The organism is Xanthomonas sp. 4461, assembly GCF_024806475.1.
GTDB lineage: Bacteria > Pseudomonadota > Gammaproteobacteria > Xanthomonadales > Xanthomonadaceae > Xanthomonas > Xanthomonas arboricola_F.
The window spans coordinates 1-82789 of record NZ_JANTYV010000009.1 but is presented as its reverse complement, the minus strand read 5'-3'; the positions used below and the strand labels follow the sequence as shown (position 1 = coordinate 82789).

The following is an 82789-nucleotide window of genomic DNA, read 5'->3' as shown; positions in this document are numbered from 1 at the left end:
CAGACAGGCTCTGGGCGTGTAGGCCGGGCTGCGCCGGCGAAGATGCCGCTGCCCGTACACTTGTAGGAGCGTGCCTGCGCGCGATGAGGCTGTATCGGTAACGCCTCATCGCGCGCCAGCGCGCTCCTACCAAACGGCGGACAGCCAACTCTCTATCCGACTGCCTCGCAACAACGCCGCGCTAACCCACCAACTCCGCCGCCTCGACGCTATGCTCCCCACGCGCCGGCGCCAGCGCGGCGCCCACCATCGCCGCGGCGATGCATTCGGCCGGGTTGATGCGATAGCGGCGTGGCAGCAGCGGGCCAAGCGCGCCCAGCACCAGGCTGCCGATATGCTCGCCGGTGCGGCGTTCTTCGCGCTCGCCGCCGATCAGCCCGGGCCGCACGAAGGTCAGCGAGGGAAAGCCGATAGTGCGCAGATCGCGCTCCAGTTCGCCCTTGACGCGGTTGTAGAAAATCCGCGAGTGCGCATCGGCGCCGGCCGCCGAATTCAACACGAATACCGAGGTGCCTTGCGCGCAGGCAGCACGCGCCAGCGCCAGGGGGTAATCGTGATCGATGCGGTAGAACGCCTCGCGCGAGCCGGCCTGCTTCATGGTGCTGCCCAGCGCGCAGATGGCCGCCTCCATGCGCGGTGCGGTCCAATGCTCCAGGCGCTCGAAGTCGATCACCTGGTTACGCAACTTGGGGTGGATCTGCGTCAGTGGCCGACGCGTCAACGCCACCACGCCCGTGCAGCGCGCATCGGCGAGCAGCAGCTGCAAGACCTGTTTACCGACCAGACCGGTCGCCCCTGCCAACAACACATCCATCAGTGCGCTCCTGCCATCAGCGTGCGCCCTCGGAGACGATGCGCGCACTGCTGGCGATGCGGTCGCGCTCCACCGCGAGCAAGGTCAACGAGTGCGCCGGCGCCTTCCATTCGCTGCCGCCGGCAACCACGCGGCCGCCATGACGTGCGGTATCGACCAGCACGCGCCAGTGTTCGTCGTGCATGGCCGGCAGCGTGAACGACACAGTGGTGGATGCCGCATTGATCAGCATCAGCAAGGTAACGTTGGCGGCAATCTCGCGCAGGCCGGTGGTTGGCGAGCGCCCATCCAGGCGCAGCATCAATGCGCGCGCTTCCGGGTCGTGCCAGCCGGCCTCGTCCATCTCGGTGCCGTTGGGCGCCAGCCAGGTGAGATCCTTCAGGCCCAGTGCTTCGTCGAACTTGCCGTCGAAGAAACGTGCGCGATGCAGCAACGGATACCGCTGACGGATGCGGATCAAGCGACGCACGAACGCGGCCTGGTCGGCCGCCGCTGCCTTGGTCGCTGCGGTCCAGTCGATCCAGGTCAGCTCGTTGTCCTGGCAATACGCGTTGTTGTTGCCGTTCTGGCTGTGGCCGAACTCATCTCCGGCCAGCAGCATCGGCGTGCCTTGCGACAGCAGCAACGTGGCGAGCAGGTTGCGCATCTGCTGACGACGCAGCTGCTTGATCGCCGGGTCGTTGGTCTCGCCCTCGACACCGTAATTGGCCGAGATGTTGTGGTCGCTGCCGTCCCTGCCCTCCTCGCCATTGGCCAGGTTGTGCTTGCCCTCGTAACTGACCAGATCGCGCAGGGTGAAACCATCGTGCGCAGTGACGAAGTTGACCGAGGCAGTGGGGCGGCGGCCGCTATGGTTGAACAGGTCGGCCGAGCCGGTCAGGCGCGTGGCCAGCTCGGCCAGCTGGCCGCCATCGCCACGCCAGAACGCGCGCACGTTGTCGCGGAACTTGTCGTTCCATTCCACCCAGCCCGGCGGGAAATTGCCGACCTGGTAGCCGCCCGGGCCGATATCCCAGGGCTCGGAAATCAGCTTGGTCTGGCTCAGCACCGGATCCTGGCGCACCGCATCGAGAAAGCTTCCCGATGGATCGAAGCCGTAACGCTCGCGCCCGAGGATGGTAGCCAGGTCGAAGCGGAAACCATCGACATGCATTTCCTGCACCCAGTAACGCAACGAATCCATCACCATGCGCAGCGCGCCGACGTTGGTCAGATCGAAGGTGTTGCCGGTGCCGGTGTCGTTGATGTAGAAGCGGCGATCGTCGGCCAGGCGGTAGTAGCTGGCGTTGTCGATGCCCTTGAACGACAGCGTCGGCCCCAGTTCGTTGCCTTCGGCGGTGTGGTTGTAGACCACGTCCAGCAGCACTTCCAGGCCGGCGTGATGCAGCCGCGCCACCATCTGCTTGAACTCGGCCACGGTGCGCGTGGACATGTAGCGGCCCTGCGGCGCAAAGAACCCGAGCGTGTTGTAGCCCCAGTAATTGCGCAGACCTTTTTCCAGCAGGTATTGGTCGTCGACGAATGCGTGGACGGGCAGCAGTTCCACCGCAGTGACGCCGAGCGAGCTGATATGGTCGATCAGTTCATCGGTCTTCAATGCGGAGAAGGTGCCGCGTTCTTCCGGCGGCACCGCCGGGTGCAGCATGCTCAGCCCACGCACGTGCGCCTCGTAGATCACCGTGCGATTCCACGGCGTCTGCGGTGGGCGGTCCTGGCCCCAGGTGAAGGCCGGGTCGATCACTGCGGACTTGGGCATGAACGCAGCACTGTCGCGGCGATCGAAGCTCAGGTCCTTGTCGCGATGACCGATGGTGTAGCCGAACAGGTGCGGCGCCCATTTGAGTTCGCCGACGATCTGCTTGGCATACGGGTCCAGCAGCAGCTTGTTGTGGTTGAAGCGATGCCCGGCCTCGGGTGCGTATGGACCATGCACGCGGTAGCCGTACAACTGGCCGGGGCGCGCATCGGGCAGATAACCGTGCCAGACCTCGTCGGTGTACTCGGGCAGGGCAAGGCGCTCCTGCTCGCGGCCACGCTCGTCGAACAGGCACAATTCCACGCGCGTGGCGTTGCGCGAATACAGCGCAAAATTGACGCCCAGACCATCCCAGGTGGCGCCGAGCGGGTTGGGACGGCCTTCGCGGATGCGCGAGCGCTGAGTGAACTTGCGAGTGGCCATCGGTGACTCCTTAGAACGGTGAACTCAAGACAGTGCGCGGTGTGCGGCTGCGCCGGGCTGTGCACGCCTGCATGGGCGCACGGCGCGGCCCATGCAAGGTGGCAGAGACAGTGTTACTGGCGCGCAGTGATCGGCGTGGCCGCGTGCTCGGCGGCCTGCTCGGCCGCGCGTTCTTCGGCATCCACCAGCCGCTCGGCCATGGCCCAGTGGCGATCCGCATGCCCGTCCGGGCGGCCTTCGGCCTCCCAGATCTCCTGTGCCAACTGGCGAAGCCGCGCTTGCCGTTCCGTGTCATTCATTGCGTACATTTGCCTCGGGGTCGTTTATGGGGTCAACAACACTGCCACCGGCGCACGTGCAAAGACCGTGGACATTGCCACGCGGCCGCGCTGCGGCTGCAGCGTGCTGCCGTCGAGCACATTACGGTATGTGGCTTCCGGCAATGCCAACGACGCCTGACCCCAGCTGGCCGGCGGCACCAGCAACGGCAGGTCGCCGTCGCTGTGGATGCCTGCGCCCAGCCGGGTGACGGCCACCACCAACGACTGGCTGCGGTACTGACGGCGGAATGCCAGCACCTGCGCATCTCCGCCGGCCGCAACGCTCAAGGGTTGGTAATCGCCCTTCGCAAACAGCGCCGGATGTTCGCCGCGCAGCTGCAGCAGCACGGCGGTCAGACGCGCCTTGACTGCGCCATCGCGCCAGCTGCGCAGCAAGGTAGTGAAGTCGCGTGCCTGCTCCAGCCAGCGCTGACGCTGCGCATAATCGACCGGGCGGCGGTTGTCCGGGTCCACCAGCGACAGGTCCCAGCCCTCGGTGCCCTGATACAGGTCGGGCACGCCGGGCACGGTCAGGCGCAAGGTGGTCTGCACCAGCGAATTGCGCGCACCGGCCGCCGCGATATGGTTGCTGGCACGTAGCAGCGCGCGGCGCAGCGGCAACCCGGCGCGGCTGGTCAGCACCTGCTCCACGGTAGCCTGCACGGCCTGTTCGTACTCGGCAGAGCCGTCGGTCCAGCTGGTATGCAACTTGGCTTCGCGCACCGCCTTGAGCAGCCACTGCGCCACGCGCTCGGCATAGGCAGCAAGCGGCTCCGCCTGGTCGGCGCCCAACCCGATGGGCCAGGCCGCTACCAGCGTCTGCCACAGCATCTGCTGGTCGCCACCGGCCAGCGCCGGCGACTCCAGCGTCTCGGCCAGAGCGTCGAACTGGGTGCTCTGCTCGGCCCACCACTTCGGCTGCTCGGACAGCACCGCCAGCCGCATGCGCAGGTCTTCGCCACGCTTGTGATCGTGGGTGGCAGTGGCCAGCAGCGCGCGCGGGTAGTGCCTGGCGCGTTCTTGATTCTGCGCGTGGAATTCGGCGGCCTCGTTGGCGAAGTGGGTCGGGTGGCTGCCGACCTCGTTGCGCGACAACAGCACGCCATGCCGGTAGAACGCGGTGTCTTCCACGGCCTTGGCGTTGAGCGGTGCGGACAGCTGCTCCACCCGACGACGCAGGATGCGGCGCAAGGCGATCTGCGCGCGGTCGGCGCCGGCATCGTCCAGCAACCAGCGCTCGATGGCGTCCACAGCCGCCACGATTGCCTCGGGCATGCCTTCGCGTGCACGCGCGGCAGTGGCGCGCAGGCGCTCCGCCTCGCTGCCGGTGATTCCCTGGGTGCCGGCATAGGTGCGATACACCGGGAACCAGCGCAGCAGCACACACAGGCCGCGTGCCAGCATCTGCGGGCTGAACTCGCGCGTGGGCGGGTCTAGGTGCGCCAATGCCGACAACGCGCCCACCGCGCGATTGAATTCGGTCTGCAGCGGGCCGCGCAGGATTTCGTCGCGGGCCACGCGTTCTTCCTGCGCAAAGTCGCCGCTACGTCCGCTCACGCGTTGCCAGGCACGCGCCAGCGGCTTGAAACCGGCCGCGTCGTGCAGCACGCCACCGACCTGGTCCATGAAGTCGTAACCGGTGGTGCCATCGCAGGGCCAGTCCGCCGGCAGGTGCTCGCCGGGGGCCAGGATCTTTTCCAGATACAGGCCCAGCGTGCCGGGCTTGAGCCCACGCGTGCGCCCGGCCGCATCCAGCCGGCTGCGCAGCTTGCGTACATAGCCGGTGGGGTCGGTAAGCCCGTCCACATGATCGATGCGCAGGCCGTCCAGATGCCCTTCGGCCACCAACCGCAGCGGTAGCGCATGCACGGCGTCGAACACCGCCGGCAGCTCCACCCGCAACGCCACCAGCGAGGTGATGTCGAAGAAGCGGCGGTAATTGAGCATGTCGTTGCCCACGCGCCACCAGTTCAACCGATACGGTTGGCGTTCGATCAACTTGTGCAGGCGGCCATCGCCGCGCTTGGCGCCGTCGTTGTAGTCGCGCAGCCATTGCGCCCGTGCAGATGCTTCCGGGATGTCCAGCGTCTGCGGGCGGATCGGATAGCGTTGGTCGTAATGCGCCAGTGCCGCGCTGCCGTCGTCCTCGATCACCAGGGTGATCAGGCCTTCGGCCAGCGCGGTGGCGTACGGGCGGTCCAGCACGGCCAGCCACAACTTTCCATCGCGGCCAGGCGCGCGCCAGTCGATGTCGAACCAGTCGGCATGCCTGGCGCTGCGGCCGTGGCGCAACACGTCCCACCACCAGGCGTTTTGCGCGTGGGTGGCCATGTGATTGGGCACGATGTCGGCGATCAGGCCCATACCGTGTTCGCGCGCAGCCTGCGACAACGCGATCAATGCTTCTTCGCCGCCGAGCTCGGGATTGACCACGGTCGGGTCGATATTGTCGTAGCCGTGCGTGGAGCCCGGCACCGCGGTGCCGATCGGCGACAAATACAGATGGCTGATGCCAAGGCCGGCGTAGTACGGCACCTGCGCGCGCGCATCGTGCAGGGTGAAGCCGGCATGCAACTGCAGGCGGGCGGTGGCGCGAAGCTCGATCATGGCTGTGGTTCCGAAACGGCCGCGACGCGACGCGCCTCGGCAAAGCCCTGCAGCGCCGTGGTCAGGCGCGCATGCGGCAAGGGATCGGGCAGGCGTCGACGCCAGTTGGGATGGACTTCGACGGTGCCCGGCAGATTGGGTTGTTCGTCCAGCGCCAGTGCGTCTTCCACCGGCAGCAGGGCCAGCGGCGAGACGCTGCTGGCAGTGAAGCGCAGCGCACCCAGCAGCGGGTCGTCCGCCGCGCTGAGTCCGGTGTGTTCGACCGCCGCGTCCAGCCGCGCGACGTCCTGGGTGCGGGCCGTGGCATCGTCCTTGGCCTGCGCGGGCTGGATCAGCTCCAGCCTGCGTCGCCAGTCGATATCGCGGCCTTCGCGCCAGCCGGTCAGTGTGGGCAGGTCGTGCGTTGTGGTGGTGGCCACCGCATCCGGCCGCCATAGCGCCGGCGACACGAAGGCGCCGTCGTCGTCGCGGGTGAACATCAGCACATCGATGCCCATCACCCCGCGCCGCGAGAGTTCTTCGCGGATGCCCGGCGGCACCACGCCCAGATCCTCGCCAATGACAATGGCGCGGTGACGCCACGATTCCAGCGCCAGCAGATTGAGCAGGTCGTGCAACGGATACGCCAGATAGGCGCCTTCGTTGGAGCTGGCGCCGTCGGGCACCACCCACAGCCGTAGCAGGCCAAGAATGTGATCGATGCGGATCCCGCCGCGATCGCGCAGCACCGCGCGCAGCAGTGCGATGTACGGCGCAAACCCGCTACGCCGCAATGCGGTGGGCGAATACGCACCGATGCCCCAATGCTGACCATCGGCGTTGAAGGCATCCGGTGGCGCGCCCAGTACCAGGCCACGCAGCACGGTGTCTGCAGCCGCTGCGGCTTCGGCGCCATTGGGATCGAAGCCGACCGCCAGATCGGCGATCAACCCGATCTTCATGCCGCGCTCGTGTGCTTCGCGCTGCGCATCGGACCAGCTGCGCGCCGCCAGCCATTGGGTGAACACATGCAACTGCGGATCGTTGTCGCCGAAATCCTTGGCGGCGAACCGTGCGAAGCCGTCCAGCGCCGCGCCGCCTTCCGTGCGGAAGGCGAGCAGGTCGGCATGGTCCGGCGCCACGCGCGTATGCAGATGGCGCAACAGTTCCCACTTGGCCTGCGCCGAGGCAGGCCAATCGATCAACGCGTTGGCGTGCAGCGTATCGAACCGCTGGCGCAGGCCCGCCACGTCGTCGATGGCCTCCAGTGCCAGCTCGCCCAGCACGCGGACCGGTGCGGCATGCAGGGGATCGAAAAAGCGTCGGTCGCTGGGCGAATACGGGCTGTAACCGCCGGTGACCGGTCGCGAGGCGTGCACCGGGCTCAACGCCAGCGCATCGGCGCCGGCCAGCGCTGCGTGCCGCAGCCATTCCACAGCGCCGGCAGCATCGCCGATACCGCCGTCATCGAGGCTGCAGGCCGAGTACACCTGCAACGCCATGCCCCAGGCACGCGGCGACGGCTGCGCGCAGGCGTCGGCCACGCTGAAGCAGCGTTGCGGCGCAACCGCTACCTGCTGGGTCAGCGCACCGATCTGCAGCGTCCAGTAGCCATAGCGCTGTGGTGCGAGCAACTGCCCCTGCGCATCCGCACGCGCCGGTTCGCTGGCGCCGCTGTCATCGGTCCAGCGGCCACTGGCATTGGCGGCAACGCGCAACGGCAGCGGCTCGCCCACCTGCACGGTGAGCAGCGCTGCCGGTTCGGCAGCCTGCGCCTGGCAACGCCGCAGGCTGTCTTCGCGTTGTGCGGCAGTGGCCGACGGGAATTGCAGGGCGGTCAGCACTGCCTGCACCGACTGCTCGGACACCTGCCGCGACTGGTCGCTGGCATCCACCCAATCCACCATCACCCCGGCTGCCGCGGCCAGGGTGTGCAGGGTGTTGGTGCTCATGTGCGGTCCTCATGCCAGGCGATGAAACCGTCGACCGGCAACTGCTGCGCGGAGGCATCGACGTTTTCGGCAAATGCCACACGCCCGCGCAGTGGCGGCAGCGGAACGGCCGCGCTGCCGACGTTGAAGGCGATATGCCACAGGCCATCCGGCAGTTCCCAGGTGGCGGTGAGTGCGCCCTCGGCCAGCACGCTGGCGCGTACCGCGCGCGCCTCGGCAAGGCCGGGCACCAGCCACTGCCGACGCACGCCCAGCAGCGCGGTGAACCACGCTGCCCACTGCGCGCCGTCGCCGTGCGCGGCATCGTCAATCGTCGAGCGCGAAGCGGCGAAGGTGGCGTGGCTGTTGGGGTCGGGAATGGTGGCGCGCTGCGCTTCGTCGGCGAATGCGGCGAAATGCGCGAACTCGCGACGCCGCCCTTCGCGCACCGCATCGTCCAGCGGCGGACCGAAGTCGGTGAAGAACAGGAACGGCTGCTTCGCGCCCCATGGCTCGCCCATGAAGAACAGCGGGATCATCGGCGTCAACGCGGTCAACGCCAGCGCTGCGCGCAGGCGTTGCGGCGAGACCAGCACGGTCAGCCGCTCGCCACGCGCGCGGTTGCCGATCTGGTCGTGGTTCTGCGCAAACACCACGAACTTGTGCGGCGGCAGCGCCCCGCTCGGCTCGCCACGCACATGCCCGCGCGGGTCAGGCTCGCCCTGGTAGGCAAAGCCTTCGCCGAGCACGCGCGCCAGGTGCTCGGTGGGCTTGTCGGCGAAGGCGGCGTAATAGCCTTCGGCTTCGCCGGTCAGCAGCACATGCAGGGCATTGTGGAAATCGTCGTCCCACTGCGCGGTGTAGCCGCGCTGCAGCTGCGAGGCCTGGTTGGCCTCGTTTTCCAGCACCAGATGCACATGGCGGCCGGCCGGCAGGCTGGCCTGCACGGTCTGCCGCAAGGTATCCAGGAAGGCGTTCGGGGTGATCGCGTGCACCGCGTCCAGGCGCAGGCCGTCGAAGCCGTATTCGTGCAGCCACATCAGCGCATTGTCGAGAAAGTAACGCTGCACCTGCGGCTTGCGGAAATCGATCGCCGCGCCCCAGGGCGTGGGCTTGTCCTCGTTGAAGAACGGGGCGGCATAGCTGTGCAGGTAATTGCCGTCCGGGCCGAAGTGGTTGTAGACCACATCCAGCAACACCATCAGGCCGTAGCCGTGCGCGGCATCGATCAATGCCTTCAGTTCGTCCGGCGTGCCATAGGCGTCGGCCGGCGCATACGGCAGCACGCCGTCGTAGCCCCAGTTATGCGCGCCCGGGAACGCGCTCAACGGCATCAGTTCGATCGCGGTGATGCCCATTGCCGCCAGCTGCGGCAATTGCGCCTGCACGCCGGCATAGCCGCCGCAGGTGCCCACATGCAGTTCGTAGATCACCGCCTCGTCCCATGGACGGCCCTGCCACTGCGTGTTGCTCCAGCGATAGCTGTCGGTGGGCTGCACCGCGCTGGGGCCGTGCACGCCATCGGGCTGCCAGCGCGAGGCCGGGTCGGGTACCGGCTCGCCGCCATCCACGCTGTAGCGATAACGCGCGGTGGCCGCGCAGGCCAGGGTGGCGGCGAAGAACCCGTCCTGCCCGGCCTGCAACGCGCTGCGCGTGCCGTCGTCGAAGACCACCTCCACGCGCGTTGCGTCCGGTGCCCAGAGCGCGAAGCGCACCTGTCCCTCACCCGCTGGCCAGGCGCCCCAGGCCGGGATGATGTCGTTGCGCTGCTTCATTGTTATTTCTCCGCTTGCAGGTAGATCGTTGCCAGCGGCGGCAGGGTCAGGCGCAGACGCTGCGCATGCCCATGCATGCCCGTCGGCTCGGTCGCAAGGCGACCGCTGTTGCCGAGGTTGCTGCCGCCGTAGTGGGCACTGTCGGTGTTGAGGATTTCGCGCCAGCTGCCGGCACGCGGCACGCCAACGCGGTAGTCGTGGTGCGGTTGCGGGGTGAGGTTGCTCACCGCCAGCAGGGGTGCGCCGCCCTCGGGGTCGTGGCGGATGAACGCCAGCACGCTGTTGCGCGCGTCGTCGGCCACGCTCCAGTCGAAGCCCTCGGCGCGATGCGTGCCGCGGTAGAGCGCCGGCACGCGGCGCAAGGTGGCATTGAGATCGCCAACCAATTGCTGCACGCCGCGATGGGGTGCGCCGTCGAGCAGATGCCAGTCCAGCGACTGATCGTGATTCCAGTCGGCCCACTGGCCGAACTCGGCCCCCATGAACACCAGCTTGTCTCCCGGATGCGCCCACATCAGCGCCAGGTACGCGCGCAGGTTGGCAAAGCGCCGCCAGTCGTCGCCGGGCATCTGCCCAAGCAGGCCGCCGGTGCCATGCACCACCTCGTCGTGCGAGAGCGGCAACACAAAACGCTCGGAGAACGCATACACCAGGCCGAAGGTGAGCTGGCTGTGGTGCTGCGCACGCTCGGCCGGATCGCGCTGCATGTAGCTCAGCGTGTCGTGCATCCAGCCCATGTTCCATTTGTGGGTGAAGCCCAGGCCGCCCTCGCTGATCGGCGCGGTCACGCCCGGCCAGGCGGTGGACTCTTCGGCGATGGTCAGCACACCGGGAAAGCGCGTGGCGATCTCGCTGTTGAGCTGGCGCAGGAAGGCGACGGCCTCCAGGTTCTCGCGGCCGCCGTGCGCGTTGGGTACCCACTCGCCTTCGGCGCGGCCGTAGTCGCGATACAGCATCGAGGCCACCGCATCCACGCGCAGGCCGTCGAGGTGGTAATGGTCGATCCACTCCAGCGCGCTGCCCTGCAGGAACGCCGTCACTTCGGGCCGGCCGTAGTTGTAGATCAGCGTATTCCAGTCGCGGTGCATGCCTTCGCGGGGGTCGGCATGCTCGTACAGCGCGGCACCGTCGAACTGCGCCAGGCCATGTGCGTCGCTTGGGAAGTGCGCGCTGACCCAGTCCAGGATCACGCCGATGCCGGCGCGGTGGCAGGCATCGACGAATTGCGCAAAGCCATCCGGGCTGCCATGGCGCGCGGTGGGCGCGTACAGGCCCAGCGGCTGGTAGCCCCACGACCCGCCGAACGGATGTTCGGTGATCGGCAGCAACTCGATATGGGTGAAGCCCAGCCGCTGGACGTACGGGATCAGCTCACGGGCCAGGCCGGCCCAGTCCAGCGGCTGGTCGTTCCCGTCGCGACGCCACGAGGCGGCATGCACTTCGTAGATGGACAGCGGCGCCGACGGCGCCTGCACCGAACGCCTGGCCATCCATTCGGCATCGGTCCACGCAAACGCGGCGCCACCGGGCACCACCGAGGCGGTGGCCGGCGGCAGCTCGCTCTGCCGCGCAACCGGGTCGGCCTTGAGCAGCACACGGCCGTCGGCGGCAGTGATGGCGTACTTGTAGCGGGCGCCGGCTTCCACACGCGGCAGGAACAATTCCCAGATGCCGCCGATGCATTGCCGCATCGGATGCCGCCGCACGTCCCAGCCATTGAAATCACCGACCACTGCAACTCGCTGCGCATGCGGCGCCCAGACCGCAAAGCGCACGCCCGGCACATCGGCGCAGCGCAGATGCTGCGCGCCCAATGCGCTGCGCAATGCCTGCCCGTCGCCAGCAGCGATCTGCAGCAGCAACGATTCGTCCAGCGTCGGGGTAAACGCGTACGGGTCTTCGATCTCCTGCACCAGATCCGGCCAGACGATGCGCAGCCGGTACGGCCCATCGACTGCCAGCTCGCCTTCGAACACGCCATCGACCGCGCCGACCTGCATGCGCGCCAGCAACTTGCCGCGCGGGTCGATCAGGCCCATCGCCTCGGCACCGGGCGCCAGGACCCGAACGCGGCGGCGGCCATCGGCCTGCAGGTGCGGGCCCAGCACCGCGAATGCGTCGGTAGGCGCTGCATCGGCCAGCGCCTGCAAGGCAGGCGCGCTGTCAGAGACTTCTTCCGTGATCACACCTTCGCCTTCCGTTCCCTGCCCTTGCACGCCCAACCGTTCGCTCATGACACCGCCGCAAGCGCAGGTGCGGTTGCGGCGGTGTGCTCATAAAGGGACAGATATTTCTTGCCGGCCACATCCCAGCCGCTGGGGCGCAGCATGGCCGCGCGGCGCATGGCAGACAGCAGGCTGGGCAGGCGGAAGGTACGGAACGCGCGTTCCAGGCAGCGGCGCAAGGCCTCCACACTGGCATGCTGGAACAGGAAGCCGGTGACGCCGTCGTCCACGGTGTCGATCAGCCCGCCGGTGGCATGCGCGATCGGCAGGCAGCCAAAGCGCTGTGCATACATCTGGCTCAGGCCGCATGGCTCGAAGCGCGACGGCATCAGCAGGAAGTCGGCACCGGCGAACATGCGCCGCGCCAGGCCTTCCTCAAAACCGATGAAGGCACCGACCTGGCCGGGGTACCGACGGGTCAGCTCGGCCACCTGTTGTTCAATCTCCGGCTCGCCGCCGCCGATCACCGCGATCTGGCCACCGGCCGCCACGATCTGCGGGGCAACTTCGCAGATCAGGTCCAGGCCCTTCTGATGCACCAGCCGCGATACCACCGCAAACAGCGGACCGGTGCTCTCGCGCAGCCCGAAGGCCTTGCGCACCTGCGCGGCGTTGGCCTGACGGCCCTGCCACTGATTCACGCTGAAGTGCGTATCAAGATATTCGTCGGTACGTGGGTCCCAGCTGGCGTCGATGCCGTTGACGATGCCGGTCAGCGCGCCCTTGGCAGCGCGGCCGGCCAGCAGCCGGTCCAGCCCGCAGCCCTGCGCCGGGCCGGTGATCTGCTTGGCATAGCTGACGCTGACCGTGTTGACGTGGTCGGCATTGACGATGCCACCGCGCAGGAACGACATCTGCCCGTAGAACTCCAGTTCGGCCACACGCTCGGCCGGGATGCCCAGCGCGGACGCCATCGAATACGGCACCAGGCCCTGGTAGGCCAGGTTATGGATGGTGAGCAGGCATGGCGTGGTGCCGCCGGACCAGCGCACATACGCCGCCGCCAGCGCGCACGGCCAGTCGTTGAGATGCAGCAGGCGCGGCTTCCAGCCCAGGCCGGCATGGCCGGCGGCGATCTGCGCGGCGGCATGCGACAGGGTGGCGAAGCGGATCGCATTGTCTTCGAACTCCGAACCGCTGGTGCTCACATACGGCGAGCCATCGCGTTCGAACAGTTCTTTGGACAGCAGGATGTAGATCGGCAGCCCATCCGACTGCACGATGCGGCCGATGTCGCAGGCCGGCAGCGCGGCATGCGCCAGCACACGGCCCACGATCTCCACCTTGCCGGCGCGCTCGAGCACGGCACGGTAGCCGGGGATCAATACACGCACGTCGTAGCGATGGCGCAGCGCGCGCGGCAGGGCTGCCGCGACATCGCCCAGACCGCCCGCCTTGATGAAGTCGGCCATCTCCGAGACCACGAACAAGGCGCCGCGTGTATCGGCCAGCGACACGGGCAGACGCTCGTGATGGGGAATGAACCGCCCGCGCGCGTCGCGCGGCCGCCCGCTCTTCTTCAGCGTGGGGATCAATGCGCTGCGATCTAGGCGTGCAGTACTGGCGTGAAGCGGCATCGTGGCAACCATCTAAACGTCCGTCGTAAAGTGGGTGGAGACGGAAAACGGCGAAGCGAAAACCATCGTCTGCCGATGTGGCCAGACGACCTGCTACGAATGAGGAGCGGGGGCGACGCGCGTACTCCACGTCGTCCTTGGCGATGAATCTACACCCCGTACAAATAAAATATGCGTGAACATGTGCTGACTTTTCTGCGACAGCCACATTCCTTTACGCACGGTTGCGCAGGTCCGCCGGCATAAGCGATGCATTGCAGTGCGATGACATCCCCGCATCGGTGCATGGATGCCTTGATGCACCGAATGCGGGAGAGCGCGGCAGCGTTCGTCGTCATCTGCGTAACTTGTTCATCCGAGCGTTCGGTGGATGCCACGCAGCGTGACGGCGCCAACGGATGCATGCTGTGCGTTGCGCCATACGGTGCGGCACGCTCAAGCGACCCGCATGCGCGCCGATAACCAGCGATAGCGTCGACCTTTCGAGACCTGGCATGGCTGACCAGCCTGAACTTCCAAGCCGCCCGCGTGGCGGGCTGCGCCGTCTGTTGCCCTGGGGCGGCACGGACACCGCGCGCCCGGTCGCTGCGCTGCCCAGCGTGCGCGGCAGCGCCCAGGCCGCGCCGGGGCTGGCGGCACATCAGTTGGTTCCCGCCAAGACCAAATCGGGCGCGCACGACCCGGCAGCCGCCACCGCGCTGCTCATCCGCCTGTTTTCGCATGCTGCGCATCCAGAAGCGCTGCTGCTGGCGTTCGCCGAAGGCATCGCCAGCCTGCACGGCGAGCTCGGCGACATGGGCGTGCGCCTGGGTGCGGCCTATGCGGCCGGCGACTGGCACGGCTACGGCCGTACGCTGCGCCAGTTGATCGACAAATATATCCGCACCATCGATATCGGCGACTCGCTGGCCGAAGGCCGCACCGAAGCCGAACAGCTGCGCGACCTGCTGCGGCATGCGCTGGGCAATGCCCTGGCCACCCTGTTGCAACGCAGTCCCGAGCTGGCCGAAGAAGCCCAGACCCTGGCCTCGGCCCTGCGCCATTGGCGCCCCGGCCATGAGCTGATCACGCTGGAGCAGCGACTGCGTGAGCTGAGCCATCAGATCGGCCTGCGTGCTGACGATGCCAGCGAACAACAGAACCTGTTGCTCGGCTTGTTCGATCTATTACTGGAGAACGTCGGCGAACTCCTCGACGATCGCAGCTGGCTGCAGGGCCAGATCTCGGTCGTGCGGCAGCTGTTGGCCGGGCCGCTGGACGTGGAATCGATCGAGCAGGCACGCGGCACCTTGCGCGAGGTGATCTATAAGCAGGGCCTGCTCAAGCAGGGTATCGCCGATTCCAAGACCGCCATGCGCGAGATGATGGTGTCCTTCGTCGACAGGCTCGACGGCATGGCCACCAGCACGGGCGAGTACCACGACCGCGTTGCCGGCTATTCGCAGGCGATCGGCGACGCTCGCAGCATTCCCGATCTGAATCGTCTGCTGCAGGACGTGCTGCAGGACACCGCCGGGGTGCAGGCGCAGGCGCTGGCCGCGCGCGACGAGCTGCTTGCTGCACGCCGTCAGGTCGAAGATGCCGAACAACGCATCGCCTCGCTCGAACAGGAACTCAACGCAGTGGCCGGACTGGTGCGCGAAGACCAGCTGACCGGCGCGCTCAACCGGCGCGGCTTCGAAGAATTGTTCCAGCGCGAATCGGTCCGCACCCAACGTAGCGGCCAGCCGTTGTGCGTGGCGATGCTGGACCTGGACGATTTCCGCCGTCTCAACGAAGCGCACGGCCATGCCGGCGGCGACGCGGCGCTGCGCCATACCGTCGACGTCGCCAAGGCAGTGCTGCGCACGACCGATGCCATCGCCCGTTTCGGCGGCGAGGAATTCGTGTTGCTGCTACCGGACTCGACCATTTTCGAGGCCAGCGCGGCGGTCATCCGCCTGCAGCGCGCCCTGGCGCAGCGCTCCCTGCTGCACGAGGACGTGCGGATCTTCATCAGTTTCAGTGCCGGCGTCGCGTTGCGACGCCCCGACGAAACCCAGGACGAGCTGATCCGCCGCGCCGATCGCGCCATGTACGACGCCAAGGCCGCCGGCAAGAATCGGGTGATCAGCGCCGAGTAGCCGCAGACCGCGGGCGATTGTCTTGCGTGGCAGCGCGCGGATCGGTTGAGAGCATTCGGGTCTTCGGCCCTGCAATGCCACGCGTCGCCGCAATCGGGCAAAACCCCGCCGATGTGAGGCACCGCCGCGATCGGTTCACCGCAAGCCGCCGCCGAGCCAGGCCATGCAGTGCCATGGTTCGCCGCTAAAGATCAGCCTTGATCGCAGGCGATAGACCGCGCGCGATCGGATCGCTTGATGCAGCCCTCCCTTCAATCGCTGCCGGCTGCACATGCCAGCCAATGGCACGTCTTGCTCCACTGGGCCAATGGGTGGCGCACTGTCTCAGGCTCTGCGCACGCCACCGTCGAAGCCAAACTGGCGTAGCCGGAACGGAATCGGGGGATCGCGATCGCCGCAGCGCAAAGCCGACTGCGCCAACCCAGTCTTCCGCCCATCATCACCGTAGGGCCAACACACGCACCGCTGGCGCTATCGCCTTGCCAACACTGCACAGGCCGTCAGTGCGCGGCCTTGTTCCCGCGCAGCTTCTGGAACAGCATCACCGCGCCCAGCACGACCGCACCGGCAACCACGCCGACCACCATGTTGCCCAGCGCTTCGACCAGCCAGCCCAGCCCGCCGGCCGCCTTGGCCAGATCCACCACCACGTGATGCAGCATGGGGATGTTGTGCACCAGGATGCCGCCGCCGACCAGGAACATCGCCAGCGTGCCGGCCACCGACAGGAACTTCATCAGCCACGGCGCCGCCACCAGGATGCCGCGGCCCAGCGCGGCCAGCGACGCGCCCTTCTTGGTCAGGTACAGGCCCAGGTCGTCCAGCTTGACGATGGCCGCCACCAGGCCGTACACGCCGATGGTCATCGCCAGGGCGATCGCCACCAGCACCGCCACCTGCTGCCCGAACGACACGCCCGCCACCACGCCCAGCGACAGCACGATGATCTCGGCCGACAGGATGAAGTCGGTGCGGATCGCGCCCTTGACCTTGTCCTTCTCCAGCGCCACCACGTCCACGCTCTCGTCGGCCAGCGCGCGGGTACGTTCGGCATGGCGCTGCGCGTCTTCGTCTTCGCTGTGCAGGAATTTGTGCGCCAGCTTCTCCACGCCTTCGAAGCACAGGTAGGCGCCGCCGATCATCATCAACGGCATCACCAGCGGAATGTTGTAGCCGCGCCCGCGCAGCCAGGCCTCCAGCGCGCTGATCGCCAGGGCCGCCGGCACCAGGATCACCTTGTTGACCAGCGAGCCCTTGGCCACTGCCCAGACCACCGGCAGCTCGCGGTCGGCGGTCACGCCGGTCACCTGCTGCGCGTTGAGCGCCAGATCGTCGCCGAGCACGCCGGCGGTCTTCTTGGCCGCGACCTTGGTCAGGATGGAAACGTCGTCCAGCAAGGTGGCGATGTCGTCGAGCAGGGTGAACAGGCTGGCACCGGCCATGCGGAGGTCCTTCGTGGTGGTCGTGCGTGGGTGAATGTGAATTCTCGCCGATCCCGCGCCCGGATGGGGTGATGGCGCGCCATTGCGCGGTCGTTGCATGCCGTTGCCGGGCGATTGCCGGTGTTGCCTTCCCCTGGACAGACACGCGCCAACGCAGGCAATGGCAGCGCCCGCAACTGCGGCGGCGGGACCTGGGTTCACCGGCTGACGACCCGGCGCTGGCCACACTCGCTGTTCGCATGACGCACCGGAGATGGCCTTGAGTCCGAATGACCCGCACCGCACACCGGCCCCGGCGACGCACGTGGCCGACCATGCCGTGGTGGGCGGCATGAGCCGGCGGACGCAGATCCTGCGCCTGTTGCTGCGGTACCGCGGGTCGGGGGTGTTTGCCGGCATGAACCTGGATCCGGCCGCCATCAACGAGTACGAGGTGCCTGCCGAAGGCACGCCGGACCAGTTCGTCTCCGACCTGGAATCGCTTGGCCCCACCTTCGTCAAACTCGGCCAGATGCTGTCCACGCGCCCGGACATCGTGCCGCCGGAGTTCGCCACCGCGCTGGAGCGCATGCAGGAAAACACCAGCTCGGTCCCGGTGGAGCGCATCCGCCAGATCATCGAGGAAGAACTCGGCGTGTCGGTCAACAAGGCCTTCTCGCACTTCGACCCGGTGCCGCTGGGCTGCGCCTCGCTGGCGCAGGTGCACCGCGCCGCATTGCGCGACGGCACGCCAGTGGCGATCAAGGTGCAAAAGCCCGAGGTCGCCGCGCAAGTGCGCTCGGATCTGGACGTGCTCAAGAGTTTTGCCACCGCCGCCGACCGCCTCACCGGCATCGGCCGCCGCGTGCGCTTTGCCGACTGGCTGGGCGAATTCGGCAAGACCTTGCGCGCCGAACTCAATTACGAAGACGAGGCCGAAACGCTGGTGCGCTTCGGCAAGCATCTCAAACCGTTTCCGTTGTTATGGGTGCCGCAACCGATCTGGGATCTGAGCAGCCGCAAGGTGCTGACCATGCAGCTGGCCGAAGGCGTGCGCGTGGACAAGATCTCCGGCCTGCGCCGCACCGAGCAGCCGATGGACAACCTGGCGGCGGAGCTGGTCAAGGGCTATCTGGATCAGATGTTCGTGCATGGCGAAATCCATGCCGACCCGCATCCGGGCAATCTGCGCGTATTGCAGGACGGACGGCTGGCCATCTTCGACCTGGGCATGGTCGCCCATGTGCCACCGCGCCTGCGCGAACGCCTGCTCAAGCTGTTGTTTGCCGCCGTCGACGGACGTGGCGAAGAAGTCGCCGAAGAGACCATCGCGCTCAGTACGCGGCTGGAGGATTACGACGAAGACCGTTACCAGCGCGAAACCGGGCAGATGATCGCCCGCTACGCCGCGCACGACACCACCTCCGAAGGCCGCGTGGTGCTGGATCTTGTACGTATCGCCACGGCCAATGGCCTGCGCACGCCGCCGGAGCTGAGCCTGCTCGGCAAGACCCTGTTGAACCTGGAAGGCGTGTGCCGCGCACTGTCGCCCCATCTGGACACACGTCGCATCGTTGAGCGCCACCTGCAGCATGTGATGCGGGCGCGACTGAAGAAGTCACTGTCGGCCGCCAACCTGGCCAGCGAAGCGATGGAGCTGCAGCATCTGGTGCGGGAAGGGCCGCGCCGGATGTCGGAGATCCTGTCGCTGGCGGCGGAAAACCGCCTGCAGATGCGTGTCACCGGGCTGGAAGAATCGCATCTGATGGAAAGTCTGCAGAAGATCGCCAACCGCGTGGCGGCCGGCATCGTGACTGCGGCATTGATCATGGCTTCGGCGCAGATGATGCGCATCGAAACCGGCCTGAAACTGTGGGGCTATCCGGCCATTGCGATGGTGCTTTTCCTGCTCGGCGTCTTCCTCGGCCTGGGCATCGTGCTCAGTGCATTGCTGTTCGACCGCCGCGTGCGTGCGCGCGAAGAACGCGGGCATCGATAGCGCCAAACACAGACCTCACCCCCGCGTAGGAGCGCACCCGGGCGCGATATCGCTTGCCAAATCGCCCCGTCAAGCTGCCAAAGCGAATCGGGCGGTAAGGGGTTATCGCGATGTCGCCTTTATGCGAGAAGCGCGCCAAGTCCGGAATGCAGACACCGCAACTCTGTAGCGAGCGCCACAGCGACCAGATGTTCGACAGTGCGTCCAATCCGCCACGCTGCGACGACGGCTTAACGCGAACAAACATTTCAGTCAGCTTCAGCGCGGCATAGTCCGTCATCCGGGTGTCACATTGGGTGTGGCGCACAGGACATGGCGAGCAAGGCGTCCGGTACGCGCTCGCATCATTCCCCCACGGACGCTGCGCATGCATTGGATGTTGTTGTTTTCGTTGTTGCTCTTGCTGTGGCTGTTGGTCGCCTCGCCGCGACTGGCATGGCTCAAGGCCGGCCTGCTCTCGCTGTTTTTGCTGCTGCTCAGCGCCTGGGGCTTGATCGACCGGCTCAGCGGCGACGGCATCAATGCGGCCACGTTGTACCACCTGCGCGCAGACATGGACGGTGCCGGCGTCAGCGATTTTTCCGGCTATATCGCCGTGTTCATCAGCATGCTGCTGCTCTCGTTAAGCCCGCTCATCCTGGTCAGGGTGCGCCGTTTCCGGCGCCCACGCGGCGGCGGTGTGGTGTTCGGATCGTTTTTGGCGATGCTGTTGGTCAGCATTGCGGTGAGCCCGCTGTATCGCGACGGCAAGCGGCTGTACTACCAGCTGCGTCCGGTCGATTACGCCACCGTCGTGCCGGAATACCAGGTACCGCAGCAACCGCTGCAAAAGCGCAAGAACATCGTCTGGATCTACGGCGAAAGCCTGGAACGCACTTACTTCGACGAGTCGGTCTTTCCGGGCCTGATGCCCAACCTGCGCGCGCTGGCCACCGAGGCGGTGGACGTACGCAACCTCACCTCCACCGAAGGCAGCGGATGGACCATTGCCGGCATGGTCGCCTCGATGTGCGGCGTACCGCTGACCACCGCGCCCGGCGATGAAAACAGCATGGATCGCATGGGCATGTTCCTGCCCGAAGCGCGCTGCCTGGGCGACTACCTCAAGGACCAGGGCTACCGCAACCACTACGTGGGCGGTGCCGATGCCAGCTTTGCCGGCAAGGGCCGCTTCCTGTCCAGCCATGGCTTCGATGTGGTGCACGACGTCAGCTACTTCCGCGACAAGGGCGTGGCGCCGAAACACTTTTCCGCCTGGGGCGTGCACGACGATGTACTGCTGGACGATGCCTGGGACAGCTTCCAGACGCTGTCGCGCGCCGGCCAGCCGTTCATGCTCACGACGCTGACCATGGACACCCACCACCCGGCCGGCCATCTGCCGCTGGCGTGCAAGGGCCAGCACTACGACAGCGCGCTGGGCGACATCGGGCTGCTGCATGCGATCAAGTGCAGCGACCGGCTGATCGGCGAGCTGGTCACCCGCATTCGCAACAGCCGCTACGGCAAGAACACCATCATCGTGATCGCCTCCGATCACCTGGCCATGCCCAACGATCTCAGCGACGTGCTGGCCAAGCAGAAGCGCGAAAACCTGCTGCTGTTCCTCGGCAAGGACATCGCTCCGCAACAGCTGGTCACACGCGCCGGCAGCACGCTGGATTCGGGTGCAACACTTCTGCAACTGCTTGAGCCGGGCATGCGCACGCTGGGCTTCGGCCGCTCGCTGCTGGCCAGCGATGCGCCTCCCAGCGCCAGCGTGGCGGCCAGTCGCGACAGCGGCAAGGACTATCCGCGCTACCTCGCTTTCGCGCGCACGCTATGGACCGGGCAAGGCACGCGCCTGCTGCGCGTCAACGGCAATGGCGATGTGGTGGTGGGCGTGCAGCAGGTGCGTCCGCCGGTACTGCTCGAATACGACGAAGACACCAACCTGAAGACGGTGTATCTGGAAAACACTTCGCGTCAGTTCGACCGCACCCATACCGAAGGCACGCTCGCCTACGTCGACCGCTGCACGGCGTTCGAAGACGGCTCGGCCGATGGTGACTGGTGCGCGCTGGTGGTCGATCGCCAGCAAAGCATGAAGCTCTACCGCGACCAGGACCTGACCCGCGGCATTGCCGTCGATGCGCCCCTGGATGCCACACCGCAGGGCCCGCGCCCGCGCGTGCGCCAGCCGATCATGCTCACCCAGGCATCGCGCAAGACCGCTGCCGGCCGCTACATGCTCGAGCTCTACGCAAAGCGTCGCCCCACCCGCGCGTTCTGGGTGGAAGCGGTGTCGTCCGAGCGCAAGGTGGTGCTGGCCCAGCAATGGGTGGTGCCAGATGCCGCCGGACGTATCCGCATGCCGGTGGGTCTGGAGCATGCGGTGGACGATCTGGAGATCCGCGCCTGGCTGGACTACACCGAAGACGTCAGCGTGGACGATCTGGCCCTGGTGAAACAGACCCAGGTCGCGGATCGCTCCTGAGTCGGGCCGTCGCCTGGTGCGAGGCCAGGCGATGTGGATGTGGATGTGGAAGAGGCAGAAGCAGAAGCGAAGGAAGGCAAGAGCCAAGCTGGAGCTGGAGCTGGAGCTGGAGCTGGAAGCCAAAGCATGGGATCTGCGGCCTGGCTGCAGGGCCCTTGCCCGCTCACCATCGCGGGACACGCCGCAAGTACGTCCCTGTAGGCGCTTACGCGGCATCCATGCCGCGTAAGGTCCCGCGACGGTGAGCGGGCAAGGACCTGTCGAGATGGTCGGTATGCATTTTTTTATACAGCAGCCAGCACACTGTCTGTTGAGGGGTCCTCACCGATTGCGGGACCGTATGGTGGCATGGATGTCGCCACCTAGCCCCCAGGGATGGGTTTACGGCGTGTCCCGCAAGCGGTGAGGGCATCGCGCCCTCGACCAACCAGGCTGTTTGACTATCCGGAAACACCGCTGCGATTCGGAATCTCGGTTGTCTGCACCAGTTGGACGATGCGGATAGATCAGCGCTAGCGCTGCCGATCCGGCCCACTGCAGCGCCTGTCCGCACGGTGCATGCACGCACCGGCTCAGTCTTCCGATGCAGGCGTTCCATCGCCCTGGTCACGCGCCACCGCTGCACCTGCACGGCTGAAGCGGATTTCCTGCGGCGATTGCAGCGCAATTCCCACCGTTTCCATCCGCTGCAACAACGCGAAGAACAGCTCGCTACGCACCCCGTACGAATCGCGCGGGCTGCGCACATAGGCGAACGAATTGAAGTTGACGTGCCCGCCGGCCAGCGAATCGATGAACACCGCGGGCGCCGGCTCGGCCAGCACCTTGGTGTGCTCGGCAAACAGTTCCAGCAGCATGTCGCGCACCTTCGCCACGTCGGTTTCCAGCGGCACCGAGAACTGCAGCTGCACCCGCCCCATCGGGTTGGACAGCGTCATGTTGCGCACGCTCTTGGTGATCAGTTCCGAATTGGGCACGATCAAGGTGGAGCGATCGCCTACCTGGATCTCGGTGGCACGCACGCTGATCTTGCGCACATCGCCTTCCTGGTCGCCAATCCGCACCCAGTCGCCGATCTTCACCGGCCGCTCGGCCAGCAGGATCAACCCCGACACGAAATTTTGCGTGATCGCCTGCAGACCGAAACCGATGCCCACCGACAACGCACTCAACACCAGCGCAAGCCGCTTCAAGTCCAGACCCAGCGCGGTCAGCCCCCACACCACCACCACCAACCAGCCCAGATAGCGGGCCACCGTGCTGATCGAGTTGCGCGCGCCGGCATCGAGCTCGGTCCTGGGCAGATAGGTGTTGAGCAGCCACTGCTGCACCACGTGCACCACACCCAGGCCCACGACGAATACCAGCAACGCGCGCACGACCGCGGCCGGTGTGATGGTGAGCTCCTTGCCGATTTCGATGCCGTGCGAAACGTTCTCGGCCCAGCCGGTGACCGCCGAGAGATTGGCGCCATACGGCGTGATCAGCGCCGCGATTCCCAGCAGGATCAACACGACACGGAGGACGGCAGACAGCAGCAGACCCAGCTGTACCAGACGTCCGCTGCCCATGCCCAAGGCATGCGCCAACGCACGATTGAAGCGCCCTTCCGGATTGAACACCCAGGTCAGCAGGTCGTCGGCAAACACAACCAGCAAACCGAGCAGGCTGCAGATCAGCGTGATCCAGATGATCTGGCGCGCAATGAACAGCGATAGATTGAGATAACCGAACAACGCCGCCAGCAGCGACACGATCACCGCCACATGCCCCAGCAGGCGGATCAGCACGATGACCCCGCCGCCCCGCGAGACCACCGGTGGCGGCTCGCTGCTATCGTCGCTGGCGGCCCCGGCGCTGGCTGCGCGCGCGCGCAACGACAGGCTCAGTCCGGCCAGTGCCGACAGGATCAGGCCGGCGTACAACAGCGCGGCCACTGCGTCGGTCGCGGTGGCTGCGGCGGCACTGGTACGCGCCACCTCGTTGAGCTTCATCGCCATGCCGCTGAACCAGCTCACCGCGGCGGTGGCCAGGCAATGCACGCGCAGCCGGTCGACGGTGGCGTCGTCCAGCGGGAACAACCGCCAGGTGGGTTGGTGCTTCATCAACAGACTGGCACTGAGCGAGCCGACGAAGGCCGCGATGAAGCTGATGAAGACGAGCGTATCCAGCAACTCGTCCAGATCGGCCGGCACCTGAGCTATGGCACGCAGGCTTTCGGCCAGCACCCAGGCCGCCATGCCCAGACTGAGCGTGCCGACCAGCAGGAACCACAGCGCCAGGCCGGAACGTCGCAACCGCCCGCCCGGCGCACGCGACGCGGCATAACGCCGCCCCAGATGACGCAGAAACATGCGTAACGGGAAGGCCAGCAGCAGCGCGATCGCCACGCCAGTCACCAGGCCGCCAACGCCATTGGCAGCGGTGCCGGCACGCACCGCCTGGACCGCATCGTCGTACAAGCCGCGCAGACGGGTACGATCGTCCGGCCATTGCTGCGCGATCTGCGACCACAGTGCCGGCGATAGCGGTGAGGCAACGCGCGTGGACAGCTGCACACTGAACAGCTGCGCGCGTTTTTGTTCCAGGCGATCTGCAAGTTCGCCTGCTTCGGATGCCAGCAGGTTGGCGCGCTTGAGTTCCGCATCCAGCTTGTTCTTTTCGCTAGTCAGCGCCTTTCGCTGATTTTTCAGATCCGGCGGATCTGTCTTTTGCTCCACGCCCAACCCGTCAAGCCGAACGCTGAGTTGTTTGAGCTGCGGATCCAGCTGACGCGCCAGATCCTGTGCCTGCCGCTGCGCCACGGTCACCTGGTCGGTCAACGCACGCAGCAGGTCGGTATCGGCCTTTTCCAGCCCGGCCTCGCCCTGGTCGAGCACCTTCTGCGCGTCGTCCAGCTGTCTCTGCGCGGTCTCCAGCAGGGAGTCATCGTCCTGGGCGAGCAGCGTGCCTGCACAGGCCAGCCACAGGACGCTGCACAGCAGCACCTGCAATAACACGCTCGAACGGGCGGACGGCACAGAACGAAATCGGGACACAGGCAGGCATCGGACAGGCGCAGGACCGCGCGGTGTCGGCATCTTAAGCCACCGCCCCCGCCCTGCTGCCCGCTGCCATGACGGCGATTCATGCGGACGCAAGCGCAGCATCCGGGAGTGCGGCCACCAGCCAACCAGTGCATGAACATGCGACGCCTTGTCACCTTGCGGCAACACCGGGCTGACGCAGAATCGAGTCACCGCTACGGCAGACGCAGCGGATGACCGCGAAGGAGAACTCCATGCAGATTCAGATCCAGACCGACAAGCACGTGCCGCATGACCCGTCCGTCGTGCAGCATGTCGAGAAGACCTGCACCGCCCAGCTGGCGCATTTCGCCAACGACATCACCCGCGTCGAAGTGCATTTGCGCGACGAGAACGGCCAACGCGGCGGCGCAGCGGATCGAACCTGCAGTATCGAAGCGCATGTCGCCGGCCTGCCCCCGATCGCCGCCACCAACAGCGCCGAAACCACCGCCTCCGCCGTCACCGGCGCCGCCCGCAAGCTGCGCACCGCCATCGAGCACGCACGTGGCAAGCAGCACGCGAGAGCGACCGCGCCGGCACCGGACGGCATCTGATCGCTCAAGGGCAGGGCGTACGCGCTCTGCCCTTGAGCGAGTCCATCGCCGGAGCGGGTTAGCAGCAGCGCTGCCAGCGCAGGACATCGCAGCCTTCGACACCAACGCGGGCGACATGCAACCCCAGCGGCTGGACAGAGCCGCTCAAACACCTGCAGCCCTGGCCCAGAAACGACTTCGGCCCGCTGCAGCGGAATGCCACTGCAGCGGGCCGAACGATGCGATCTGGTGCGCCCGGAGGGATTCGAACCCCCGACCAATGGCTTCGGAAGCCACTACTCTATCCGGCTGAGCTACGAGCGCCTGGCCGCGCATTATGCCAGAACCCGCGCCACCCGCGTGATGCCTTCGGCCGCTGGCATCCGCAGACCCGCTGGCGGGCGGTGCCCAACCTGCCCCGCAGACTCCCTGATGCGCAGCCCGCGCTAACAGGAGCAGCCGACACCGACGCAGCCACCAACCCCCACACCAACTGCTTCGCCGCAGTCCCGAGCACGGACGCTGGCCCGCGCCTATCGACCGACGTTCTTGCAGCCGGCACTTTCATGGCCGCACCCAGATGGCCGCATCCAGGGCGCGCTGCTACCCTTTGCAGCATGAGCAAGCATGGTTTCGAACAGGCACCGGCAGCGCCCGCGCTGACATGGTCCGAGCGGCTGGGGCAATACTGGAAGCTGGTCCGCGGCGATCGTCCGATCGGCAGCCTGCTGCTGCTCTGGCCCACCTGGTGGGCGCTGTGGCTGGCTGCGGGCGGCATGCCGCCGGTGTGGACGTTGTTCGTATTCACCGCCGGGGTCTGGCTGACCCGCTCGGCCGGCTGCGTGATCAACGACTACGCCGACCGCTGGCTGGACCCGCACGTGGAGCGCACCAAGTCGCGCCCGCTCGCCACCGGCGCGGTGTCCGGGCGCGAAGCGCTGTGGGTGTTCGTGGTGCTGATGCTGGTGGCGTTCGGGTTGGTGCTCAGCCTCAACTGGCTGACCGTGGCGCTGAGCGTGCCCGGCGTCTTCCTGGCCGCGAGCTACCCCTATTTGAAGCGTCATACCCATCTGCCGCAGGTCTATCTGGGCATGGCGTTCGGCTGGGGCATCCCGATGGGTTTTGCCGCCATACAAGGCAGCGTGCCGTTGCTGGGCTGGCTGTTGTACGCGGCCAATATCCTCTGGGCGACCGCGTACGACACCTGGTACGCCATGGTCGACCGCGACGACGACCTCCGCATGGGCAGCAAGTCCACCGCCATCCTGTTCGGCAGGTTCGATCTGATCGCACAAGGCGTGCTGTATGCATCGATGTTCGCGGCCTTGGTGCTGGTTGGCTTGCGCGCCGGTCTCACTGTCGCTTACTGGGCCGGGCTGGGCATCGCAGCGCTGCTGGTGGCCTACGAATTCCGCATCGCCCGCCACCGCGAACGCGGCCCCTGCTTCCGCGCCTTCCTGCATAACAACTGGGTGGGTCTGGCGATCTTTGTCGGTATCGCCGCGGCGGTGCGTTAGAAGCCGGGATTTGGGATTCGGGATTCGCTAAAGGCTGTGCGGCAGGCTTTCCGGGCAGGCGATGCCTTTGCAGAACCGTGCTGATGGACCACGCACCGACCTGTCCAGATAGGGCCCGGAGCGCTGAGGACCCCTCCGCAGGCGACAAGCCCCTCTCCTGCAGGAGAAGGGTTGGGGTGAAGGTACGGACCGATGCAACAAGACCGCACCCGCCCTATCGAACGCGCACCGCTCCCAGCCGCACCATCACGGCACCCGCGCGCACACCCAGGCATCGACCCGCTGCACCCCCGCGCGCCGCAAGGCCTGCGCAGCCGCGTGCAGCGTGGCGCCGGTGGTCATCACGTCGTCCACCAGCGCCACGTGTGCGGGCAGGGCGCCGCGTGCGATGAAGGCGTCGCGCAGATTGCGTTGGCGCTCGACGGCATCCAGCTCCGATTGCGGCGCCGTCGCACGCACGCGGCGCAGCAACGGCAGGCACGGCAGCCGCAGCGCGCGGCCCAGCGGTTTGGCCAGCTCAAGCGCCTGGTCGTAACCGCGCTGGCGCAGCCGCTGCCGGTGCAGGCTCACCGGCACCAGGGCCTGCGGCCGCGGCAGGTGTGCGCAGCGCCTGGCCATCAGTTCGCTGAGCAGGCGTCCTGCTGCCAGGTCCTGATGGAACTTGAAGCGGCGCAGCAGCCCGTCCACCGGCCAGCGATACGTAAAGCACGCATGCACGCGCTGCAATGGCGGGGGCTGCTGCAGGCATTGCCCGCACAGCGCCACCCCATCGGAGGCGAACAGCTGGGTGGCGCAGCACAGACAGGCGTGGCCGTGCTCCGGCAGTGCGGCCCGGCACGAGGGGCACAGGTCGCAATCGGACATGCCCGCTTCCGCGCAGACCAGGCACAGGCTTGGCAACAGCAGCCGCAACACCTGTTGCGGCCACCTGTAAACCGAGCCTACTTCTTCAAAGTTGACAGCCTCTTCCATGCTCACCAGACTGCCTGGCTTCCAAGCCGCTGACTGTCAGGAAACTCCGATGTCTGTTGTCGTACGCCATGACTGGGATCGCAAAGAGCTGCAGGCGTTGTTCGATCTGCCGTTCCCCGAGTTGCTGCATCACGCGGCCAGCGTGCACCGCGCACACTTCGATCCGGCCGAAGTGCAGGTCTCCACGCTGCTGTCGGTCAAGACCGGCGGTTGTCCGGAGGACTGCGCCTACTGCCCGCAGGCGCAGCGCTACGACACCGGCGTGACCGCGCAGAAGCTGATGGAGACCGAAGAGGTCGTCGCCAAGGCGCGCCAGGCCAAGGCCGCCGGCGCCTCGCGCTTCTGCATGGGCGCGGCCTGGCGCTCGCCCAAGGAACGCGACATCCCCAAGGTGGCGGCGATGATCCGCGAGGTCAAGGCGATGGGTCTTGAGACTTGCGCCACGCTCGGCATGCTCGACGCCGGCCAGGCGCGCGCACTCAAGGACGCCGGGCTGGACTACTACAACCACAATCTGGACACCGCGCCGGATTACTACGATTCCATCATCCATACCCGCCAGTACCAGGATCGGCTGAACACCCTGGAGCACGTGCGCGATGTGGGCCTGAAGACCTGCTGCGGCGGCATCGTGGGCATGGGCGAGACCCGCGAGCACCGCATCGGCCTGCTGCTGGCGCTGGCCACCTTGCCTGCGCATCCGGACTCGGTGCCGATCAACCAGCTGGTGCAGGTTGCCGGCACCCCGCTGCACGGCACCCAGCAGCTGGACCCGTTCGAGTTCGTGCGCATGATCGCCGTGGCCCGCATCACCATGCCCAAATCGATGGTGCGCCTGTCTGCCGGCCGCGAAGCGATGAGCGACGAGCTGCAGGCGCTGTGCTTCCTGGCTGGCGCCAATTCGATCTTCTACGGCGAAAAACTGCTCACCACCGGCAACCCGGACACCGAACGCGACCAGGCCCTGTTCCAGCGCCTGGGCCTGCGCCCGATGCAGATCACCGTCGACGCCGCCGACCACGACCACCCCGGCACGGTGCATGCAGACATCACCTGCGGCACGGCGTGCGAACACGCGGCCTGACGACAGCGCATCCCGATCCAGGATGAGCCTGCACGGCGCCTGGCCGTTCTCACTGCAGAAGGGCCAGGCGCAGATCCAAACCGGCGCAGGCTCACCGGCAAGTCAACCCGCCCCACCGGCCGTCGGTGCCGGCTGGGCGATGTGACCGCGGCACGCTACGCTAGCGGCCCTTCTTTCGTTGTCGAACTCCCTCATGGCTCGCCCCGATCTGCACGAACGGATTTCGTCGCTGCGCAAGTTGCGCGTCGCTCAGGAACGGGTGCGGGTGCGGCGCCAGGTCGGCCGCCGCGATGGCGTGCGGCTGGAGATCGACGGCCGCTGGCTGACCGGTTTCTGCTCCAACGACTACCTGGGCCTGTCGCAACAGTTCGAAGTGGTCGCTGCCCTGCAGGACGCCGCCGCGCGCGATGGCGCCGGCGCGACCGCCTCGCATCTGATCTGCGGCCATCACACCGCACACGAAACGCTCGAGCGCGACATCGCCGAGTGGCTGGGCTACCCGGCGGCGCTGCTGTTCGGGAGCGGCTTCATCGCCAATCTCGCCGTGCAGCAGGCCTTGCTCAGCGAAGAGGACGATGTCTGCGTGCAGGACCGGCTCAATCACGCCAGCCTGCTCGACGCCACGCGCCTGGCCGGCTGTCGGCTGCGGCGGTATCCGCACCTGGACGTGGAAGGTGCCATGCGCCAGCTCAAGGGTGCGCCCGAGGGGGCGGCGATGCTGGCCAGCGACGGCGTTTTCAGCATGGATGGCGATGTAGCGCCGCTGCGCGCGCTGAGCCTGGTGGCACGCATGCAGGAAGCGATGTTCTATATCGACGATGCGCACGGCGTGGGCGTCCTGGGCCCGCAAGGGCGCGGCTGCGTGGCCGACGCCGGCCTGGGCGTTGCCGAAGTGCCGCTGCAATTGGTGACCCTGGGCAAGGCGCTCGGCGGCTACGGCGCGGTCGTGGTCGGCGAAGAGGCGCTGATCCGCCATCTGGCCGAAACCGCGCGCCCGTACATCTACACCACCGCCCTGCCACCGGCGCAGGTCGCCGCCACCCTGGCCGCGGTGCGGCTGGCGCGTCGCGACGATTGGCGGCGTGCGCGCCTGGTCGAACTGATCGGCACCTTCCGCGATGGCGCGCGTCGGCATGGGTTCGAATTGATGGCCTCCGACACGCCGATCCAGCCGCTGCTGTGCGGCGAGGAAGCCACGGTGATGGCGATGTCGGCCGCACTCGAACAGGCCGGTTTCATGGTCGGCGCGATCCGCCCGCCCACCGTGCCCGAAGGCAAGGCGCGCCTGCGGGTGACCTTGTCGGCGCTGCACACACCGCAGCAGGTGCAGGCCTTGATCGAGGCAATCGTGCAGGCGCGCGATGTGGTCAGCCGGCAACCGCTGCGCGCTTCCGCTTGACGCGTAGCCGGGCAGCGCGCTCGTCGTGCGCAACGCCGGACCGGCGCGGCCAGCACCCAGACACTGGATGGCTCACGCAGACGGTTCGATGCGCACGTCTGCACGCACGCGTGCCGACTGCATGCAGACGTGCGTTGCCGCCGTTGATCGCGCGGCACATCACCGCACCACCCGTGCGCGAACAATCACGGGCACCTGCACTGCCGATCAAGCCACTGCGGCCTCGCTTCCACCCGAGTGCAAGCGACCGCGATGTCGGCAGCTCCGCACCGATGCCGCAGCATCCACACCGGCAAACACTGCCCACGCACCCGCTGACATGGCAATGACCGCGCCCGAGACGCCAATCGCCTCACCGGCGCAACGCCGCGTCTGGGAGGCGTTGTCGCTGCTGTATCTGGACAGCGCGTGCGATGGCGAACACGCGCGCATTGCCCGGATCCTGGCGGCCTCGCCGTTTACGTTGCCGCAACTGCGCACGATGCTGCTGCACGAGGTGCACCCGGCGCTGATCGGCAACCTGCGCAGCGTGGCCGGTGTGTGGGAGGGCTTCGATCCCCGATGGCTGGCCGATACGATCGCCACGCAGCGCGCGCGGCGCTGGCGCTGGCCGGATCGTTGGTGCTGGCGCAGGTATGCGCGACAGCAATGGGCGGTGCTGGCGCCTGCGATCGCTGCAGAGCGCGCAGGTTCTGCACGCTGAGCGCGCGCCAATCGGCGACAATCCGTGCATGCATATCGATGTCATCGGCCATGGGCCCGCGCTGGTTCTGCTGCACGGTTGGGCGTTGCACGGCGGCGTGTTCGCACCGCTGGTGGAGCGGCTGTCCTCGCATTATCAATTGCACCTGGTCGACTTGCCCGGGCACGGCTTCAGTCGCGACGACACCACGCCGTTGGCCTTGCCGTATGTGGTGGCCGCGATTGCCGCGGCCACGCCGCCGGCGGTGTGGGTCGGCTGGTCGCTGGGTGGGCTGTTTGCGCTGCATGCCGCCGCCACTCAGCCGCAGGTGCGCGGGCTGGCGATGATCGCGGCAACGCCGCGCTTCGTGCGCGGCGCCGATTGGGCGGATGCGGTCGAGCGCGAGGTGTTCGTGCAGTTCGGCCAAGACCTGGCGCGCGATTACCGCGGCACCCTGGAGCGCTTTCTGGCCTTGGATACCCTGGGCTCGGCGCATGCGCGCGCCGAACTGCGCAGCCTGCGCGAAACGCTCAGCGCACGCGGCGCGCCGGCGGCCGATGCCCTGCAACAGGGCCTGGGCCTGCTCGAACGCACCGACCTGCGCCGCGCGTTGCCGCAGCTGGCGCGTCCCAGTCTATGGATTGGAGGGCAACGCGACCGGCTGGTGCCTGCCGCCGCCATGCATGCTGCGGCCGCGCTCGCGCCACATGCGCAGGCGCTCACCATCGCCGGCGGCGGCCACGCGCCGTTTCTCGGCCACGCCGATCAGGTGGCCGACGCGCTGCAACGCTTCGTTGCGTCCGTGCCGTGAGCAGATCGCCGATCATGCGACCTCGCTGATCGAGGACGCATCGCATGGATCTTGGAATCGCCGGGCGCTGGGCACTGGTCTGCGCCGCCAGCAAGGGCTTGGGCCTGGGCTGCGCCCGCGCCCTGGCGCATGAAGGCGTCAACGTGGTGATCGCTGCGCGTGGTCGCGCCGCCCTGGACCAGGCCGCCGACAGCCTGCGCACACTGCGCGGCGCCGGAGAGGTGCGCAGTGTCGTGGCCGATATCGCCACGCCGGAAGGACGTGCCGCCGCGCTCGCGGCCTGCCCGCAGGTCGACATCCTGATCAATAACGCAGGCGGCCCGCCCCCAGGCGATTTCCGGCAGTGGGAGCGCGAGGACTGGCTGCGTGCGCTGGACGCCAACATGCTGGCGCCGATCGAGCTGATCCGCACCACCGTCGATGCCATGCGCGCGCGCCGCTTCGGCCGCATCGTCAATATCACCTCCAGCGCGGTGAAGGCACCGATCGACATCCTCGGCCTGTCCAATGGCGCGCGCGCCGGCCTGACCGGTTTTGTTGCCGGGCTGGCGCGCAGCACGGTGGCCGACAACATCACCATCAACAACCTGCTCCCTGGCCAGTTCGCCACCGACCGCCTGCGCGGCAACTTCGCTGCCATCGCGCAACAGCAAGGCAACACTGCGGAGGAGGTCGCCGAGCGCAAGCAGGCAGCCATTCCGGCAGCACGCTTCGGCGAGCCGGACGAATTCGGCGCGGCCTGCGCGTTCCTGTGCAGCGCGCAGGCCGGCTATATCACCGGGCAAAACCTGTTGATCGATGGCGGCAGTTATCCGGGCACGTTCTAGCGCACCTGCCCATCGCACGCATCGATTCCCTCCGCCTCGCCCACCGGCGACAATAGCCTGGCAATGAACAGCACTTTCGACCCCCGCCACGTCCGCCGCGCCTTCGCGCGGGCCGCCACTAGTTATGCCGCCGCCGCCGCGTTGCAGCGCGAGGTGGAAACGCGCCTGCTCGAATCGCTCGACTACCTGGGCGAGCAGGTGCCCAAGGTGGTGCTGGATGTGGGTGCCGGCCCCGGTCATGCCAGCGGTGCGATCAAGAAGCGCTGGCCCAAGGCCCAGGTGATCGCCCTAGACCAGGCCATGCCAATGCTGCGCCAGGCGCGCAAGGCCGCAGGCTGGTGGAAGCCGTTCGCGCAGGTCTGCGCCGATGCGCGCGCGCTGCCGGTGGCTGACGGCAGCGTGGATGTGATCTTCAGCAATCTGTGCCTGCAGTGGGTGGAAGACCTGCCGGCAGTGTTCGCCGGGTTCCGGCGCGCGCTACGGCCGGGCGGGCTGCTGCTGTGCTCGACCTTTGGCCCGGAAACCCTGATCGAGTTGCGCGACGCCTTCGCCCAGGCCGACACCGCACCGCACGTCAGCCGCTTCCCGCCGATCGCGCAGTTCGGCGATGCGCTGCTGATGTCCGGTTTCCGCGACCCGGTGCTGGACCGCGACCTGTTCACGCTCACCTATAACGACCTGCCGGCCTTGATGCGCGAATTGCGTGCGATGGGCGCCACCAATGCGCTCAGCAACCGCCGCGCCACGCTGACCGGACGCGGCCGCTTTGCCGCTGCCAACGCCGCCTACGAACCGCTGCGGCGTCCGGACGGCACCCTGCCCAGCTCCTGGGAAGTGATCTACGCGCACGCCTGGGCGCCGGCACCCGGCGCGCCCATCCGCGAGCAGGGACACGATATCGCCAGCGTCCCGGTAGCCTCGATCCCGATCCGCCGCCGCATCGACTAGCGGCGGTGCAAATCGCCGGCAGCAACGCAGCCGTTGCCGGCGAGACACACAGTTTTGCGACGACACCAATGCTGACCTGTCAGGCTCGGTCGCGACACCCGGTAGAATTCAGCAGTCAATGGCCGCATGTTCCTGTTGCGGCTTGCCTTTTCGACGCCTGAACCGGCGTGGTTAGCAAAATGCAGCACGCAGCCGTCAGGTGGCTGCAGACGGCGCGCAGGAATCTGCATGTACGCGTGGTACATGCCGGTTCCGAGTACCGGCAGCGCCCCCGCCCGGCTGCTGCACTGACGTTTTGATAGCCGCTCTTAGGTTTGCGGCCCCCGTCCCCCAATCGGCCTTCCCAATGTTGAAGTGGCTCATCATCGCGCTGTTCATCGCATCGGCGCTGTACATCCATTACCGCGGTCGCGTGCGCCACCGGCTCAGCCGGCAGTTGCTCGACCATTCCACCTTCATGGCGCCGATCAACGCGCTGATGTACCTGTGTTCGCGCGTGCCGACCACACCGTTCATCGATCCGGGCAAGGAATTCCCCGAACTGGCCCCGCTACGTGCCAACTGGCCGGTGATCCGCGATGAAGCGGTGGCGTTGCAGCAGATGCAGAAGATCCGCGCTGCCGACGGCTATACCGATATCGGCTTCAACTCGTTTTTCCGCCGCGGCTGGAAGCGCTTCTATCTGAAGTGGTACGGCACAGCGCACCCGTCTGCGGCCGAGCTGTGCCCGCAGACCACCGCGTTGCTGAAGTCCATCCCCACGGTGAAGGCGGCGATGTTTGCCGAACTGCCGCCGGGTAGCGAACTGCGTCCACACCGCGACCCCTTCGCCGGGTCCATGCGCCTGCACCTGGGCCTGGCCACGCCGAACGACGACCGCTGCTTCATCGACGTCGACGGCCAGCGGCATAGCTGGCGCGACGGCGAGTGGACCATGTTCGACGAGACCTACATCCACCACGCGCGCAACGACACCGACCAGGACCGCATCATCCTGTTCTGCGATATCGAACGCCCGATGCGCTGGCGCTGGGCGGCGGCGCTGAATCGCTTCGTCGGCCGCAGCCTGCTTTCTGCCGGCGCCTCGCCCAATCAGGAGGGCGACAAGACCGGTGGCATCAACCGCGTGTTCCGGTATTTCTACGCGGCGCGCCTGAAGGCCAAGGCGCTGAAGGAGCGCAACAACCCGCTATACCAGGTGCTCAAGTGGAGCATATTCGTGCTGGTGGTGGTCGGCATCGTGCTGCTGTAACGCCCGACCAAGCGCGTAGGAGCGCACCCGGGCGCGATGAGGCATTGCCGGGGACGCCTCATCGCGCGCAAGCGCGCTCCTACGCAGGTCTGGCCGTGCATGGCGATTGACCAACGCAGGCCAATGCACCGTATGCGGTAACACCGGCCCCTCCGTGTAGGAGCGCACCAGGGCGCGACAGGCATGCCGGTGAGGCCTCATCGCGCGCAAGCGCGCTCCTACGCAGGCCTGGCCGTGCACGGCGATTGACTAGCGCAGGCCAATGCACCGTATGCAGTAACACCGGACCACCCGTGTAGGAGCGCACCCGGGCGGGACCAGGCATTGCCGGTGAGGCCTCATCGCGCGCAAGCGCGCTCCTACGCTGGTCTGGCCCGTGCCCGTCGATGCACTCAGCGCGATACCTGCGCGATCCATTCCTGCAGGTTGTAGTAGTTGGTGACGCGGGTGATGGCGCCGTCGTGCACATCGAAGAACGCACCGCCCGGCAGCACATAGGTCTGCCCGTTGGCTTCCGGCAGGCCTTCGTCGGTGGTGTGGTAGACCCCGTGCACCACGTACTCGGCACCTACGCGCGTGCCGTCGTCGTTGGCGGTGATCACGATGTCGCGCAGCTGCTCGCGGTAGCTGTCGTTCATGCGTTGCAGAAAGGCCGCGAAGTCCGCGCGGCCGATCTCGCGTGCCCCTTGATTGAGATCGTGCGCCACATCGTCGGCCAGGAACGCCAGCATGGCATCCCAATCGCCGCGGTTGAAGGCATCGTAATAGGCCTGGACCAGGCCGATGGCGTGTTGCCGATTGCTCTCGCTCATGCTCGAACCTGCCGCTGGGAAAGCCGCATCATAGAGCGGGTTTGGCGCGCGCTGGGATGCGGTCAGCGTCCGCTCCATCGCTTGCGCCTCCCATCCTCGATGGCCGCGCCGTTGCGCAGCGCACATGACCGAACCGCTGCGGCCAGCGCCCGACCTGTCGGTGCGATATGCCTGAGCACTCCCACCTGCCACCTGCCCGGCAGTGCCAGCTCGATGCCACCGGATGAAACGCGGCAGCGTCAGGCCCCCTGCACTACCAGATCGCGGTGGAAGAAGTAGACCTCCTGCAGCAGGAAGCGCCAGCTGGTGTGGAAGCTGCGAAAGCGCGTACTCGGCGTGGACGAGGCCAGCGCATCCACCCCCAGTTCCTGGCATAGCCGCAACGCGCGCGCCATGTGCAACGGGTCGCTGACGATGATCGCCCGGTGCATGCCGTGTCGCTCCATCAGCGCCCGCGCCTGCAGCAGGTTCTGGCGGGTGGTGCGCGAGCTGGTCTCGATCACGATCGCTTCCGGCGGCACGCCATGACGCAGCGCGTAGCGCCGTGCCACCTGCGACTCGGCAAAGCGCGCGCCATTGCCGAAGCCGCCAGTGAACAACAGCCGTGGCGCATAACCTTGCCCATACAGATCCAGCGCATGCCGGATCCGTTCTTCGAAGACCGGCGACGGGCGCGCATCGTAGGCGGCCGCGCCCAGCACGATGATCACGTCCGCCGGCGCCGCCTGATCGCGATCGCCGACCCAGACGATCCAGCCGGCCACCGCCACCAGCCAGATCAGCGCCAGCATGCATAACCGCCAGCCCCAGCCCCACAGGCCGAGCCCGCGCGCACGCCTGCTCACGCGGCGGCCCACGGCAGCGCGTCCAGATCGACGTTGCCGCCGGACAGGATCAGCCCGACCCTGCGCCCGGCAAACCGCGCCGGCTCGGCCAGCACCGCCGCCAGCGTGATGGCCGAAGACGGCTCCACCACCTGCTTGAGCACCTGCCAGATCAGCCGCATCGCCTGTATCACGGCCGCGTCGTCCACTGTGATCACCTGCGCGTCGCCGGCCTGCAGCAACGCAAAGTTCGGCGCCCCCAGGGTGCCGCGCAGACCGTCGCAGACCGTGTCGGGCACGAAGTCGACCAGGCGTTGCCCGGCCGCCAGCGAGCGCGCGGTGTCGGCCGCTCCGCTGGGCTCGGCCAGCACCAGCGCGCAGCCGGGCGCGGACCGCAGCGCCAACGCCGCACCGGCCGCCAGCCCGCCTCCCCCGACCGGTGCCAGCAGCACATCCAGCCCGCCGCTTTGATGCAGCAACTCCAACGTGGCCGTGCCCTGGCCGGCGATCACGGCCGGATCGGTGTACGGATGCACCAGGGTCGCGCCACTGGTGGCCTGGACCTGGGCACACATCTGCTCGCGTGCCGCGATGGTCGGGGCACACCGCCATAGCGTGGCGCCATGCCGGGAGATATTGGCCAGCTTGGCGGCAACGGCACCTTCGGGCACCACCACATGACAGCCGATCCCACGCGTGCGGGCGGCCAGCGCCAATGCCGCGCCATGGTTACCGGAAGAATGGGTGACTACGCCGCGCGGCGCCAGATCGTCGGGCAGCGACCACACCGCATTGCAGGCGCCACGAAACTTGAATGCACCGCTGCGCTGCAGGTGCTCGGCCTTGAAGAACAGCTGCGCACCGCAGAATGCATCCAGGTGGTGCGAGGTCAGCAACGGTGTCGTCGCGCAGTGCGGCGCGATGCGCGCGGCAGCCTGCAGGACATCTGAATGGGCAAGAGGGACCATCTCGATCATGCCTGCAAGATTAACGTATCGCTCCACTCTTCACGGCTCGCACGCACACCGCCTGCGCATGCTGGATCGATGAAAAAGCGCCACATTGCGACACAGTTAAGGACCGATTCAACGCAACGGTTCGAAAGTGGGATCATGGTTGCAGGAGGGCACCATCCATGAGATTCCGTCTGATCTTCGCCGCCGGGCTACTGGCCCTGAGCGGCTGCGCAACCTACGACTACACCGGAGGTGGATCGGGTGGCTATTACCGTGGCGCGCCCGCCGTGCAGTATCGCTATCCACCGGGGTACTCACCCTACTCCTACGGCGGCCCCTACGGCGCTCCCTATGGTGCCGGTGCGATCGGGCTATACGACTACCCGGTGTATCCGGTGTATCGCGGCGGTGGCTACTACTATCGACCGTACGATCGCCGCCCGCAGTACCGCCCGCAGCGCCCGAACGGCTCGTTCAACCATGGCCCGCGGCCGAGCGGACCGCGGCCGCAGCGCCCGAATTCGCCACCGGCGACTGGCGCGCCGCCCGCACGGCCGCCGGCACGGATCGGTGCACCGCCACGCGTGATTCGCGAAATCCAGCGCCAGACCGCGCCACGCAACCCCCGCCAGCAAATTCCGTGACAAGCTGACTGCGACGCGCCCCACAAATGCCAACATTGGGGGCTTGCGTTCAGCCAGCACTTGGTCGCAAGCTAGGTGCTCTGTGTGACCTGCCGCGTCATGTTCTGACACGGCCCGCCTCACTGACCGACTTATGTCGATGTCCGACAGGGAAATCTGGATCCCCCCTGTTCCGGCCCTGTCGGATATCGGCGCCTTCAATGCATAAAGCCCCGGCATGCCGGGGCTTTATGTTTTTGTCGCACCAGAGGCGGTGTCGCTTCAGGGCCGTGCGGGTCTTACGCGTCGGCGCGGTCCAGAAATCGTGCCGGCAGTGCCGGGTTGCAGAAAAAAATAAGGGTCGGCAGTCCCCCGACTACCGACCCTTACGCTACCCCGTCGCACGCGCGGCTGGCCCCTGTTCCAATTCCAGCCTTTGCGCCCATGTCGCAATGCCACGACGGGTGCAGTAGGGATATCCGCACGAAACATGCCAACTTGAGGGCCACTATTCAATAATGTGACTCACATCACATATTTGGCGATTTAGTGACCACGCGAGCGCTTCAGCCGATACTTCCGCAGCCGCTTCCTTCTCTTTGCTGATCAGTCCAGACCCATGTCCGACCCTTTCTATCGCTTCGACGTCATCGTGATCGGCGGCGGCCATGCCGGCACCGAGGCCGCGCTGGCGTCCGCGCGCGCCGGTGCCCGCACCTTGCTGCTGACCCACAACATCGAGACCGTGGGCGCGATGAGCTGCAATCCGGCCATTGGCGGAATCGGCAAGGGGCACCTGGTCAAGGAGATCGATGCGCTGGGAGGCGCCATGGCGCGCGCGGCGGATCTGGCCGGCATCCAGTGGCGCACGCTCAATGCGTCCAAGGGCCCGGCAGTACGCGCCACCCGCTGCCAGGCCGACCGCAACCTCTATCGCAACGCCATCCGTCGCATCGTCGAGGCCCAGCCCAACCTGACCGTGTTCCAGGCGGCGGTGGACGATCTGATCATCCACCACGGCGCAGGCGAGGCCGACAGCGTGCGCGGGGTCATCACCCAGACCGGGCTGCGCTTTGAGGCACCGGCAGTGGTGCTGACTGCCGGCACCTTCCTGGCCGGCAAGATCCATGTCGGCGAGACCCAGTACGCCGCCGGGCGCATGGGCGACCCGCCGGCCACCACGCTGGCGGCGCGCCTGCGCGAGCGGCCGTTCGCGATCGACCGGCTCAAGACCGGCACCCCGCCGCGCATCGACGGGCGCACGCTCGACTACAGCGTCATGCAGGAACAGCCGGGCGACGACCCGCTGCCGGTGATGTCGTTCATGGGCCAGGTTGGCGATCACCCGCGCCAGGTCAGCTGCTGGATCACTCACACCACCGAGCAGACCCACGACATCATCCGCGCTGCGCTGCATCGCTCGCCGCTGTATTCGGGGCAGATCGAAGGCATCGGCCCGCGCTACTGCCCGTCGATCGAGGACAAGGTGGTGCGTTTTGCCGACAAGACCAGCCACCAGATCTTTGTCGAACCCGAAGGCCTGGAAGTGACCGAGATCTATCCCAACGGCATTTCCACCTCGCTGCCATTCGATGTGCAGCTGGCGCTGGTGCGCTCGATCCACGGCTTTGCGCAGGCGCATATCACCCGCCCCGGCTACGCGATCGAATACGACTTCTTCGACCCGCGCGGGCTCAAGGCCTCGCTGGAAACCAAGGCGGTAGGCGGGCTGTTCTTCGCCGGCCAGATCAACGGCACCACCGGTTACGAAGAGGCCGCCGCACAAGGCCTGCTCGCCGGCCTCAATGCCGCCCGTCATGTGCAGGGCCTGCCGGCCTGGTCGCCGCGCCGCGACGAAGCCTACCTGGGCGTGCTGGTGGACGATCTGATCACCCACGGCACCACCGAGCCGTATCGCATGTTCACCAGCCGCGCCGAATACCGCCTGCAGCTGCGCGAGGACAATGCCGATGCGCGCCTGACCGGCGTCGGCCGCGCGATGGGGCTGGTCGACGACGCGCGTTGGGCGCGGTATTCGGCCAAGCAGGAAGCGGTGCAGCGCGAAAGCGCGCGCCTGTCGGCGCTGTGGGCGACGCCGGGCAATGCGCTGGGCCGCGAAGTGGCGCAGACGCTAGGCGTGTCGCTCAGCCGCGAAACCAATGTGCTGGACCTGATCAAGCGCCCCGAACTCAACTACGCCACGCTGATGCGCGTGCCGACCCTGGGGCCGGGCGTGGACGATACGCAGGTGGCCGAACAGGTGGAAATCAGCGTCAAGTACGCCGGTTACCTGGATCGCCAGCGCGACGATATCGCGCGCCAGCAACGTCAGGAAACGACGCCGATTCCGGAAGGATTCGACTATGCCGGCGTGCGCGGCCTGTCGATCGAAGTGCAGCAAAAACTCGAACGTGTGCGTCCGCAACACATCGGCCAGGCGCAACGCATCCCGGGCATGACGCCGGCAGCGATTTCGCTGCTGCTGGTCCATCTGGAGCGCGCGCGCCGCAACCAGGTGGCGTAGCCGCCGCCATGCGCCCGGACGCCTCTGCGCGCGCTGGCTATCATGGGGCACGTCATCCGCAAGGACAGCTACAACATGGACATCCACCCCATCGCAGCGGACAAGCGCGAGGCCGTGCTGTCGGCCCTGCGCGACATCGAACGGCAGCACGACGTGCGCATCCTGCTGGCATGCGAATCGGGAAGCCGCGGCTGGGGATTCTCCTCGCCCGACAGCGATTACGACGCACGGTTTGTCTACGTCCATCGTCGCGATTGGTATCTGACGGTCAACGAGAACACCGGCCCCAACGAGCCGCAGCGCGACGTGATCGAACTGCCGATCTCCGACGATCTGGATGTCAGCGGCTGGGACCTGCGCAAGGCCTTGCGGTTGGTCTCCAAGTCCAATCCGACGCTGCTGGAATGGCTGCATTCGCCGGTGGTCTATCGGCAGGATGCGGTGGCCGTCGCGCAGTTGCGCGCGATCTCGACGCAGTTCTATTCGCCGCTTGGCACCTGGTGGCATTACTTCAACATGGCCAAGAGCAACTACCGCGGCTACCTGCGCGGCGAGCGGATTCGCACCAAAAAGTATCTGTACGTGTTGCGCCCGATCCTGGCCTGCCAATGGATCGAGCGCAGGCAGGACATGCCGCCGATGGCGTTCGACGTATTGCTGGAAGAACTGTTGCCCACCGGTGAGCTGCGTCACGAGGTGGATCGTCTGCTGGCGCTCAAGCGCGTCTCCACCGAAGTGGAAGATGGGCCCCGGATTGCGCCAATCAGCGATTTTCTGGAAGCAGAACTCGACCGCATGGGCACGTCGCAGCCACACCTGCCTGCCGGCAGCGGGCGTTCGGATGCCCTGGACACCGTGTTTCGGCAAATGCTTTCCAACGAGGCTGCATTGCCCTGATCCATTGTTGCGGGCCGTCGGCCTGGTGAATCGATCGCCAGCCGCTGCAGCGCTGTCGGCGTTGGCGTATCGCGCTGGTCGAGCGGAAGGCAAATAAAGACACGCCACCTCGCCCGCTATCTGCGCGCGCTGCCCTCGAATGCACTGAAACGATGGAATATCCCGATTAGCGAAGCGACAGGCGAACAGAGGCGCTGCAGGTGGATCAGACGGTCGATGGGAGCACAAGAGATGTTGCTATGATTTGCCAACGACGACACATTCGACTAAATGAACGCATTTGGCACGCTACGGACCGCAACGTTTCGCATCGCCGGCCCTGTTCTGCTTTTACTGCTGGGAAGTCTCTCCACGGCCCATGCCGCTACTGAAGAAGATGGCCGGTATTGGCTGAGTATCTACGCCCAGGGCAAGCTGCCGGTGGAAAACCTTTACTGGAGCATGGATATTCATCCGCGCTGGCGCGAGGAAGGCGAGCAGTTCGATCAATTGATCCTGCGCCCTGCGGTGTTTTACCGGCTCAATCCCAAGGCCAGCGTCTGGATGGGCTATGACACCATCATCAGCCACCCGGCAGGCCAGCCGTCCAACCGCGAGAATCGCTGGTGGGGACAGTTTCAATATCAGTTCGATCCGATCGCCGAGATCAGCATCACCAGCCGTACCCGCCTGGAACAGCGTCACCGCGAAGACTTCAGCGATGAAGGCTACCGCGTGCGGCAAATGATTCGCGCCGTGCGCCCGAGTGGGTTCAACCCGAAGTTGTCGTGGGTGGCGTTCAACGAGCTGTTCGTCAATCTCGATCAGACCACGTGGGGGGCGCGCCGCGGCATCGATCAGAACCGCGTCTTTGTCGGCATCAACTGGAAATTCAACGCCATCTCCAATGTGGACGTCGGTTATCTCAACCAGTTCGTCAATACGCGTGCGGTGGATCGGGAAAACCACGTCTTGATGACGACGTTCCGCTTCAATTTCTAGACGCCGCGGTAGCGCCCCGGCACCGGGTGCCGGATCGCGCGGGCGTTTGTTCGGGTGGATCGCATTGGCGCGATTGCATCGGCGTCGCGCACCAACGCGGCCTGCACGCCATGAGGCTGAGCGTGTCGTCGATCTGGGCGACACGCACGATCACACCGGCAACAACCGCTGTCGCAGCACGTCGGCAAACATGTCCACGGTCGTGTCGGCTGCCTGGATGATGCTGCCCATATGGATGAAGCCGTGCACCATGCCGGGGAAGGTGTGCACGCTGACCTCGACGCCGGCTGCGCGCAGGCGCTCGGCGTAGCGCAGGCCTTCGTCATGCAGGATGTCGCGCTCGGCCAGCACGATCAGGGCCGGCGCAACGCCGCTCAGATCCGGCGCCAGCAGCGGCGAGACGCGCCAATCCAGGGTGATGGCCGGGTCCTTGATGAAATGCTGGTTGAAGAACTGCGTGGCCTGCCGGGTAAGCGGCGGGATGTCGGCATTGGTGGTGCGGGACGGATGCTCGCCACTGTCCTGGCGCGTGTCCGTCAGCGGGTACAGCAATAGCTGACAGCGCAGCGCAATGCCGGCATCGCGTGCGGCGATTGCAGCGGCAGCCGCCATCGCACCGCCGATGCTGTCGCCGGCCACCGCCAGGCGCTGCGGGTCTGCCCCAACCTGCTCGGGATGCGCGGCCAGCCACTGCAGCGTGCCGATGACATCCTCCACCCCGGCAGGTGCGGGATGCTCCGGAGCGAGCCGGTAATCGACGGCCAGCACCTGGCAACCGGCGCGTGCGGCCAGCTGCCGGCAGACATCGTCATGCGAATCCAGATCGCCCACCACACCACCGCCACCGTGCACGAACAGCAAGGTGGGCGCAGGGCCATCGCTCAAGCCCTGGGGGCGATAGAGCCGCAACGGCACGCTGCCGGCAGCGGTGTCGGCATGTACGGCACGCAGCTGCGCCATCTCCAGCACCGGGAAGCCGAGTTGGGCCCCCATACCACGCATCATTGCGCGTGCCTCTGCCAGCGGCAGCGTTTCCATCGGCGGCTGGGCGGCCTGCTGCAGCACGGTGAACAAGCGAACGACATCGGGATCGAACATGGCGGTCTCGCTGGTGGTGAACGACTGCCGAGTCTGCCTGATACTTATTTTTAATAACAATTAATCTGAATAATGATTCGGCAAGATGACGGCCGATAACTTGAGCGCGCCGGTGCTGGCTTGATACACAAGCGCTTGGGCCTGCACGCGTGAGATCTCGCGCAGATGCGAGCACGCAGTGGCGCTGCCGATTGCTGCATTGCATCGCGCGCATGCGCAACTGCCCGGCGGGTGCGCAGACCTGCACGCGCAGGCAGGGCGGGATGAATCGGCAACTTGCCCTTCGTTGACGGCAACTTCCGAAGGTACCCGGATCCCACGTTGCTGCGTTCGCGCCGTTACGCAAACGACGTCTTCGCGGCTGGAGGATGCAGCGTGAACCGCGCCAACGCCTCCCGTTGCACTGGCAGCGTGCGGTCATGACGCACGCAACGATCAATCGTCGTCTTCGGCAGCGGCTTCGCGCCCTTGCTGGCGGATGAGATTTTCCTGCCGCGCGTCTTCGATCGAGGCGCGGATGGCGCGCACGTCGGCGCGCTTGGTATCGAACTTGAAGCGGCCGGTGAGCGCGCTGTCCGGGCGCAACTCGCCCTTTTCGTAGAGCGCCCACATCTCTTCGCCGTAGTGGGTGTCCAGCAGGTCCGGGGCGAAGCGGCCCAGGCAATCGCGCAGGTTGTGCACATCGCGCAGCAGCATGTCGCGCGCGGCATTGTTGCCGGCGGCGCTGACCACCTGCGGGAAATCGATCACCACCGGGCCCTCGGGCGAGACCAGCACGTTGTATTCGGACAGATCGCCGTGCACCAGGCCGAGCGAAAGCATCTTGACCACGTCGCCGATCAGGCTGCTGTGGAATGCGCGTGCCTGCTCCGGCTCAAGCTCCACTTCGCCCAGACGCGGTGCGCTATGGCCGGCTTCGTCGGTGACCAGATCCATCAGCAGCACGCCATGAAAATAACCGCGCGGCTTGGGCACGTGCACGCCGGCATCCACCAGCTGGTAGAGCGCGTCGGCTTCGGTGTTCTTCCATGCGGTCTCGGCTTCGCGGCGACCGAACTTGGTGGCCTTGCCCATTGCGCGCGCCTGGCGGCTGCCGCGCACCTTGCGGCCCTCCTGATATTGCACGCGCGCCTGGAAGCTGCGTTGCGCCATGTCCTTGTAGACCTTGGCACACAGGATGTCCTCGCCTGCGCTGACCACGTAGACGGAGGCTTCCTTGCCGCTCTTCAGTGGTCGCAGCACTTCGTCGATGACACCGTCGTCGATCAGCGGCTGCAGGCCCTTGGGGGTTTTCATGGACGAGGGGGACCGATCCGAAACAAGTCAGCGGCGATTATGCGGCAAGCAGGATGAAGTGCTTACATGCGATGCACACAGTGCGACCGGAGGCAGGCATTGGCGCGAGCGCTTACCATGCGGGGACCTGCCTGACGCGCGATCCGATGCCCGAGCCCACCGCCAGCCGCCGCAAACGTCCTGCCGCCGTCGCCGCGCCCGGGAGCGAGCGCGGCCTGCCGTACGAATTGATGCAGCAGATTGCCGCCGCCCAGGGCGACCCGGACTTCATGACCTCGCTGGGGCGCGGCCTGGTGGTGCTGAGCGTGTTCGCCCAGCACCCGCGCGAGGTGACAATGTCGCAGATCAGCCTGGAAACCGGCATCTCCCGCGCAGCGGTGCGGCGGGTGCTGCACACGCTGGCCAAGCTGGGCTATGTCGGCGAGCAGGGCCGTGGCTATGTGCTGTTGCCGCGCGTGCTGGGGATTGGCGGCGCGTATGCGGCGTCTTCGGCGATGACCGCGGCCGCGCAGCCGGTGCTGGACGGGCTGCGCGACCAACTGCACGAATCCTGCTCGCTGGGCGTGCTGGATGGCGACGACCTGCTGTACGTGGCGCGCGCGGAGACGGTGCGGATCATGTCGATCGGGCTGCGCCCGGGCACGCGGTTGCCGGCGTATTGCACGTCGATGGGCCGGGTATTGCTGGCCGCCCTGCCCGCAGACACCTTGCAGGCCTATCTGGAGCGCACCACGTTGCGCCCGCGTACCGACCGCACGGTGACCCAGGCGTCGGCGCTGCTGGAGATCCTGGCGCGTGCGCGCCGCGAAGGCATGTGCCTGACCGATCAGGAACTGGAAATCGGCCTGCGCTCGATCGCGGTGCCGGTGCGCAACCTGCGTGGCGAGGTGATTGCCGCGCTCAACATCGGCGCGCAGGCCGGGCGCGTCAGCCTGCAGACCATGCAGACACAACTGCTGGACCCGTTGAAGCTGGCGGCGCAGCGCCTGGGAGCGTTGCTGAGCTGACGCGGGCGGCGCGTCCTAGGTGATGGAGCAGCGCGATTCCGAGTGAAGGCCAAGATCCTGGCGCAGCGCATGGCGATGCCGCACACCAACGCGAGCTACCTTACGCGCAGCTGCAGCGCATTGTTTGGCATGCAGCCAGCAGCGCGTTGGTCGCGTACGCCGGCAGCCTCCTGCGACACCCGCATCGTCCCGCCTGCGGGCTCAACGCGGCCGACGCAGGAAGCCCACCACCGTCTCCACCCAGGCGGCGTGTGTGTCCTCGACATGCGCCACATGATCGGCGCGCGGCAATGTGACCCAACTGCGATCTTCGCTACCCAGGCGTGCGAACAGGTGCGCGTTGTCCGCCTGCGTGGCGACCGGATCGTCGACACCCCGTAGCAGCAGCACCGGCAGCGTCGTGACCCGTTCGGGCTGGAACGCGAACTGCTCCATCGCGCGCCAGTCCGTGCGCACCGGGTCGGCGGCCACCGCCTGCGCCTGGTAAGCGGCGCGCACGCGCGTGGGTGCGGCGTTGGCAGTGATGAAATCCTCGCCGGCGGCCGCGCTGGTGGTGCGTGCTCGCAACGGCTGGGCCGGGGTTGGCGCGTCGGTGGGCGGCGCATCGACATCGTCGGGGAAGCCATACAGCACCAGTGCGGACAGCGCCTGCGGCTGTTGCTGGCCCACCAGCAGCGCCACCCGCGCACCGTTGGAATAGCCGATCAAGGCCGGTGGCGGCAGATCTGGATGTTGCCGGGCGACCCAGGCCAGCACCTGCTCGACGTCGCGCACTGCGCGGGCGGGCGTATTCCACCCGCTGGGGTCGCGCGCACTGCCGCCGTAGCCGCGCAGGTCCACCGCGTAGGCGGCAAGCCCGGCCCGTGCGAAGGCGGCCAGTACCGAGCGCGCGTCGCCCGCTTCGCCGGGCACCTGCAGGTCGAAGTTGGGCAGCGAACTCCAGGTGCGGCCATGCACCAGCAGCACCGTGCCACGCGGCTTGGCCGGCGCGCGCGACCACACCGCCAGGGTCTGGCCATCGTCGGCGCGTACCTGCGCCAGCCGGGTGCCCGGCCCGGGCTGCGGTTGCGCGCCGGCGGTCAGTGAGAGCAACACCAGCAGGAGCAGGCAGGCGGGTCGGAATGTCATGCGGCATCTCGTCATGGGCGCGGCGGACTGGGCAGGCTGCGTGGCTGGGCAGGCAGACGCGAAAGCGACACGAGCGACCGCATCAGGGCTCGGCAGCCTGTTCTTCCAGAATCGGTTTGGCCAGCGCAAAGGCGTGGTTGGCCGCCGGGACGCCGCAATAGATCGCCGCCTGCAGCAGCACTTCCTTGATCTGCTCGGGGGTGACGCCGTTGTTGCGGGCGGCGCGCACATGCAGCTTGAATTCTTCGTCGTGGCCCAGCGCGACCATCATCGACAAGGTGATCAACGAGCGGGTATGCGCAGGCAGGCCGTCGCGGGTCCAGATGGTGCCCCAGGCATACCGGGTGATCAGGTCCTGGAACTCGGTGGTGAACTCGGTGCGCGCGGCCAGCGAGCGCTCGACATGCGCCTCGCCCAGCACCCGGCGGCGTTCGCGCAGGCCGGCTTGATAGCGTTCGTCTTCGTGCATGGGATGTCCTTGTAATGCGGAAAAGATCAGTCGGCTTGCAGGAAGCCCAGTACCGCGTCATTGAACGCGGCCGGCGATTCCAGATTGCAGATATGGCGGCCCGGTACCTGGGCGTAATGCCCATCCGGCGCCGCGTAGGCGATCTCGCGCAGGTTCGGCGGCGGGCACACCGGGTCGTCGTCGCCGGCCAGGGCCAGCAGCGGCAGGTTCAGCCCATCCAGCGCACCGCGGAAGTCCGCCTCGGCCACCGCCTGGCAGCAGGCGATGTATCCGGCCGGCGAGGTGGAGACGAAGGCGGCGGCGATCATGTCCAGGCGCTGCGCGTGGCTGATGGCAAATGCCGGTGTAAACCAGCGCTGCAATGTGGCATCGATCAGCATCGGCAGGCCTTCGCTCCGCACCTGCTCGATACGGGTTTCCCAGGTGGCGGTGCTGCCGATCTTTTGCGCGGTGGCACAGACCACCAGCCGGCGCAGCCGCTGCGCGGCATGCAGCCCGAGCCACTGCCCGGTCAGTCCGCCGATCGACAAACCGCAGAAATCGCTGCGCTCGATCTGCAAGGCGTCCCATAACGCCAGTACGTCCTGCCCCAGGTCGGCCACGCTGTACGGGCCGGGCGGCGAGTCCGAATAGCCATGGCCGCGGCGGTCGTAGCGCAGGATGCGGTAATGCGGGGCGAAGGCCTCGATCTGCACGTCCCACATATGCAGGTCGGTGCCGAGCGAATTGCAGAAGGTCAGCCAGGGCCGCCCGTCGGTGCCGTCCACACGGTAATGCAGGCGATGCGTGGGCAATTGCAGATAGGCCATCGAAGCACCGTCAACGGGGAGAAGAGGCCAGTACGCGATCGATCCAGACCGAGGACATGCCGCGCCAGCTGTCGCTATCGAACACCGCCTGCAGTTGCGCGTGCGTGAGTACCGCGCTCGCCTGGGCGTCCTCGGCCAGCACCTCACGCAGATGCCGCTGCTGCGCCTGCGCACGCGCCACCGCCTGTTCGACCAGCGCGTGCGCCTGCGGCTTGCCAAGCTGCGGGGCCAGTGCGAACACCGCCGCCTCGGCGTAGAGCACGCCGCCATGGCTATCCAGGTGGTGGCGCATCCGCGCGCGGTCCAGTTCCAGCTCGGCCAGGCAGGCCTGCATCTGCGCCAGGCTGCCGGCGGTCAGGCAGACGATCTGCGGCAAGGTCTCCCATTCGGCATGCCATTGCCCGGCGGCGCGCTCGTGCGGCTGCGCCATCGCGCTGAACAAGGTGGCGATCAGCCCGGGCACGCGGGTGGCCGCGGCCACTGCCGCCACGCTGGCCACCGGATTGCGCTTGTGCGGCATCGCCGACGAGCCGCCCTTGCCGGCCGCCGCAGGCTCGAACGCCTCACCGACCTCCGATTGCATCAGCAGCACCACATCGCCGCCGATCTTGCCCAGCGTGCCGGCGAGCAGGCCGAACCCGCAGCCGACCTCGACGATGCGGTCGCGCGCGGTGTGCCAGGGCAACGCAGGCAGCGGCAGCGCCAAGCTGGTGGCCAGCGCCTGGGCCACGTCCAGACCGCGCTCCTGCAAGGACGCCAAGGTGCCGGCCGCGCCGCCGAACTGCAACGCCAGCGCGTCGTGCCGCAACCCGTGCAGGCGCCGATGCGCACGTTGCAAGGCGTCCAGCCAGCCGGCCACCTTGAGCCCGAAGGTCACCGGCACGGCTTGCTGCAACAAGGTCCGCCCGGGCAGACCGGTGTCGCGCTCGCGTGCTGCCAACGCGGCCAAGGTGTCGCACAGTTGCTGCAGACGCGGCAGCAGCAGATCGAGCGCGGCGCGCAGTTGCAACACGCTGCCGGTATCGATGACGTCCTGGCTGGTGGCGCCCCAATGCACCCAGCGCGCGGCTGCGGCATCGTGCACGGCGACGCGCGCGGTCAGCGCCTTGACCAGTGCAATGGCGGGGTTGCCAGCGAGCGCGGTGGCCTGCGCCAGGGCGGCCATGTCGTAGTGCTGCACCTCGCAGGCCGCTGCAATCGCTACGGCAGCCTCGGCAGGAATGACACCGCACTGCGCCTGCGCGCGGGCAAGCGCGGATTCGAAGTGCAACATGGCCTGCACACGCGCCGCATCGTCAAACACTGCGTCGCACGCAGGCTCGCCAAACAAGGATCCCAACAGCAAAGACGTCGCACTCATGCATCGCATCTCTTGGCGTACCGGCAGCATGGCACCGAAGCACGGGGGTGCCAACTAGACGTTAGGGCAATGCGCGCGGCGCAATGCGGCCTGACAGGGCGATGGCTGGCGAAGGTGACAGCATGCACGCCGGGTTGCATCCGCGCCCTGGGCACCGCGGTGCGCGCTCGCAGCCTGTCATCGCGTGCCGTACGCAGCGTACCGGCGCGACCAGCTGCCGGTAGGACTCCTCGCGCAGGGACACCGGCGGCTGCGTGCAGCGCTGCAGACGATCTGCAAATCAATACCGGAAGAACACGGTTTCCCTCTCGCCTTGCATATGGATATCCCAGCTATAGGCGTTATTGCCCGCGGGCTGGGCCAGCAGGGTGGTGCGGCGCTCGGGAGGCACCAGCGCCAGGATCGGGTCGCTGTCCAGTTGCGGGTCATCGGCGAAGTACAACCGCGTCGATGCGCCGCGCAACAGCCCGCGCATGAACACCAGCACGCTCAGGTGTGCTGCCTGCGGACTGCCCTGCGGCCCGGCGACGACACCCGGCTTGACCGTGCTGAAGCAAAAGCGCCCCTGCGCATCGGTGGGCACCCGGCCCCAGCCATCGAAGCTGGCGTCGTGCGCCTGGTGGCGGGCATCGGCGGCATGCGCGTAGATGCCGGCGGCATCGGCCTGCCACAGCTCCAGCACCGCGTCGGCCACCGGCACGCCGGCACCATCGAAGACGCAGCCGCTGATCTGCACGTGCGTGCCGGCCGCCTGCGCCGGTGCGAGCCGGTCGCGATACAGCGGTTCCAGGCCAAGCCGGTAATACGGGCCGACGGTTTGCGAAGGGGTTGCGTGCAGGCTCATCGATTCACTCCCAGACCGTTTGCTTGCGACCACGCAGCACGATGTCGAAGCGATAGGCCAGCGCATATTCGCTGATGGCGTTTTCCCAGTCGAAGCTGGACACCATGCGCTCGCGCGCCAGCGGATCGTCGACGCAGTTGTAGATCGGGTCGTGCGCCAGCAGCGGGTCGCCGGGGAAATACATCTGGGTGATCAACCGTTGCCCGATGCCATCGCCATGCAACGAAAAATGGATGTGCGCCGGCCGCCAGGCGTTGTAGTGATTGCGCCACGGATACGCGCCCGGCTTGATGGTCTTGAAGACGTAGCGGCCATGCGCATCGGTGAGCACCTGGCCGGTGCCTCGGAAGTTGGGGTCCAGCGGTGCGTCGTGACGATCGCCGGCGTGCTGGTAACGGCCGGCGGCATTGCATTGCCACACTTCCACCACGCTGTTGCGCACGGGCCTGCCGTTTTCGTCGAGCACGCGGCCGGAGACGATGATGCGCTCGCCCAGTGGCTCGCCACCGAACCCTGCGGTGAGATCGGCTGCATGCTCGCCCAGGGTGAGCCGATCCAGGCGCGGGCCGGTGACTTCCGACAGCGTGACCGGGATGTCGATCGGCGCGCGCGTAGGGCCGCGCAAGGTGGTGGAGGCGTACGCCGGATGCAGATAGGCCGGCTGCGTGCCGGGCCGGGTACGGCGGTAGCCGAGCAGCGGGTCTGCAAGTGACCGATCAACGGGGGCATCGCGCATCGTCAAATCTCCCTGCGCCGCACTGCGGCATGGTCAAGCAATGTAGGTGTGCGACAGCGGCGCAGTGGTTGCAGCGGGCAGGCTCACACACGCTCGATCGCCAATGCCACGCCCTGCCCCACGCCGACGCACATGCTGGCCAGCCCGAGCCGGCCGTTGTTGGCTTCCAGTTGCCGCAACAAGGTAAGCGCCAGCCGCGCACCGCTCATGCCCAGCGGATGGCCAAGCGCAATGGCGCCGCCGTTGGCGTTGACGTGCGCTGCATCGTCGGGCAAGCCGAATGCGCGCAGGCACGCCAACGCCTGCGCGGCGAAGGCTTCGTTGAGTTCGATCGCATCGAACTGTTCGATGCGCAGGTTCAGACGCGCCAACAGACGCTGCGTGGCCGGCACCGGGCCCATGCCCATGTAAGCCGGCTCGACACCTGCCGACGCGAACCCCAGCACCCGTGCGCGGGGGGTCAGCCGATGCGTCTGCACGGCCTGCGCTGACGCCAGCAACAACGCGGCAGCTCCGTCGTTGATACCGGACGCATTGCCGGCAGTCACGCTGCCGGGTTGGCGGAACACCGGCTTGAGTTTGGCCAGCATCTCGGCGGTGGTGTTCGGGCGCGGCGCTTCGTCGTATTCGACGGTGACGGCATCGCCGCCCTTGCGTGCAGCCACCGGCACCGAGGTGATTTCCGCATCGAAGAACCCGGCAGCCTGGGCGGCGGCGACGCGCTGCTGGCTGCGTAGTGCGAAGGCGTCCTGATCCTCGCGCGCGATGGCATGGCGCTGCGCGACGTTCTCGGCGGTTTCGCCCATCAACTCGGTGCCATAGGCCGCCTGCAGGCGCGGGTTGATGAAGCGCCAGCCCATGGTGGTGTCTTCCAGCTGCTGGGTTCGCGCGAAGGCGCCCTCGGCCTTGCCCATCACCCAGGGCGCGCGCGACATCGATTCGACACCGCCGGCAAGCGCCAACCCCAGCTCGCCGGCGCGGATGCCGCGTGCCACCGTGCCGATCGCATCCAGCCCCGACCCGCACAGACGGTTGAGGGTGCTGCCCGGCACCGAACTCGGCAGCCCGGCCAGCAACACGCTCATGCGCGCGACATTGCGGTTGTCTTCGCCGGCCTGGTTGGCACAGCCCAGATACACGTCGTCGATGCCGGCCGGGTCCAGCTGCGGATGACGGGCCAGCAACGCGGCGATCGGCACTGCGCCCAGGTCGTCGGCACGCACGCTGGACAGCGCGCCGCCATAGCGGCCGATCGGCGTGCGGATGCCATCGATCAGATAGACCTCGCTCATGCCTCGGCTCCGGCGGCCTGCTTGCCATGCGCTGCGTCGGTACGTGCCTGCAGCGCGCGCAGCGCCTGCAATTCCGCAGTGCTGGGTGGGGTGGTCTGCGCAAGATCGGCGGCGAAGCGGATCGGCCAGCCGGTCGCCGCGCTCACCTGTTCGCGGCTGATACCCGGGTGCAGCGAGGTGACGGTGAGTTCGCGGGTGAGCGCATCGGGCTCCATCACGCACAGATCGGTGACCACCACGGTAGGGCCGGCGCCAGGCAGGCCGGCACGCTGCCGCGCATCGCCACCGTCCAAGTGCCCGACCGTGGTGACGAAGTCCAGCGTCGGCACGAAGCTGCGTCGGGACTGCCGCATGATGATGAACACCTGCTTGGCGCTGGCCGCGATTTCCGGCGCGCCACCGGCACCGGGCAAGCGCGTCTTCGGCGCTGCGTAGTCGCCGATCACGGTGGTATTGAGGTTGGCGTGGCGATCGATCTGCGCCGCCCCCAGGAAGCCGACATCCACCCGACCGCCCTGCAGCCAGTAACGGAAGATCTCCGGCGTGGAGACCACGGTGTCGGCGGTTTCGGCCAGCTCGCCGTCGCCGATCGATAACGGCAGCACGTCCGGGCGCGCCCCGATCGGTCCGGATTCGTAGATCAGGGTGACATCCGGCGCATGCGTCAGCCGCGCCAGGTTGGCGGCCGTGGATGGCAGGCCGATGCCGACGAAGCACACCGCGTCATCGGGCAAACGGCGCGCGGCGGCCACGGTCATCATTTCGTTGGTGCTGTACTCGCTCATGCGGCCACCTGCAGCAGAGATTGCGCGTAGACGCGCTGGAACGCTGCGAAATCGTCGGTGTCGAGAATGTGCGCCTGGATCCAGGCCTGGAAGCGTGCACGGTCGCGCGCGATGGCATCCCAGGCCAGATAGAAGCGGTTGTCGCGGGCGTAATAGCCATGCGCGTACGAGGGCGCGGCGCCCCCGGGCACGTGGCAGACCGCATCGACCACCCAGCGCGGCAGGATGCAGGCGTTGGGCGGCGCCTCCAACGTGTCGACGATCTCTTCCACCGTGACGATCACCTTGCGCGCGGCCAGCGCGGCTTCTTTCTGCACGCCTAGGATGCCCCATAGCAGCACATTACCGCGGCGGTCGGCCTGCTGCGCATGGATCACGGTGACATCGGGCTTGACCGCCGGCGTGGTGGCCAGCGTCTCGCCCGTGTACGGGCATTGCAGGAACTTGATGCTGTCGTTGACGCGCGGCAGGTCCGAGCCGACATAGCCGCGCAACACCGCAAACGGTAGCCCGGAGGCGCCGGCGACATAGGCGTTGGCCATGTCGGCGTGGCTGTGTTCGCGGATCTGCAGCGGCTGTGGCCAGGCGTGTTCGACCGCATCGCGCAGCCGGTGCAGCGAGCCGACCCCCGGATTGCCGCCCCACGAAAACCGCAACGCCGACGCGCAACCGGCACCGATCAGCTGGTCGTAGATCAGGTCCGGAGTCATGCGCACCAGGCGCAGATCGCGTTTGCGCTGGCGGATCACCTCATGGCCGGCCGCATGCGGGATCAGATGGGTAAAGCCTTCCATCGCCACGCAATCGCCATCGGCAATCAGGTGGGACACCGCATCTGACAGAGTGACGATTTCGGCCATGGGCAAGACACCGCTGCGAATGTGCAGCCACGGTAGGGCCGGCCCAACAGCCCGGTCAATACGATTATCGGCGATTTAATTCGATAATCGCACAATTTCCGTTGCGCAGTCATGCTCCAACATTGTCTCCGGTGTATACATAACTTCGCCTGCAAGCAGACGCCAGCGCTGGCATGCGCGTCAACTGGTTGCAGGCCGGCGCAGTGCGTCGATGCGTACCCCAGGTTGTATACAAAAACCCCAGGAGTCACGGTCATGTCCCAGTCCAAGCCGCTGTTTCCCCTCAACGCGTGGTATGCCGTCGCCTGGGACCACGAAATCAAGCACGCCCTGACCCCGCGCAAGGTCTGCAACCTCGAAGTGGTGGTCTACCGCACCACCGCCGGTGCGGTGGTCGCGCTGGAAGACGCCTGCTGGCACCGGCTGGTGCCGCTGTCGATGGGCAAGCTGCGCGGCGACGATGTGGTGTGCGGCTATCACGGCCTGGTCTACAACACCCAGGGCCGCTGCGTGCACATGCCCTCGCAGGAGACCATCAACCCCTCGGCCTGCGTGCGCAGTTTTCCGGTGGCAGAGAAGCACCGCTACGTGTGGATCTGGCCGGGCGACCCGGCCAAGGCCGACACCGCGTTGATCCCCGACCTGCACTGGGCGCACGACCCGGCCTGGGCCGGCGATGGCCGCACCATCTACGCCAAGTGCGACTACCGGCTGGTGCTGGACAACCTGATGGACCTGACCCACGAGACCTTCGTGCATGGCTCGAGCATCGGCCAGGACGAGATCGCCGAGGCGCCCTTCGATGTGGTGCATGGCGACCGCTCGGTGGTGGTGTCGCGCTGGATGCGCAATATCGACGCGCCGCCGTTCTGGGCCAGCCAGATCGCGCGGCATCTGGATTACCACGGCAAGGTCGACCGCTGGCAGATCATCCGCTTCGAAGCGCCCGGCACCATCGCCATCGATGTCGGTGTGGCCATCGCCGGCACCGGCGCACCGGAGGGCGACCGCAGCCAGGGCGTCAACGGCTACGTACTCAACACGATTACGCCGGAGACCGATACCACCTGCCATTATTTCTGGGCGTTCATGCGCAACTACGCGTTGCACGATCAATCCCTGACCACGCTCACCCGCGCCGGCGTCACCGGTGTGTTCGGCGAGGACGAGGCGGTACTGGAGGCGCAACAGCGCGCCATCGACGCGCATCCGGATCACACCTTCTACAACCTCAACGTCGATGCCGGCGGCATGTGGGCGCGGCGGGTGATCGACCGCCTGATCGCGCACGAACAGCGCGCGCAGGATCTGTCGCTGCGCATGGTGGGCTGAGCGCAGCGCACAGGAGACCGCCATGCCACCGACCACACCGTTCCACAGCAGCGCGGCACAGACCACGCGCGCGCTGCTCTCGCTGCGCGAGCTGATCCTCGACGGCACCCTGCCCGCCGGTGCGCGACTGTCCGAAGTGGCGGTGGTGCAGCGGCTGGGCATGTCGCGCACGCCGGTACGCGCCGCATTGCAGCGCCTGTGCGAAGAAGGACTGGCCAGTGCGCTGCCGGGCGGCGGCTACGCGGTACAGGCCTTCAGCGAGCACGACGTATACGACGCCATCGAACTGCGCGGCACGCTCGAAGGCCTGGCCGCCCGCATGGCCGCCGAGCGCGGGGCCACCGCCGCGCAGTTGGCGCAGGCGCACCAGCTGCTGGAGACGCTCGATGCCATCGTCGGCGCGCCGCAGGATGCCATCGACTTCGCCGCCTATGTCCAGGCCAACGCGCTGTTCCACGCCCTGCTGGTGGCGATGGCCGGCAGCGACGTGCTCGGCCGCGAGCTCACCCGCGTGCTGCAGCTGCCATTCGCTTCGCCCAACAGCCTGGTCATGGCCCAGACCAGCGCTGCCGACGCGCAGGTGATCCTGACCGTCGCGCAGGACCAGCATCGCGAAGTGATTGCCGCCATCGCAAAGCGTCAGGGCAGCCGCGCCGAAGCGCTGGTGCGCGAGCACGCCCGTCTGGCCCACCGCAATCTGCGCCACCTCCTGCAAACCCCCACGGCGATCGCCAAGGTGCGCGGTGGCGCCCTGCTCGGCCGCGCCCACGCATCCACTGCCGGTCTTGAACGGCACGCTCATGTGCCTGGAGTTCCTCATGCGTAAAGACACCCAATGGCATCGCGCCCATGTCGTCAGCATCGCCGATGCCTGCGCAGGCGTGCGCGAAATCGTGCTCGACCCAGGCACTGCAGCGCGTGCCTTCGAGGTGGGCAGCCACCTGGATTTTCGCCTGCAGTTGAACGGCCGCAGCGATGTGCGCTCTTACTCGCTGGTGGGCGAGCCGCGTGCGGATGGCTACTACCAGATCGCAGTACGGCAGATGCCGGACAGCCGTGGCGGCTCGCTGCATATGTGGACGCTGCAGCCGGGCGACGTGGTGGAAATGTCGCCTCCGAGCAACAACTTTGCGCTGGACGAGAGCGGCGAGGAAATCCTGTTGATCGCCGGTGGTATCGGCATCACGCCGATCCTGGGCATGGCGCAGCGGCTGGCGCAGCGGCACCAGGCATTCCGCCTGCTGTATGTCGGGCGTTCGCGCAGCGCGATGGCCTACGTCGACCAGTTGGAGGCGCTGCTCGGCGCGCGCCTGCAGCTGCATTGCGACGACACCGACGGCCCGCCCGATCTTGCCGCCGAACTGGCACGGCTCTCGCCCAACGCCGAGGTCTATGTGTGCGGGCCGCTGGGCATGCTGGAGGCGGTACGCCAGCACTGGCATGCCGCCGGGCGTCCACGCGCGCGGCTGCATTTCGAAACCTTCGGCAATAGCGGGCGGGTGCCGGCGCAGGCGTTCGTGGTCAAGCTGCCTGCGCTCGGCCTGGAAGTACCGGTGGCCGAAAACGAATCGATGCTCGATGCGCTGGCCGACGCCGGGGTCGAATTGATCGCCGAATGCCGTCGTGGCGAGTGCGGCTTGTGCGCGGTGGAGGTGCTCGACAGCGCCGCCGACATCGATCATCGCGATGTCTTTTTCAGCGACGAACAACGTCGCGAGAATCGCAAGCTGTGCGCCTGCGTGTCGCGTGCGGTGGGCGGCAGCATCAGCATCGACACCGGCTACCGCGGCGAGCTGGGCTGAGCGCTGCCGTCATGCGCACCGCGCCGGCCGTTGCGCTGGCGCGGTGCTGCTGAGCGCAACATGCGCTCTGCGGCGGCGTGAATCGCCCCGCACGCCGGACGGACACTCGCCAGAGACTGCCGTGCTTGCATCCTCACGCGCATGCGCGATCATCTGCGCATGGAGTCAACTCACTACAGGACTGTCCCGGCGCCGGCATTGAACCCGCGCCAGGAACAATTGGTGGCGCTGGTGCGGCAGCAGGGCTTTGCCGATGTCGAAGGCCTGGCCACGCGCTTTGAGGTTACCCCGCAAACCATTCGGCGCGATCTGACCTTGCTGTGCGATGCCGGCGTGCTGCGCCGCTATCACGGCGGCGTCAGCATGCCTTCGAGCGTGGAAAACCTGGCCTACACCGCGCGCAAGGCGCTGCAGGCACGCGAGAAACAGCACATCGCCACGCACGTCGCGCGCTTCATTCCCGACGATGCCTCGCTGTTCATCAATCTCGGCACCACCAACGAGGAGGTCGCGCGCGCGTTGCTGCAGCATCGCGGCCTGCGCGTGATCACCAACAACCTCAACGTGGCGGTGATGCTGAGCGCCAACCCCAGTTTCGAGGTGATCGTGGCCGGCGGCGTGGTGCGCGGGCGCGATCAGGGCGTGACCGGCGAGGCCACGGTGGAACTGATCCGCCAGTTCAAGGTGGACTTCGGGGTGATCGGCATTTCCGGCATCGACCTGGACGGCACCCTGCTGGATTTCGACTACCAGGAAGTGCGCGTGGCCCAGGCCATCATCGAGCACTCGCGCCAGGTGGTGCTGGCCGCCGACCACAGCAAGTTCGGCCGCAACGCCATGGTGCGGCTGGGGGCGATCGCCCAGGTGCACGACTGGTTCACCGACCGACCGCCGCCGCAGGAACTGGCCAAGGTGCTGGCCGAGGCCGGCACCCGGGTGCACCTGGCAGATGCCGACGGCGGCAACTGAGATTGTTCGTTTAAGTGCGTTTGTGACCCGCGGACTTCGGCTCAACGCCAATTTTCGATTTGCTCAATGAATCGATTTCCACCACTCAATTGCCTTTATCGTTCAACTCGCCTTGATTTACAGGCAATCCATTTCTTCACGCCCCGAAAAGGTTTGATGTTCGAATATGTTCGAACATGACAACTTAGGTTCGCTCGTAGCGCACCTGGATGGAGGCACCGATGGGCGAGACGTACGATCTTCTGGTGGTAGGCGGCGGCATCAACGGGGTCGGCATCGCCCGCGATGCGGCCGGACGTGGCCTGTCGGTGTGCCTGTGCGAGCAGGACGATTTGGCCGCGCATACCAGCAGCGCCAGTACCAAGCTGATCCATGGCGGCCTGCGCTATCTGGAGCAGTACGAGTTCGCGCTGGTCGGCAAGGCGCTGGCCGAGCGCGAAGTGCTGCTGCGGCTGGCCCCGCACATCATCTGGCCATTGCGCTTTCTGTTGCCGCATCAGCCGCATCTGCGTCCGGCGTGGATGATCCGCGCCGGCCTGTTTCTGTACGACCATCTGGGGGGCAGCAAGCGCAGCCTGCCGCGCTCGCGGCGCCTGTCGCTGCGCACCCACCCGGTCGGGCAGCCGTTGCAGGAATCGCTGCGCACCGGCTTCGTGTACTCCGACGCCTGGGTGCAGGACGCACGGTTGGTGGTGCTCAATGCGATGGACGCGGCAAAGCGCGGCGCCCAGATCCACACCCGCACGCGCTGCGTGGGTGCCTGGCGCGATGCCGGCTTCTGGTACGCCGAGCTTGAGGACCGCGATGGCCGTCGCCGCACCGTGCAGGCGCGCGCACTGGCCAATGCCGCCGGGCCGTGGGCGGTGTCGTTCCTGGACAAGGTTGCCGCGGTGCCGCATCAGCACGCGCTGCGCCTGGTCAAGGGCAGCCACATCGTGGTGCCCAAGCTGTTCGATCACGATCACGCCTACATCTTCCAGCAACCGGACCGGCGCATCGTGTTCGCCATTCCTTACGAGCACGACTTCACCTTGATCGGCACCACCGACGTCGACTACGAGGCCGACCCCGCCGCTCCCCGGATCGATGCGGCCGAGATCCAGTACCTGTGCGACGCGGTGAACCTCTATTTCCAGCAACAGATCAGCCCTGCCGATGTGGTGTGGAACTACAGTGGCGTGCGCCCGCTGCTGGACGATGCCGAAGACAATGCCGCCGAGGTGACGCGCGACTATCAACTGGAGGTCATCACCGACGGCGCGCCGTTGCTCAATGTGTTCGGCGGCAAGTTGACCACCTACCGCAAGCTCGCCGAAGAGGCCGTCGACCGGCTCACGCATGCGCTGGGCGCACGCAAGCCGGCATGGACCGCGCGCGGCGATGCGCTGCCGGGTGGTGAACAGCGCGATATCGCCAGCCTGCTTGAGCGCGTGCGCAACGCGCGCCCCTGGCTGCCTGCCGCCACCGCGCAGCGGCTGGTGCGCAATTACGGCACCTGCGCGGAACCGCTGCTGGGCGATGCGCAGGATGTGGCCGGCCTGGGCGAGCACTTCGGTGCAGACCTGTACCAGGCCGAGGTGGACTACCTGCGTCACCACGAATGGGCGCAGACCGCCGACGATATCCTGTGGCGTCGCAGCAAACTCGGGCTGCGGATCGATGCGGAGGGACGTCAGCGGCTGGAAGCGTACCTGCAGACGCAGGCGCTCCAATCCGCCGAGCTCGCGACCGTTTGAACACACCGCGTTGCCGGCGAGGACGGGTCGTCCGGCAACGTATCCTGGCGCACTGCCTGCATCACCCCGTGGAGGGCACCCCCGATGAGCACGACCCACTCCCCCTGCGCGCCGACGCGCGTGTTGCAATCGCCTGCGCGTTGCGATGATCCTCTCGCGAGCATGCGCGCATGAACCGCCAACTCGTAGGTGAGTTGATTTCCGAAGCGGTCGCGATGTTCATCATCATCGCGCTGGGCGACTCGGTCGCGGCGATGTACATCCTCTACGACCCCAGTCCCTATCAGAACGCCTATTGGGGCGTGTGTATCGCCTGGGGCCTGGCAGTGACGCTGGCGATCTATGTCACCGGCTCGGTGTCGGGCACGCATGCCAATCCGGCGGTGACGCTGGCGCTGGCACTGTTCCGCGATTTCTCGTGGAAAAAGGTGGTGCCGTACTGGATCGCCCAGGTCATCGGCGCCTTCCTGGGCGCGGCCATCGTCTATCAGTTGTACGGGCCGGTGATCGACCATTTCAACCAGGTGCAGCAGCTGACGCGCGAAGCCGGCGGCGCGGCCGGTGTGTTCTTCACCGCACCTGGTCTGGCGGTCACGCCGATGCATGCGCTGGTCGACCAGATCATCATCACCGCGTTCCTGATCTTCGGCATCTTCGCCATCACCGAACAATTCAACGAAGCCGCGCCGACCGCCAACTCCGGCGCGCTGATGATCGGTCTGCTGGTGGCGACGCTGGGCGCGTCGATGGGTTATCTGGAAGCCTGGGCGATGAATCCGGCGCGCGATTTCGGCCCGCGCCTGTTCGCCTACTTCGCCGGCTGGGGCGAGGCAGCACTGCCGGCCAAGGACAACTACTGGTGGATCCCGATCGTCGGACCGTTGATCGGCGGCCCGATCGGCGCGCTCGCCTACCAGTGGCTGATCCTGCCCTTCCTGCCGGCACGCGTGCGCCATCTGCAGGCCGGCAAACCACCGCGCGATCCGCGCTGATCGCACTGCTGCACGACTGACAGCACGGCGCCGCTGCCGGACAGGCCCTGGATGTATGGGCCTTTCGAGCAGCGGCGTGCATTACCCACTTTCTCGCCGTGCGCCAGCGCCGGCATTGTTCGAGGAATCTCCGATGGAAAAACAATACGTCCTTGCGATCGATCAAGGCACCACCAGCTCGCGCGCGATGTTGTTCGATCGCAACGGCAAGGTGGCCGGCGTGGCGCAGCGCGAGTTCGGGCAGATCTTTCCGCAGCCGGGCTGGGTGGAACACAACCCGCGCGAGATCATGACCAGCGTCTACACCACGATCACCGAGCTGCTCAACAATGCGCAGATCGATGCGCGCTCGATCGCCGGCATCGGCATCACCAACCAGCGCGAGACCGCGGTGGTGTGGGACAAGGCCACCGGCCAGCCGATCTACAACGCCATCGTCTGGCAATCGCGGCAGACCAAGGACATCTGTACGCAACTCAAGGACGCCGGGCACGAGCAGATGGTGCGCGACAAGACCGGCCTGCTGATCGATGCGTATTTTTCCGGGACCAAGGTCAAGTGGATCCTCGATCACGTCGACGGCGCACGCGAACGCGCGCGCAACGGCGAACTGGCCTTCGGCACCATCGACAGCTGGCTGATCTGGAATCTCACCGGCGGCAAGGTGCACGTCACCGACTACACCAATGCCTCGCGCACCTTGATGTACAACATCCACACGCTGGAATGGGATGCCGAGCTGCTGGCCATGCTCGACGTGCCGAAGGAGATGCTGCCGGAGGTGCGCTCCTCCAGCGAAATCTACGGCATGACCCAGACCCAGTATTTCTATGGCGAGCAGGTGCCGATCGCAGGGATTGCCGGCGACCAGCAGGCGGCGTTGTTCGGCCAGGCCTGCTTCGAACCGGGCATGGCCAAGAACACCTACGGCACCGGTTGCTTTGCGCTGATGAATACCGGCGACAAGGCGGTCGCGTCCAAGGCCGGCTTGTTGACCACGATTGCCTGGGGCATCGACGGCAAGGTCGAATATGCGCTGGAAGGCTCGATCTTCGTCGCAGGGTCGGTGGTGCAATGGCTGCGCGACGGCCTGCGCATGCTCGGCAAGGCCAGCGACTCACAGGCCTATGCCGAACGCGCCGGCGACAACGACGGGGTCTATCTGGTGCCGGCCTTCGTCGGCCTGGGTGCGCCGTACTGGCGCAGCGATATCCGCGGCGCGGTGTTCGGGTTGACCCGCGGCACCACCAAGGAACATTTCGTGCGCGCGGCGGTGGAATCGATGGCGTACCAGACCCGCGACGTGTTGACCGCGATGCAGGCTGATTCGGGTATCGAACTGAAGGAACTGCGCGCCGATGGTGGCGCGATCGCCAACGATTTCATGGCGCAGTTCCAGAGCGACATGCTCAACGTGCCGGTGCTGCGCCCGGAAGTGGCCGAAACCACTGCGCTCGGCGCGGCCTATCTGGCCGGCTTGGCAACCGGGTTCTGGAGCAGCCGCGAAGAGATCGCCAAGCAGTGGGCGGTGGATCGCCGCTTCGAGCCGACCATGGCCGAGGACAAGCGCGAACAACTGTATGCCGGCTGGCAGCAGGCGGTGGAAGCGACGATGGGCTTCCGGATCAGCTAAGCGCTTCCATCGAAACGACTGCGCCCACCATCGGGTGGGCGCAACGCTGGGGGAGCTAGTCGCATGGGACACGCATTGCAGGGCTGCAGGCTGCAGCCCTGCAATGCCGCAGCAATTACTGGCCGCCGGTATTTGCGCGACCGGCGATGGTGTCCGGGTCCCAATGTTCCTTGATCAGACCCTTTTCGATGCGGAACATATCGAACCACGTGGTGGTATAGGTCTTGCCGGGGTTACGCGGGTCCGGCAGCGTGCGCACCGACACCAGCGTGACCAGATCGCCATCGGCGGTGATGGCGACCAACGGCAACTGCACACGCGGCTGCACCGGGGTCGGCTTCACGAAGGCCGTCAGGAATGCAATGAACGCATCGCGCCCATTGGCGACATTCGGGTTGTGCTGGATGTAGTTCTTGTCCATGTACATCGGTGCGTACTGCACCTGCCCGGCTTCGAACACGATGCGCCAGAAGTCGTAGACCAGCCGCTTATTGGCGGTTTCGTACCAATTGGAACCGAGCAGCAACTTCTGGTGATTGGTGTTTTCAGTGACGGCGGTCTGCGCGAACGCCGCCATCGGTGCGACCAGCATGATCAGCAACAAGGCGCGGGAAACAATCTTTTTCATGGGGATCTCCTGGGAGGAAACAGGCCATGCGCTCACGGGGGAGTTGGCGCACGGCGCGATTGGGGCAATGACGCGTCCATGCACAGACAGCAACCGCCACGCGTCCACGCCACCCTACCGAGCACATGCGCTGTCGCGCTAGCCTACGCGAAGTGCACCAGGGCACTTCGCAACTGCCTGGTAATAAAAAAATCACCTTAAAACAGGCTGTCTCAGCGCTCGGCCACCTCGGCCAGCGGCAGTCCCGCATAGTTTTCAGCGATGGTCGCGCGGCCGGCCTCGCTGCCGAGCAGATACTCCAGCTCGGCCTGGCGGATGCGCGCAGTGAAGGCATCTTCGTCGTCGAAGGTATGCAGCAGCGTGGTCATCCACCACGAAAATCGCTCGGCCTTCCACACCCGCTGCAGCGCCAGGGACGAGTACTGCCGCAACACATCGGCATCGCCGGAGGCCTTCCAGAGCGCGAACAGCTGCGCAAGCATGCCGACATCGGCCAACGCCAGGTTCAGCCCCTTGGCGCCGGTGGGCGGCACAATATGCGCCGCATCGCCGGCCAGAAACAGGCGACCGTACTGCATCGGCTCGGCGACGAAACTGCGCAGCGGCGCGATGCTCTTTTCGATCGATGGGCCGGTGACCAATTGTTCGGCCAACGCATCCGGCAAGCGTGCGCGCAACGCATCCCAGAACGCCGCATCGCTCCAGGCTTCCACACGGGCGTCCGCGGGTACCTGCACGTAATAGCGCGTACGCGTGGGCGAGCGCATCGAGCACAAGGCAAAGCCACGCCTGTGACGCGCATAGATCAGCTCATCGTGCACAGGCGGCGTATCGGCCAGCACACCCAGCCAGCCGAACGGATAGACGCGTTCGAACAGGCGCATCCGCTCGGCCGGGATGCTGGCGCGGCTGACCCCATGAAAGCCGTCGCAGCCGACGATGTAGTCGCAGGCAACGCGCATGCGGCCACCGTCATGCGTGAATTCCACGCTGGGTGCGGCGCTGTCCAGCGCGTGCAGGGTGACCTCGCCTGCGCCGTAGTAGGTCGGCGCGCCACTGCGCTGGCGCGCCTGCATCAGATCGGCCGTGACCTCGGTCTGGCCGTAGACCGTGACCCCGCGGCCGCAACCGCGTAGCAGATCGATGCGCTCACGCTGGCCATCGAGCGACAGTTCGAAGCCATGATGCGGCAGGCCCTCACGCTGCAGGCGCTCGCCCACACCGGCACGTTGCAGCAACTCCACGCTGCCCTGCTCCAACACCCCGGCGCGGATGCGCCCCAACACGTGTTGCGGTGTCTGCCGCTCGACGATGAGCGTGTCGATGCCGGCACGCAGCAACAGTTCGCCCAGCAGCAGGCCCGATGGCCCGGCGCCGATGATTGCAATTTGCGTCCGCATCGGGCGCTCCTGCCTTCAGTGATCAGGCCTGCAGTGTCGGTAGCCAAACGCGACCATTGAAGGGATGATTGCGCGCAGTGCTTGGACTTTTCGACGATGCCTACACGCACACGCAATGATGCTGCGATCGCTGCGGTTCCCGCCTTCGGCCTGTACGGCGAACGGCACGTCGATGCGCCGGAATTACTGCATTGGGAATCAATTGCCGCGCGCAGCCGGCTGCACGACTGGCACATCAACCCGCACCGGCATGAAGATCTGGCGCAGCTGCTGTATGTGCAGCGCGGGTCGGCGACGCTGCAACTGGATGGACGCACCCAGCGTCTGCGTGGCGCCAACCTCGTGTGGCTGCCGCCGCTGTGCGTGCACGGGTTTGCGTTCGACCCGCGGGTACGCGGGCACATCATCACCTTGTGCATGCCTCTGGTGCGTAGCGCGCTCAGTGCTGCACCGCTGCTGCAATCCGGCCTGTCGATGCCGGCCGTATTGCCGGTCAAGTCATCGCAACGCCTGCTCGACGTATTGTTCGGCAGCATCGCCGACGACCATGCGCATCAGCGCGTCGGGCACGAGGCCGCACTGCAGGCCGCAGCGACGCAGCTGGTGATCTGGACAGCGCGCGCCGCGCTGCAAGGCCTGCAAGACGCGGCCGTGGCCAACGCGCAAGCCGATCCGGCGCTGCGTCATCTGCGCGCGTATCAAACCCTGATCGACCGGCACTATCGCGCGCATTGGCCGATTTCCCGCTACGCCGACCAGCTGGGGCTGACGCCGGGACATCTCAATGCGGTGTGCCGGCGGCTTGCCGATGCCTCGGCCCTGGAACTGCTACAGCGCCGCATCATGCTCGAAGCACGGCGCAACCTGCGCTATACCAGTTTGAGCGTTCAGCAGATTGCCGCAGCACTTGGATTTTTCGATGCTGCGTATTTCAGCCGTTACTTCGCGCGGCATGCAGGCTGCTCGCCGACGCATTTCCGCACCGGCGAGTGAGTGGATCCAGCGCTGCTGGAACGCCGGAACAACGCGCCAAGCCACGGCGACGATCTGGACGCGGACACCGCGACGCGATCCCGCCATGCCTGCAGCCGGTGCCAAGGCCAATCCATCGACCTCGGCAGCTGCCATCAGAACGGGTACTGCGGCACCTCGCTCTTGATCGTCAGCCATTGCCAGTGCGTGTACTGCTCCCAATCGGCAGGACCACCGACGCTGGTGCCGTTGCCGGATGCGCCGGTGCCGCCGAACGGGTTGATCACTTCATCGGCCACGGTCTGGTCGTTGATGTGCAGCAAGCCGGTATGCAGGCGCTCGCCGAGCGCCAGCGCCCGCGACACCGAGGTCGACATGATGCCGGCAGCCAACCCATATTCACCGTGGTTGGCCATTTGCGCGGCCTCTTCATCGGTGTCGAACACGGTGATGTTGATCACCGGCCCGAACACTTCCTCATCGAACACGCGCATGCCCGGACGCACGTTGGACAACACGGTCGCTGCGTAGAACAACCCTTCGTTGGTTGCCCCGGCTTCCACCACCGCGCCGGCGGCGACGCTGTCGGTGACGATGTCGATCACGCGCTGCAGCTGGCGCTGATCGATGATCGGCCCCAATGCCACGGTGCCGCTGACCGGGTCACCCACCGGCAGATGCCGTGCTTTTTCCGCAAGACGCTGGGTCAGCGCGTCGGCCACGCTGCGCTGTACCAGCACCCGTCCGGTGGCCATGCAGATCTGTCCCTGGTGCATGTACGCACCGAAGGCAATCGCCGAGGCGGCGCGGTCCAGGTCCGCATCGTCGAGCACGATCACCGCATTGTTGCCGCCCAGCTCCAGTGACACTTTTTTCAGGTGTCGCCCGGCAATTTCGCCAATGCGGCGGCCGGCCGCAGTCGAGCCGGTGAAGGCGATCATGGGTACATCAGGCGCTTCCACCAGCGCCTGGCCAATTTGCGCATCGCCGTGCAGCACGTGCAGCAACCCCTTGGGCAGGCCGGCTTCTTCCAGCACCTGCGCAATGATCACGCCACCGGTGTAGGGCGTGCGCGGATCCGGCTTGAGGATCACCGCATTGCCCATCGCCAATGCCGGCGCCACCGAACGCAGCGACAGGATCAACGGAAAGTTGAACGGCGATATCACCGCCACCACGCCCAGCGGCAGATGGCGGGCCAGGCTGAGCTGGCCGGCGCCGGTCGGCAGCACCTGCCCCATCGCCTGCAACGGCAGGCCGGCAGCCTGCTGGTAGAACACCACCGCTTCATCGACCTCACGCTGCGCCTTGGGCAGGATGCCGCCGGTTTCGCGTGCGATCAGCAATGCGGCTTCGGCACTGCGTGCCTGCATCGCCTGCGCGGCGCGGTGAAAGACCGCCGCGCGTTCGCGCGGTGCGGTGGCGGCCCAGGCGCGCTGCGCCTGTTTGGCCTGTGCAATGGCGGCGGCAACATCGGCCAGATCGGCCTTGCTCACCTCGTGCAACAACCCGCCGGTGGCCGGCTCATGGATCGGCAACGCGCCGCCGTGGCCCGGCACCCACTCGCCATTGAAGATGCAGCCGTGCCACGCGGGTGTCGCATTCGCAGCAACCGCTGCGCTGGGAAGAGCATTCATGGTCTAGCCTCCTGCTGAAAATTGTGGGGAACTACAGCGTGGTCGATGCCAGGCCGCCGTCGACCGGCAGGGTGATGCCGTTGATCCAGCGCGCCGCATCCGATGCAAGAAACACGATCGCCTCGGCCACTTCGTCGGCATACGCAGGGCGCGTCATGCGCTTGGCGTCTTCCTTGACGCGCTCCTCGCCCAGCATGGCGGCGAAATCGCCGAGGATCGGGGTAAAGACCGGCCCGGGTGAGACGTTGTTGACGCGCACGCCGCGCTCGGCAAACCACGGCCGCGATTGCAGCAAGGTCCACACGATCAAGGCTTCCTTGAAGTATTGATAGCAGGTGTCGTGCGCCACCGGATGCGCGGCCAGCCAGGCCGTGCCGGCGTCGAAACTCTCGGCGGCGGCCAGTTGCTTGTGCAGGTCCAGCCGCTGCGGCCAGTCGGCGCCCAGGATCGAGGCGACATTGATGATGCTGCCGCCGGAAGCGATGCGCGGCAACAGCGCCTGGCTCAGATGACGCAGCCCCAGGTAATTGACGCGTGCCACCACATCCAGCGGTGCGGTGCCCGGCACGCCGGCCACATTGGCCAACGCATCGATCTGCTCCGGCAGCGCGCGCACCAGCGCATCGATGGAGGCCGGATCGCCCAGGTCGGCCTGGTGGAAGCCATGCAGGGTCATCTGCACCGGCGTGCGATCCACACCGATCACCGTGGCGCCGTGGAACCGCGCAAGCCGTGCAACCTCTGCGCCGATGCCCGACGCCACACCGGTTACCACGATCGTCTTGTTCTGCAAATTCATTGCCACCCTCCGTAGGAGCCAGCTGCGCCGGCACTAGAACACATGGACGTACTGCAGGTTGACGTTGTTGCCGGAAGCCGCGTTCCTGACCTCCACCGGCAGATAAAGATTGGCGAACAGGATGTTGTTGGCATCGAATCGCCATACGCCACCCGGGCCTGCGTAGAACACGCGCTGCCGGCTGTCGGGCACGCGCTGGCCATTGGTGCGGTTATCGCGAAATTGGGTGAGGTAATAGGCGTTGATGCCCAGTCGCACGTCCGGCACCATTTCCCAGGAGGTGGCGAAATTGATCCAGCCGGCATCGCCGGCCTGGCCGTTGCGGAAGTCGAACCCGTCGGGCAGGTTTGGCCGGCGCTCGCTGCGGAAGTTGTAGACGTAGTTCAGGCGTGCGCTGATTTCCCAGTTGGGTGTGGGCAGCACCGTGAACGCGTAATTGGGGATCAGCGACCAATAGCCCGCGCCCTGGTTGAGATCGCGATCGCGGTCGAACTTGCCGATCGGTGCCACCGCGTCGAACTCGAACCGCTGCGAAAAGACCGGCCGCCCATCGCGCATCACCGGCAACATCTGCAGATACGGGCCGAAGGTCAGATCGCCCACCCCGGCGCCGTTGTCGCGCAAGGTGGCGATGCTGTTGCGACCGAACGAGGCATCCAGGTTGATCACTGGCAGCAGCGTGTTGATCCCCACCGCGCCACCGAACAATTGATAGGGCGTGACGTAAGCGACCTGGGTCAACAGCAGCGTCGAGTCGATGCGTGGGTTGTCGAACACCGGTACATCGTCGCCACGCGCGTCCTTCACCGAATCCAACGAGGTCTGTCGCAGGTAGGTGACTACCGCCCAACCGGGCGTGGTGCGGGTAAAGCCGTCCAGAAAACTCGTCCCGCCGGTGTTGAGGCCGTTGGTCAACGCCATGCTCTGCGGCACGCCCTGCGCAAGCGCCGCCGCGTTCGCAAGCAGCCCCACGATGCCGAGCGCCGCACGCACCCGCCACCCTGCCCCCCGTACAGCTACGCCACGCACCACCGATGATCGAATCACTGCGCACATCTCCAGCGTTGGAAGGAAACAGCGGGGCGTGCCACCTGGCACGCGATCAGGCAGGGGCGATCCCCGCGCTGCGTACGGCACGTGCCATCAAGACATTGCTGAGATCACGCTGCGCGGCAGAGCGCCGCCACAGGGGGCTTACGGCGTGTCGAGCCGATCCAGGCGATCGAGCGCGCGCAGCAGCGGCGCCTCGCTGGTGCCGAGCACCGCACTGAGCTGCTGTTCCATGCGCAGCACCTCGGCTTCGGCATCGGTCAGCAGGGTGACGCCGGCCGGGGTCAACGACAGATGCTGCATGCGCCGGTCCTGACGCCCGCGCACCTGCCGCAGCAGACGTCGCTTGACCAGCCGCGCCACCACGATGGCCAGGTTCGGTGGCGAGACATGCAGCACGTCGCCGATCTGGCGCTGGTTGATGCCCGGGTTGCCATCCACCAGCATCAACAAGGAAAAATCGACCGGCTTCAGATCGAAGGCGGCAACGCATTCCTGAAACATCCGCCGCACCAGCAGCTCGGTGCGGGTGATGCGGTAGCCCAGCAGTCGCAGCAGACGCGCCTGGTCCACTGCGGTGATGGCATCGGGCAACGGTGCGGCAGTGGCAGTAGCGGGCATGACGGTTCTCGCGACAAAGGCGGCGGGCGGAGCGGTACGCGCCATGCGCCCGATCCGCAACGCCGATCCCCGGCGTGCAACGCATTGTAGACGCGGCCAGGCCTGGCGATGTGGACACGCAGGCCGTCGGCGCATGCCGGGACCAGGCGCGTGCGCATGTCGACACCGCGCCGTCCTTGCACGCCCGCGCCCGACAGCGATACAGCGCTGCGGTGTGCGGGGGGCGGCGGTGATCCAGGCACGAGGTGGACATGAGATCCGGTCGGCAAGTGATTGCGTTTCGGAATAGTTATGGATCATAACTACATTGCCAAGCTGCAGCGCAGCATGGTCGCGCTCGCTAGCGGGCGGGTGCCGGTCGGGTGTGGGGGCAAGTGCAGGGCGCAGCCAGGCCAGCTGCGGTGGCTGCCGTGGGGTTGGTGCCGCAGCGGTGTGTCGAGGTCATCGCTGCCCGCGCTGCGCATGCAGCGCACGGCAAGGCCGCCCTGCGCGGCGCGCTTACGGCAGCCAGAGTTTCTCGAGATCACGGAAGCCCCAGTCGGTCGGGCTTTCCATCTGCGCGATACGGTCCTGGCAATCGGGCCGCGACAGGTCGATGTCCTGCACCAGCACGTGGCTGCGCAGCTTGGCCGAATAGAACACGCGCACCTTGGGCTTGAGCAGCGCGTCCGGGGTCTGTTCGATCACCACGGCCAGCTTCTGCGATTCCAGCCGCACCAGCGAGCCGACCGGATAGATGCCCAGCCGACGCACGAACGCCTGAAAGATCGCCGGGTCGAAGTGACCCTTCCAGGAAGCCATCTGCTTGAGCGATTCGGCCGGGTCCCAGCCGCGTTTGTAGGGGCGGTCGGAACTGATGGCGTCGTACACATCGCACACCGCGCCCATCCGCGACATCAGCGAGATCTCTTGCCCGACCAGGCGATTGGGGTACCCGCTGCCGTCCATCTTTTCGTGATGATGCAGCGCGATTTCCAGCACCACCGCATTCTGCACGCCGCCGGCCACCAGCAGGCGATGCCCATCCAGCGGATGCTGGCGCATCACCTCCATTTCTTCATTGGTGAGCCGGCCGGGCTTGTTGAGAATCTCCAGCGGCGTCACCGCCTTGCCCATGTCGTGCAGCAGACCGCCCATCGCCGCTTCCACCACCTGCGCCTCGGGCAGGCCGAGTTGCCGCGCCAGTCCGCTCATCAGCCCGGCCACGGCCATCGAATGCAGATAGGTGTAGTCGTCGGCGGTCTTGAGCCGCGCCACGCTGATCAAGGCCTGCGGATGACGCAGCACCGAATCGTTGATGGCTTCCACCAACGGCATGGCGGCCTCGGTGTCGACAGTGCGCCCCAATCGCACGTCGCGAAACATCTCCTCCACCGTGTCGCGGCCGTCTTCGAAAATACGCCGCGCCCGCACCACTTCGGCTTCGATACCGACCTGCGCGGTGACGCTGTTGGTGCGCGCACTGCGCGCGGTGGGAGCCGGCTCCGGTGGTTCCGGTTCCGGCCCCGGCGTGGAGGGCGGCGGCGATGGCGCACCATCCGCCTGCTGCTCGCCGACCGCCGCGCCGGTGTCCACATCCAGGCCGCGGGCGGTGTCGATCACCAGCTGCTCGATCCGGCTGCCATGGATCTTGTCCACGTCGTCGGAATCGACCAGAAACGATGTCTTCCAGAACGGGTGGTGCACCCACGCGCCCAGCAGCTTGTAGACATACATGCCGGGACGGAGTTGGTCGGAGTCGATGGTTCTGAGCATGCCGGCGCTGGTCTGCACGATGTCCACGGAAGAGTCCGCCAAGGGCTTGGCGGTCTCCGGAGTTATCGGCACCGGTGGCGATTTCTTTGGTCTGCGGGCGCAACCGTAGCTGCCTCCCCGGCCGGCATCGGGCACCGCCAGCCAAGCCGTTCAGCGCTCCGGCAGGCGCATCGCCACGACCGCAGCAGCGGCAAACAACAGTGGTACGCCGCAGGCCAGATACAACATGGCCGGCGACCAACCGGCATCCAGCAGCACCCCGGCGCACAGCGGCGAGACGATGGCGCCAAGGCGCCCGATCCCGATCGACCAGCCCATGCCCGTGGAGCGCACGGCTGCGTTAAAGACCACCGGCGCCACCGCATACAGCCCACCCATGGCCGCCGTCAGGGCTGCGCCGGTCAGCAATGCGGTGGCAAATGCCCAGCTCAGCACGGTGCTGCTCAAACCGAATGCGGCCATCCCGACCGCCACCAGCACCAGTGCGCCGGCCGTGAGCCGCGACAGGCGCCCACGCAGGGCAAGCCAACTGAACAGCGTGCCGCCGACAATGCCGCCCAGATTCAACAGCACCCCGCCGGTGACGCCCTGCGCAGCCGACAGGCCGGCGGTGACCAGCAGCTTGGGGGTCCAGCTGAGCACAAAATAGAACCCGAACATCAGCAGGAAAAACGCCAGCGCGATCAGCAGCGATTGCCGCCGCAGCGCCCCCACGAACAAGGCCGCATACCCCTGCGCCTGTCCGTCCGCTTGCGCCGGTGGCAACGGCAACTGCGGCTGCGGCGGCATCCCCATGCGGGCCAGCACCGCATTGAAGCGCGCATGCGCATGGGGAGGCCGTCGGGCGATCAGGAATTCCAGCGATTCGGGCAAGAAGGCGAGCACCAGCGGCACGCAGAGCAGCGAACCGAGCGCACCGAGCCAGAACACCGATGGCCAGGACCAGTGTTGCAACAGCAGCGCTGCGATCGCTCCGCCAATCGTCGCCCCGACCGGGTAGCCGGTGGCCTGCAACACCGTCGCCGTGCTGCGCCAGCGTGCGGTGGAATATTCGGCCGCAGTCACCGCCACGCAGGCCAGCATCCCGCCGATCCCGACCCCGGTGAACGCCCGCAGCGCGCCCAGCTGCCACGCATTGCCTGCCGATGCGGATGCGCCCATGCCGACGGTCAGGATGGCCAGACACACCAGGATCAGCGCACGGCGACCGATGCGGTCTGCCAACGGCGCCAGCAACAGCGACCCCACTGCCATGCCGACCAGCCCGGCACTGAACAGCGCCCCCAGCAGCTTGCCCGACAACTGCCAGTCGGCCGACACATGCGGGGCGGTGAACGCCATCGCCATCACGTCAAAACCGTCGAGCATCGTCAGCAGCACGCACACTGCCACGGCCCTCCATTGGAACGGCGTCATGCGCTCCAGGACGAAGTGTGCGGACGTTGAGGTGCTTTGCAGCATTGGCGTAGCCTATGAGCGTGCTGATCTGGTGCAGCGTTGGCGCTCGTGCATTCCCGCTGCGGCAGGGGGACGCCGCGCAGGCGCAAGTGTGAAGACCTGCGCGTGTGCGGCGGACACGAGCGATACGCCGCAATGGCATGCACGCTAGGCCGATTGCCGGTACCGTTCAAGACCGATTACCGCAGTGTTGTGCGCTTATCGGATGCAGGCCCAATGGCCTTCGCTTGCGCAACGCTGCGTTCGGATGAGGTGTCTGCGTTGTCTGATGCGCCTCCAGACATGGCGCGCGCTTGGCGATCAGATCGGGCGGCTGCACCGCTCGTAGCTGCGTCGTTACCTCGCCAGCTGTTCGAAATCGTCCTCAACACGCGCGTGCGGCGCGTGCCCGGAGTGTCGCGCCATCTTGCGCAAGGCGCCATCCCGGCAGCCAGCATCGCGGCAACGCTCTATGCGGCTCAGGACGGCTGAGGAAACGTGGCTGACAGTCGCCGGGCAGGTGTGGACTGAGCGCTCAGAAGCGGGATACGAGTGGTGCATGCCGATTCCGGATAGCGGGCGGGCCCGCCCATTGGTCGCGCAGCAGTACTGCTGGCCGCTCCCGGTCGCGCATGCATCGTGGGCAGCTGCAGGGCCGCCTCTTTCGTCTGATCGCCGGATCTGCGGCATGCGCATGCAACAGCATTGCGCATGACTTCAAATCGCGTCACTCACCTGCTGCGATAACCACAGCATCACCCAGCATGCATCGATACGCCCCGCCCCCTGCACCCATGTCGCACATCTGCGTCCTGTGCATCCACAGCGCAGCACCGCCGCTGCCACAGCGACACGCACCGCACAGGTATCATCCACCGGTGTCCGCAATTGGCGGCACGCTGACTTGCCGGAGAGTGCCGTGCCCCCGATTCGCCCGTTCCTGGACCACATCCCACAGCTGGGCGCACGCGTCTACGTCGACCCGGCCTGCACCATCATCGGCAAGGTCAGCCTGGGCGACGATGTATCGGTATGGCCGGGCACGGTGATCCGTGGCGACGTCAATCATGTGCAGATCGGCGCGCGCACCAATGTGCAGGACGGCACCATCATCCACGTCAGCCACCACAGCCCGTTCAACAAGGCCGGCTATCCGACCGTGATCGGCGCCGATGTCACCGTGGGCCACGGCACCATCCTGCATGCCTGCACCATCGAAGACCTGTGCCTGATCGGCATGGGCGCCTGCGTGCTGGATGGGGCCACCATCAAACGCTACGGATTTGTCGGTGCCGGTGCGGTGGTGGGCCCGGGCAAGGTGGTTGGCGAGGCGGAATTATGGCTCGGCAATCCGGCCCGGCTGGCGCGTACGCTCAGCGACAAGGAAATCGAAAGCCTGCATTACTCCGCACAGCATTACGTGCGGCTCAAGGATCAGTATCTGGGCGGCACCGGCGGCGCCTGATCGTGGCGTGGGCAGGCGCCGTCAAGGCTGGGTCGCTTGCTCCAACGCAGCGAGCATGCGCAAGGCCTGCTCGCGCGAGTTACCGCACATCTCCATGGACGGCCGCAGGCTGCCGCAGACCGCAGGGCGCTGCGGCGACCCGAACAACCGGCAGCCCAACTGCGCGTCCAGCTGCACGCACGCCACCCCGGCCGGCTTGCCGTTGGGCATGCCGGGAATTGGCGAGCTGATCGAGGGCGCGATGCAGCACGCGGCACAGCCGGTGCGGCACGACATGGTAGCGGTCATGTGCGCAGTTTAGAGCGGCCAGCAGCGCGTAGCGAGCGAGCGTCCGGTGGATCTGGTCGAGGCACGCGAGGACCGCAGTCCGCGTAATCGACAACGTTGCCGCGGGGCGGGCGCACCCGCCTGACGGTGAGCGCAGTCGTTGCGGTGGCTGCTCCCGCACCGGCATGCCGGTGCGCAGCCTGGAAAGCGAGGGTGTCGCTTCGCATCGATGAACCGCTCGGCTGGTCGCATGCCTGCGTGGCCGCGCGCGCGCATCGCGTCCGTGCCCGCCTGGCGCCACGCTCCTGCCTGGCAGCTGCGTGCTACCGTGACCGATCACCAGAACCCGCCGTGACGGTTGCAGCAGCAACAGTCGCGACGCGCTCTAATTGCCAGCCACCGCTCGCTGATCAGTCGTCGACATCGCCATGCCCGAATACCGTTCCAAGACCTCCACCCACGGCCGCAACATGGCTGGCGCGCGCGCACTCTGGCGCGCCACCGGCATGCGCGATGGCGACTTCCACAAACCCATCATCGCCATCGCCAATTCCTTCACCCAGTTCGTGCCCGGGCATGTGCACCTGAAGGATCTCGGCCAGCTGGTCGCGCGCGAGATCGAACGCGTCGGCGGCGTGGCCAAGGAGTTCGACACCATCGCCGTGGACGACGGCATCGCAATGGGTCACGACGGCATGCTGTATTCGCTGCCCAGCCGCGAGATCATCGCCGACTCGGTCGAGTACATGGTCAATGCGCATTGCGCCGACGCGCTGGTATGCATTTCAAATTGCGACAAGATCACCCCGGGCATGTTGATGGCCGCGCTGCGGCTCAATATCCCCACCGTGTTCGTCTCCGGCGGGCCGATGGAAGCCGGCAAGACCAAGTTGTCCGAGCATAAACTCGATCTGATCGACGCGATGGTGATCGCCGCCGACGACAGCGCCTCCGACGAAAAGGTGGCCGAGTTCGAACGCAGTGCCTGCCCCACCTGCGGCTCGTGCTCGGGCATGTTCACCGCCAACTCGATGAACTGCCTGACCGAAGCGCTGGGCCTGTCGCTGCCGGGCAACGGCACCGTGGTGGCCACGCACGCCGACCGCGAACAGCTGTTCCTGCGCGCCGGACGCGTGGCGGTGGAGCTGTGCCATCGCTGGTACGGCGGCGAAGACCCCACCGCGCTGCCGCGCGGCATCGCCACCTTCGAAGCCTTCGAAAACGCGATGACGCTGGACATCGCCATGGGCGGCTCGACCAACACCATCCTGCACCTGCTCGCCGCTGCGCAGGAAGGCGAGGTGCCGTTCGGCATGCGCGACATCGACCGCCTGTCCAAGCGCGTGCCGCAGCTGTGCAAGGTCGCCCCGAACACGCCGAAGTACCACATCGAAGACGTGCACCGCGCCGGCGGCATCATGGCCATCCTCGGCGAGCTGGCGCGCGGCGGCCTGCTGCACACCGACGCGGCCACGGTGCACGCACGCACGCTGGCCGACGCCATCGCGCAGTGGGACGTCACCCAGACCGACACTGAAACCGTGCACACGTTCTACAAGGCCGGCCCGGCCGGCATCCCCACGCAGATCGCCTTCAGCCAGGCCACACGTTGGGACACGTTGGACACCGACCGCAGCGAAGGCTGCATCCGCGATGTCGCGCACGCGTTCTCGCAGGAAGGCGGCCTGGCCGTGCTGTACGGCAATATCGCCCGCGACGGTTGCGTGGTGAAGACCGCGGGCGTGGACGAATCCATCCACGTCTTCGAAGGCAATGTGCGTGTCTTTGAGAGCCAGGATTCGGCGGTCAAGGGCATCCTTGCCGACGAAGTGAAGGCCGGCGACATCGTGGTGATCCGCTACGAAGGCCCCAAGGGCGGCCCCGGCATGCAGGAAATGCTCTACCCCACCAGCTATCTCAAGTCCAAGGGCCTGGGCAAGCAATGCGCCCTGCTCACCGACGGCCGCTTCTCCGGCGGCACCTCGGGCCTGTCGATCGGCCACGCCTCGCCGGAAGCCGCCGCAGGCGGCGCGATCGGCCTGGTGCGCGACGGCGACAAGATCCTGATCGATATCCCTAACCGCTCGATCAACCTGCTGGTGTCCGACGAAGACCTTGCCAGTCGTCGCACCGAGCAGGACGCCAAGGGCTGGAAGCCGGTGGAGGTGCGCCCGCGCAAGGTCACCACGGCGTTGAAGGCGTATGCGTTGCTGGCGACCAGTGCGGATAAGGGTGCGGTGCGCGATAAGGCGATGCTGGACGGCTGAAGCGTGCAAGCAGCACTTATCGCCAAGCCTGCGGCTGACGATCGAGCGGGCTGCGCACCGCCGACGCGCCTCGCCCCAGCACATGGGTGTAGAGCTGGGTGGTCGCCACGTCCTTGTGACCCAGCAGCTCCTGCACGGTGCGGATGTCGTACCCGGCTTCGAGCAGATGGGTTGCGAAAGAATGCCGCAGCGTGTGGCAGCTGGCCGGCTTGTTCAGCCCTGCCTGCCGACAGGCCGCCTTCACCGCACGCTGCAAACCCTTCTCGTCCACATGATGGCGGCGAACCACCCCCCCCCCCGCGCGGATCCACGCTACGACGCGGCGCCGGGAACAGATACTGCCATCCTGGCTCACGCGCTGCATTGGGATACTTGCGCAGCAGCGCGTGCGGAAGCCAGACCTCACCTGCGCCCACCTGCAGATCCCGCGCATGCACGCGCTTGGCTTCGTCCAACTGGAGCTGCAGCGCATCGCGCAATGACTGCGGCAGCAGTGTGCGGCGGTCCTTCCCACCCTTGCCATCGCGCACCACGATCTCGTTGCGCGCAACATCCACATCCTTGATGCGTAGGCGCACGCACTCCATCAGGCGCATGCCGGTTCCGTAGAGGAGTGCCGCCATCAGTGCGTGACGCCCCTCCATATGCGCCAGCACCGCCATGACCTCCACCTCACTCAGGACGGTCGGCAACCGCCGCGGCCGCTTGGCACGCCGAATCTCGTCCATCCATGGCAGATCGCGTCCCAACACCTCGCGATACAGAAACAGTAAGGCGGCCAGTGCCTGATTCTGCGTGGAAGGCGCCACGCCATCGCGCGCCGCCAGCATGGTCAGGAACGCCTCCGCTTCGCGCTTTCCCATCGTCTCTGGATGGCGTTTGTCGTTGGCCGGGATAAAGCGCCGAATCCAACCAACATAGGCATACTCGGTGCGCTTGGCACGGCCCAGCCGCTGCAACCGATCGCGGACGCGGTCCAACAGCCTGGCAGGCCGTCGCCCGCTAGGCGCTGCCGAGGACGGCTGCCTGGCGGCCGATGCAGACGGAGACATTGAAGCCGTTCGATCGGAATGATACGGTCGCATTGCGATGAGTCGCCGCAGGGGAATGCGACATGTTTACGCACCGTGGTCACGCACCACGATCGGGATGTCGCGGTAGAACCAATGGAAATGCACTTGGTGTGGAGGTCAGAGATTACGTACTACACCCCCGGTGCTACGCACCTTTTTGACTTCGAATAATTGTTAGAGCCCTTTGGAAACTTGGCAGCCCATTACAGTCGTTGAGCTTGAGGCGCTGGTGGCCGATCAGTTCCCTAGCTGCTCGCCTACCCAGCAAGCTGCATTCGCCCCATATCGCGTGCCGTTTTATTCAGTCCCTTTCCAGCGCAGCCGTGCCTTGGAGCAGGTCCTTGTCGTTGCGGAGTTGCCATCTGGCCTGCTCTACTACGAGGACGTTGAGGAGGGATTTCAGGTTGGGGTGCTAGATGCTGACGGCATCCTGCAGGACCATGGCTGCAACCAGTTGGAGTTGACTCATGCGCTGTCGCGGGCAGGGCTCTAACAATTTATTCAAGCCGAACCCGCTTCGCGGGTCGGCTTAACTCAGGCGTTAGCCCGCTTAGGAGCCGCTATGGGTAGTCGCAAGTCTCCTTCCGCAGCTTCCGTCGCCGATTACATCGCAGGCCTTGCTTCGCCGCTGCGGGAGGACGTCGAAACTTTGCGCTTCGCGATCCTGGCGTCAGTCGACGGCATCGGGGAAGAGATTAAGTGGAACGCCCCGAGCTTCTATACCGGCGAGCACTTCGCGACCATGCGCCTGAACGGCAAGGTTCCGCTTCAGCTCATCCTGCACCTCGGCGTCAAGAAGACCTCTATCGCACGCAACTCGATTGTGGATCCCGAAAGTCTGTTGCAATGGCTGGGGCCGGACCGCGCTTGCATCAGTTTCCCGGGACCCGGCTCGGTTGCAACGCGGGTTGCCCAGGTGCAGCACATCGTCCGCCAGTGGGCGCAACATGTGCCGGCCTAGGTCGCGGGCTACCAATTGGTCCAAGCCGACGCCGCTTCGCGGCGCGGCTTAACTCAGGCGTTAGGCATTGGTGGAGCAAATGCGTTGGTGGTTGTTGCTTCAGTGAGTTCGCAGGCCATGCATGCGGTTGGCTCCGGACAGCAGTCATCATGGTTGCTGGTTGCGGTAAGTTCGGTGCTTCGCCTTGGCACGTCGTTCCCGCGCTGCGCTCATTGCACTTGGTTTTGGTGGCATCACGCGCCGCTGCATCGCTGGGCAAGCTCCATCCCGCAAGCTGTGGCACACTCGGTCCAGGCGGCAGTACTGGGGAGCATGGTTGCACCATCCAACCGTTGCGGCCACTCACTGCCTAACAACTCATTCAAGCCGAAATTGCTCCGCAGCTCGGCTTAATTCGGGTACTAGGCCTCATGAGAAAACTTCTGACCGTTCATGACAGCTTTGACGTGCCGGGGAGAGGTAAGGTCATCGTTGGACGCAGCGAGGATTCGGATGCCCAGCTGCTTGTTGGTCAGACCTCTGTGCTGGCTCTATCAAATGGTGAGCGTCACAGCCTCATAGCCCTCGGCGTCGAGTCGTTCACTAGATGCTTCAGCGATGCCACCCAGCTTGGTATTCTCGTGGGAGATCAGCTTGGCACTTTAGCGTCTCTCTCGGATTCCGAGATCTGGGTTGAGGCCTAACAATTCATTCAAGCCGAACCCGCTTCGCGGGTCGGCTTAATTCGGGCGTTAGAGCCCATGAAGCAAGCTTTGCGCTGGCTGTTGCTGTTGCCAACCATTGCGCTGGGTGTTCTTGCGTCATGGATGCTCTATCCACTTGGCCGCGGGGCCGCCTTGCTGTTGTGCCCTGGGCCACTTCGTGGCGTGGAGTCCACCACGGACTTCTCACAGCCTGACTATTCCGCCACTTCTGCCACTTGCTCGGCTGACTGGTTCCCGGCCACTGCTGCTTCCCTAATGGTCGCGGCGGTCGCTCTGTCGGTCCTAGTCGCTGCCTTCGTTGGCTATCGCATGCCACCTTTCCATCGGCGGCTGTCAGCTACACTATCGGCGGCGTTAGTCACAGGGGTCGCTGTTGCGGCGTTCGCGTATGGGCCCTAACAATTCATTCAAGCCGAACCCGCTTCGCGGGTCGGCTTAATTCAGACGTTAGGCCCCATATGAGCTATTGCGCGTACGACAGAATGGGAAGCATGGTCATCTCGCCAGATGAGGCGGCAATGTCCGAGCTGCTTGGATCCCTAGCTGCGCCGGATCCCGAACATCCCAATGTCTCGCTCAGCCACGAATCTGGATGGTGCGCGAGCGTTCTCGGTAGCGGCCTCGTCGTCCTTGAGAACGTTGAAACCGGTGAAGGCCCGTGGCACATGCGGCTTCCTTCGCCGCAGCACGCGTTCGAACTTTGGCGACTTCTTTCTGGTGGGCACGTCGCGGCTGTCCAGTCGCACCCTTGGGTTCCCGGGTATGGGGCCTAACAATTCATTCAAGCCGACGCCGCCTCGCGACGCGGCTTAACTCAGGCCTTAGGGCCCACACCCAGCATTGCATGACACTACTAATTTTAGATCTCGACGAGACACTCGTCCATGCAACCGAGGCTTGCCTGGACCGCGACCCCGACTTTGAGGTTGGGCCGTACGCCGTTTACAGGCGCCCTGGATTGGACTCGTTCCTGTCTACGGTGAGCTCACATTTTGATCTGGCGGTATGGACATCTTCCACCCGTTTTTACGCCGACCCGGTTGTCGCAGCCATCTTCCCACCCAGCACCGACCTCAAGTTTGTATGGTCGCGAGAGCGCTGCACGATGCGCTTCTATCCAGAGCAGCACGACTATGAGTGGACAAAGAATCTTGGCAAGGTCAAGCGCAAGGGTTACCAGCTTGAACAGGTATTGATGGTGGATGACACTCCCGCCAAACTAGCCAAACACTACGGGAACCTCGTCAGAGTAAGGCCCTTCTTCGGTGATCTGGCGGACCGGGAGCTGTTCCACCTAGGTGAGTACTTGCCTACGTTGGCGAAGGCACCTAATGTCCGAAAGATTGAAAAGCGCTCCTGGCGCAAGACCGCTAACGAGACCTAATAATCATTCAACCCGAACCCGCTTCGCGGATTCGGCTTAACTCCGGTGTTAGGCATCGAAAGAGGGATATATGCAGATGTTGGCCGCGGCAAAACTTCGTCAGGCATGGGGAGACAAGCCTTGCGAGCACCTGCACATTGAGCAGGAGTATCACTTGGGCTCTAACACTGGCGAATACGTTTGTACACAATGCGGAGAGGCAAAAGAGGGCTCCGACTGGAATAGGCGGATATCAGATGCCTAACAATTCATTCAAGCCGAACCCGCTTCGCGCGTCGGCTTAACTCAGGCGTTAGGCGCCACACAGAGTTCAAGGAGACCAAATGAAAGATTCCTGGGCACGTATTGAACGCCGGCTGGCAGAGCTCGGCTGCTTAGATGAGATGGGACTTTCTGTTGGAGCCAGCGAAGACGAGATTTCCGGCCTAGAGCGCCATGTTGGCTGCGCTCTTCCTGAGTCCGCCACGAAATTCCTCTCAACGCACAATGGCCAGAAAGGCTTTGGACTCATGTTCGGTCAAGAATTTCTCTCAATTGCTGGGATACGGCAGCAATGGGACAATTGGCGCTCCATCGACGAAGAGGAAATGAACGCTGATTGCGCTGAGTTCATGCAGTCGGAACCAGCGGGCACTATTAGGGCCATGTACTGCAATAAGGCCTGGATTCCGTTCACTCACGACGCAGGCGGGAACCATATTGGCCTAGATTTTGACCCGGACACGCTTGGAAAATCAGGGCAAGTGATCGCATTTGGACGCGACGAGGACACCAAGCGCTTTATTGCGGCAACCTTCGACGAGTTTGTCGCCGTATTTGTTTCATGGCTAGAGCGTGCAGAGTGGGATGGTGAATACTTAGATGTTCCGGATGGCGCCTAACAGTTCATTCAAGCCGAACCCGCTTCGCAGCGCAGCTTAATTCAGACGTTAGGCAGTGGTGGAGCAAATGCGTTGGTGGTTGCTGCTTCGGTGAGTTCGCTGGCGTGTATGCGGTTGGCTCCGGACAGCAGTCATCACCGTTATGGGTGGGGCAAGTTCGGTTCTTCGCACTTGTCCGTCGTTACCGCGCTGCGCTCATTGCACTTGGCTTCGGTGGCATTACGCGCAGCAGCGTCGCTGGGCAAGCCTCAACCCGCGAGCTGTGGCACACTCGGTCCAGGCGTAGTGCTGGGGAGCATGGTTGCACCATCCAACCTTCGCGGCCACTCACTGCCTAATAACTCATTTCAAGCCGAAGTTGCTTCGCAACTCGGCTTACTTCAAGCATTAGGCAGCGAGATGGCAATATCGCAACTCAGAGTATGGCTTATTGTGGTGATAACGCTCCTTATTGGATCTAATGCTCTATGGGCATCAATGATGCTATAAAAGGAAGCCCCAGCACCTGAGAAATCGTATGGATGCACGGAGACGGAGCAGTACATGGAGATTATGAAGGATGTGGCTTTCCCGATCGCTGCGGCGGTCAATGCTTCAGCCGATCTTGATGCTTATCAAAGCTCGATCGTCGCGGCAGCACAATTAGCAACAGTCTCTGTAAGGACGCGATGCACGGCTTAACGATTCGTCCAAGCCAACGCCTCTTCGTGGAGCAGCTTAACTAACGTGTTAGACCTAATGACAGAGAGCTCCAAACCCATCGAACCGACAGATCATTCTCGTGAGTTGGAGCAAGGCCGCGTGGCACTCTGGCTAGACGTGGAGGACCTGCGTTGGTTAGCTGCTAATTGCTTCTGCACTGACTCAACACCCGATGATTTTTGTGGACGCTGCGACCGGATTCGCTTCCGGGCAAATGCGGCCCCGCACAAAGCAGGTCTTAAGGCCACCACGGGCAATGGAAATGAGGCGTGACAATTCATTCAAGCCGACGCCGCTTCGCGGCTCGACTTGATTCAGGCGTTAATCGCTATGAGGAATCATCGCAAGATGGAAAGGACACAAGCCGACGCAATCGCGAAGGCCATTTTGGAGGCGAATCTACGTACTAAGGAATCTCTGAATAACGCACTACAGATACGCGACACTATCCGCCTCATGTTGAGGAGTGATCCATGCAACTGACGTTCGGTGACGCTGAGGG

The 82789-nt window shown here is 66.1% G+C and carries 67 protein-coding genes, 1 tRNA gene, 1 other RNA gene and 1 pseudogene; 33 read left to right on the top strand and 37 right to left on the bottom strand.

Annotated features, from left to right (window positions below; all coding sequences use genetic code 11):
* Nucleotides 1-181 precede the first annotated feature (181 nt).
* The 8 genes from FHY19_RS22225 to glgA form a co-directional block, all read right to left on the bottom strand.
* A complete protein-coding gene (locus FHY19_RS22225) occupies nucleotides 182-814 on the bottom strand; it encodes an NAD-dependent epimerase/dehydratase family protein (RefSeq protein ID WP_259155869.1) in 633 nt (210 codons plus the stop codon).
* A 16-nt stretch (nucleotides 815-830) separates the two neighbouring features.
* Nucleotides 831-2993 (bottom strand): glycogen debranching protein GlgX, encoded by a 2163-nt coding sequence (gene glgX, locus FHY19_RS22220; protein ID WP_259155870.1) that lies wholly within the window; start codon nucleotides 2991-2993, stop codon nucleotides 831-833.
* 113 nt (nucleotides 2994-3106) lie between these two features.
* Complete coding sequence (locus FHY19_RS22215; protein WP_039424237.1) at nucleotides 3107-3292, bottom strand: DUF2934 domain-containing protein; 186 nt, start codon at nucleotides 3290-3292, stop codon at nucleotides 3107-3109.
* Between the two features lie 24 nt (nucleotides 3293-3316).
* Nucleotides 3317-5920, bottom strand: a complete 2604-nt coding sequence (gene treY / locus FHY19_RS22210; protein ID WP_259168638.1) for a malto-oligosyltrehalose synthase — start codon at nucleotides 5918-5920, stop codon at nucleotides 3317-3319.
* Entirely contained in the window at nucleotides 5917-7851 is a 1935-nt protein-coding gene (locus FHY19_RS22205) for a 4-alpha-glucanotransferase (RefSeq protein WP_259168637.1), read from the bottom strand. The genes treY and FHY19_RS22205 overlap by 4 nt, the downstream gene beginning before the upstream one ends.
* Nucleotides 7848-9605, bottom strand: a complete 1758-nt coding sequence (treZ, locus tag FHY19_RS22200) for a malto-oligosyltrehalose trehalohydrolase (RefSeq protein WP_259168635.1) — start codon at nucleotides 9603-9605, stop codon at nucleotides 7848-7850. Before treZ ends, FHY19_RS22205 begins: the two co-directional genes overlap by 4 nt.
* A gap of 2 nt (nucleotides 9606-9607) precedes the next feature.
* Nucleotides 9608-11839, bottom strand: coding sequence for a 1,4-alpha-glucan branching enzyme (locus FHY19_RS22195; protein WP_259168633.1), 2232 nt, complete (start codon nucleotides 11837-11839; stop codon nucleotides 9608-9610).
* Nucleotides 11836-13419, bottom strand: coding sequence for a glycogen synthase GlgA (gene glgA, locus FHY19_RS22190; RefSeq protein ID WP_259155877.1), 1584 nt, complete (start codon nucleotides 13417-13419; stop codon nucleotides 11836-11838). The genes FHY19_RS22195 and glgA overlap by 4 nt, the downstream gene beginning before the upstream one ends.
* 482 nt (nucleotides 13420-13901) lie before the next feature.
* Here glgA and FHY19_RS22185 point away from each other — a divergent pair, with 482 nt between their 5' ends.
* Nucleotides 13902-15530: a GGDEF domain-containing protein gene (locus FHY19_RS22185; RefSeq protein WP_259168630.1), complete on the top strand. Its 1629-nt coding sequence runs from the start codon at nucleotides 13902-13904 to the stop codon at nucleotides 15528-15530.
* Nucleotides 15531-16030: 500 nt separating this feature from the next.
* On the opposite strand, the gene FHY19_RS22180 is transcribed toward FHY19_RS22185, so the two are convergent.
* Nucleotides 16031-16972, bottom strand: coding sequence for a DUF808 domain-containing protein (locus tag FHY19_RS22180; RefSeq protein ID WP_259168629.1), 942 nt, complete (start codon nucleotides 16970-16972; stop codon nucleotides 16031-16033).
* 253 nt (nucleotides 16973-17225) lie between these two features.
* Between FHY19_RS22180 and FHY19_RS22175 the strand changes: the two genes are divergently transcribed.
* Together FHY19_RS22175 and FHY19_RS22170 are read left to right on the top strand one after the other, a co-directional pair.
* Nucleotides 17226-18950 carry an AarF/UbiB family protein gene (locus FHY19_RS22175; RefSeq protein ID WP_259168628.1) on the top strand — a complete coding sequence of 575 codons (1725 nt, stop codon included), beginning with the start codon at nucleotides 17226-17228 and terminating at the stop codon, nucleotides 18948-18950.
* 367 nt (nucleotides 18951-19317) lie between these two features.
* A complete protein-coding gene (locus FHY19_RS22170) occupies nucleotides 19318-21426 on the top strand; it encodes a phosphoglycerol transferase I (protein ID WP_259168626.1) in 2109 nt (702 codons plus the stop codon).
* Between the two features lie 572 nt (nucleotides 21427-21998).
* On the opposite strand, the gene FHY19_RS22165 is transcribed toward FHY19_RS22170, so the two are convergent.
* Nucleotides 21999-24506 (bottom strand): DUF3772 domain-containing protein, encoded by a 2508-nt coding sequence (locus FHY19_RS22165; RefSeq protein WP_259168624.1) that lies wholly within the window; start codon nucleotides 24504-24506, stop codon nucleotides 21999-22001.
* 200 nt (nucleotides 24507-24706) lie between these two features.
* On the opposite strand from FHY19_RS22165, the gene FHY19_RS22160 reads away from it, so the two are divergent.
* Nucleotides 24707-25048, top strand: coding sequence for an HPF/RaiA family ribosome-associated protein (locus FHY19_RS22160; protein ID WP_259155887.1), 342 nt, complete (start codon nucleotides 24707-24709; stop codon nucleotides 25046-25048).
* A gap of 226 nt (nucleotides 25049-25274) precedes the next feature.
* Here the strand turns inward: FHY19_RS22160 and FHY19_RS22155 are convergent.
* A tRNA-Arg gene (locus FHY19_RS22155) sits at nucleotides 25275-25351 on the bottom strand.
* Between the two features lie 293 nt (nucleotides 25352-25644).
* Here FHY19_RS22155 and ubiA point away from each other — a divergent pair.
* Nucleotides 25645-26544 carry a 4-hydroxybenzoate octaprenyltransferase gene (gene ubiA, locus FHY19_RS22150; protein ID WP_259168623.1) on the top strand — a complete coding sequence of 300 codons (900 nt, stop codon included), beginning with the start codon at nucleotides 25645-25647 and terminating at the stop codon, nucleotides 26542-26544.
* Nucleotides 26545-26790: 246 nt separating this feature from the next.
* Here ubiA and FHY19_RS22145 read toward each other — a convergent pair whose 3' ends face one another.
* Entirely contained in the window at nucleotides 26791-27516 is a 726-nt protein-coding gene (locus tag FHY19_RS22145) for a ComF family protein (RefSeq protein ID WP_259168621.1), read from the bottom strand.
* A gap of 49 nt (nucleotides 27517-27565) precedes the next feature.
* Here FHY19_RS22145 and bioB point away from each other — a divergent pair, with 49 nt between their 5' ends.
* The 6 genes from bioB to bioC all read left to right on the top strand — a co-directional run bounded on the left by bioB (nucleotide 27566) and on the right by bioC (nucleotide 33267).
* Nucleotides 27566-28600 (top strand): biotin synthase BioB, encoded by a 1035-nt coding sequence (gene bioB / locus FHY19_RS22140; RefSeq protein WP_259168619.1) that lies wholly within the window; start codon nucleotides 27566-27568, stop codon nucleotides 28598-28600.
* Nucleotides 28601-28793: 193 nt separating this feature from the next.
* A complete protein-coding gene (gene bioF / locus FHY19_RS22135) occupies nucleotides 28794-29999 on the top strand; it encodes an 8-amino-7-oxononanoate synthase (protein WP_259168618.1) in 1206 nt (401 codons plus the stop codon).
* 319 nt (nucleotides 30000-30318) lie between these two features.
* Nucleotides 30319-30702: a hypothetical protein gene (locus FHY19_RS22130; RefSeq protein WP_259155893.1), complete on the top strand. Its 384-nt coding sequence runs from the start codon at nucleotides 30319-30321 to the stop codon at nucleotides 30700-30702.
* Nucleotides 30703-30730: 28 nt separating this feature from the next.
* Nucleotides 30731-31492, top strand: coding sequence for a pimeloyl-ACP methyl ester esterase BioH (bioH, locus tag FHY19_RS22125; RefSeq protein WP_259168616.1), 762 nt, complete (start codon nucleotides 30731-30733; stop codon nucleotides 31490-31492).
* Nucleotides 31493-31536: 44 nt separating this feature from the next.
* A complete protein-coding gene (locus tag FHY19_RS22120) occupies nucleotides 31537-32319 on the top strand; it encodes an SDR family oxidoreductase (protein WP_259168614.1) in 783 nt (260 codons plus the stop codon).
* A gap of 63 nt (nucleotides 32320-32382) precedes the next feature.
* Nucleotides 32383-33267: a malonyl-ACP O-methyltransferase BioC gene (gene bioC / locus FHY19_RS22115; protein ID WP_259168612.1), complete on the top strand. Its 885-nt coding sequence runs from the start codon at nucleotides 32383-32385 to the stop codon at nucleotides 33265-33267.
* Nucleotides 33268-33436: 169 nt separating this feature from the next.
* Here the strand turns inward: bioC and FHY19_RS22110 are convergent.
* A non-coding RNA gene (locus FHY19_RS22110) (sX9 sRNA) lies at nucleotides 33437-33512 on the bottom strand.
* Nucleotides 33513-33613: 101 nt separating this feature from the next.
* On the opposite strand from FHY19_RS22110, the gene lpxO reads away from it, so the two are divergent.
* The gene (gene lpxO / locus FHY19_RS22105; protein ID WP_259155899.1) at nucleotides 33614-34519 is read left to right on the top strand and encodes a lipid A hydroxylase LpxO; all 906 of its coding nucleotides are present in this window, start codon (nucleotides 33614-33616) and stop codon (nucleotides 34517-34519) included.
* A 392-nt stretch (nucleotides 34520-34911) separates the two neighbouring features.
* On the opposite strand, the gene FHY19_RS22100 is transcribed toward lpxO, so the two are convergent.
* The 3 genes from FHY19_RS22100 to FHY19_RS22090 all read right to left on the bottom strand — a co-directional run bounded on the left by FHY19_RS22100 (nucleotide 34912) and on the right by FHY19_RS22090 (nucleotide 37132).
* Nucleotides 34912-35331: a nuclear transport factor 2 family protein gene (locus FHY19_RS22100; RefSeq protein ID WP_259168611.1), complete on the bottom strand. Its 420-nt coding sequence runs from the start codon at nucleotides 35329-35331 to the stop codon at nucleotides 34912-34914.
* Nucleotides 35332-35570: 239 nt separating this feature from the next.
* Nucleotides 35571-36188 (bottom strand): YdcF family protein, encoded by a 618-nt coding sequence (locus tag FHY19_RS22095; RefSeq protein WP_259155901.1) that lies wholly within the window; start codon nucleotides 36186-36188, stop codon nucleotides 35571-35573.
* Entirely contained in the window at nucleotides 36173-37132 is a 960-nt protein-coding gene (locus tag FHY19_RS22090) for a pyridoxal-phosphate dependent enzyme (RefSeq protein ID WP_259168610.1), read from the bottom strand. The genes FHY19_RS22095 and FHY19_RS22090 overlap by 16 nt, the downstream gene beginning before the upstream one ends.
* 158 nt (nucleotides 37133-37290) lie before the next feature.
* On the opposite strand from FHY19_RS22090, the gene FHY19_RS22085 reads away from it, so the two are divergent.
* From FHY19_RS22085 to FHY19_RS22070, 4 genes are all read left to right on the top strand, one after another.
* On the top strand, nucleotides 37291-37755 hold the full coding sequence (locus FHY19_RS22085; RefSeq protein WP_259168607.1) for a hypothetical protein: 465 nt from the start codon (nucleotides 37291-37293) through the stop codon (nucleotides 37753-37755).
* Nucleotides 37756-38353: 598 nt separating this feature from the next.
* The gene (gene mnmG / locus FHY19_RS22080) at nucleotides 38354-40258 is read left to right on the top strand and encodes a tRNA uridine-5-carboxymethylaminomethyl(34) synthesis enzyme MnmG (RefSeq protein WP_259168605.1); all 1905 of its coding nucleotides are present in this window, start codon (nucleotides 38354-38356) and stop codon (nucleotides 40256-40258) included.
* A 42-nt stretch (nucleotides 40259-40300) separates the two neighbouring features.
* Nucleotides 40301-41155 carry a nucleotidyltransferase domain-containing protein gene (locus tag FHY19_RS22075; RefSeq protein WP_259168604.1) on the top strand — a complete coding sequence of 285 codons (855 nt, stop codon included), beginning with the start codon at nucleotides 40301-40303 and terminating at the stop codon, nucleotides 41153-41155.
* A 270-nt stretch (nucleotides 41156-41425) separates the two neighbouring features.
* Nucleotides 41426-42136, top strand: coding sequence for a DUF2490 domain-containing protein (locus FHY19_RS22070; protein WP_259155906.1), 711 nt, complete (start codon nucleotides 41426-41428; stop codon nucleotides 42134-42136).
* Between the two features lie 150 nt (nucleotides 42137-42286).
* On the opposite strand, the gene FHY19_RS22065 is transcribed toward FHY19_RS22070, so the two are convergent.
* The gene (locus FHY19_RS22065; RefSeq protein WP_259155907.1) at nucleotides 42287-43234 is read right to left on the bottom strand and encodes an alpha/beta hydrolase; all 948 of its coding nucleotides are present in this window, start codon (nucleotides 43232-43234) and stop codon (nucleotides 42287-42289) included.
* A 435-nt stretch (nucleotides 43235-43669) separates the two neighbouring features.
* On the bottom strand, nucleotides 43670-44530 hold the full coding sequence (locus tag FHY19_RS22060) for a PA4780 family RIO1-like protein kinase (RefSeq protein WP_046964796.1): 861 nt from the start codon (nucleotides 44528-44530) through the stop codon (nucleotides 43670-43672).
* Between the two features lie 146 nt (nucleotides 44531-44676).
* Here FHY19_RS22060 and FHY19_RS22055 point away from each other — a divergent pair, with 146 nt between their 5' ends.
* The gene (locus FHY19_RS22055) at nucleotides 44677-45537 is read left to right on the top strand and encodes an IclR family transcriptional regulator C-terminal domain-containing protein (protein WP_259155908.1); all 861 of its coding nucleotides are present in this window, start codon (nucleotides 44677-44679) and stop codon (nucleotides 45535-45537) included.
* 201 nt (nucleotides 45538-45738) lie between these two features.
* Here the strand turns inward: FHY19_RS22055 and FHY19_RS22050 are convergent, their stop codons facing one another.
* From FHY19_RS22050 to FHY19_RS22010, 9 genes are all read right to left on the bottom strand, one after another.
* Nucleotides 45739-46665: a lysophospholipase gene (locus tag FHY19_RS22050; protein WP_259168603.1), complete on the bottom strand. Its 927-nt coding sequence runs from the start codon at nucleotides 46663-46665 to the stop codon at nucleotides 45739-45741.
* An 82-nt stretch (nucleotides 46666-46747) separates the two neighbouring features.
* Entirely contained in the window at nucleotides 46748-47134 is a 387-nt protein-coding gene (pcaC, locus tag FHY19_RS22045) for a 4-carboxymuconolactone decarboxylase (protein WP_259168600.1), read from the bottom strand.
* Nucleotides 47135-47160: 26 nt separating this feature from the next.
* Nucleotides 47161-47943 (bottom strand): 3-oxoadipate enol-lactonase, encoded by a 783-nt coding sequence (gene pcaD / locus FHY19_RS22040; protein ID WP_259168598.1) that lies wholly within the window; start codon nucleotides 47941-47943, stop codon nucleotides 47161-47163.
* Nucleotides 47944-47953: 10 nt separating this feature from the next.
* Entirely contained in the window at nucleotides 47954-49333 is a 1380-nt protein-coding gene (locus FHY19_RS22035; RefSeq protein WP_259168596.1) for a 3-carboxy-cis,cis-muconate cycloisomerase, read from the bottom strand.
* Between the two features lie 250 nt (nucleotides 49334-49583).
* On the bottom strand, nucleotides 49584-50147 hold the full coding sequence (gene pcaG, locus FHY19_RS22030; RefSeq protein ID WP_259168594.1) for a protocatechuate 3,4-dioxygenase subunit alpha: 564 nt from the start codon (nucleotides 50145-50147) through the stop codon (nucleotides 49584-49586).
* Between the two features lie 4 nt (nucleotides 50148-50151).
* Nucleotides 50152-50883 (bottom strand): protocatechuate 3,4-dioxygenase subunit beta, encoded by a 732-nt coding sequence (gene pcaH / locus FHY19_RS22025; protein ID WP_259168592.1) that lies wholly within the window; start codon nucleotides 50881-50883, stop codon nucleotides 50152-50154.
* Between the two features lie 83 nt (nucleotides 50884-50966).
* Nucleotides 50967-52175 (bottom strand): 3-oxoadipyl-CoA thiolase, encoded by a 1209-nt coding sequence (gene pcaF, locus FHY19_RS22020; RefSeq protein ID WP_259168589.1) that lies wholly within the window; start codon nucleotides 52173-52175, stop codon nucleotides 50967-50969.
* Entirely contained in the window at nucleotides 52172-52960 is a 789-nt protein-coding gene (locus tag FHY19_RS22015; protein WP_259168588.1) for a CoA-transferase subunit beta, read from the bottom strand. The genes pcaF and FHY19_RS22015 overlap by 4 nt, the downstream gene beginning before the upstream one ends.
* Nucleotides 52957-53820 (bottom strand): CoA-transferase, encoded by an 864-nt coding sequence (locus tag FHY19_RS22010; RefSeq protein ID WP_259168587.1) that lies wholly within the window; start codon nucleotides 53818-53820, stop codon nucleotides 52957-52959. The genes FHY19_RS22015 and FHY19_RS22010 overlap by 4 nt, the downstream gene beginning before the upstream one ends.
* Before the next feature lie 255 nt (nucleotides 53821-54075).
* Here FHY19_RS22010 and FHY19_RS22005 point away from each other — a divergent pair, with 255 nt between their 5' ends.
* The 7 genes from FHY19_RS22005 to glpK all read left to right on the top strand — a co-directional run bounded on the left by FHY19_RS22005 (nucleotide 54076) and on the right by glpK (nucleotide 62284).
* Complete coding sequence (locus FHY19_RS22005; protein WP_259155921.1) at nucleotides 54076-55152, top strand: aromatic ring-hydroxylating dioxygenase subunit alpha; 1077 nt, start codon at nucleotides 54076-54078, stop codon at nucleotides 55150-55152.
* 22 nt (nucleotides 55153-55174) lie between these two features.
* Nucleotides 55175-55978, top strand: coding sequence for a GntR family transcriptional regulator (locus FHY19_RS22000; RefSeq protein WP_259168586.1), 804 nt, complete (start codon nucleotides 55175-55177; stop codon nucleotides 55976-55978).
* Nucleotides 55971-56954: a PDR/VanB family oxidoreductase gene (locus tag FHY19_RS21995; protein WP_259168585.1), complete on the top strand. Its 984-nt coding sequence runs from the start codon at nucleotides 55971-55973 to the stop codon at nucleotides 56952-56954. Before FHY19_RS22000 ends, FHY19_RS21995 begins: the two co-directional genes overlap by 8 nt.
* A gap of 141 nt (nucleotides 56955-57095) precedes the next feature.
* A complete protein-coding gene (locus FHY19_RS21990) occupies nucleotides 57096-57923 on the top strand; it encodes a DeoR family transcriptional regulator (RefSeq protein WP_259168584.1) in 828 nt (275 codons plus the stop codon).
* A gap of 221 nt (nucleotides 57924-58144) precedes the next feature.
* Nucleotides 58145-59659 carry a glycerol-3-phosphate dehydrogenase gene (gene glpD, locus FHY19_RS21985; RefSeq protein WP_259168582.1) on the top strand — a complete coding sequence of 505 codons (1515 nt, stop codon included), beginning with the start codon at nucleotides 58145-58147 and terminating at the stop codon, nucleotides 59657-59659.
* Between the two features lie 170 nt (nucleotides 59660-59829).
* Nucleotides 59830-60651, top strand: a complete 822-nt coding sequence (locus FHY19_RS21980; RefSeq protein WP_259168580.1) for an MIP/aquaporin family protein — start codon at nucleotides 59830-59832, stop codon at nucleotides 60649-60651.
* Between the two features lie 133 nt (nucleotides 60652-60784).
* Nucleotides 60785-62284, top strand: coding sequence for a glycerol kinase GlpK (gene glpK, locus FHY19_RS21975; RefSeq protein ID WP_259155928.1), 1500 nt, complete (start codon nucleotides 60785-60787; stop codon nucleotides 62282-62284).
* Between the two features lie 115 nt (nucleotides 62285-62399).
* On the opposite strand, the gene FHY19_RS21970 is transcribed toward glpK, so the two are convergent.
* A complete protein-coding gene (locus FHY19_RS21970; RefSeq protein WP_184409551.1) occupies nucleotides 62400-62912 on the bottom strand; it encodes a nuclear transport factor 2 family protein in 513 nt (170 codons plus the stop codon).
* Between the two features lie 212 nt (nucleotides 62913-63124).
* Entirely contained in the window at nucleotides 63125-64312 is a 1188-nt protein-coding gene (gene pobA / locus FHY19_RS21965; RefSeq protein ID WP_259168579.1) for a 4-hydroxybenzoate 3-monooxygenase, read from the bottom strand.
* A gap of 96 nt (nucleotides 64313-64408) precedes the next feature.
* Between pobA and FHY19_RS21960 the strand changes: the two genes are divergently transcribed.
* Nucleotides 64409-65305: a helix-turn-helix domain-containing protein gene (locus FHY19_RS21960; protein WP_259168578.1), complete on the top strand. Its 897-nt coding sequence runs from the start codon at nucleotides 64409-64411 to the stop codon at nucleotides 65303-65305.
* 134 nt (nucleotides 65306-65439) lie between these two features.
* On the opposite strand, the gene FHY19_RS21955 is transcribed toward FHY19_RS21960, so the two are convergent.
* The 6 genes from FHY19_RS21955 to FHY19_RS21930 form a co-directional block, all read right to left on the bottom strand.
* Entirely contained in the window at nucleotides 65440-66921 is a 1482-nt protein-coding gene (locus FHY19_RS21955; protein WP_259168577.1) for a benzaldehyde dehydrogenase, read from the bottom strand.
* A gap of 31 nt (nucleotides 66922-66952) precedes the next feature.
* On the bottom strand, nucleotides 66953-67720 hold the full coding sequence (locus FHY19_RS21950) for a coniferyl-alcohol dehydrogenase (protein WP_259168576.1): 768 nt from the start codon (nucleotides 67718-67720) through the stop codon (nucleotides 66953-66955).
* A gap of 33 nt (nucleotides 67721-67753) precedes the next feature.
* On the bottom strand, nucleotides 67754-68776 hold the full coding sequence (locus FHY19_RS21945; protein WP_259168574.1) for a transporter: 1023 nt from the start codon (nucleotides 68774-68776) through the stop codon (nucleotides 67754-67756).
* 138 nt (nucleotides 68777-68914) lie between these two features.
* On the bottom strand, nucleotides 68915-69445 hold the full coding sequence (locus tag FHY19_RS21940) for a MarR family transcriptional regulator (RefSeq protein ID WP_181113038.1): 531 nt from the start codon (nucleotides 69443-69445) through the stop codon (nucleotides 68915-68917).
* A gap of 444 nt (nucleotides 69446-69889) precedes the next feature.
* A complete protein-coding gene (locus tag FHY19_RS21935; protein WP_259168639.1) occupies nucleotides 69890-71146 on the bottom strand; it encodes an HD-GYP domain-containing protein in 1257 nt (418 codons plus the stop codon).
* Between the two features lie 150 nt (nucleotides 71147-71296).
* Nucleotides 71297-72607, bottom strand: a complete 1311-nt coding sequence (locus FHY19_RS21930; RefSeq protein ID WP_259168573.1) for an MFS transporter — start codon at nucleotides 72605-72607, stop codon at nucleotides 71297-71299.
* A gap of 895 nt (nucleotides 72608-73502) precedes the next feature.
* Here FHY19_RS21930 and FHY19_RS21925 point away from each other — a divergent pair.
* The gene (locus tag FHY19_RS21925; protein WP_259155938.1) at nucleotides 73503-74048 is read left to right on the top strand and encodes a gamma carbonic anhydrase family protein; all 546 of its coding nucleotides are present in this window, start codon (nucleotides 73503-73505) and stop codon (nucleotides 74046-74048) included.
* Between the two features lie 21 nt (nucleotides 74049-74069).
* Here the strand turns inward: FHY19_RS21925 and FHY19_RS21920 are convergent, their stop codons facing one another.
* Nucleotides 74070-74336 (bottom strand): YkgJ family cysteine cluster protein, encoded by a 267-nt coding sequence (locus FHY19_RS21920; RefSeq protein ID WP_259168572.1) that lies wholly within the window; start codon nucleotides 74334-74336, stop codon nucleotides 74070-74072.
* Nucleotides 74337-74743: 407 nt separating this feature from the next.
* On the opposite strand from FHY19_RS21920, the gene ilvD reads away from it, so the two are divergent.
* Nucleotides 74744-76582 (top strand): dihydroxy-acid dehydratase, encoded by a 1839-nt coding sequence (gene ilvD / locus FHY19_RS21915; RefSeq protein WP_259168571.1) that lies wholly within the window; start codon nucleotides 74744-74746, stop codon nucleotides 76580-76582.
* A gap of 16 nt (nucleotides 76583-76598) precedes the next feature.
* Here ilvD and FHY19_RS21910 read toward each other — a convergent pair.
* A pseudogene (locus FHY19_RS21910) lies at nucleotides 76599-77565 on the bottom strand (integron integrase).
* A gap of 319 nt (nucleotides 77566-77884) precedes the next feature.
* On the opposite strand from FHY19_RS21910, the gene FHY19_RS21905 reads away from it, so the two are divergent.
* The 6 genes from FHY19_RS21905 to FHY19_RS21880 all read left to right on the top strand — a co-directional run bounded on the left by FHY19_RS21905 (nucleotide 77885) and on the right by FHY19_RS21880 (nucleotide 82266).
* Nucleotides 77885-78148, top strand: coding sequence for a hypothetical protein (locus FHY19_RS21905; RefSeq protein ID WP_259168570.1), 264 nt, complete (start codon nucleotides 77885-77887; stop codon nucleotides 78146-78148).
* A gap of 69 nt (nucleotides 78149-78217) precedes the next feature.
* On the top strand, nucleotides 78218-78616 hold the full coding sequence (locus tag FHY19_RS21900) for a DUF1801 domain-containing protein (protein WP_259168569.1): 399 nt from the start codon (nucleotides 78218-78220) through the stop codon (nucleotides 78614-78616).
* A 410-nt stretch (nucleotides 78617-79026) separates the two neighbouring features.
* A complete protein-coding gene (locus tag FHY19_RS21895; RefSeq protein WP_259168568.1) occupies nucleotides 79027-79299 on the top strand; it encodes a hypothetical protein in 273 nt (90 codons plus the stop codon).
* An 865-nt stretch (nucleotides 79300-80164) separates the two neighbouring features.
* Entirely contained in the window at nucleotides 80165-80704 is a 540-nt protein-coding gene (locus tag FHY19_RS21890) for an HAD family hydrolase (protein WP_259168567.1), read from the top strand.
* Nucleotides 80705-81027: 323 nt separating this feature from the next.
* Nucleotides 81028-81585, top strand: coding sequence for an SMI1/KNR4 family protein (locus FHY19_RS21885; protein ID WP_259168566.1), 558 nt, complete (start codon nucleotides 81028-81030; stop codon nucleotides 81583-81585).
* 543 nt (nucleotides 81586-82128) lie between these two features.
* Complete coding sequence (locus FHY19_RS21880; RefSeq protein ID WP_259168565.1) at nucleotides 82129-82266, top strand: hypothetical protein; 138 nt, start codon at nucleotides 82129-82131, stop codon at nucleotides 82264-82266.
* Nucleotides 82267-82789 lie beyond the last annotated feature (523 nt).

Coding starts and splice junctions, on each gene's coding strand:
- FHY19_RS21945 (WP_259168574.1), bottom strand. CDS start 68,776: ATGTGCGCAGTGATTCGATCATCGGTGGTGCGTGGCGTAGCTGTACGG.
- FHY19_RS22000 (WP_259168586.1), top strand. CDS start 55,175: ATGCCACCGACCACACCGTTCCACAGCAGCGCGGCACAGACCACGCGC.
- FHY19_RS21920 (WP_259168572.1), bottom strand. CDS start 74,336: ATGACCGCTACCATGTCGTGCCGCACCGGCTGTGCCGCGTGCTGCATC.
- pcaC (WP_259168600.1), bottom strand. CDS start 47,134: ATGCACGAAGACGAACGCTATCAAGCCGGCCTGCGCGAACGCCGCCGG.
- glgX (WP_259155870.1), bottom strand. CDS start 2,993: ATGGCCACTCGCAAGTTCACTCAGCGCTCGCGCATCCGCGAAGGCCGT.
- FHY19_RS21995 (WP_259168585.1), top strand. CDS start 55,971: ATGCGTAAAGACACCCAATGGCATCGCGCCCATGTCGTCAGCATCGCC.
- FHY19_RS22005 (WP_259155921.1), top strand. CDS start 54,076: ATGTCCCAGTCCAAGCCGCTGTTTCCCCTCAACGCGTGGTATGCCGTC.
- FHY19_RS21990 (WP_259168584.1), top strand. CDS start 57,096: ATGCGCGATCATCTGCGCATGGAGTCAACTCACTACAGGACTGTCCCG.
- FHY19_RS22195 (WP_259168633.1), bottom strand. CDS start 11,839: ATGAGCGAACGGTTGGGCGTGCAAGGGCAGGGAACGGAAGGCGAAGGT.
- FHY19_RS22175 (WP_259168628.1), top strand. CDS start 17,226: ATGGCCTTGAGTCCGAATGACCCGCACCGCACACCGGCCCCGGCGACG.
- FHY19_RS21885 (WP_259168566.1), top strand. CDS start 81,028: ATGAAAGATTCCTGGGCACGTATTGAACGCCGGCTGGCAGAGCTCGGC.
- pcaH (WP_259168592.1), bottom strand. CDS start 50,883: ATGCGCGATGCCCCCGTTGATCGGTCACTTGCAGACCCGCTGCTCGGC.
- FHY19_RS22185 (WP_259168630.1), top strand. CDS start 13,902: ATGGCTGACCAGCCTGAACTTCCAAGCCGCCCGCGTGGCGGGCTGCGC.
- bioB (WP_259168619.1), top strand. CDS start 27,566: ATGTCTGTTGTCGTACGCCATGACTGGGATCGCAAAGAGCTGCAGGCG.
- pobA (WP_259168579.1), bottom strand. CDS start 64,312: ATGCGGACGCAAATTGCAATCATCGGCGCCGGGCCATCGGGCCTGCTG.
- FHY19_RS21890 (WP_259168567.1), top strand. CDS start 80,165: ATGACACTACTAATTTTAGATCTCGACGAGACACTCGTCCATGCAACC.
- mnmG (WP_259168605.1), top strand. CDS start 38,354: ATGTCCGACCCTTTCTATCGCTTCGACGTCATCGTGATCGGCGGCGGC.
- FHY19_RS22060 (WP_046964796.1), bottom strand. CDS start 44,530: ATGAAAACCCCCAAGGGCCTGCAGCCGCTGATCGACGACGGTGTCATC.
- FHY19_RS22145 (WP_259168621.1), bottom strand. CDS start 27,516: ATGGAAGAGGCTGTCAACTTTGAAGAAGTAGGCTCGGTTTACAGGTGG.
- FHY19_RS22070 (WP_259155906.1), top strand. CDS start 41,426: ATGAACGCATTTGGCACGCTACGGACCGCAACGTTTCGCATCGCCGGC.
- pcaF (WP_259168589.1), bottom strand. CDS start 52,175: ATGAGCGAGGTCTATCTGATCGATGGCATCCGCACGCCGATCGGCCGC.
- glpD (WP_259168582.1), top strand. CDS start 58,145: ATGGGCGAGACGTACGATCTTCTGGTGGTAGGCGGCGGCATCAACGGG.
- FHY19_RS22215 (WP_039424237.1), bottom strand. CDS start 3,292: ATGAATGACACGGAACGGCAAGCGCGGCTTCGCCAGTTGGCACAGGAG.
- FHY19_RS22165 (WP_259168624.1), bottom strand. CDS start 24,506: ATGCCGACACCGCGCGGTCCTGCGCCTGTCCGATGCCTGCCTGTGTCC.
- FHY19_RS22010 (WP_259168587.1), bottom strand. CDS start 53,820: ATGGCCGAAATCGTCACTCTGTCAGATGCGGTGTCCCACCTGATTGCC.
- FHY19_RS21960 (WP_259168578.1), top strand. CDS start 64,409: ATGCCTACACGCACACGCAATGATGCTGCGATCGCTGCGGTTCCCGCC.
- ilvD (WP_259168571.1), top strand. CDS start 74,744: ATGCCCGAATACCGTTCCAAGACCTCCACCCACGGCCGCAACATGGCT.
- FHY19_RS21980 (WP_259168580.1), top strand. CDS start 59,830: ATGAACCGCCAACTCGTAGGTGAGTTGATTTCCGAAGCGGTCGCGATG.
- FHY19_RS21970 (WP_184409551.1), bottom strand. CDS start 62,912: ATGAAAAAGATTGTTTCCCGCGCCTTGTTGCTGATCATGCTGGTCGCA.
- treY (WP_259168638.1), bottom strand. CDS start 5,920: ATGATCGAGCTTCGCGCCACCGCCCGCCTGCAGTTGCATGCCGGCTTC.
- FHY19_RS22225 (WP_259155869.1), bottom strand. CDS start 814: ATGGATGTGTTGTTGGCAGGGGCGACCGGTCTGGTCGGTAAACAGGTC.
- FHY19_RS21930 (WP_259168573.1), bottom strand. CDS start 72,607: ATGCTGCAAAGCACCTCAACGTCCGCACACTTCGTCCTGGAGCGCATG.
- FHY19_RS22015 (WP_259168588.1), bottom strand. CDS start 52,960: ATGAGCGAGTACAGCACCAACGAAATGATGACCGTGGCCGCCGCGCGC.
- pcaG (WP_259168594.1), bottom strand. CDS start 50,147: ATGAGCCTGCACGCAACCCCTTCGCAAACCGTCGGCCCGTATTACCGG.
- FHY19_RS22205 (WP_259168637.1), bottom strand. CDS start 7,851: ATGAGCACCAACACCCTGCACACCCTGGCCGCGGCAGCCGGGGTGATG.
- FHY19_RS22065 (WP_259155907.1), bottom strand. CDS start 43,234: ATGTTCGATCCCGATGTCGTTCGCTTGTTCACCGTGCTGCAGCAGGCC.
- pcaD (WP_259168598.1), bottom strand. CDS start 47,943: ATGGCCTATCTGCAATTGCCCACGCATCGCCTGCATTACCGTGTGGAC.
- FHY19_RS22035 (WP_259168596.1), bottom strand. CDS start 49,333: ATGCTGCCGGTACGCCAAGAGATGCGATGCATGAGTGCGACGTCTTTG.
- glgA (WP_259155877.1), bottom strand. CDS start 13,419: ATGGTTGCCACGATGCCGCTTCACGCCAGTACTGCACGCCTAGATCGC.
- ubiA (WP_259168623.1), top strand. CDS start 25,645: ATGAGCAAGCATGGTTTCGAACAGGCACCGGCAGCGCCCGCGCTGACA.
- glpK (WP_259155928.1), top strand. CDS start 60,785: ATGGAAAAACAATACGTCCTTGCGATCGATCAAGGCACCACCAGCTCG.
- FHY19_RS22160 (WP_259155887.1), top strand. CDS start 24,707: ATGCAGATTCAGATCCAGACCGACAAGCACGTGCCGCATGACCCGTCC.
- treZ (WP_259168635.1), bottom strand. CDS start 9,605: ATGAAGCAGCGCAACGACATCATCCCGGCCTGGGGCGCCTGGCCAGCG.
- FHY19_RS22180 (WP_259168629.1), bottom strand. CDS start 16,972: ATGGCCGGTGCCAGCCTGTTCACCCTGCTCGACGACATCGCCACCTTG.
- FHY19_RS21880 (WP_259168565.1), top strand. CDS start 82,129: ATGGAGATTATGAAGGATGTGGCTTTCCCGATCGCTGCGGCGGTCAAT.
- lpxO (WP_259155899.1), top strand. CDS start 33,614: ATGTTGAAGTGGCTCATCATCGCGCTGTTCATCGCATCGGCGCTGTAC.
- bioF (WP_259168618.1), top strand. CDS start 28,794: ATGGCTCGCCCCGATCTGCACGAACGGATTTCGTCGCTGCGCAAGTTG.
- FHY19_RS22170 (WP_259168626.1), top strand. CDS start 19,318: ATGCATTGGATGTTGTTGTTTTCGTTGTTGCTCTTGCTGTGGCTGTTG.
- FHY19_RS22050 (WP_259168603.1), bottom strand. CDS start 46,665: ATGACATTCCGACCCGCCTGCCTGCTCCTGCTGGTGTTGCTCTCACTG.
- bioC (WP_259168612.1), top strand. CDS start 32,383: ATGAACAGCACTTTCGACCCCCGCCACGTCCGCCGCGCCTTCGCGCGG.
- FHY19_RS21900 (WP_259168569.1), top strand. CDS start 78,218: ATGGGTAGTCGCAAGTCTCCTTCCGCAGCTTCCGTCGCCGATTACATC.
- FHY19_RS22055 (WP_259155908.1), top strand. CDS start 44,677: ATGCCCGAGCCCACCGCCAGCCGCCGCAAACGTCCTGCCGCCGTCGCC.
- FHY19_RS21950 (WP_259168576.1), bottom strand. CDS start 67,720: ATGAATTTGCAGAACAAGACGATCGTGGTAACCGGTGTGGCGTCGGGC.
- FHY19_RS22130 (WP_259155893.1), top strand. CDS start 30,319: ATGGCAATGACCGCGCCCGAGACGCCAATCGCCTCACCGGCGCAACGC.
- FHY19_RS22120 (WP_259168614.1), top strand. CDS start 31,537: ATGGATCTTGGAATCGCCGGGCGCTGGGCACTGGTCTGCGCCGCCAGC.
- FHY19_RS22085 (WP_259168607.1), top strand. CDS start 37,291: ATGAGATTCCGTCTGATCTTCGCCGCCGGGCTACTGGCCCTGAGCGGC.
- FHY19_RS21935 (WP_259168639.1), bottom strand. CDS start 71,146: ATGCTCAGAACCATCGACTCCGACCAACTCCGTCCCGGCATGTATGTC.
- FHY19_RS22100 (WP_259168611.1), bottom strand. CDS start 35,331: ATGAGCGAGAGCAATCGGCAACACGCCATCGGCCTGGTCCAGGCCTAT.
- FHY19_RS21955 (WP_259168577.1), bottom strand. CDS start 66,921: ATGAATGCTCTTCCCAGCGCAGCGGTTGCTGCGAATGCGACACCCGCG.
- bioH (WP_259168616.1), top strand. CDS start 30,731: ATGCATATCGATGTCATCGGCCATGGGCCCGCGCTGGTTCTGCTGCAC.
- FHY19_RS21895 (WP_259168568.1), top strand. CDS start 79,027: ATGAGAAAACTTCTGACCGTTCATGACAGCTTTGACGTGCCGGGGAGA.
- FHY19_RS22075 (WP_259168604.1), top strand. CDS start 40,301: ATGGGGCACGTCATCCGCAAGGACAGCTACAACATGGACATCCACCCC.
- FHY19_RS22090 (WP_259168610.1), bottom strand. CDS start 37,132: ATGATCGAGATGGTCCCTCTTGCCCATTCAGATGTCCTGCAGGCTGCC.